Source organism: Pseudomonas urmiensis, assembly GCF_014268815.2.
GTDB classification, from domain to species: Bacteria; Pseudomonadota; Gammaproteobacteria; order Pseudomonadales; family Pseudomonadaceae; genus Aquipseudomonas; species Aquipseudomonas urmiensis.
The window spans coordinates 2,799,104-2,906,817 of sequence record NZ_JABWRE020000001.1 but is presented as its reverse complement, the minus strand read 5'-3'; the positions used below and the strand labels follow the sequence as shown (position 1 = coordinate 2,906,817).

Here is a 107,714-nt window from a genome sequence, read left to right as displayed (position 1 = left end):
ATTGCGTGGGAGCGGGCTTGCCCCGCGATGAGGTCGGTACAGGCACTGCAAGACCCACAAAAAAGCCCCGGCATTTCTGCCGGGGCTTCTCTTACAGCTTGAAGCTTAACGCTCGTCGCTGTTGTTACGCCTGAACAACCGGGATCTTGGCGCTTTCGGCCGCTTCACGGAACTCGGCGATCTGGTCGAAGCTCAGGTAGCGGTAGACGTCGGCAGCCATGCTGTCGATGTCCTTGGCGTACTGCATGTACTCTTCGACAGTCGGCAGTTTGCCGATGATCGAAGCGACTGCAGCCAGCTCGGCCGAGGCCAGGTAGACGTTAGTGGCGTCGCCCAGACGGTTCGGGAAGTTACGGGTCGAAGTGGAGACCACGGTAGAACCGGTCTGCACACGTGCCTGGTTACCCATGCACAGCGAGCAGCCTGGCATTTCCATGCGCGCACCGGCCTTACCGTAGATGCCGTAGTAGCCTTCTTCGGTCAGCTGGTGGGCGTCCATCTTGGTTGGCGGGGCCAGCCACAGACGGGTCGGAATACCGCCCTTGACCTTGTCCAGCAGCTTACCGGCAGCGCGGAAGTGACCGATGTTGGTCATGCACGAACCGATGAACACTTCGTCGATCTTCTCGCCCTGTACCGAAGACAGCAGGCGTGCATCGTCCGGGTCGTTCGGCGCGCAGAGCACAGGCTCTTTGACGTCGGCCAGGTCGATCTCGATGATCTCGGCGTATTCGGCATCGGCGTCGGCCGACAGCAGTTGCGGGTTGGCCAGCCAGGCTTCCATGGCTTGCGCACGGCGCTCCATGGTACGCGCGTCACCGTAGCCTTCGCTGATCATCCAGCGCAGCAGGGTGATGTTCGACTGCAGGTACTCGGCAACGGCTTTTTCCGGCAGCTTGATGGTGCAGCCAGCAGCGGAGCGCTCGGCCGAGGCGTCGGACAGCTCGAAGGCTTGCTCGACAGTCAGCTCGTCCAGGCCTTCGATTTCCAGGATGCGACCGGAGAAGGCGTTTTTCTTGCCTTTCTTCTCGACCGTCAGCAGGCCTTGCTGGATGGCGTAGTAAGGGATGGCATGCACCAGGTCACGCAGGGTGATGCCCGGTTGCAGTTTGCCCTTGAAACGCACCAGGACCGACTCAGGCATATCCAGTGGCATGACGCCAGTGGCTGCGGCGAACGCCACCAGGCCGGAACCGGCCGGGAACGAGATGCCGATTGGGAAGCGGGTGTGCGAGTCGCCGCCGGTGCCGACGGTGTCAGGCAGCAGCATGCGGTTCAGCCAGCTGTGGATGATGCCGTCGCCTGGACGCAGCGACACGCCGCCACGGGTGCGGATGAAGTCTGGCAGGGTGTGGTGGGTGGTGACGTCGATCGGCTTCGGATAAGCCGCGGTGTGGCAGAACGACTGCATCACCAGGTCAGCGGAGAAGCCCAGGCACGCCAGGTCTTTGAGTTCATCACGGGTCATAGGACCGGTGGTGTCCTGAGAACCGACGGTGGTCATCTTCGGCTCGCAGTAGGCGCCCGGACGTACGCCTTGGCCTTCTGGCAGACCGCAGGCGCGGCCGACCATTTTCTGTGCCAGGGTGAAGCCTTTGCCGGTGTCGGCTGGCTGCTCGGGCTTCTTGAACAAGTCCGATGCACCCAGGCCCAGTTCGGCGCGGGCTTTTTCGGTCAGGCCGCGGCCGACGATCAGCGGGATACGGCCGCCAGCGCGGACTTCATCGAGCAGCACTTCGGTTTTCAGGGCGAAGGTAGTGACCAGCTCGTCGCTTTCGTGACGGCGCACTTCACCTTTGTACGGGTAGACGTCGATGACGTCGCCCATGGCCAGGTTGGTGCAGTCGAATTCGATCGGCAGGGCGCCGGCGTCTTCCATGGTGTTGTAGAAGATCGGGGCGATCTTGGTGCCGAAGCAGAAACCGCCAGCGCGCTTGTTCGGCACGTTAGGGATGTCGTCACCGAAGAACCACAGCACCGAGTTGGTCGCCGATTTACGCGACGAGCCAGTACCGACCACGTCGCCGACGTAGGCGACCGGGAAGCCTTTGGCGCGCATCGCTTCGATCTGCTTGAGCGGGCCAACCGAACCCGGTTGCTCAGGCTCGATGCCGTCACGGGCCATCTTCAGCATGGCCAGGGCGTGCAGCGGGATGTCTGGGCGCGACCAGGCGTCCGGGGCAGGGGAAAGGTCGTCGGTGTTGGTTTCGCCAGGCACCTTGAACACGGTCAGGGTGTATTTGTCGGCGATCGCTGGACGGTTGGTGAACCACTCGCCAGCAGCCCACGACTCGAGCACGGCCTTGGCGTGGACATTGCCCGCCTTGGCTTTCTCGGCGACGTCATGGAAGGCATCGAACATCAGCAGGGTGTGCTTGAGCTGTTCGGCCGCGACGGCGCCCAGTTCGGCGTCGTCCAGCAGCGCGACCAGCGTTTCGATGTTGTAGCCGCCCTGCATGGTGCCCAGCAGCTCGGTGGCGTGCTTGCGGTCGATCAGCGGCGACTTGGCTTCGCCCTTGGCGAGGGCGGAGAGGAAACCGGCCTTGACGTAGGCGGCTTCGTCGACGCCTGGCGGTACGCGGTCGGTGATCAGTTCTACGAGGAAGGCTTCTTCGCCGGCCGGCGGGTTTTTCAGCAGCTCGACCAGGCCTGCGGTTTGTTCGGCGTTCAGCGGCTGGGGCACGATACCCAGAGCGGCACGCTCTTCGATGTGTTTGCGGTAGGCTTCAAGCACAGTTATTACCCTCATCAGTGGTCCCTAAAGGGAGTCCGGGACGCTCATCCAGCATTCTCATGCACCCATGCGCAATGACGGCTTCTTGGGCCGCCCAGCCAGGGTCGCAGAGAATCCTTACAGAAGCTGCTTTCAAAGTTTTACGCCTGTAGAACGGAGGCTGATGAGGGGTTGGCGCGGACCATGCGAGGGTGCATGAGCCGGGCCAACGCCGTTCTACCGGATCAACTGTGCTCGTGACGCTTTGAAAACAGCTTCCAACGGACATTGTTGCCTTGAAAAGGCGGAGTGATTCTACGGCAAAAAGCGAACGAAAGTAAGGCGGCACTTATGACTTTAACGGGTGACCCTGGTTAGACAAAGGGCTAACATGGAGCCGTGTTCCACCGCCAAGCCGTTGTTTTTTCATGTCCAATCAATCCATCAAAACCCCTTGCGTGGGCTTGTGCTCTACCGTCTACGGCGACCTGGTGTGCCGCGGCTGCAAGCGTTTTCACCACGAAGTGATCCACTGGAACGGCTACAGCGACGAGCAAAAGCGCGCGGTCTGGCTGCGCCTGGAGCAATTGCTGGTGCAGGTGATGATGGCCAAGCTTGAGGTGTTCGACAAAGACTGCCTGCGCCAGCAATTGGAGCAGCGCTCGATTCGCTTCGTCGCCCATCAGTCCGAATACTGCTGGGCGTATCAGTTGATCGCCCGCGGCGCGCGAATGATCCGCGACCTGGAAGCCTACGGCATGGCCTTGATGCCGGAGTTTCGCGACTGGGAGCTGCCGCAGCTGCGCGATGCCATCGACCGCGAGTTCTTCCTGCTGTCCGAGGCGCACTACGAGCGCTACATCGCCCCGCGTTTTTTGCGCGACGCCCTGGAATTGGGCGCCGGGCAGGCCTGACTCAGTCGCCGGTGTATTCGCAGCCGCTGGTGCAGGTTTCGTGGATGCGTACTTTCGACAGCTCAGGCAGCAGCGGCTTGACCTGTTCCCAGATCCACTTGGCGATGACTTCACTGGTCGGGTTTTCCAGGCCAGGGATGTCGTTCAGGTAATTGTGGTCCAGCTGCTCGTAGATCGGCTTGAAGATCGCCTTGATCTCGGAGAAATCGCGGATCCAGCCAGTGTGCGGGTCAAGCGGGCCGGTCAGGTGCAGGGCGACCTTGAACGAGTGGCCATGCAGGCGACCGCACTTGTGGCCTGGCGCGACGTTGGGCAGGCGGTGGGCCGATTCGAATGTGAATTCCTTGAAGATTTCCACTGGTGGACCTGTATAGCTGGTGGGATAAGGGCTTGAGCGGGAATTGGTGTTTCAATGTACTGCTCAATGTACTGATTGGTCGTCGCTGGGGTCGAAAGAGGTCATCCACTGAGTGATGTCCGACTGGCGCCAGGCGACCGAATTGGGTCCTATCTTAACCTGTTTTGGGAATGTGCCTTCACGGATTCTGCGATAGACGGTGTTCCGGCCGATCCCGGTCACGTGCAGCACCTCGTCGAGGCGCAGGAAGCGGTCGATGTTCTCTGCGGGTCGCATGGGTGTCTCCTTTATATAGAGGGGTCAGGCCAAGAAGTGGTGCCCGACCTTCGCCGCCCGGGCGGCTTCCTCGGTGCGGAACATGAGCTGGGTTTTGCCGGGGCGGCCTTCAGATTCGTACTCGGCCTCAACCCACCAGTGGCCGAACTTGCGGTACGGCTCGCCGAGGATCTTCGTGACGTAGCAGTCGATTAGGTTCATGGATGGTCTCCACGCCGCCGGTGGCGGCAGGTTGGTCAGTTGGTGCGGAATACTTCGTCGCATACAGCGCGCATCTCGCTTATGATCTTTGCCGGCTCGCGTCCAAACCACTCTTCAGCCAGGCGCGCCAGATCATCACGGATCGTTTGCCAGCCATTGGCGCGGCGCATGGCGACCACGCGCACTTGATCGCCAAGCGACTGGCATTTGCTGAGCTTCGTGCATGAGCAGATGAAAATGGCCATGGGGAATCCTCGCCCGCGCATGTCGGCGGGCTTGAGTAGTAGGGGAAGGGTTAGGCTGGATCTACTTCAATCAAGCTGGGTGCTCGATCATCAATGTCTTTGGTGATGCCGCAGCAAGAGCACACCTTTTTCCAGTTCGGCACATAGCAGAAGGTGAGTTGCCCGGGCCGATTTTGTCGTCGCGCACGATCAAGGCCGTTATCGTATTGGTGCGACCACGAGTGCCAGCCCAGAATGCACAGCGCCTCGCGGATAATCACCGTGGACCTCGGTAGATCAGGTAGGCCATGTACATCAGGGGCAGGGTCATCGCCGGGCCTCCATTGCCAAGTCGATTGCTTGGCGTTTCTGTTCAGGGCTGGCATCGAAGTCGCTTGGCCCTTCGAGGTGGATGCGCTCGTATTCCTGGCTTCCCCATCGACCTTCTTGTACGTAGAGGGAGTACCAGAAGGTGCCGCGACCGTTGGTGCCCATGCCCTCCAGAACCAGTTCTCGGCCTTGGGAAAGCATGAAATCCAAGCGCTGCGTATCGTTGAAATCAGCCATTTGATGCGTCCTTAGGCGGATGAACCGGGCACGGCCAGCGCAGTGAGCCGTCGCCGGATGGGCAGGTGCAGGTCATGGCATCTTTTCTCCGCGTTGGGCCGCGACGCTGACGATTGCGGACCGCGCAGCCTTCCGGCGGTCGCCCTGGGCGTACTCGCTGTTCACCCAGATCATGGTGTCGTCAGCCCAGACGGCCTCATCCTCACCAGATCCTTCAACGTTGACCTGCATGCCCAAGTCAATCGCCAGCTTGAATGCGTCGCCGTCGTTGATGTTGGGATTCCAATGAGCCCGGGTGCCCGACTGGCCCTTGATGCGCAGCGGCCACTTAGGATCGCTGCATGTGCAAGGCTCAACTTCAAGCCCGGCGGCCTTCGCGGCCAGCAAAAGCTCTTCTAATTCAGTCACAGCTCATACCTCTCATCAATCCAGCGCCCAGGCGCCAGAGCGGGTGTAGGTTCGGGTTGGGTTTCGTGCGGGGAGAGCTGGCGCTGGTTGCCGGCCTGCATCTGGCTGTCGGGGATGCAGCTGATGCCGACCCCATTGAGCAGGTAGCAGGTGACGCCGCGCTGGCTGTCGTGCTGCACGTCGATGACGTTCTCGGTTGCGCTGGCGCTGGTGGCCAGCAGCAGGAGGCAGAGGGCGAGGCGGGTCATGGCTGCGCCGCATTGCTGTCTTTGCCTCGTACGACGGCTACACGTTGGATTAGCTTGATTTCTTCAGGCATGACTTCTCCTTACGCTGCTGATTTCAGCGTGTGCTGGGAATAAAATTGGTTACTGAGGGGTCTAGATAGCAGACGACCAGCAAGCCCTGCTCAACACAGAGTGGGCTGCGAGCGCCGCGAGAGAAAACAAGATGGTGAACGCCGACCAGAGATATCGTGCTTATCAATTGCTGAAGGAGCTCGATAAATCGACTGCTTCATTAATGAATCGAGTGGCCTACAGCCACGGGGGTAAAATTTGCTGGGAGGAGAATCTCGAAGCTCAGCGTAAAGCGTTTCAAGAGTGGATAGATTTTGCCGTGAATATCCGGGATGACGTTTAGGAACTTCGGCGAAAAAATTATACAAAATCGTAATTATGTACAGTTTTTAGCCAATTGTCGGAACTAACTCTCAGTTTCGGTCGTTTTAGTTGTCTCTATGGTTAGGTTCGCTATGTTGTCTTTCACGACCTGAAGCAGAACAGCTGGAGCGGAGGAATTATGAGAATTCGAGGACCGGCATATTGGGACTGGGCCGACCCAACGCTTCACCATCGTACTCATGACGAAATTCTCGACGACGGCACTATGGTTGATGTACAGGTCAGATTGTCGCGCACAGGCACTACGCAGATGTTCATCGGCGTCTATGCGGCTGCTGGCGCTGCGCTCCATGAAGAGGCGTTCGACTCCCGTCCCGGCGAGTCGATGACCAGGGCATTGGCCTGGGGCGTGGGCCGTGCCCGCCGCGTTGCTGCTGAAGGTGCCCCTGCCGCTGACTTGCTCGCCGCTTCGAAATAGAGGGGAGAGGGGTTACAGCTTAGGAGTACAGATGTTCTCTTGCTGGGCGGAGTCTATCGCGCGCATGAAGGCCGCCAAGTCGCCCATCTGCTCGACGATGAAGCGCTCTTCATCAGCGGCGGCAGCGATGATCCTTTCTCGGCGCTTCTTGCAGAGCAGGCAATCGACCATGGCCCAGTCGCCTGACAGCTCGGAGGACTCCCCTAGCCAGGTTCCGCAAGGTGCCTGCTCAAGGTCTTCCAGGTCGGTGAATGGAGCGAAGTGCGTCTTCACGACTTCACCTGCGGCTCTGCGCTGGCGGACAGGGCGGCGTCTATGCTCGATCCCCAGTCGCGTAGCAACTGTTCAGTAGGCATGACGCACCCATTGCAATGGTCGGCTATCTCACGCAGCAGCGCATCCCGCTCGACCAGTTTCTCGTTGGCTTCATGGATGTCGTTGTGCAGCTGAGTGATGGCCGCTTCAACCTTGCTCGAAATTGGGCCGCTGCCGACGTGCTCTGCCCACTCGCGGGCGTAGACCATGGCGGCCATGGTTGCGCATTGGGCCATCTCGATACGCAGTTGCTCAGCCTCACCCTGTTGCTCCAGATGCCGGCGGGCGTACTCCGTGTTGGCAGCTACAAGTCGCTCAACCTCGCCGGTATCGGTCATGGGCCCCAGCCCAACAATCGGCAACTCAGTAGCCGCCGCATCCCTCTCTGCCTCTTCTTTGGTCCACCAGATGGCAGTACCAACCATCCAGGCTATAGGGTCGGGGTGGGGCGCAGCTGCTGCGCGCTTATTCCACTCTTTCACTGCCTGGTCATGGCCTGGCTGGTCTTCGCATTCGTGCTGCTGAACTCCGACTGGCCCGCGAGCAAGGCAGGCTGAGTGCTCGTCAATTCGGCCCTGGCAGATGACGACAGAGGCATCGCTATCGAGTTGCTCGACGAAGGCGTCTTGCTGGCCGCAGAACGGGCACGGACTCAGCTTCGCGGCCATCTCGGTGTTGCTGGATCGGTTTTCCGTGGGCATGGGGAAACCTCAAGCGAGACGTTCAAGTTGTTGTTGGATGCGCTGGCCGATCCATCGCACGACTGGGACGGCCTTGCTGTTGCCGATCGCCTTGTATCGCGGGCCGTCAGGGCACAGGCCTCGGACGCGACCACGATAAGGGATCACGGTGTAGTCGTCGGGGAAGCCCTGAAGGCGCTCGCATTCGCGCGGGGTGAGTCGGCGGACCTGCGCGCCAGAGTGAACCGCCTGGACCTCTGCTCTCGCCTCGAGCGTGTAGGCATGATCCAACTGCACGCCTACGCCATCCGGGCCGCTGGCTGGATTCTCGCGCAGGGCTCCGGCCTGGATTGCGTGAGGGAGGCAAATCGCGATCTGTCCGCCTGCGTTCGGGTGGCTGGCGCCGTGACCCATGGCGCGAAGCGTGGGAGCGATCCCGCCGGCGTCGGCGCCGTGGTCCTTGCAACTGAACGCCAAGACGGCATTTTCCTGGCCGCTGTTGCGACCCAGGGCGAATGCCTGATCAGCGAGAGTGCAGGGGTCTTGCGTGCCATGCACAACCAGCATGCCGCTCTCGGCGTCCTGTTGAGTTGCGCTTCCCGCTGCCTTGCCATTGGCCTGAAGCGTGCCGCTTACGATGAAGGCCTCGCTCTCGAAGTCCAGTCTTCCGCTCGCGCTGGCGCATGCGTTGCGGGCGGGCGCTACATCAATTGGGCCGGCGGTGTTGTTTCCGCCGAACACCGTCAGGCGTCCATCTGCAGCGTCGTTTTCGTCGACGCCTCCAGTGCTTGCTGTAATTGTTCCGGCAGCGTCTTGCCCCTGGCCTCGGCACGGCGGAGTATCCCGGCGCACGCCTTCGCGCTCAAAAAGTATTTCGAGGGGATCGAACCCTGCTCGAGCACTTGCGACAACGAACACACGGCGGCGTCGTTGGGCCAGGCCGAAATATTGGGCATCCAGAACCCTCCATGCGGCTGTTCGCGTGGGTCCATACACACAACCAGCGTCCTTCCATTTGCCCCCTGGCGGTTGGAGTTCTTCGGATTCGCCCACCAGGGCGCCGAGGAAGCAGCCAAACGCGTTGCCTTTGTCGGAGAGGACCCCTGGGACGTTTTCCCAGAGACAGGTGGCCTCGGGCTCGCCGCGCTTTGTTCGAACATGGTCAATTGCATCGAGCAGCTCCACGTATTTGATGGTGAGGGCACCGCGGGGATCGGCGAGGCCTTCACGCATGCCTGCCACGCTGAAGGCCTGGCAGGGCGTGCCTCCGACCAGGGCCTCGGGCGCCGGAATCTTGCCGGACAGCGTCATGGCTGCCAGACGGGTCATGTCGCCGTGGTTCGGCGTATCGGGGTAGTGGTGAGCCAGAACCGCGCAGGGGAATGGCTCGATCTCGGCGTACCACTCGGCACGCCAGCCCAGCGGGTGCCAGGCTACGGTCGCAGCTTCAATGCCGCTGCAGACGCTTCCGTAGGTAGTGGCCATTTGATACTCTCTAGGTTTTGGGCAAGGAAGTCGAGAACTAAATATGAGCAAAATAGAGTTGGACCTCAGTGGACTTAAACTTGTAGCTGAGGGCGTGACAACTAATAATGCAAGCGAGCAGGCTGTTGGTACGAAGACCACGCCTTTATATTTGGATGTTGATACGGGCGTTGATTATGCAGCTATTGTAACCGGCATTGCAGGTCTAATCGTTGCTATCATGGTTGCTCGATTCACTCTAGGGGTTCAGCGTAACCAAATTCAAGCCAACGTCAGTACGCTTCGACATCACTGGATGAATGAGTTGAGGGGGGCTGCATCTGAGCTCCTGCAGACAATGTCTGTTCTCGCTAATAACTTGAAGCAAGTTGACGGTTATAAAGGGGGCGAGGCGTATGTTGAAAGTATGAAGCTGGCGATCATTCTTGAGAATAAGATTGCTCTGTTGATGAGTCGCGATGATAAAACGTCGGCAGCTATTCTGAATAAAATTAGAAGTATAATGAATGATATAAATGGGTTGAAAAAGGGTGAGGATAACAAGCAGGTTTTCCGTTCGATGGTCGAACTTAAGGAGCTTCTCCGGGCCGAGCTTGAGAGCGCTTGGGATGATATAAAGACTGACCTTGGTATAAACAGGAAGTTTCTAGGTATTAGGGTGATCTCGGACTCCCGTGGCCGGTAAGGTGGTTCAAGTATGACAGCGGGGCGCTCTATTATCGCTCATGGCAGTCTCCATGCATGCGCCGCCCTCGCCGGGGAGGCGTTATCGTTGAATAGGGGAAGGCGCTGGCGGGCAGCGCAGGTCAGACGTTGGCGAGCAGCAGCAGACCGGTGTCGTCTGGGTCGTCGCCCAGCATTAGATCTGGCGTACGAAGCTCTCTACTGATGCGGAATCGATCTAGCTTTCGCGCCACAGAAGGGCTCAATTCAACTGTGTGGCGCGGAGGTTTGAGTAGCTTCACCGCTTCATCCCGGGTCAGCTCATGCAGGCGATGAATCATGAGCGTCATCGCCTCGCCCTGTTCCTCGATCCCGGACCACTCCATCAGTTCCAGCAGGGCCTGTTTAGTCCCTGGTCGAACCTTCAAGCGCAGGTCTTCTTCCTGCAGGCGCTCGGCCTTGGCGCGGCGCTTCTCGTCACGCTGCTGCTGCGTCAGAGCCATCATCGCCTCCATTGCGCACAAAGCGGGTGCCCGGTGCGTACTCCAGCAGGTCGCACACCCGGTTGATGATCTTGAGCGCTGCGTCGAACACCTTGGCGTCGTCCGGCTCACGGGCCAGGCGCTTCATGTTCGGCTGGTGCTCCAGGCAGACCTTGTCGACCAGGCGCCGGGCCAGCCTGCGCAGGTGATCGGCGCTGTCGTGCACCCGAAGGCTCAGCGCGAAGGCCAGGGCCACATCATCAGGCCGGTACTGGCCGCCGCTGCGTGTGTTGTACAGCTTCTTGACTGGAGACCTGAGCCAGCCCGGCAGGGTTACAACTCCAGAAGGTGCTTTCTGCATGTCTGTGCTCCGTGAGGCCGCTGGGCGGCAGGTGGAACTGTTCTTGCCGCCGGCGCTGGCGGACCAGGTGGTTGATCCGCCTCATGCGGCGCGCGCCGTTTCGATCTGCTCGGTGACCTCGACCAGTTGCTGGGTCAGGTTCTCGATGGTGGCGGCGCCTCGCACACGTTCGGCGCGGCCCCATTGGCAGCTGCGGTTGAACAGCAGCTGCAGGTGCTGCTCCAGCTCCTTTCGGCGCAGGAGGAGGTCGGGGGTGGTGATTGCTGTCATGGCTACGCCCTGCGTTTTCTGATCGGGAAGTCGATACCGAACTTCTTGATGACCCGACTCATCGTCGTGTGGCCGATCTCAAGCTTCAGAGTTGCGCTATTGCGCGATAGGCCTGCATCCCTGAGCGCCCGGATTCGATCGGCCAGCTTGGCGTCACGGGCCTCGACGTCTGGCTTTTCGATGTGTCTGCCGCGGGTGCCCGAGACAAACGCGAAGCCGTGGCGCTTGGCCATATCCCATAGCGAGGACTGGGATACTTTGAGTTCCTGAGCCGCTTCTCGGCAGGTCATGGTCTCTGCCATCTTCGCCACCATGTCGGCGCGGGCCTGAGCCTTTTCCTGACGGGCACCGTGCTGCACTGGGGGCGGCCCCCGGCGCTTTTTAGGTGCGGGCTCAGGGTGCTTGCGCTGCGGAAGTGGCCGGTAGGTGAAGCCCTCCAGCACGATCAACTGGCCGCCAGATGCGAAGAAGGCAGCTTTGGCGGCCTCCAGGTCGATTGATTGGTTCATGCTCACCTCATGCTGCGATTCCGAGCACACGATTCATGCGCTCGTCGAGGATTTCGTAGAAGGTTTTCACGCGCTCCGACAGCTTGCGGATCATCGCCTCGTCCCGATAGGCACGCTTCACGAACAGCGGCATGCCCGGCCAGTAGCAGATGAAGTCGATCCACTCGCGCTCGGACACCCACAGGCCACCCTGGCACTGAGCGACATGCTCTTTCGGTATCTCGCCGCCCAGGATCACATCGACCTGCAGCTTCGGCAGTTTGGTCTTGATCTCGGTGAGGCCCTTGTCGCCGACCAGGGCGTCTGGCGAGTAGCCAATGCCGTGATTCAGGATGATCCCCACCTGGTGGGTCTGGACGTCCTCGCGGTCGCAATACAGGCCTCGGGCAGTACCTTCCAGTTCGTGCCCGCGCTCGGTGTGGCGGTTACCGGTGAACGGGTCGGCCGCTTCGCCGGTGATGCGCTCGCCGATCAGGGTGTTCATGTAGGTGAAGGCGCCGGCACCGAAACCGGCCTCACCTTTGCCGTTCACCAGTAGGCAGTCCAGTTCGCTGCAGGTGATGATGCCCAGGCGCAGGTCAAGCCAGGCCTGAGTGCCTTGCTCGACGTCACTTATTATCTGCATTTGCGGCCTCCGCGGCCTTGATGGCCTTGTTCAGCTGCGCAACCAGCAGGTCGTGGCGACCCTTCGGCACGCATTCGGCTGTTCCGTACTCGCTGGTGAACCAGTCGCGGGTCTTCTGTGTGCAGCGGTCGAGCAGGGCGGTGATGCCGGCCGCCTGCACGCTGGTGACGTTGGCGGTTGGCACGGCGGCGTGGCCGTCGTCGTCCTCGCCCCTGGTCGTCAGGTTGAGCAGGGCGCTCATGACGTAGCGCTTTCCGTAGCTGGTGGACGAACCGACCGCCTGGACAGCGTTCTTGCTGCCGCTGGTGTCGAGCGGGAGCAGCATGGTGGTGCTCTCGCGGTGCCCGGCCCTGTGCATCAGGATGCCGGTGACGCTCAAGCCGCCGGGGGTGTTCTCGACCTTGAAGGTGATCGCGAAGCCGTGGGCCTGCATGATCGGCTTGATGACATCGTTGATGTCCTCGAAGGTGGCGTAGTCGCTGCGCTTCTGGCCGTTCACAACGATGGCACCGCGCTCGGCAATGCTCGGTATGTCGCTCTGCATGGCAGCCATGGCCGCGTTGAACTCGGCCTCGGCATCACGGGCCTGCATTCGCTCGTGCATCGCCATCAGGCGCTCAAGCTTGTCGATGTCACAGGTTGGGTCCGTGGCGGCCCGGCTGATTACGGCCAGGATGCTGCTGTCTGCCTGGGCTGGCGCGGCCATCTGGCGGCGCGGCTCCGGCACAATGATGGTGCTGCTCATGGGAAGGCCTCAGTAGGAAATGGCGATGTTCGGGATCTTGCGCTGAGCGATCAGGGTGATCGCCTGCTTGGCGCATTCTTCGGTCATGCCGCCGGCCACGAAGGCCTCCAGGGCGGCGCGATTGATGCTGGCCCGGTGCGCCTTGTCGGCCTCGCGGGCCTCTTGCTGCCGGAGGATCTCGGCAGCTGCTGCATCGGCGCGGCGGCGCTCGTCCTGGCGTGCCAGCTCGGCTGCTTCCTCTTGCCGGCGGGCGGCCGCCTGACGCTCCTGCTCCATCCGCTGCTCGGCGGCAACGCGGTCGGCTTCAGCCTGGACCCGGGCACGTTCGGCTTGCTCCGCCTGCAGCTTGAGCTGGAGGCGCTGGTTCTCGGCTTCGCGCTCTTGCGCAGCGGCCTGGTCAAGCAGTTCCTGCTCGCGGCGGGCTGCCGCTTCGCGTTCTGCTTGCTGCTGCTGGGCCACGCGCTGGCGCTCGGCCTCGACAGCGGCCTCTTGTGCCGCTCGAATCCGGTCCTGCTCGGCGCGCTCTTCTGCCTCGCGGCGCAAGCGGGCAAGCTCGGCCTGCTCGGCGTCGTACTTCTGGCGGGCGGCCAGGGCAGCCTGCAGAGCATTCATCGACGCCTCTTTGGTTTGGGCGGCCTCTGCTTCGAATTCCTCCCAGGCTTCGCCCAGCTGGAATGCGGACAGCTCAGTGATGCGCGCCTGCAGTTGCACTGCATCCAAGGTGCCAAGCTCGGCTGCCAATCTCTTCATGTGGTCGATCGCGTCGTTGTGGCGATCGATGCGGGCGTCCTCGGCTGCTTCCCACTCGGTGAGCGGGCGGCGCGTTTCGTCCCGCAGTGCGTCCATCTTGGTCACGAACTCGCGCAGCTCAGCCTCGACCACCTTCGGCATTTCCTTGAGGCGGCGCAGGTAGTCGCGGCCCGGTTTCTCGACCGCGGTCTTCGACTTGCTGACCTTGGCGGCCAGGCTGGCGATTCGCTCGCGTCCCTTGCGGGTTTTCAGGTCGGGCACTTCGCCCAGTACTTCACCCTTCACCAGGTCGATGAATTGCTGAAGGCCACCGGCCACGTAGATGGCCGGGGCGTTCTCTTCGCTGATCTCTTCGATCGCGATCAGTTTCTTTTCTGCGGACATTGGTGAACACCTCGCGCCAGGCCGGCGCCGTCAGTTGGAATAGGGAATCGCCAGGTCACCCAGGCACGGAGGTACGCTCCAGGCCCTGGCTGCGGTGGATGGTTGCGCGCTCTCGCCTCTTACGCTCCCGAAGGGGTACGGTTATCCCGAAGGCCCGCCGTGCGCCGGGTGTGAATTCAAGAAGTGATGGTGCCGGCAAGGGCGCTCAGGAGGAGCCAGACGGTGCAGAAGGTGAGGGCGATGAAGCTGCCGCGCCAGGTGGCGATTCGGCGTGCGCGTTGGTAGCTGGTCATGACTTAGGCTCCAGAGCCTTGATAGCCGACTTTCCCAAAGCGCGTAGTGACCGCCTGAAGTTTCCAAGGTCGCGGCGCGCCTTCTTGCGCTCTCTGACGAAGTAAAAGGCCCTGGTGCAATGCACGCATCCTTGCTTGAGCAGGTAATCCATCACCTCTTTGTCATTCAGGCCGCGATCTTCGTCTTGGGACCACTCTCGGAATGCGTCCCACATGTGCGTCTTGCGGCGATTTTTCTCGTCATACAGGATCTGCCAATGCTCTTCGCTACCATTCGGCCAAGGAAGATCGCCAAGTTCTGGGTGTGGATTGGCAGGCTTCGGTCCAATCAAGTCGAAGCGGTTCTCACATCGACCAAGGTGAAGACCGATGTCGGCCGTCAATGACTTGATCCGCTGCAAGACCGATTCATGAGCGGCCAGGGTGATGAGTATCGAGCGCTCAAGTTTCATAACCGGACCTCATAGGCCAGGGTGCACATGCCGCAGAGGTAGGCCCGGCCCGACCAGGCCGCCGGGTTCTCGATGTGTGCCAGGCGCGCTTGATTCATGGCGTCCGCCATGGTCAGGCCCTTGAATACCAGCAGGATGCGGTCATCTGGCAGGGCATGCGCAGCCTCGGCCACCTGGTCGTCGATGATCGACGGGAAAATAGGCGTGGTCATGCAACCTCCTTGCGCCCATCAACGATCTTGTTGAGGCGCCCGCAGTAGTGGTTGAACTCTTCAATGGTGATGCGCTGGTCGGCCAGCATTTCGGTGAGGAGCTTGAGGACCATGGCCTGCCAAGACGCCGGCGTTGCCGGGTCGGCCATGGCATCGAGCTCGTTATCGATTAATACGTGCGGGCTCATAGGCGAGCCTCGTCTGCCTCGTACTGCAGGCCTTGGTCGGCGTACTGGTCGAGCATCGTTTCTGCGATCTCGTACAGTTTGCCGTTGACGTGATCGCTCTGGCCGACGACATCCTCGACCATGCTCTTCACCGGGCCGCCGGCCTGAGCCTGCAGCAGGAGCTGGGCGAGAGCGGTGATATCGTCTTGCTCGGCCTCCTGCATAGATCTCAGGTGCTCGGCGACCTTGGCCACGAACTGATCCTGACGCACCCCTACCGGGCCACCAAAGCGCTGCGGGATCAGAACGTCGCAGCCGCCTACCAGCTCCTCGGCCTTGCTCTCGATCCAGTTCTGCGCCGCTTCCTGATGCGCCGAGTCGTCATCCGACTCAGCATGGTCATACCGCCATTGTGCTGCTCGAAGTGCGCCCATGGTCGCCTCCTGGGTTATCTTATTGACTCGTATCCGCCGCCATCACTGGCGCCGAAGTCCATATCCGAGATTTCGCTCATCACGTCATCGTCATCAAAGAAGCCGTTGCCGCTTCCAACTCTGCGCTCGTGAAACGCAGCGTTCTGCCCGGTACGTTTCTCCTGCTTGCTTGCCTTGCAGGATTTAGAGCAGAAGCGTGCCCAGCCGCGCTTACGATCAGCTGTTCTGGCGGTGAATGCCTTCCTGCACCATTGGCAGGCAACTTGAACTGTCGAGGCCATGGACGCCTCCAGGTGGTGGTTTACTCGGTGGGTGGAGTGAGGTGCGGCTGCCAGTGAGTCACGCGGTGCTCGAAGCGCGAGCCATCCCCGTAGCGCCAGTCAATGCCATTCCAGTAGAGGAAGCGGGCGCCGTTGAAAGCGCTCTGTGCTTTTCGTGCTGGTGTGTAGGCGATTACCCAAGCCTTGCCGCCACCCTTGGGCAGATGAGGCATGCGCTCAGAGCACTTGATCCAGCCGTTCATGGCTTCACTCGGGCTAGGCGAGACCTCGACCTTGTGCAGATCTGCCACGCGAACGCAGTAGGTCCTGCTTTCATCAACGCCGCAGCAGATAACGATGGCGACGCGCTCCGAGCTGTCGTGCAAGGTTTCGGTCGCAGGCGACTGGACCGGCACATCAACCCAGCTGTTGGAAACGAGGGTGGCCACAACCTTGTGGTAGTACATCTCGTTCGACACGCCGTGGCGCTTCTGCTCAACCACTGCGAAGTCGCCAAACCGAGGCCATTCGCTGTAGTCAGCACACATCCTAAACACGCTCATGGCTTCACCCGGGCGGCGAGCATGGCGTCGGCGTACTCATAGGCCATGCTGGCCGTGTGAGCCGGGTCGCTGTTCGAGTGATAGCTGCCGCTGGCTTCGTCGCCAGCCCAGGACAGCAAGCCCTGCAAGGCGCTCGCGGCGTAGTAGTCGCGCAGGTTCATGCCTGGGTAAGCGCTGAAGGTGTGCGGCTTGATTTCTTCGCCGTTAAAACCCTTGATAGCTGCGTTGCCGCTGTTGTTTATCTGCGCTGGAAAGGCAGGGCCGCCAGTTTCTTTGCTCATTGCGGGAACCTCGGTAGCCAACCGCATTGGTCGGATGCCAGGCGCAGTGACCAAACTGGGCGTGAAAAGCCAGCCTGGCACCCGCCAATGCGGTCGAAGTGAAGGGAAGGGTGCAGGCGGTGAGCGCTACCTCACATGCATCTGGTCTGGCCGGGTAGGACCCGGATTCGCCTGCGGTACGCGTCGATTAATCCTTACAGCGGTGAGCCTTAACCTGCATAAGGATCACGGTGATGCGTTTTAAATCGATGAAAACTGCATCGGTGAACGATCCTGAAGGCTTGATCGCTCGCGCATGATCAACCTTTGCAGAGCAGAAACGACTTTCTGGTCAATCGAATCGAGGCTTGCGTACCTGGCAAACCTCTTTTCCAGCTGGGCGAGCCGATGCTTGCGATAGGCGGCATGTGCTTCTGCTGCCGTATCAAATAGGCCAAGGCGGATCTGCTCAGATTTGGCGCCGTACCTGGCAATGAAGCGTTCACCTTCTGGCGAAACTCCCATCGGCAAAGACAAGCGCTTTGAGCTGAAGCTGGAAAGGAATGCGTTCAGCCAGTCAGGTAGGAACAAGCATGTTTCCGGTCCGTATACCTGGCAGCCAGGGGCCTGCAAATCTTTGTCCAGAACCATTCCCTGCCAGTTCTGGCTTGTCATCCAGGCCCGGAATACAGAGAAGGTGTGCCACTCTGTGGCGACGCTGCATTCCTGATAGCTTGGGTACTTCGATTTGTACTTCGTGGAGTAGCAGCGCATCAGCATGTCCGACCACTTCGCGTAGCAGGGGTCCCGCTGCGGGGAGCCATCCTGCCCAGCGATCTGATAGGGAAGGTCGCGCACGCCGACGCCGTAGACCAGGCGTGGCATATGGTTTCTCCAGTTAGAGCCTGCGATGGGGAGCAGGGCATCGGGCCGTCTTTCCGGCTGTCAGGGAATCAGTGGAAGACGACAGCTACGAAAGGCGCCCCATCCCAGGTTTCGATCAGAGGTCGATAGTCGCAACCCTGCATCATCGCCACCGACATCAGCACCACATCACCCATCATGGGAACTCGCACGCTAACCAGTACTTTGCGCATCGTCTTGCCCTCCAGGGCGGTTGATTTCCCAGATGCCACTCGTGGAATGGCACCTGGTGAAATCCCGGCCTCGCTACTGGCGACAGGCCGGGGCATTGCATCAACAGTGGTCGTTCGAGCTCAGCCGCCGAAGGCCCTGCTCTCAGTTCGGTTGGCCTTGAGCTTCCCTAACACCTCGCGTCGTTCGGCCTTGGCGTGGTGGTCATGGGGATCATGTGTCCGCTACACGACTGCCAACTGCAGCTCGGCGGCCCATTGAGTGGGGCAGTCCGTCGTGTGGTGCCGGTCCGTGTTCCGGCTGGTCTTGCTACTTCATTGGCTGGTTCCTCCTATTGGTTAATCGCTGCTCGCGCTGTGCCAGGCACTGACGCCCGTTCTGAGGGCATCCCGGCAGGGAGCGTTTGCAGCGCAACCCTCCATCCGCTTTCCGTGGCCCGGCCAATGTTCCTGCCGTGCTGACGTTCCGCCTGATTTCGAGCTGGCCAGTTCCAGAGCTGGCATGGGGATCGAATTTATTGCTCGCGCTGTGCCGTTGCCGGGATCGATCCGCGAGGTTCCCATCAATGTGAAAGAGCGGCGGCCTGTGAGGGCCTCTGCAGTCCCTCGTGAGTGACTGCGGTGTTGAGGCAAATATCACGCAATGTGTTTTTCGTGTCAACACGAAATGTGATTTATTTTTTCGAAGCCGTGTTGAAATTCTTCCAAGCGAAGCGTGTTCACCTTTCACAAGGCGTGATGTATGCTCTGCTCAATACTGGATGGATGTACAGTTAATGGAGGAAGGAATGGCCAAGCAGAAGAAGTCGGTGCCGCAGGCGCGCCAGGAGATGACCGGTCTGGAACGCTTGGGGCTGCGGGTCTCGTCGATGATCAATCACCCGATCGCGCAGGCTCAGCGTTGGGTGACGATCCATCGCCTGGACACGGACGGTGACATGGAGTGGGAGGAGGTGATGGGCCTGCTGGCCGAGACGCCGGAGCTGGACCTGACGTTCAATGATGACGAGAGCGTGACGGTTCGGTGGGAGCCGCAGAGCGCGGATGATCGAGACGACCTGGTCGCGGAGAGGGATTGGGAGGAAGAGAGGGTAGAGGAGGAGGCACCTTTCTGATGGGCATGAAAAAGCCCGCCGAGGCGGGCTTTCCAGGATTCTACCCGGCTACCTTCGTGAGGATTTTTACAATCTCATCGAATCGGTTGTTGATGACCCATGCAAATATTGCAGCCACGACAAATCCAGCACCACCTAGATAGGCCATGCGGCGCTTGATCGATGTCAAATCGCTATGGACCTCTTTCAGATCCGCAGTCATTACATCCAGATCGCGCCGGATGTATTCGACATGGGTTTCGAGTCTTGCAACGCGAGCTTCCAAGTCAGATCCTCCTCCGTTGCCGCCAGTATGGCGTGAGGACCCATTTTTGTCATTCCATCCGCCTTGGATGATGTTACTCATCGCCCTTCTCCTTGGAGCGAAGCCATTCCAGAACTGCCTTGGAGTTCGTGTAGCTCATGTAACCGCACTGAGGGCAATCCATGGTCAGAACGTAATAGGTGTCCTCTTCAGACTCTGGGTACCTTGAGATCATGGGCGTTAGCGCCATCAGCGATTGCCCGCCAAGGCCGCGCGCCTTATCTATGTAGAAGTTCCAAGCCCCGCGATGCGGGCACACTGGGCACTTGTCACTCCGCTCTGCCTCGAACAGAAAATCCTTGAACTGATCAAGGGTTATCTCAATGTCGGGCTCTTGATGCACATCATCAGAGAAATCCATGAGTTCCTTCTTGCGAGTTGCGATACGGCGCTAAACCAAATGAGCATTCCAAACCAGCAGTACCCGGGCCTGGATGTACGTCATGTCCCGGCGGATCAGACGATCCTTGTGCCTCGGGTTGTCCGAAATCATCTCGTAGTGCTCTTCATCAGCCACCTGCAGGCGCTTGATGTAGAGCAGGTCATCCCAGACGAAGAGGTATATCCCGTCTCCCACGAACTCGCGGACGTTGATATTCACGATCAGCGGGTCACGGTGCTTGATGGTGGGCTCCATCGACTGGCCCCAGCCGGTGACCACCTTCAGGTGGAAGTGCTCTTCGAACTCGACGCCCAGCTCACGGAGATGGCTCGGGCTGACGCGAATGTCCTTGATCAGTTCTGGGAAATCGTGCGCGTTCTGACCCCCGCCCATCGACGCCCGGACATCGTAGTGGGCTATCCACACCTCATCACCAACCAGGCCAGGGCGGGAGAACTCAGCCTCAATCACGTTTGACGGTTGCGGCTCCTCAGCTGCTGCGAGAAGTCGGCGGCGCGCCTCTTCGGAAAAGCCTTTTCCGCTCTTTGCGAGCATCTGCTTCACAAGGTCGGCCATGCTCCGCTCAGGCGCGGCAGCTGGCTCTGGCGCAGGCGAATTCAGGAGCAACTCGGACTGATCCACGCCCAAGGCTGCTGCCATCGAGGCGATATCTGCCAGGGTAGGCTCGCGTGTGCCGACCTCGTAGTTACCAACTCGGGATTGCGATTTCCAGCCGCAGGCCTCAGCTAGCTGGGCCTGGGACATCCCTTTGGCTTTTCTCAGGCGCTTGATGCGCTGGCTCAGTGATTCGTTCATGCGCCGAATTTCATCACGAAACGAAATACCCGGCTTTCACTTATTGTGATTGCAATTAACACGGTTCGTGTTTATCCTTCGGTCATCAATGGAGGAAGACCGTATGAACCAAGTCCGAACGATCCGCGAAAGGGCTGGCGTTACCCAGGCAGCGCTGCGCCGTCAGCTCGGCTGGAATCAGTCCCGCCTGGCGAATTACGAATCAGGCCTCAGGAATCCAGGCCTTCAAGAGGCGCGCCAAATCGTGGAAGCGCTGAACGTCCTGGGCGCCAGTTGCGCCCTTGATGATGCGTTCCCGCCGGCACAAGTCGCCGCCTAACCAATTCCAACTGCAAGGAGCTACTCCCGCATGTACGCCAACCGCAATCACCTGCATGACCGCGAGATCAAGGTCCGGGTCGATGAGGACACGTTCGAACTGATTCAGGCGCTGGCCAAGTTTCACCGCACCCAGCGCGCCGTGCTCTGTCGTGAGCTGCTCGAGGCTCAGCTGGCCGCCTTGGCTTCGGAGAATACCGGCGATCAGAACGTGGCCTGAAGGCCCGTAGGAGGCCCCATGCCGATTGAAGACATCGGATTGGACCAGGGACTGATGGAGCAACTGGAGCGAGAGGCGACGAGACGGGGCATCAGCCCTGAAGCGCTCGCAGCCGACCTGATCCGTCGTGAACTGGCCAACCGAACAAAGCCCCGCAGTCCGCGGGGGGCAGTAATGCCGTTCCACCGAAAGGCCTGAATAGGCCCTGACGCGTAACTGATAAGCCCGACCGACCTACTGAAGCAGCAGCGAGCAGGGGATCACTTGATGGCCTACGACGACAAAGCACACCGCCACGACCACCAGGTCAAGGTCCGCTTGGATGACGAGGACTTCAACGAGCTGAAGGGTTACGCCCTGGAGCTCAAGGCGCAGCACAGCGTGCTGGCGCGGGAAATCATCCTGGCCGCTCTGGCGTTCAAGAAAGAGCACGGCCACCTGCCGCTGATCAACGAGAAGAAGGCCAGGGCCTGAATAGGTCCAGGGGAGGATGAATGTCGCCTGCAAACGAAGCAGTACAGCAGCACGACGTGGAGATAGCCCGGTTCCGCAGGGGTGACTTTGCGGACTTGGAGGCCTGGGCGGAAGAGGTCGGTGTTAGCACCGATGAGCTGGCCGCGCAGATCCTGAAGAAGGCCACGCACTTCCTCTCGCAGCGGGGGGAGCCCAACAGCAGCAACGTAGTGCCGTTCGCGGCGCCGAGGTAACCGTCCGATCCCTAATTAGGGACCCGGGCGCCAGTCCCTCATAAGGGACGCCAAATCGCAGAGACAAAAAAGCCGGGATTGCGGCCCGGCTCTCTGCATAACAAAAACTCTGTTCAGGAATTTTACCTATGCAGACCCAAAGTGTACAGGCCCTACAAAGGCTCGCGCCACAAAATGCGAACCACGATTTCGTGGCGCGCACGATGTCGTCGCGTGAAATCGCTGACCTGACCGGGAAGCAGCACTTCCACGTCAAGCGCGACATCGAAAAGCTGCTCGCCGACCTCGGTGAAGATGCATCCACTTTTGGATGCACCTATCTGGACGGCCAGAACCGCGCCCAGACCGAGTACCGGCTGGATCGCGAGCATACCGACTGCCTGCTCACAGGCTACAGCGCTGCAATGCGCATGGCCGTAATCAAGCGCTGGCGCGAGCTGGAGGATCAGGTCGCTGTCGCGCTACCTGACTTCACCAATCCAGCGGCTGCTGCGCGCGCCTGGGCAGACCAGGTAGAGCAGAAGGAAGCCGCCGAAAAGGCTCGAGTTCTGCTGACCGTAGAAGTCCAGGCCCAGGCCAAGAAGATTGACCACCTGGAGAACCTGTTCAAGGAAGGCATGAGCCACGTTCAGTTCTGCAAGGGCCTGAATGGGGTCAACGTGATGCAGGTGGGCCATTTCCTTGAGGGCCGCAACTGGCTCTACAACGAGAGCAAGTCCGGTACCCGCTACCGTGTCGCCGCTTACGCCCGCGACAAGTACATGACCGAGCATCAGCAGGAAATCAAGCCGCACGGGCGCGAGGCGTTCATCAGCTACACGCCGATCCTGCTGCGCAAGGGCGCCGTGCGCCTGTACGAGCTGTACCTGGCTGGTGAGTTGCCCATGAAGAAGAACTGGGACGGCCTGCACACCCACGACAAGGCCGTGCGGGGTGCAGCATGACTAGGCAAGAGCTCCGCGACGACATCGTCGCCTACATGAGCAAGCCCGAACTGTCGGCCCGCGGCTGGTACTGCACCTGGTGGTTCCGCCACCACCTTCAGCATGGCGCGATCGGCACGCGGAAGATCCGGCAGGAGCTCGACCGCATGGAGAAGATGGGTCTGGTCGTTTCTGATAAGTCGCAGAGCAACAATACGCTCTGGCAGCTCGCGCCGCGGCAGGTGACGCCATGAGCATGGAGTTGATGGTCAAGGCCATGAAGACCAAGGTCGGCAACCCGCTGCGCAAGCTGGTGCTCATCAAGCTGGCCGACAATGCCAACGATATGGGCGAATGCTGGCCGTCGTATCAACACGTCGCTGATCAGTGCGAGATCAGCAAGCGATCGGTCATGAACCACATCAACACCCTGTGCGGTGCTGGCCTGTTGCGCAAGGAGATCCGCAAGGGTGGACCAAAGGGCAACTCCTCGAACGTCTACTACCTCACCTTGAGTGGTGCAGCAGATTCACTAGGGGTAGTGCAGCAGATTCACCAGGGTAGTGCACCAGGTTCACCCCCTAGTGCAGCAGATTCACTAGGGGGTAGTGCAGGAGATGCACCCAGAACCAGTCACTCTTTTGAATCAGTAAAGGAACCAGTCACTGAACCTGTTGCGACCCAGGCTGAAGCCATGGTCGCGGAAGGTATCGTGGTTCCGTTCACGGCTCAGCAACCGCGCTGCGAGATCCCAGCTGATATGCCAGGACCGAAGGACCAGTCCTGCAAAACCTTCAAGGCTTGGGCGAACTATGCAATGGCCTATCGCAAGCGCTACCACGCTTGGCCGGTCTGGAATGCGAAGACCGCCGGGCAGGTTGGTCAGCTGATTGCCCGCCTCGGCATAGAGGTCGCCCACCATGTGGCCGCGTACTTCCTGGCGATCAACGACGCGCGCTTGATCAACGGCTGCCACAACCTGGGCGACCTACTGGCCAAGGCCGAGGCCTACCACACCCAGTGGGTCACCAACCGCCAGATGAACTCCACGACTGCCCGCCAGCAGGAGCAGACCCAAGCGAACATAAATGCGGCGCAGGAAGCGGCTGACTCAATCCTGAACGGCAAGGGAGGGCAGCGGAATGCTTTCCTCTGAACAAACCGCCTCTTTGGCCGGTGCTATCTGCGCTACCGCTGAGGCAATGGGGCAGGTGATCAGCGCTGGAGGCGCGCAGCTCATCGCTGAGGACCTTTCGGCCTATCACCCTGACGTGATCAAGGGCGCGCTTCGTGCGTGCCGTAGAGAGCCTTCAGGGCGCCTTTCGCTTGGCATGGTCCTCAAGCACATCCACGCGGCTGATTCCCGTCCCGGTAAGGATGAGGCGTGGTCGATTGCCTTGGCGGCCAGTGATGAGCACGAGACCGTGGTGCTCACCACAGAAATCCGCCAAGCAATGATCGCCTCCGAGCCGATTCTTGAAGCTGGCGACAAGGTCGGCGCCCGAATGGCTTTCATGAGCGCCTACGAGCGCCTGGTGAGCTTCGCCCGCGCCGAGGATCAGCCGGCCAAGTGGGAAGTGTCGCTGGGGTACGACGCTGGGCGCCGCGTGGTGGCCATCGAATCCGCCGTCCGTGCCCAGCTCATCACCCACGAGATCGGGGCCAAGTATCTGGCCGACCTGCGCATAGCGCCCATCACCGATGACGGCCAGGCCATCGCCGGCCTGCTGACCGGTGAAGTGCGCCCGCAGGCCAGCGCCAAGACCCGGGAAAAGCTCGCCGAGGTGCGCTGCATCCTCAAGGCGGCCAAGGCCAAGAAAGACCGTGAGCGCGCCAAGGAATCCCAGCGCCGTCGCGTCGACACATACCTACGCAAGCGACAGACCCGCGTCGCCATTGCTCAGTTGAACATCAAGCGCGCCGGGGAGCCGGCCGGGAAGGGCGTATGACCATCGACAAGCAAACTCTCCAGCCCCTGCTGTGGTCCGTTGTTGCTGCTTGGCGGGCGGGGGACGCTGAGCTGCAGCGCCACACCGACGCCCTGGACGCATTCCTCGGCGAGATGACCGTGGAAGAGGTTGCGCTGGAGCTGCTGGCGGAGATCGACCAGCTGGCCGCTCAAGTACGCGCCGCGGGCGCCCAGTTGCAGGAGGTGGCGGCATGACCGAGAAAATCAGCGTCAACTGCCAGGCCAAGCTATCCGAGGCCATCACGATGCTGACCAGGCTGTTCCGCGACAAGAAATTCGTAGTGGTCAGCATGCGCCCGGGTAAGGATCGGACCCTGGATCAAAACGCATTGTGGTTTGCGATGTACGAGCGCATCGCCAAGAGCACCGAGATGGGTGACATCGAGGACGTGCGCCGGTACTGCAAGCTGCACCTAGGCGTGCCGATCATGCGCGCGGGCTGCCCCGAGTTCCGCACCGGCTGGGCGGAGTCGTTCATCCACCTGGATTACGACGTGAAGCTGCGCATGATGGGCCCTTGCGCCATGTTCGGGCCGGATGGCTTCCCGGTGACCCGCCTCTTTGATCGTGCCCAGGGCTGCCAGTACACGGACCGGATCGTCGAGGAGTTTGCCGCCCGCGGCGTGCACTTCGCTGACCTGCTTGGGGAGGAGGCCGCATGAGAAGGCGTGACTGGTACGACCGCCGAACGGACAAGCGCGTAGCTCTTCAGATCGCAGAGGAGCAGGGGATTGTTGCTGACAGCACTGAGGTGAGGCAGGCACTGGTCGCCAGGCTGGAATCGGGCGAAATGACCCTGGAGCAGGTGCAGGACGAGCTGCGCAAAGTGAAGCGCGACGCGAAGAAGAACGGCAAGAAGATTCGCTCGCAGATCTGGAGATCGGCATGACACGGACAGCTCTCAAGGAGGTGAAGCAGAAGACCTGCAAGGCCTGCGGTAAGAAGTTCCGGCCATCGCTCTCTACGCAGAAGGCCTGCAGCGTGGCGTGTGCGCTGGACCTGGCTAAGAAGCCGGAGAACCAGGCGGTGGCGCGGAAGGCGATCGCCCAGCGTGAGCGCCGCGAGATCCAGGTGCGCAAGCAGAAGCTCAAGAGCCGAGCGGACTACATCCGGGAAGCCCAGATCGAGTTCAACACCTTCATCCGGCTGCGCGACAAGGACGAGCCTTGCATCTGCTGCGGTAGTTACGGGCCCGGCGAGGACTGGCTGACCGGAGGTAAGTGGGACGCTGGCCATTTCCTCAGTCGAGGCGCTTACCCAGAGCTTCGCTTCGACGAAGACAACTGCCACAAACAGCTCAAGTCCTGCAATGGCGGCTCGGGCAAGTACGCCGCCAAAGGCCGGACCGTTGCTCAGGGCTACCGCGAACGGCTGATCCAGAAGATTGGCCAGGAGCGCGTCGACAGACTCGAAGGCCCTCATGAGGCCCAGCGGTACACCATCGAAGAACTCAAAGGCATCAAGGCCCTATATCGGGCAAAGGTCAAACAGCTCAAGGAGCAAGCAGCATGACCGTGGAATGGGCATTTTTCATCCTCGCCTCGATGCTTGTGGTGTCCGGCGCGGTCTTGGCTTGGGGCGCTGCATTGGCTCGAAAGCGCAGCTACGAAGAATTCATTTTGAGAAAGTCCAAGCGTGTAGGGGGTGGGGAATGAATTACCAGAATGTGGTATCGGCAGTTGTCCGCGCCCTGGCGGCTGAGACTATCAACAGCGCGGGCGGGTGCGACTTTGAGCCGAAGGTCCAAGCAGCCAAGCAGAAGGGCGCTATCGTGGGCAAGGAGGCTGCTTTCCTCTTCGACTGCATGGTGTTCAGCCGGCTGCACAAAAACCTCACCCCTGAGCACTGGCGGCATCTGGTGGCGAAGTACTCGACCCACGTCGACCGCAAGCACGCAGCGATAGAGGAGATCACCCGCACGCATCGTTCTCCGGCGCCGGAGCGTTTCCGCCACTGCGCAATCCTAACCTGGGCAATGCCTAAGCTGCCGGGAGTGGATGGGAAACGCAGCACAAGCGTTCTGCCCGCGGCCTGGTACGAGATGGACAACTGGAGCAACGAGCCTCATCCGATCAAGACTCAAGAGCGCTGGAGGCGGGATATCCGTAAGGCGCTGGAGAGCGCTGTGAACGAGGCTTTGACCGAGGCGCAGCACATCCTCGACCATGAAGGCCTTTTGGTGGCAAATGTCGCTTGACGCCGAGTGAGCCAATGAGCCAATATGCACCCATCCTGTCATTCCTGCGCGTTTAGGAGTGACCAAAATAAGCCCGGCCTCAGTGCCGGGTTTTTTATTGCCCGTAAGAGGCCCTCAATCGGGCCTGCATGACCAGGACCAACCTATGCCCGAACCAGCAAGCACGACCGCCGGCGTCCTGCTGGTGAAGTACGGCGTGATCATTGGTGGCTTCGCCGGGGCGATCCTCTCTCTGACGTTCCTGCGAGGCCTCACCCGTGGCCAGGCCGTAGCGGCCTTCTTCACTGGCTTCACCTCAGCAGTTTTCTGCACTCCACTCGCAATCAGCTTCTTCAAACTCGAGACCGGGAGTGAAACCCAATACGGCGTGGCCTTCCTGATAGGCCTTCTGGCAATGAACATCATCCCAGTGTTGAAGTCACTGGTAGGACAGTTCGGAGCCAAAGGAGCTACCTGATGAACACGACCATCGTGTCGGCGATGGCAGCCGCGGACGCCTTCCTGTGCGTCCTGGTGGTGATCGCCGCCTGTGACTACCTACGCCGGGTGCGCCCGATAGATCAGCCCATGCTGTCCGTCGCGTTCTACCTGGTAGCAATCGGCGCCTTTGGCTCGTTCCTTGGCGCCATGCAAAGCCAGCTGGTAAGCCCGTTCGGCGTGATGGTGCATGCGGGGATCGTCCTGTATGCCTGGGCGCGGCGTGGGCACGTATTCAAGGTTGCGTGACCCGCACCACAAAACAGAGGTGCGCCGTTTCGTGGCGCGGAGTAGTTACGTTTTCGGGGTTCGGAGTTAAACCTCTTCACCGCGCATGGCTCGGTCGAATTCATCCTGGGAGAGACCCGGCCTTGTGGCGGTGAACCCGTTTGATCCGCAATCAATGCTGTACCCGAGCCTCTTTACAATCTCGAAGTCGAGTCCAGACTCTCTGCTGATCTCAGACCACAGGTACGTTTTAATCGGCTGCGTCTGCTGCTTCAGCAGCCGGTTAACAGTATCTTCGAGAATCGAAGCGTCCCGGTTTTCTGAGCTTGCTTTGGCCTGCTTCCTGGCATCGCGCCCGCGATAAGTGTTGCGCTTCACATAGATTGGGTAGCTAACCATGTCGACACTCCGTGTTGGACTGGGAGTTTAATAATGGCTACTCGCCATTCTTTCAAGGTCCAGGTGAGCTATGAGCAGACCGATGCCTCCTGCTGACCTTCTCGAATCGCTCTGGCTTACCCTGCGCCCGGCAACCGGTGTATGGGACTGGGTACAGAGCGAGATCCTGGCTCCTACAGGCAGCATCCATAACCCCGAGCATGCTCACCTGATCGACGCTAACATCGGTGTGCTTTGGGCATCGACGGGGTTCGCCAAGCAGGGGCGGGTAGTGCTTGGCCAGGCCGAGCAGCTGATGTTCCGCGCCGGTGGATGGCAGAAGGCTCGGCAAGAGCAGCAGATGCGAGAGTGGTTCGGCGAGGAGCCCACCTACCTCATCACGCTGGCCGCTGACTACTGTGCCCAGTGCACCGATGCCGAGTTCTGCGCCTTGGTCGAGCATGAGCTGTACCACATCGCCCAGGCGACCGATGAGTACGGCGCTCCCAAGTTCACCCAGGACGGCATGCCCAAGCTCTACCTGCGTGGCCACGACGTTGAGGAGTTCGTCGGTGTGGTCAGGCGCTACGGTGCCAACGAAGGTGTACAGCAGCTGATCGACGCTGCAAGCCGGCCGCCCGAGGTGGCCAAGATCAACATTTCGAGGGCCTGCGGAACCTGCCTGCTCAAGTCGGCCTGAATCCTGACAGGTCCTGACGGATGATATTCACATGGCAGCACTACGAAGCGAGGTCAAAGCCTTCATTGTTCAGGCTTTGGCCTGCTTCGATACACCCAGCCAGGTGGTGGAGGCCGTCAAGAAAGAATTTGGGGTAGATGTCAGTCGCCAGGTGTGCGAAGGGCATGACCCAACTAAGTACGCCGGGCGTGGCCTGGCCAAGCGATGGGTGGAAATGTTTCATGCATGCCGGGAGCGGTTCACGGCCGAGACGGCAGATATTCCGATCGCGCACCGCGCCTACCGCCTCCGTGCGCTGGGCAGGATGGCCGAGAAGGCCGAGAGCATGAAGAACATGGCGCTGACTGCCCAGCTACTGGAGCAGGCGGCCAAGGAAGTCGGTGACGTGTACGTGAACCGGCAGACCAAGGCGGATGTGCCGCAGGAGAACGCGGTACCTACTTCCGTGCAGGTAACCGTGATGGATGCGAGGAAGCGCGATGCCGACGCTTAATTGCCCGCAGGCCACCTTCATCAACATGCCGCACAAGTTTCGCGGCTTCGTGGCCGGCTTCGGCTCGGGCAAGACCTGGGTAGGCTGCGCTGGCATCTGCAAGCACGTTTGGGAATGGCCCAGGATCAACTCCGGCTACTTCGCCCCGACGTACCCGCAGATCCGCGATATCTTCTTCCCGACCATCGAGGAGGTCGCCTTCGACTGGGGCCTCAAGGTCAAGACGAAGGAGAGCGACAAGGAGGTCGAGTTCTACAGCGGCGGCCAGTACCGCAGCACGACCATCTGCCGCTCGATGGAGAAGCCGCAGACCATCGTTGGCTTCAAGATCGGTCATGCCCTGGTCGATGAGCTCGACGTCCTGCCCAAGCTCAAGGCTGAGCACGCCTGGCGCAAGATCATCGCCCGTATGCGTTACAACGTGGACGGGCTCAAGAACGGCGTAGACGTCACAACGACCCCCGAGGGGTTCAAGTTCGTCTTCCAGCAGTTCGTGAAGCAGTTGCGCGAGAAGCCAGCGATGCAGGGCATGTACGGCCTGGTGCAGGCCAGCACGTTCGACAACGAGCTGAATCTGCCGCCGGACTACATCCCATCCCTGATGGACTCCTACCCGGAGCAGCTGATCCTGGCCTACCTGAACGGCCAGTTCGTCAACTTGAACTCCGGGTCGATCTACACTGCCTACAACCGCAAGCTGAACGGCAGCCACGAGTCTGTGCAGCACGGCGAGCCTATCTTCGTGGGCATGGACTTCAACGTCGGCAAGATGTCGGCCATCGTCCACGTCAAGCGCCTGGGCATGCCCCATGCGGTGGGCGAGATCATGAACGGCTACGACACGCCCGACATGATCCGCCAGATCAAGGAGCGCTACTGGCTGTACGCCGAGGGCAATTACCGCAAGACGCGCGAGATTCTGGTTTTCCCTGATGCCTCGGGCAAAGGCCGGAAATCGGTCAATGCGAGCACCACTGACCTTGAGCTGCTTCGCCAGGCCGGGTTCACCGTGATGGCCCCAGAGGCAAACCCGCCGGTGAAAGACCGGATCAACGCCATGAACGCCATGTTCTGCAACTCGGCGGGCGAGCGACGCTATCGGGTCAACACCGACCTCTGCCCAACCTACGCCGACTGCCTCGAGCAGCAGATCTGGGCGCCAACAGGTGAGCCGGACAAGAGCCAGGGTAATGACCATGCCAACGACGCTGGCGGCTACTTCATCCACCATGACTATCCGATCGTCAAACCAGTGATCGTGACCCAATCCTTGAGAATGTGACCATGAGCGATAACCCAAGCATCACGCTTCCCGCCGTCGACGAGATGCGCGGGTACTGGGCCGTGATCACGCCACTCATGGGCGGTACGATGGCGATGCGCGCGGCGGGCAAGAGGCTGCTGCCGCAGTACCCGGCAGAGTCGGACGAAGGTTACCGGGAGCGCTTGCGCCTCTCGACCCTGCTGCCGGCGTATTCCGAGACGGTCGGCAATATGACCTCGCGGGTGTTCGCCGAGCCACTGCAGCTGGGCGACGATGTGCCCGAGCAGATTGCTGAGATGGCCACGGACATCGACCGCGCCGGTAACGATCTCAACTCCTGGGCTGTCGAGTTCTTCCGTGATGGCTTGGGGCTAGGCCTCTGCCACGCATTCGTTGATCACCCGCCGGCCGGCGACCTGAAGACTCAGGCCGACGAGCAGGCTGCAGGGGTTCGCCCCTATGCAGTTCTGGTGAGGCCCTCGCAGGTCCTCGGCTGGCGCTCCAAGGGCGGCGTCCTGACCATGGTCCGCTACCGGGAGGTAGTCGAGGAGGAGGAGGGTGAGTTCGGCGCCAAAAGCGTCGAGCAGATCCGCGTCCTGCTCCCTGGCAAATGGCGCACGTACCGGCGCGGCACAACAAAGGCCGCGTGGGTGCTGCACGAGGAGGGCACTAACAGCCTGAGCCGCATCCCCTGGGTCACTTTCTACACCGGCCGCACTGGCTTCATGACGGCCAAGCCGCCACTGCTGGAGCTGGCACACCTGAACGTCAAGCACTGGCAGAGCCAGAGCGACCAGGACAACATCCTGCACGTCATCCGCGTGCCGATCCTGGCTCGCATCGGCGTGCAGATGCAGTTCACTGACCAGGGCAAGGTGATGCCGCCCGAGTTCAAGGTCGGCACCGGGTCGTTGACCGACCTGCCTCTCAATGGCGACCTGAAGTATGTGGAACACACCGGTAAGGCAGTAGAGGCAGGTAGAACCGCGCTGAAAGACCTGCTCGATGAGATGCGGATGGCTGGCGGCAAGCTGCTCACGCCAGAGAAGGCCGCGACCAAGACCGCGACCCAGGCTGAGGAGGAGGCGGCACAAGAGCTGTCGCCCCTGCAGCGGATGTCCAACCACTTCGGCGACTGCCTGGCGCAGCTGCTCCAGTTCATGGCCGAGTACCGCAGCCTGGGCGATGGTGGCGCAGTCGAGATGCGCGGCAACTACGACGTCGACTTCATGCCAGAGGTCTCCCTGCCGACGCTGGTTTCGATGGCCAATGCCGGCATGATCTCCAAGGAAACGCTATTCACCGAGATGCAGCGCCGCGGCGTGATCAGCGACGAATACGACTGGGACGATGAGCGGGCGAAGATCGAGGCCCAAGGCCCGGCCCTCGGGGCACTGTGATGAAGACGGCCAACGAGAAGCTGCTGAACGAGCTGATCGGGCATGAGGTCGACCTGTCCAGGCTGAGCAACAGCCAGGTCGTGACCATCATCAAGATCCTCAACAGCAAAGACGCCGACCTTCGCGCGGCGCTGATCGAGGCTATCGAGAATCTCGGCACCGACCTGTCGGCCGCAGCTGTCGATATCGCCCTGTCGGCGGTGCTGCGGATCAACCAGCAGACCTTCATTGAGATCCGCCTGGCCATGGACCAGTTGACCGACGGGCTGATCAGCTACGAGCTGGCGTTCCAGCAGAGCACGCTGCGGGCCATTCTCCCGGCCCTGGTGCAGGATGCATACCCGGTCGTCTCCCCAGCGTTCAGCGCGGTGAAGTCGATCGCGCAGGCCCGACCGTTCCAGGGGCGCTTGCTGAGGGAGTGGATGGCTGGCATCGAGTCCAGCCGCGCCGCCACAGTGCGCGACGCTGTGCGCTCGGGCGTGGTCGAGGGGCGCACCACTGCGGAGATCGTCCGCACGGTCATGGGTAGCCGGGTTCAGCAATACGCCGACGGGGCCCTCCAGAAGGCCAGGCGCGACGTTGAGGCGGTGGTGCGGTCTGCGGTATCCCATACAGCCGAAACGGCCAGCGACGCAGCGTACGAGGCCAACAGCGACATCATCAGCCACGTGGAGTGGCTCAGTACGCTGGACAACCACACGTCGTCCGACTGCCGGATCCGCGACCGGATGCCCTACACCCTGGGCACCTACAAGCCCATCGGCCACACGATCCCGTGGCTGGCCGGGCCCGGGCGCATCCACTTCTGCTGCCGCTCCTCCAAGGTTCCGGTGCTCAAGAGCGCCAAGGCCCTGGGCTTCAGCGACGGCGCAACGCGGGCGAGCATGGACGGCCAAGTACCCGGGTTGACCACCTACGCCGAATGGCTGAGCAAGCAGTCAGCAACGCGCCAGGACGAGATCCTTGGCCCGGAGCGTGGCCGGCTGATGCGTGAGGGCGGGCTTAAACTCAGCACCTTCTACAACGACAAGGGCAAGCTGCTCACGCTTGAAGAGCTTCGCTTGAAACTTGAATGACGTTCTTCAACGGCTCATTAACCCATTGTTCGCGGGGCTGGGGCTCGTCTAAGCTGTGCCTTCCATTGCTAGGAGAGCACCTATGAGCGACAAAGACGAGCTGGAGCATCACGACGACGATCGCCTGTGTGAAAATGATGACGGTGCAATTGCAACCGTCCTTCGTAACGGAAAGTGGATTTGCACAGATTGCGATACGAGGGGGTCAGGAACTTCTGACCTCAACGATTAATACCTGATACGCGTTTACGAGCCCTGGCATCTGCCGGGGCTTTTTTATGCCTGCGGTTCGGATGGACGGGGCGCAACTGGGGCCGGATGGCTCATCAACTGGCCGGATGGCCCAGAGAGACGACATGAAACTCAAGACCGTTGAAGTGGATGGCAAGCAGTACGCCGTGATCGAGGATGGCAAGCCGGTCTACGTCGAGGACGATGGCAAGGAGGTCGCCTTCGATGCCGTGGGCACCCGCAACACCATCACCCGGCTTAATGCCGAGGCCAAGTCGCACCGCGAGCGCGCCGACGGCTTCGAGAAGACCGCCAAGGCGTTCGAAGGCATCGAAGATGCCGCGGCCGCCAAGAAAGCCCTGGATATCGTCGCCAACCTCGACGCCAAGAAGCTGGTGGATGCCGGCGAGATCGAGAAGGTGAAGGGCGAGATCAGCAAGGCCTTCCAGACCCAGCTCGACGAAGCCAACACCAAGGCGCAGGGCTTCGAGCAGCAGCTGTATGCCGAGAAGATCGGCGGCAGCTTCGCCCGCTCGCAGTTCATCGCCGAGAAGATGGCGGTTCCGGCTGACATGGTTCAGGCCACCTTCGGCAACAGCTTCAAGATCGAAGAAGGCAAGGTCGTCGCCTACGACGCCCAGGGCCAGAAGATCTTCAGCCGCAGCCGCCCGGGTGAGCTGGCCGACTTCAACGAAGCGCTCGAAACCCTCGTCTCGCAGTACCCCCATCGCGACCACATCCTGAAGAGCTCCGGTGCCAATGGCGGCGGCGCACCGAACGGCGGTGGTGGCAACAAAACCACACAGGGCAACTTCGGTGGCACCAAGGCAGAGCGCCTGGAAGCCATGAAAGGCCTGATCGCAAGCGAATAAGGAGGCCCAATGGCCCTTTCGAACATGAAGGTGTTCAACGAATACCTTCGCCACGCCACCATCGAAACCCTGACCCAGGACGTCGACAAGTTCAACGCCGCCTCGGCTGGATCGATTCGCCTGACCACTCAAGGTATCGACGGTGACTTCCTGCAGGAATCCTTCTGGGCGGGCCTGCACGGCGCTCAGCGTCGCGTTGACCGTTACGCCGCGAATGGCAACCAGGCGGCGACCCCGCTGTCGCAGAAACAGTACGACTCGGTGAAGATCGCCGGCGGCTTCGGCCCGATCCTGTGGGAGCCTGCGCAGCTGTCCTGGGTGCAGAAAAACCCCGAGGAAGCGCTGGAAGTCATCAGCCGCAACCTGTCCGAAGCCATCGTCTCGGACCAGCTGAACACCGCCATTGCTGCGCTGGTCGCGGCCATCGGCAACCAGCCGGGCGCGCTCAACGACGTGTCGGCTACCGCTGGCGTCGACTACATCGCCATCAACGGTGCCCACGCGCTGTTCGGCGACGCCTCGGCACGACTGATCGCCCAGGTCATGACCGGCGCCCAGTACCACGCGCTGATCGGCAAGAACCTGGCCAACAACCAGCAGCTGTTCCAAGCGGGCGGTGTTCTGGTCGTCGATGTGCTGGGCAAGTCGGTCATAGTCACCGACGCCCCGGCGCTGTACGAGGCCGGCACCCCGAACAAGCAGAAGGTGCTCAGCCTGGCCGACGGCGCGGCCATGGTGATGGATGGTTCCGACCTGATCACCAACATCGAAACCTCCAACGGCAAGGAGCGCATCGAGACCACCATGCAGGCCGACTACACCTTCGGCCTGGGCCTCAAGGGCTACACCTGGGACACCGCCAACGGCGGCAAGTCGCCGACCAACTCCGAGCTGTCCACCGGCACCAACTGGGACCTGGTGGCGAACAGCATCAAGGGCTCGGCCGGCGTCATGACCATCGGCGACGCCACCAAGTAACCGGTACCGCGCCCTTCGGGGCGCCTTCCTCAGGAGATCGCCATGAGCGAAACCATCATTTACGAGCAACACCCGGTCTCGGCAGAGCGCAAGACCTACCTGCGTCGCAAGGGTTACAAAATCATCGACGCCACGTTCGCGCCGGACGGTTATGAGCATCCCGAGCCGATCAAGGAAGGTAAAGCCACCAAGGCCAGCAAGTCCGCAGCTGAAAAGAAAGCTGCTGAAGAGGCCGAGCTGAAGGCAAAGCTTCAGGCGGCCCTGACCGAAAAGGGCGTCCAGTTCGGGCCTGAGGCCAGCCTGGAAGACCTGCAGAAGTTGCTGGACGAGGCCAAGTAATGAACACCTACATCAGCATCGAGCAGGTCGACGCTCTGCTGGGCCAGACCTGGGCGCCGGATGAAAAGAAGGCGCGTGCGGTGCTGATGGCCAACACCTGGCTCACCAACCAGGGCCTGCCTGAGTTCGACACGGTTCCCACCGACGTCGTGCAGGCGGGCGCAGAGGTGGCACTAGAGGCGGCGGCTGGCAACCTGTTCCAGGCGAAGGAAACCGGCGTGCTAAGCAAGTCCGTGGATGCGGACGGGGTGTCGAGCAGCAAGACCTACTCGGCTACGTCCAAGGCCATCAGCGCTGGTGAGTCCTTCGCCTTGGCCCTGCTGGCGCGGTATCTAGGCACCGGCCAGGTCAAGATCGTCAGGGGGTGACATGGGGCTTCGACGCGAGTTACAGGCCGAGCTGGCTCAGGCCTTCGATACGGATCTGGCCGACGCAGTGGCTGTGGTTGATGGCAGCCGGTCTGTACCTGGCACCTATGACCCTGAGAAGGGCGGCAGTACGCCAGCGACAACGCTGCACTATGTCGGTCGCGGTGTCTTCGGCCAGTACAAGGCCCGGGAGATCGACGGTACGCGCATCCTGGCGACAGACGTGCGCCTCAAGGCGCTGCAGAGCGATCTGCTCGTGAAGGACGGCGGCACGGTCACAGACGACCCTGCTACCCCAGCCATCGGTGATCGCATCAGCGGCTACCGAGTCATGAACGTCGGACAGGACGCGGCCAAGGCCACCTGGACCATTCAACTGAGGAAGTGACCATGGCCCGCGGCTCACACATGACCAGCCGTTACGGCGGTCTGGACGGCGGGTTTGCTACGCAGCTGGAGCAGTTCGCAGAGGCCGCCAAGGAGGCGATGGACCTAACCTTCCGTGAGGTCGTGATCATGGTCGGCCGGAGTCTGGTGACCATGTCGCCGGTCGGCAACCCGGATCTCTGGAAGGTGAACGTTGAGGCCCAGGGCAGCGCGGCTGAGCAGATCGCGGCTTACAACACCAAGGCGGCGGCCATCAATGCCGGCATCACTGCCGACCAGGCCAACTACACCAAGAGCGGCAACCTGAAAGGCGGCCTGCGACTGCGCAAGCCGCTGACCAAGCGTGAACAGCGCGAGAACTTCGGGTTCGGCGTTCGGAGGGCTGGCCAGGGCTATGTGGGCGGTCGCTTTCGTAGCAACTGGCAGCTCACCACCGGCGTACCGGCGGCAGGCGAGATCGAGGACATCGAGAGCGCTGGCGAGACGCTGGACAGGCTTCTCCTGGCTGCCGGTGATCTCTCAGCCGGAGAGGTCGCATTCATCGTTAACAACCTCCCGTATGCCATCCCTCTGGAGTACGGCCACAGTTCGCAGGCGCCGGGCGGCATGGTGCGGATCACCGTCGCCGACTTTCAGCGCATCGTCGAAGAAGCCACCAGGACCCATCGAGCATGAGCCAAGCACGAGCCAGGCAGGCCATCGAGATCAAGTTGATGGCCTGGGCCACCGCGCGCCCTATCCGGGTCGCGAACTTCGAGCAGGGGTTCGTGGCCGGGGCCGACGAAACCTACCTGCAGGCGTTCCAACTGCCAGCGGGCACCACCTGTCGCTATCTGGGCAGCGATGCCTACGAGTACACCGGCGTCTACCAGGTGAGCATCGTTTGCCCGGCGGGCCAGCCGTTGGCTACAGCCGAGGCCTTGGTGGACGAGCTTTCGAGCCTCTTCAGGGCGGACTCTGAACTCAGTCGCAACGGCTTCGAGGGCTTGGTCACCGAACCAGTTGACCAGGGCCCAACCATCACCGAGTCGGCGACCTACACGGTCCCGGCCAGCTTCACCTACCGCGGTGTCGCGGACCAACCGCCCGCTGGGGCATAACCAACCGCCGCCCGGCGGCAACAACGAGGAAACACTCCATGGCCGCAAAATTCCCGCTGCCGAACGGCGCCGTGCTGGAAATCGCCAGCGTTTTCGGCGCAGCCGTCGCCTTCACCGCCCTGACCAATGCCGCGCCACCGGTGGCCACCGCTGCCGATCACGACATCACAAACGGCGACATCATGCTGGTCAGCTCCGGCTGGGCGCTCATCGCCGACCGCGCTGTCAGTGCCGCAAACGGGGCTGCCGACACATTCGCGTTGAAAGGCCTCAACACCACCAATACGGACAAGTACACCCCTGGCGCCGGAGTGGGCTCGGTCCTCCCCGTGACCGCTTGGGCACAGATCTCCAAGGTGACCGCGTTCACCTCGGCTGGCGGTGAACAGCAATACCTCACCGTGGGGTATCTGGAAGATGACGATGACCGCCAGTTCCCGACCAACCGCAACCCGATCACACTGTCGATCACCGTCGAAGATCAGCCGGCCGCCGCCTACGTCGCTCTGGTCGAAAACTACGGCGACAGCAAGGAGCTCGTTGTGGTGCGTCTCAAACTGCCAGGTGGCGACCAAATCCTCTATCCAGGTTACGTGAGCATCACCACCACCCCGACCATGGACCGGAACAACCTCATGACGCGCACCATCAGCATCGCGCTGTCGGGCCGTCCCGTTCGCATTCTGGCCGGCGCGTAAGGAACCCTCATGGCGAAGATCAAAATCGCGCAGAACCCCACTTTCGCTGCCGTGGTGCAGGTTCCGCGAATTGGCGCCGAGCCGGCGCCGGTGGAATTCCAGTTCCGCTACATGAACCGCGTGGCCCTGTCGGCAATGTTCGACCGCTGGAACAAGGCCCGCGATGCCTGGGCGGAGAAGGCCCATAAGGACGGGGCGACGTGGGAGGAGGTCACCACCGGTGAGATCGCTCTGCAGGCCGAGCAACTGGGCGAGATCGTCACTGGCTGGGATCTGGAGGACGAGTTCAGTGCCGAGGCCATTGTTGACCTGGTGCGCACCTGCACCGGCGCTCCGAAGGCGGTCATCGACGCCTACCAGGCCGCCTACAGCCCGGCCCGCCTGGGAAACTGAGGGCGGCGGCCCGGGCCTGCTATGAGTCTGGTCCGTCCGCCGAGCAACTGGCGGCGCTGGGGCTGACCCCAGAAGACATCGAAGAGGAGGAAGTGGAGGTATGGCCCGACGCCTGGCCAGCCTTCCGCCTATTCGATGCCCTGGCCACGCAGTGGCGGGTGGCTTCGGGCGGTCCGTCCGGCCTGGACTACACCGCTATTCCCGCAACAGCCGCAATGCTCGGTATCAAGCGCCGCGACCTCACCGACATTTTCCCCGATCTCCGCGTCATGGAGGTTGAGGCCCTGGCCGTCATGGCCGAATCGATGGAGTAGATCATGACCACCATTGCCTCTCTCGGTCTTCAGATCGACTCCGGTGATGCCGTCGAGGCCAAGGACAACCTCGACCAGCTGACGGATGCCGGCAAGCGCAGCGAAGAGTCAGCTGGACGAACTGGGCGTGCCTGGGAGACTGCTCTGGGCAGCCTGCAGGGTGACACCCGGCAGATCGTGCAGGAGCTTCAGGCGCTCAACGCTAAGCAGACAGAGCTGGCGCAGCAAATGGCGACCGTGGGGCGAGCCGTTACCAACGCATCCACGGCGTTCAACAGCGCCGCCGCCAACATGGGGGCTTTCCGGACTGAGGCCGCGCAGGCGGGCAAGGTGCAGGAAGCGCTGACCAGCGCTACTGACGCCGGTGCCCAGGCCGGACGGCGCGCTGCCGAATCTGCCGACGAGCAGCAGGCAAGGATTCTGGCTGTGGCCAAGGCCTCGCTGGAGGCCAGCCAGTACGTTCAGTCGCTGAACCGGGCGACCGAGCAGAGCGCCGAGGTCACCGCCCAGGCGAATGCCGTGCTGTCGGACAGCGCCAGCCGTCAGGCGGCCATCAACAGCCGGGCCCAGGCCCTCATCGCCACGGAGGAGCGTCAAGCTGAGGCGGCGAAGAAGGCCGCCGGCGCGCATCGGGAAGAAGGCCAGGCGCTTGAGGAACTGCTGGGCAAGATTGACCCGACCGTCGCAGCAATGAGTCGCCTGGACCAGATGGAGCAGAAGCTGAAGGGCTTCCGCACCAGTGGCGCGCTCGATGCGGAGACGTTTGGCGAGTACCAGGCGAAGATCGACCAGGCGCGCACGGCACTGGGCGGGGCCGATGTTGCGCTGAACAAGACTGGCATGTCGGCCAAGGCCACCGCTGCCGCACTGCGCGGCGTACCGGCGCAGTTCACCGATATCTTCGTGTCGCTGCAGGGTGGCCAGGCCCCACTCACCGTGCTGCTGCAGCAGGGCGGGCAGCTCAAGGACATGTTCGGAGGCATCGGTCCAGCAGCTAAAGCCCTTGGAGGCTATGTCCTGGGCCTGGTGAACCCGTTCACCGTCGCGGCTGCTGCCGTCGGGGTGCTCGGCTACGCCTACTACTCGGGTAGCGAAGAGGCCGTAGGCTTCCAGAAGGAGCTGATCAAGACCGGTAACGCCGCCGGTACAACGGCGGATCAGATGTCAGGAATGGCGCGCCAGGTCGCGGCGACAGTCGGCACCACTGGCGCCGCGGCGGAAGTGCTCACCCAGCTGGCAGGTAGCGGCAAGATCGCTTCCGACAGCTTCGTCGAGATCACCGAGGCCGCCCTGGAGTGGCGAACGGCAACCGGCACGGCAATTGAAGAGACCGTGGCCGAGTTCGTGAAGATCGGCAAAGACCCAGTAACGGCCGCGAAAGACCTAAACGAGCAGTACAACTTCCTCACCGCTTCGACCTATTCGCAGATCGTGGCACTGAAGGAGCAGGGCGACACCATCGGCGCCGCCAAGCTGCTAACCGACACATATGTCGACACCATCAAGAACCGTAGCAAGGAGGTCACGGATAACCTGTCGATCTGGGAGCGTGGCTGGAAAACGCTTCGGGGAGAGATTGCTGCAACGGTCGATTCGGTCAAGGACATTGGCCGGGATCAGGACATCGCAAGCCGCATCGTAGATTTGCAGCGTCAAGTCGCGGCAGCCCAGAGTGCCGTGAATGGCGACCCAAGCGACACGGCGGCGCAGGAGAAACTGACCAACACCAGCCTTGAACTCAAAGGGCTCATGCAGCAGAGGGATACCCTCGACGCAATTGCCAAGGCGCGGGCGCTGGACACTCAGCAGCAACAAGCCGCGATTATTGCTATAGGCAAGGTAGACGCGCTGGAGAAATCCGCCAGAACCAATGCCGAGAAGCGGGCGGACGCGCTGAAGGAATACAGCAAGTCTCTCGATGCGATCCGCAAGGTCAACCCGAATGATGAGCGGCTGAAACCCGAGAACATCGCCCGGGTGCAGGCTGACATCGCCAAGCAGTTCAAGGACACCGGCGGGCGAACCGCTTCCGTCGACCTCTCCGGCTTCAACGACCAGAAGAACGCCCTGGCCGCCATCCTGGCCGAGTACAAGAACCACCAGAAGGAGCTGGATGCCGCGCAGAAGGCCGGGATCATCCCCCAGGACTCGTACGCTGCCCAGCGCGCCGCGATCATCGAGCAGCAGAAGGCCGAGGTCACCAATGCCTACGAGGCGGAGATAAAGGCGCTGGAGGAAGCCAAAGGGCGCAGCAGTACCACAGCCCAGCAGCGCATCCAGCTGGACCAGAAGATTGCCGACGCGCGGGCCAACATGGTCAAGGCGCAGAAGGATGCCGACTCGGAGTTAGCCGTACTGGCCTCGAACGAGGAAGGTCGACTGCGCAAGCAGGCTCAGGCGGTGCAGACCTACACCAGCGCACTTGATCAGCAGGTGCAGGCATTGCGCAAGCAGGGGCAGCGGTCTGCCGAGGGCCTCGGGTTGGGCGATCGCCAGCGCAGTTTGCAAGATCAGCAAAACGGCATCACCGACCGCATCAACCAGCAGCGCCTGGACCTGGCCAACCAGTATGGTGATGGCTCCCGCGGCATGAGCCTCGATGAGTACAACCAGAAGCTGGCAGCCCTGAGCAAAACCGAGCGGGACCTGCAAGAAACCACCATCGCCAACTACGACCTTATGACCCAGGCCCAGGGCGACTGGCGCAATGGCGCATCCTCGGCCTTCCAGAACTATCTGGAACAGGCGCGGGACGTGGCGGGCCAAACCAGAACGCTGTTCACCAATGCCTTCAGCTCCATGGAAGACGCGGTGGTGAACTTCGCGATGACGGGGAAGTTCTCGTTCGCAGACTTCACCAAGTCGGTCCTGGCGGATATGGCGCGGATTGCCACGCAAAGGGCTATAGCAGGTATCGCCGGCAGCATCTTGGGTTCTGTAGCTGGAGCCTACTTTACCCCCGGTGGTCAGACGGTGAGCACGAGTGGTTTCAGCGAGGGCGGATTTGTCCCCAACGCCAAAGGCGGTGTCTACGACTCACCGAGCCTGTCGAAATTCAGCAACCAGGTGCACGACACGCCGCAGTTCTTCGCATTCGCGAAAGGGGCTGGGGTGTTCGGCGAGGCTGGGCCCGAGGCGATCATGCCGCTGACCAGGACCCCCGACGGAAACCTCGGCGTTCGCGCCGTGTCGAGCGGAAGCGGTGGCGGCACATCGATATCGATCAATGCTCCAGTGAGCATCAGCATTCCAGACCGCAGCGATGAGGGGCTGACCCTCGACCAGACCCTGCTACAGCAGAACATGCAAAAGCAGGTGCAAGTTGCGGCAGAGAAGGCTGTTGCCGATTCGTGGCGCCCTGGTGGCGTGAGCTACCGCAACACCCAAGGGAGACGCTGATGGCGATCGAAACATTCCGCTGGCCGACCGAGCGCGGCGAAACGCCTGACATCAACTACCGGGTTCGCGAATCGCGATTCGGTGGCGGTTACCGGCAGGTGGTGGGCGATGGGCCAAACAATAAAGAGGACAGTTACCCCGTCACCGTAACCGGAACGAAGGCTCAAGTCCGCAAGGTCATGGAGTTCTTCGACCGGCACGGTGGTGCCAAGGCATTTCTCTGGTCTACGCCGCTCGGCGATCTTGGGCTGTTCACCTGCCCTGACCCCAAACCCACCCCTGTTGGCGGCGGCCGATTCAAGGTCACCGCTACCTTCGAGCGGGCTTTCCACCCATAAGGAACAAGCATGTCACTGATCAAGGACATCCAGACCCTGGAGCCCGGCAGCGAGGTGCTGCTGTTCGAGCTGGATGGCTCGGACTTTGGTGCCGACATCCTGCGGTTCCATGGGCATGCGATACCGCACACGCCACAGGAGTTGGCGACTGCCGGCGCCAATGCTGACCAGCTAACCGCCAAGTCGATCTGGTGGCAGGGCAATGAATACGGCGCCTGGCCCATGCAGATCGAGGGTATCGAGGCAAACTCCGACGGTACCGCAGTGCGGCCCACGCTGTCGGTGGGCAACGTCAAAGGGCGGATCACGGCACTGTGCTTGGCGTTCGATGACCTGCTTGAGTTCAAGCTGACGATGCGCCACACCATGGCGCGATACTTGGACGCCTCGAACTTCCCTGATGGGAACCTCGAGGCCGATCCCTCCGAGGAAGCGATCGAGGTCTGGTACATCGACCAGAAGGTTTCCGAGAACGGCACCACGGTTGCGTGGGAGCTGGCCAGCCCTGGCGACGTGGGCGGTGAGACGATTGGCCGGCAGATGACCCAGCTTTGCCACTGGGCGATGACAGCCGGCTACCGTGGCCCCAATTGCGGCTACACCGGCCCGTACTTCGACCTTGACGGCAACCCGACTGACAACCCGGCTAAGGACCAGTGCAACGGCTGCCTCGATTCTGGCTGCGTCGTCCGCTGGGGCCAGGGCAACCAACTACCCTTCGGCGGCTTCCCAGCCGTATCCCTGATCGCCCGGAGCTGACCATGCGCAAACACATCCTCGCCGCCGTGCAGACGCACGCCGCGGCTGAATACCCGCGAGAGTGCTGCGGGCTGATCATTGCTGCTGGCCGATCGCAGCGGTACATCCCCTGCGACAACACTGCCGCCGAGCCTGGCGAAGAGTTCCGGATCTCGGCCGAGCAGTACGCCGCGGCCGAGGACCAGGGCGAGGTAGTGGGCATCGTCCACTCGCACCCGGACGCCACCAGCCGGCCGTCGCCGCGTGACCTTGCCATGTGCGAGGCCACAGGCTTGCCCTGGCACATTCTGTCCTGGCCGGAGGGAGACCTGCGCACTATCACTCCCGCTGGCGAGACACCGCTGCTTGCTCGGCCATTCGTGCACGGCGCCTGGGACTGCTGGCAGGTCTGCGCAGACTGGTACAAGCGAGAGTGGGGGCTGGAGTTCCCGGCCTATGCCCGGGACGATGGATGGTGGGAGCAGGCCGCAGGCCCAAGCCTGTACGAACAGGCTTATGAGGCAGCCGGGTTCTACCAGGTCAGCCAGCCGCAGCGTGGCGACATGATCGTGATGGCGGTTGGGCGTACGGCACACCCGAACCACGCTGGCATCTACCTGGGCGCCGACGCCCAGTTGCAGGAGGAGAATGCCGAGGTCTTCGGCCCTGGGCCCTTCATGCTGCACCACCTGCTGGGCCGGCCATCAGAAATCATCGTGTTCGGCGGGCCATGGCTCGATCGAACGCGCCTTGTATTGCGTCATCGTGACGCGAAGTGAAGCGGCAAGGCCGCAGGAGAAGAACATGCAGCAGAGCTATGTACTTACCATCCGTGACCTGTTCACTGTGCGCCAAGGCGCAATGGTCGGTGATCACGCAGAAGTCGCAATCCTTGATGGCGGCATTGAAATCGACCGAATAAAAATTTCCGGAAAAATCGGTCCTGGTGGAGATGGTTACCACCGGAAGTACGATGGCGGCCCTGGGTTGTCGGCCAAGCTTTTGACCAAGGTTGGTCAGATCACTTTTGCGGCGATCTGACCTAGGGGTCAATTATTTGGCTCGTCCTCTACAACGAATTCGTCAGTACCAGGAAGATGGAAGATATAGCTGGCCTTGTAGCCTTCACCCATAGTCCGTGCTCTTGCTTCTGCTTCCGCCTTGGTTCGAAAGGCGCCTACCATGATTACCGGCTCGTCACGTACCACGCCCCAAGTGTAAATCCAGTCTTTTTTGCTTTGGGCGTACTGCTCATCGCTCATGTTGACCTCCTAGGTCTTCAATGCCCCAGTCCATGGGCTTTCCGGCAACGGACCGGGGCGGTTCGTTGGATGCACAACGCTACTACGCTCTTGGCACGGCCGCGTACTGGCTTTTCGTCCAGGGTTGATCAGCAGCTAGGTGGAGCAGTGGCAAATTGACACTCTATTTCTCCAGAGTTAGATTCGGCGCCTTAAAGCGCCAATGCCTACTGCCTTGGCCAAACAGCAAAGGAAGTATACAAGTGGCCAAATTCATGTGGATCGTCACCATCATCATGTCATTGATTGGGGCGGTAATCGGTTATGGCGGTATCCATATGGCAACTAGCGCCCCGCAGGAAGCCGCCTCCGCTGCGATGGGGTTGGCTTGCGCAGTTATCCCATACTGCATTGCCAAAGCTTTTACGGAATTGCGTGCTCTTTAAGCTTTGATGTGCCATTCCGGAAGCCCAGCCCCGCGCTGGGCTTTTTGCGTCTGGCACCGGCTTGCGTCTCTATAGCTAATTGCTTCGAGGCTTGTATGAACCTCTGCCGTACTTCTCGAGCATGAGGCGGAGAAAATCCAATCCGGCAGCGAATTGCTCTTCACGGGTTTTGGTGGGCAGATCCTGAAACGCCGAACTCGCTCTCAGGGTTAGGTCATGATCCGCACCGAGCTTGCCTGGGTTCAGCGCTAGATACCAAATCTGAAATGCTTGCATAGCCGTGGTCAACGGGCCGCCCAGTTCGCCGCAGTCGAGGGTGGCGATGAAGATCAGTTCTTCGTTCTCGCTTTCGTCGAAAGAAAGCTGTGAGTGAGGGTCTCGGTCTGCGTGCTTCAAGAAGTTTTGGGCATTGTGTATCACTGCCAATGCCTGCTTTTTATCCAGGCCGGAATCTTGTATGAGGCGCGACCGCCATGACTTGTCCGGTCTCGAATGTTCAACCAGATCGGCAAACAGGCCGAAGGCAGCCGCGGCGAGCGTGCGAACCGCCAGTGGATCATGATCGGCTAGGAGCAGTCCTATCGCTTCATCCAGCTGGCGTGAGGCTGCTTCGAATTTTGAGCATGTGACCTGCATTCTGATTGCCCTCTGCTTCGATTTACCAACGGGATGGGCCCGGCGTTTGGCCGGCCTTGGGCACATTCTATGGATAGTGGTAGATTCCAGCCATCAACGAGGAGGGATCACATGCGAATTCTGATTGGGGCGGCGGGGTTGGCGCTGCTGGCTGGGTGTGCGACTTCCGCAACACCTGTTCAACAAGCTGACCCTGTGCCGAGGGACGAGATCTATGCGTTCCAGTCGAAGGAGGGCGCTGACAGTGGATCGTTGACGGTGGTTCGCGATTCGGGAGCGCTAGGCTCTGGATGCGACATCGTGGTGTACATCGATGGGAAGAAGTCCGCAAAAATCGGCCCTGGCCAGCGGGCCAGCTTCTACCTGCCGCCTGGGCAACCAAATCTCGGAATCGGCTTGGCCGGCTCTGGCCTCTGTGGCGGAATGGCCGTGCGATCTATTACCGGAAACGTGGAAACCGGAAAAGATAGCGTGTACCGAATCAGTGGAGACATGAGCGGTGTCTACATAGGACCCTATATCGATTACAACTGACTGACCGCCTTCGGGCGGTTTTTTATTGCCTGGAGAATTTGCATGATCGCTGCATACGCCAATGCTGGAATGACCACTATTAAGCTATCTGGCCCGCTTCTTCGACGATTCGGTCGAACCCATCGGCGTCTCATTGATAGCGGAACCGTAACGGAGGTGTTCTCAGCGTTGAGGGCAACGCTTTCCGGTTTCGAGGATGAGGTGAAAAGACTGGACTCTCTAGGCATGCGGTTCGCGATTTTCCGTAACGGCAAAAACATCGGCCAGAAGGACTTCGAGCGAGGTGGAAGCCAAGAAATTCGAATTGTGCCGATAGTCGTGGGCAGCAAGCGAGGCGGCATCCTGCAGACAATCGTGGGAGCCGTCATGATCGTCGCGGGTGTGTTCTTGTCGGCCACTCCATTTGGCGCGCCCCTCATCGGAGCAGGTATTGGCTTGGTCGCTGGCGGCGTCATTCAGATGCTCAGCCCCCAAGCCAAGGGCCTATCCCAGAGCGCCGCCCCTGAAAACTTACCGTCGTATGCATTCGGCTCAGCCAAGAACACGACCGCCAGCGGCAACCCGGTACCGATCTGTATCGGTGAGCGCCGATGGGGTGGGGCGGTGATCTCCGCGTCGATTCGGGCCGAAGACAAGAAGTAGCAACGTACCAGCGAACAAGCCGCCTGGGGGCGGTTTTTTTATGCCCGGAGGAAAGCATGGGCGCAGCACAACAGCTCGATATTGCCGGGGCAAAAGGCGGCAGCAGCAAGCCGAAAACACCAGTTGAGTCGCCGGACAGTCTACAGTCGACCAACATAGCCAGTATTCTTCTGGCCGTTGGTGAGGGCGAGTTTGACGGTACGCCGACCGACCGCGATATCTATCTCGACAACACGCCGATCATGGACGCCAGCGGCAACGTGAACTTTCCTGGCGTGAAATGGGAGTGGCGCCGCGGCACTGTCGAGCAGGAATACATCAAGGGTATTCCGGCGATCGAGAGCGACACCACGGTCAACGTCGAGTTGCGTAGCGATGCTCCGTTCACCCGTGCTCTGAGCAACACCAAGCTGTCGCGCCTGCGCCTTCGTTTCAGTTGGCCACGGCTGGTCAAACAGGACAGTAGCGGCAACACCAACGGCTACCGCATTGAGTACGCCATCGACGTCGCGACCGATGGCGGCGCCTATGTAGAGGCCAACCGCGGCGCCGTGAATGGCAAGACCACCAACGGCTACCAGCGCTCTGTCAGCGTGGACCTGCCGGCGGCAACCTCGGGCTGGATGTTCCGCGTCCGCCGGATCACGCCGAACCAGAACAGCGGCACCGTAGCCGACACGATGACGATCGCCGGCTACACCGAGATCATCGACGAGAAGCTGCGCTACCCGAACACCGCCCTGCTGTACATAGAGTTCGACGCCCAGCAGTTCCAGAACATCCCGTCCGTGACTGTGAAGTGCAAAGCCAAGCGCTGGCCGGTACCGAGCAATTACGATCCGGTGACCCGTACCTACACCGGGGTATGGGACGGCACGTTCAAGCAGGCCTGGACCAACAACCCGGCGTTCGTGACCTACGGCCTGTGCGTTGAAGACCGTTTCGGCCTGGGCAAGCGCATCAAGCCGTGGATGGTCGACAAGTGGGAGATGTACCGCATCGCCCAGTACTGCGACCAAATGGTGCCGAACGGCGTTGGTGGTGTGGAGCCGCGCTTTCTCTGCGATATGAACCTGCAGGGTAGGGCTGAGGCCTGGACGCTGCTGCGTGACCTGTCGGCGATCTACCGTGGCATGGTGTACTGGGCTCACGGCTCTCTGTTCATGCAGGCGGATATGCCGCGTGCGCAAGACATCGACTACGTCTTTACCAGGTCGAACGTCATTGATGGCGACTTCGTCTATGGCGGTGCCGAACGCAACACCCACTACAGCCGGGCCTTGGTCAGCTACGACAACCCGGCGAACAATTATGATACCGATGTGATCCCGGTTACCGACAACGCGCTCCAGCGCCGGTACCGGGACCGGCCGGTCGAAATCTCAGCCATCGGCTGCACCCGCGCGTCCGAGGCCCAACGCCGCGGCAAGTGGGCGCTGCTCAGCAACAGCCAGGACCGCACTGTTACCTTTAAGACCGGTATGGAGGGCCGCATCCCGCTGCCGGGCTTCGTGATCCCCGTTGCTGATGAATTGGTCGCTGGTCGACCGAATGGTGGCCGGATCTCTGCGGCTGCCGGCCGGGTGATTACCCTGGACCGCGACACGCCGATCAAGGCCGGCGACCGATTGATCCTGAACCTGCCGAACGGCTCCGCCCAGGCGCGTACGGTGCAGTCGGTGAATGGCCGGGCAGTGACAGTGACCACTTCCTACAGCGTGCAACCTGAACCGCAACTGCAATGGGCGATCGACTACGACGACCTGGCCATCCAGCTGTTCCGGGTGCTCAAGACCACCCGCACTCAGGAGGGTGAATACGAGATCACCGCGCTCGAGTTCAACCCGAGCAAGTTCGCAGCGATCGACACCGGTGCCAAGCTGGAAGAGCGCCCAATCAGCGTGATCCCGATCACCACCGTGCCACCACCGTCCAGCGTAACGCTGACTTCGGCCCATGCCATTTCCCAAGGCATCGCGGTCAGCACCATGACCATCGCCTGGCCTGCGGTGGAAGGCGCCGTGTCCTACGACGTGGAGTGGCGCAAGGACAACGGCAACTGGGTACGTCTGCAGCGCATCGGGGCGGCATCCGTCGATGTGGTGGGCATCTACGCGGGTGCTTACCTGGCCCGCGTGCGCGCGGTCAGTTCGTTCGACATTACGTCAAACTGGCGTGAGTCGATGCTGACTGAGCTAAAGGGGAAAGAGGGGGTGCCGCCGGCGCTGGCCTACCTCAATACCATTTCGGAGATCCTGGGTATTCGTCTGAACTGGGGTTTTCCAGAAGGCACCAGCGATACGGCCTATACCGAGATCCAGATGGCTTCAGAAAGCACCGGGCAGAACCCTGTCGCGCTGGGCCAGTTCGCCTACCCGACACCGACCTACCTGCACAGCGGGATGGCCGCCGCGGTGGTTCGTTACTTCCGTGGTCGTCTGGTGGATCGTACCGGAAACATTGGTCCATGGTCCGACTGGATCTACGGCCAGTCCAGCGCGGACGCCGATGCCATTCTCGACTACATCACTGGCAAGATCACCGAGAGTCATCTGGGCCAGAGCCTGCTCAGCGAGATTGAGAAAATCAGTGGCGAGGGTCCGGGGTCGGTTAACGAGCGGCTGAGCGCCGGCGATATCGCCCTGCAGAACCAGATTGACTCGCTACAAGCCCAGCTGGCCGATGTAGTTGGCGCGCCGGATTGGGATGCAGGCCAGGCCTACTTGGCTGGCTCTCTGGTCAAGCTCGACGGCAAGCTGTACCGGGCCAAGCAAGATGTACCGGCCGGCACCCCGGTCACCGATGCTGCGTTCTGGGAGTACATCGGCGATTACGCCTCGCTGGGCGAAATGGTCACCGCCCTGGCTATTCGCCTGGACGGCGTAGAGACCAGCGTAGAGGAGATGGACGGTCAACTGGCAGCCATGGCCACGCGGATCATCGGCGTGGAAACCCAGGTGTTCCCCCGCATGGCGGGAGCCACTGAGTGGAAGGCTGGCGACTCTGGTGTGAGGGCGACGGCTTCGTCGATTTACAGCTCGTTCAGCAGCGCAGACATGGCCCTCAGCCGGCGCATCGATACCGTCGAGGCGCAGATCGGTGACGACCTCAATGCACGATTCGAGCAGGAAGCCTACGCCCGGATCACCGCTGACGAGGCGCTGGCCACGCAAATCACCACTGTGTCGGCGAAGGTTGATGGCACTGAGGCGCGCCTGCAGCAGGAGGTAACAGCTCGAGCAACGGCGGATGAGGCCTTGACCGTCCAGATCACGAACGCCAATTCGAAGATCGGCGACAACGAGGCGGCGATTATCACCGAGGCACAGACGCGGGCGAACGCCGATCAGGCGATCAGCAGCTCGGTTACGCAGTTGAGCAGCCGGGTAGGGACCACCGAGGCCCTGGTGCAGGACACCTCGGAGGCTCTGGTCGACCTGGAAGGCAACGTGTCGGCCACCCGGAACATCAAGGTGGGCGTCGACGTGAACGGTCGCTACTACGGCGCTGGCATGGGGCTGAGTGTCGAGAATACGCCGGAAGGCATGCAGTCCATGGTGATCTTCCTGGCCAACCTGTTTGCTGTCATGCACCAGCCTGGCGGCACGCCTAAGTCAGTGTTCGCCATCCAGAACGGCCAGGTGTTCATGAACAGCGCGATCATCAACCAGGCCGACATCATCAACCTGATCATTACGGGGGAATTGAAGAGCAGCAACTATGTTGCTGGGCAGCAAGGCATTCGGATCAACTTCGTCACCAACGAGTTTGAAATAAACGGGGTTCGTCCAGGGCAAGGCCGGATGAACATAACTCATCAACTTTTATCCTTCTATGACACCACGCGACTGCGCGGTCGTCTCGGGATCTGGGGCTGATATGCCTGTCGGTCTACAACTCTGGGATGAGGATGGAAACCTCATCCTCGACGCCACCACGCGCCTCGGACGGGTATATGAGACGTTTTCGAGTGGGACGGCGAATGGGACGCGCACTGTTTCAGCACTGCTTGACGGCGGAGAGCCGTTCTTCTTCGTTGAAGACAACTCCGCCGACTTGCCGCTGGCGCAGCTCTATGCCTATCCGAATGTAAGTATCAATGGGGGAGTGGTGTCCTGGTCTTTTGTTGATTACCAGTACCCCACTTCTAGCAACAATGTCCCGCGTCGGGCCGTCAATATTTCTGTGGGGACATACTGATGCCTGCTGGTGCGGTTTTTTACTTCGATGACGGCGCGTTTCAGATAGACGCCGACGTGCGGGTGGCCACTTTAGCCTTTCGAACTACTTACTCGGGTCCGTTTACTGCTGACACAAGGCCCTTCGTCGGGACTCTGTATCAGTTCGATTTGACGGTGCCGAGTAACGTCAAATCTCTGTTCTTTTCTTGCAACGTACAGAACGGTATCGCCCTTTTTTCGAGGGTCGGCACCACCTGGCGGTTTGTGTGTGGCACCCAGGCAGCGATAGAAGTCTATGGTTTTGCCGACCAGACCATCACCCCGACTAACTCCGGGCTGCAGCTTTATAACGCCGCTGGCGTGCTGACATTCGACGCTGGCGCCAAATGGCTGCGGGTGGCCGATATCCATAGATCTGCTGCTTCTGGGGCATCTTGGCCGTGGCCATCGACATCTAGGAAGTACGCAGCGGGATTCGGCAGCTACCCCAAACGCAGTACGGGGGCGGCCCAGGCGGGGCTGCCTTATTGGGTCCTGCGGTCTTACATGATCTCGGTGGGGCCAAACACTGTGGGTGTAGGGGAGGGGCCAATCACATCACGACTTGTTGGCGGGGGCGGCGATCCTCCTCCTGGCAACTCTCCGCTAATGCAACCGCCGACCCTCATGGTCATTGACGTAACAAACTACTAGCAGGAGGCCGCATGGCCCAACAACAGATCAACCTGGGGACATCGCCCAGCGGCCAGGACGGTGACGACGCCCGGACGGCGTTCACTAAGGTCAATGAGAACTTCACCGAGCTGTACGACGGCAGCGTCAGCCAGCCTGCCAATCCCAAGCTGAGCGCCATTGCTGCCTCCGTCTGGGCGGCCAACCAGCTGATGTATGCCACTGGCCCTGACACGGTGGCGTTGACCCCCCTCACTGGGGCCGGCCGCGCCTTGCTAGATGATGCTGACGCTCCCGCGCAGCGGACCACTTTGGGTCTTGGTGGACAGATCTTGCAGGCACTCCAAGCGCTGACCATGACGGCCAATGGCGTGCCTTACATGGCATCCGCTAGCACCATGGCCGCTCAGGCATCGACAGCGTTCGGGCGCGGCCTGTGGAACGTGGCAGACCAGGCTGCCGCCCAGGCCGCCATCAATGCCCTGGGGGTGGGTCAGTTTGGATTCGGCTCGGTGGGCGGTAGCCCTAACGTCCCCCAAGCAGACCTGGACAGCGCCACGCTAGCGAACGGCATCTACCGCGTGGATGTGGCGGGCACCGCGTTCAGAGGTCTGGCGATCGGCGCGTATGCCGTCTGGACCAACCGGCTGAACACCACCACAGCTGCGGTGCAGATCGCGATCAACTACACAACCGGTAGCATGTTCAGCCGGACCAACTCGACGCTTGACTTCACTCCCGTCCTCAAAGCGGGCGACTATGGGATCGGTGGCGGTATGCCGCTGGTTGTTCCCAATAGCGCCGACTCGGTGACGGCTACGGGGTTCTATATCACCAATGGCACCACAGCGGGCACACCCGGGACTGCCGAGGGGCTGCCGGCAAACGCCCAAGGCTACTTGTGCCACTATCAGAACCTAAACCCGGCATATGCGGTGCAGGAATGGTTTCTAGTTACGGCTGGCTCAGACCGGTATACACGGTCTAAGCACAACAACAGTTGGGGCTCTTGGAACCGAGTCCAGTACGCTGCGACCGCCGTCACCACATTCGGCGATCAGGAGATCGGAGGCACTAAAACTCTGACCGGTGCTCAGCTGCGGTTCAAGGGCGGCACGCCAGGGATGTGGATGGAGGAGGGCGGCACCGCCACCGGCATCTGGATGGTGCTTAATGGCGGGACCATGCAATTCCAGCATCGGGCCACTGGCTTCGGTGGTACTGCGGGCCTTACCCCGCTTGCGATGAACATCAACACACAGACCACGCGCAGTGGCTATCAACTAACCCCGGCGGTCGACAACAGCGCTGCCATGCAGCTCGGTGCTAGCAACTACCGGTGGCCTGTTGTGTACGCCGCCACCGGCACCATCAACACCTCGGATGCGCGTGAGAAGACGCCTGTATCTGCGATGTCCGCCAGTGAGATCGCGGCAGCCAAAGAGCTATCGAGAGAGATAGGCACCTACAAATGGCTGCAGGCGGTAGCCGAGAAAGGCGACGAGGCTCGGGTACATATCGGGATGACCGTGCAGCGGGCTATGGAAATTATGGCCGGGCACGGACTTGATCCGATGGCCTACGGATTTGTCTGCTACGACCAGTGGGAAGCAGTCGAGGAAGTGGCCATCACTGAGCGTTACGGCAAGCTGTACAGCCTCAACGAAGTGACTGGCGAGAAGGAATATGCTCCCGATGATAGGGACGTGCAGGAGTGGGAAGCCTCGCCGGGAACCGGTATCCATTGGGAGTTCCGGTACGAGTCGATCAATACCATCACGCCGGGTTCGCCAGCAGGTGACCGCTACTCTTTCCGTTATGACGAGCTGAATATGTTCATTGCCGCAGGGATTGAAGCTCGCCTCTCGGCGCTCGAAGACGCCGCCTGATCTGCTCTTAAGCAGGAACCCCGAAACCGCCGCCTGGCGGTATTTTTTTGTCTGGAGAAAACCCATGACCCATTCGCTTCCCCGCGGAGTGCGCAATCGCAACCCTGGAAACATCGATCACAGCCCGGCCAATAACTGGGTTGGCCAGATTGGCAAAGAGCCGGGCGGCCGATTCGTCATCTTCGACACGCCCGAGAACGGTATCCGTGCCTTGGGCAAGCTGCTGCAGACCTACTACAACAAACACAAGCTGCGGACCGTCAAGGACATCATCAAGCGGTGGGCGCCGGAGGTTGAGAACGACACTGGGGCGTACATCCGCACTGTGGCTGATCGCTGCGGCCTGGGCCCGTCCGATCAAATCGCCAACATCAAAGACCCAAAGATCTTGGGCGGCCTGGTGCAGGCGATCATCAAACACGAGAACGCCAATTTCGAATACCCGCCGGCAATCTTTGCTGAGGGCCTGCGCAGGGCGCTGGCATGAACGGCTGGGGAGTGCGGGTAATCGCGCTGCTGCTCATCGTGGCTTCCTACTGGGGCACCTACCAGCACGGCCGGTCCGTTGAGCGCGCCCAGTGCGCCAAGGCATCAGCGCAGCGGGACAGCGGCGACCGCTTGGCTGAGGTGCTGGGGGAGCGCAGCGCGCGGGAAGAAGAACAACGACGCGCCCAGGCGCAGGAGGAGGCAAGAGCCCATGCCCAGGAAGAACGAACCATTGCTGATGCTGGTGCTTCTGGCGCCGATGCTGCTGGCCAGCGGCTGCGCGACGACGGCGCCAAGCTCGCTGCCTCCGTCAGTTGCACCGGCACGGATACCGCCGCTATCGCCCGCGGCCAGGCAGCCACCCGCGCCGCCATGGTGCTCTCCGACCTGCTCGCACGGGCTGATGCTCGAGCGGGAGAGCTGGCGAAAGCTTATGACCGCGCCCGGATAGCTGGCCGCACCTGCGAAGCTTCATACGACGCGCTTCAACGTCATCAGTAAGAGGGAAAGTCATCCTTTGTAACTGCTGGCGTTTCAGATCTTAGAGAAATCCCGATTACCGTCTTGGGTTGCGGGTTTAGCAGTCTCTTCGATCTCGAGCGTCTCAGACGCGTCTGTAAATACGGACACTGTCACCGTATAGCGGCTTAAATCGCCTTCATCTCGTTGAAACTTCATGACTACTTTCTCGCCCTCCCATTTCACCACTTCAGACTGGAAAGAGGCGCCTGATGACATTTTTATCCAGCGGCTGGTGACAACACCGGGCTCTCCATATTTGTCGGTCAGCATTTCGCCTACTAAGTGCAGACTGTTTGCGTTACCGCTGAGTACGAGCTCTGTGAGCTTTCCATGGGGCGCGACCGCGACCATCCCATAACCAGGAGATATTGGCAGATATGGTAACCCACGGATCTCAAAACGATCAGGGGACGACGTAGCTAGGCGGCAAAGCTTTTTTTGGCTACTTGATTCGTCAGGGCAAGAAGGCATCTGTGCCGTGAAATCGCCATGAAGGTCTATTCCCAAAAAATCGTTTGGCTCCTTGAGCCATGAGCTGGATCGCTCATTTAGTTCAGGTTGGGCCCATGCAGGGGCGGCGCTCAGAAGGCTCGCGCATACGGCCAGGATGATAAAAGGCTTCATCATTTCCTTCCTTGGATGCTACTCAGATATAACCAGCGCTAATCTGGGAATGTGTCAGGAACGCAATTATGCCCACACATTCTTATCAGGAACAGGTTTTATCACCCTGAATTATGGGGGTTGTGCGATAAAGCGCAAATTGAGCCCTAAGGAACTACCGTGTTCTCTCCGACCGCCTAGAGGCTGATGCTCAAGTGGGAGAGCTGGCGCAAGCTTATGACCGTGTCCGGATAGCAGGCAAGACCTGCGAGGCATCCTATAATGTCCTGGTCAAGCCATTAGGATAGGCCAGTGAAGCGGACCATCGAAGGAATGATTGAGGCGGGCGAGCCCCTGATTCAGGAGGCGACTGCCGCGCTTCGCCGGTACCACCAAGCCCAGGCCGACGGTGAGGCGCCCGAGCAAGTGGAGCGGCTACGCCAGATTGCGGAGTCGGCTTACCAAGCCGTGACCGACTACCAGCTATACGCGCTAGGGCATCAACCGTTGATTCGTCACTGAACTGGCTCGATCAGATCCCGCCCTTGGTTTCGCACATTGCCAACAGCTGTGCTAACGCGATACCACTCGAAGGCCTCGGCGGTCTCGCCAAGCTGCAACGCCATTTGCTCTGCTTGCTCCATGGGTGTACCTGGCGCGACCCACTCGCGGGCAAGCTCGGGGGATAGCACCACAGGTCTACGATCGTGCACGTCCACCATGCCGCCTTGGGCATCGGCGGTGATGATGACGAAGCCATCATGCTCGTTGCCAACGAACTGGCCCATGCTGGCGCAGAGGGAAGGGCGCCCGTCGCGCCGGCGGATGTAGTACGGCTGCTTCTTCGATCCACCTTCATCGACCCACTCGAACCACCCGTCGACCGGCGTGATGGCGCGGCTGGGCCAGATGGCCCGGAAGAACGGGCCGTGCGCGACCTTCTCGACCCTAGCATTGATCGGTGGCGCGCGATCGGTTGCCCAGTGCGGTCGCCATCCCCACTTCACCAGATCGGCGCGTAGGCCTGCTTCACCCATGCGGAGCACAGCTACCGGGGTGCTTGGGGCTACGTTGTACCTTTCCAGCGCTTGGTCGCCAACGTTGTTATGCCAAGACTCTGGCAGGCTTAAGGTCTCAACGAAGTCGTGTATTCCCCGGTATTGGGTTAGCCTCCCGCACATACACCGCCCTCCTGTATGAGCACGTAAGCATAGTCCGCCGAGTGGTACTGGCGCTGTAGCGGTGCTCAGTGGTGGAATACTGTATCGATATACAGTATTGGTGTTCTATGTATTTCCTCATCGTTCGGCGGCGCGAGCGCGGTGTAGCCCTTCCTCCAGAAAAGCTTCGGAAGGTCCAGGCACTGCGAGCCGACATTCATATCGGAGATCACCACAGCGAGCCGCTTGGCCGCGTATCGACACAAGCCTGGGTGTTCAACTCGGCACCTGGCCCCGACATCATCCCTAGGCTGCACGATGCAAAGGTCAACGGCATGGCCCAGCTCGGAATCAACATCAACGGCCTGGAAGATATCGACGGCGTGCTGTACGCGCAGTCGTGGTGGTGCCGGACTGTATGATCAGCGGACTGCCAAGAGCCTGGCTAGATGAGCTCAACGACCAGTTTGCACTGTCAACCGATCCAGATGGACGGGCCGCTGTTCTCTGCGCGATGGCGATGGCCGCGCATCGGCGCCGAGAGGTTGATGCCGATCAGCTCAGTGAGATGCTTGAGTTTGCCGAGGCTGCTAGGGTGTGGGCACTGCTGGAGCATGAGCAGTCAGGCGGCGTGTTCCATATCGACCAGACGCCATAGCTCTTCCTCAATGTACTCCGCGTAGCGCTCAGCTACCTCGGCGCATCCATTCTGGCCGAGGTCATGAACATTGCCATCGGGATCGAACCACTCTCCTGAGATCGCTTGAAATTCAAGCTCCCGGTAGCCAAGGGCGTCGGGATCGTTTGCCCAGGCGGTGAGGTGAAAAGGCTCGTCCACCAAGCTAGTGACTTCGCAATGGAGCACGCAGGCCTCGGCCTCAATGTCGACATCATACATTCCGCCTCCCCCGACTCCCGATGCACCGGCGTCGATGTATTCGGTGGAGTACATAGGCAAGGAATGGTGCCCCGTTAGCGACGAGAAGTCGACCAGCCGGCCTGGCCTGCCAGCCCATCTATACTGGGCTCTCCAGCAAAAGGAGAGATTATGGTGAGTGGTCGTTACGGAAGCCCTGAGCACGGCGAGTTCCTGCCGGGCATCGTCATGCCGCCGGAGATCCATGGGCTGCTGCGCAAGCGGATCGCTGAGATCGAGACCTGCGATACGGCGGTCAACTGCCTGATCGCCCAGGCGCGGGCTGAGAGCTTGGTCGAGGCGCTTGAGGTACTGAAGGCGTTGCCAGCCCATGCGATCGAGCGGCTGTATCTGGCGATTGAGCATTCTGCCCAGGTCAGGCTTGCCGAGCTTGGCAGCCAAGGTTAGTCATCGGCAGGAAAGACCATATCCGCCCATGCCTGCATCATCTCGCGGCGCTGCTCTATATATGTGGCGTGGTTGTACACGTCACGGATTGAGCTGCTATCTGCGTGGGCCAGCTGCCGCTCAATCCAGTCCTTGTTGTATCCGCGACTGTTCATCTCAGTGGAAAACAGGTGCCGGAACCCATGCGGCGACTGGCGTCCGGTGTAGCCGCATCGGTCCAGCAGGTTCACGGCGTAGTTGATGCCGATCGGCCGCACGGCATCTGAGCGGTTAGGGAACACGTATTTCATCCCGCCAGATATCGGCAGCATTGCGCGCAGAATCTCGACGGCCTGGCTCGACAGTGGCACCACGTGGGGGCGGCGCATTTTCATCTTGATGGCCGGGATCGACCAGGTGGCCGTGTTCAGGTCTATCTCCGACCACTCGGCCTTGCGCACCTCTGCCGGTCGGCAGGCTGTGAGGATTAGGAGCTTGGTGGCGCATTGCAGCTGGAGGCCCGAGTGGCTGCCCTCAATAGCCTTGATGATGGTCGGCATCTCCGAGAAGGCGAGGAACGGCCGGTTTTTGTGCGGCGCCATTTTCTCGGTGACAGTGTGCATTTCCGCCGTAGGGTTGTTCTCAATCATTCCGGTGGCGATGGCATACCTGAACACCTGAGCCATCCACTGCCTGGTCTTGACGGCGGTGGTCACCGATCCGCGCCGCTCGATCCGGCGGATCAGCGTGATCACATCAGACCGTTTGATCGAATCGATCTGGCGCAGTCCGAAGGCCGGCAGTACATCCAGCTCCATAGCATTCGAAATGACTTTGACCGTCGATTCGGTCAGGCTTCCCTTCCTGAATTCCAGCCACTCGTCATAGACGCGGCGGAATGTCCTCTCCTGGGCGCCAAGGCGCTCTGTCTTCTTCACCCTCCTTGATTCGCGCGGGTCAGTTCCCCGTGCAACCTCTTCGCGCGCTTCGTCCCGCCGCGAACGCGCCTCCTTCAAGCCTATCTCTGGGTAAGTCCCAAGCGAAATCCTGGCCTGCTTGCCCAGCCATGTGAACCTGAAATGCCAGCTCTTTACGCCAGTGTCAGCGATGTACAGCGTTAGCCCGAGCGAGTCCGCAAGGGTGTAGCCCTTTTCCCGGGGCTTGGCCTGCCTGGCCGCGGTGTCCGTAAGCGCCACTAGTACATTGCCTCTCGCTGTCTGTCTGATGTACTGGATGATGTACTACGTTTTTGGGATTGGGAAGGTACAGAGTGGTACGCGGCGATACGCCAATGACGCCGCATTCAGGGCGCCATGGCTGTCTGTGGTATCGCTCGGTTTTCGGCGGGAATCCATAGTGGAATCCTTGAAGATTTCCACGCTGTAGAGACTCTTGTAAAAAATGCTGACGGCGATTCTACCAGCATGCCCGCTACAACGGTTGCAGCCGTTCGTGCAGCCGCCCGGTGGCGATCAACTCGAGTAACTCATCGCCCAATCGCTGGCTCTCGGCAATCGCCTTGTACCAATAGCGCTTGCGGCTTGGCGCATCGCCCATGAACCGCTTGAAGTCGTTGCGGTCAGGTAGCTTGCCGTAGGGCAGGGCCGCCAGGTAGTGCGCAGAGGGGGTCATCAGCAACACATTCTGCAGCCGCGTGGCGTCACCCTTGCGCCAGGGCAGGGCCTTGTCGAACCAGCCGGGCACCACCTTGTCGGTGAAGTGCGGGTAGATCACCAGGTCATCGCCGCGGTAGGGCAGGTCCAGGTGGTAGTCGAGCAAGCCGCCGTCACGGTAGGTGCCGCTGCCAGCGCCTGGAATATCACGCACCCCGTGCATGACCATGGGGATCGAACCCGAGGCGAGCAGGGCGTGGCGCAGGTTGGCCAGGTCCAGCGGCAGGTAGCGCGAGGGGAAGTCGGTCAGCTCATCCAGCGGCGGTGGCGAACGCCCGTCATGCAGGATGATCCGTTCGAAATGCCGGCCCAGCCGGGCGCGCCCAAGCAGGTTGCTGGCAATCACCGAAGACAAGCCCAGCCCTAGCCGAGCGCGATGGTCGTCGGCCAGCAGGCCGTGGCTTTTCACCACCATGATGTTCAGCCGGTAGTGCGCATTGGCCAGGATCTGCCCATCGTTGCCCTGCAACAGGTCATCGAGCATGCGTTGGCAGCTGCGGCTGATTTCGGCGGGCGTCACGCCCTTGGCGAAGTCTTGCTCGGTATACAGCTCGCCCAGGCGGCGCAGGCCGGCAACCGGGTCATTGAGGCAGGCACTTGCAAAGCGCCAGGAGCCGATCGAGGCGCCAATCAATGCCCGCTGGCGCGGCGCCGAAGGCAGCCACTCACCGAACAGCGCTAGGTCCAGCCCTTGGATCCCCAGCGGCTTTGGCCCGCCCGCAGCACCAGGCACCACGCCCACATCGGCGGCGCGCAGGCCGCGCTCGCGGATCTGTTGCAAGGCACGCTTGCCCGCCTTGAACGTCAGGGCAGGGGACTTGATATGGATGGCGCTCATGCACGACCTCGCGGCTAACAAGCGGGGCATTATAGGGAACCGGCGGCTAACGCGCTGCGCTATCATGGCGCCAGCTGTTTTCAGGTTGAGTTAAGGACCGGTGGTTAATCTTAACCCCGTAGACAAATTACACATCTCGACGGAGAGACCCTCATGAAAACTTTGACTGCCCTGTTCACCGCCGCTGCCCTGGCCTTTGGCGCCAACGTTGCCCTGGCCAAAGACGTCCAGCCTGACGAAGTGGTCAAGCTGGTCAACGCCAAGACCATCATGTCGCTGGACGAATTGAAGGCCAAGGCGGTCGCCAAGCACCCAGGCGCCACCGTCACCGATTCGGAACTCGAAGACGAGTACGGCCGCTACATCTACAAGGTCGAGCTGCGTGATGCGCAGAACGTCGAGTGGGACGTGGACCTGGACGCCAAGACCGGTGAAGTACTCAAGGACGCTCGGGATAACTGATGAACCCTGTACCGCGAACGGCGCGCTACCTCGCCCTTGCGCTGATGACCGTCTGTTCGCTGGCCGTGGCCCGTGACCTTGACCAGGATGAAGCCCTTGAGCTGCGGCAAAAGGGCATCATCCTGCCGCTTGAGCAACTGCTCGAGTCCGCCCTGGGGCGTTACCCCGGGGCGCGGCTGTTGGAGGCGGAGCTGGAAGAAAAGCACAACCGTTACGAGTATGAAGTCGAGTTGCTGACCCCTGCCGGCGTAGTGCGCGAGATCAAGCTGGACGCCCGCAGTGGCGTGCTGCTCAAAGACGAGGAAGACGACTGAATGCGCCTGCTGCTTGTCGAGGACAATGTCCCCCTGGCGGACGAACTGACGGTGGGCCTGCAACGCCAGGGCTACGCCGTGGACTGGCTGGCCGATGGCCGCGATGCGGTGTACCAGGGCCAAAGCGAACCCTATGACCTGATCATCCTCGACCTGGGCTTGCCCGGGTTGCCGGGGTTGGAGGTGTTGGCCCAATGGCGCGCGGCAGGCCTGGCCACCCCGGTATTGATCCTCACCGCGCGCGGCTCCTGGGCCGAGCGCATCGAAGGGCTCAAGGCCGGGGCCGACGATTACTTGAGCAAACCGTTCCACCCCGAAGAGCTGCAACTGCGCATCCAGGCCTTGCTGCGCCGTGCGCGGGGCCTGGCCAACCAGCCGAAGTTGGAAGCTGCCGGGCTGCATCTGGATGAGGGGCGGCAATGCGTCAGCCGCGAAGGTGTCGACATCCAGCTGACCGCCGCCGAGTTTCGCCTGCTGCGCTACTTCATGCTGCATCCGGGGCAGGTGTTGTCCAAGAGCCACTTGGCCGAGCACCTGTATGACGGCGAGACCGAGCGCGATTCCAACGTGCTCGAAGTGCACGTCAATCACCTGCGACGCAAACTCGGGCGCAGCGTGATCGAGACCCGTCGCGGCCAGGGCTACGTCTACGCCGGGAACAGCCAGTGAAGTCGATTCAGGCGCGCCTGAGCCTGGGCCTGGTCGCGGTGCTGGTGGTGGTCGGCCTGGCCTTGGCCCAGTTGACTTTGTGGCTGTTCGAGGTAGGCCTGCAACGCTACCTGGAAACCGGCCTGCGCAAGGAAAGCGAGAACCTGCTGGTAGCCATGGTGCGCGGCCCCAACGGCCTGCAGCTGGACGAGCGGCGGGTGTCTGCCGCCTACCAGCGGCCCTTCTCTGGTTATTACTTCCGCATCGACTTCGACAAGGGCACCTGGCGCTCACGTTCGCTGTGGGACCTGGACATGCCCAAGCCGTCCAAGCCCGGCCTGGAAGACAGCCATGAGCTAGGGCCAGAAGGCCAGCAGCTGCTGGCCTTTCGCGCCGATTACCGGCGCCTGGGGCAGGACATCTCGATCAGCGTCGCCCAAGACTATTCACCCGTGCGCGATGGCTTTCGCCGGATGCAGCAGATTGGTCTAGGCATGGGCCTGGTGGCGCTGGTGCTGGTGCTGGTGTTGCAGCGCATCACCGTGACCCGCTCACTGCGCCCACTGGAGCGCGCCCGCCAGCAGATCGCCCAGTTGCAGCAAGGCCAGCGCTCTCAGCTGGATGCCCAGGTGCCCAGTGAGTTGCAACCGCTGGTGGATCAGGTCAACCACCTGCTGGCGCACACCGAAGACAGCCTGCGACGCTCGCGCAATGCCTTGGGCAACCTCGGCCACGCACTGAAAACGCCGCTGGCGGTATTGATCAGTCTGGCCTCCAGTGAACGGCTCAAGGATCTGCCCGAGGTGCAGGCGCAGATGCGTGAGCAGCTGGAACAGATCCAGCAACGCCTGACCCGCGAACTAAACCGGGCCCGGCTGGCCGGCGATGCGCTGCCGGGCGCGCAGTTCGACTGTGATGCAGAACTGCCGGCGCTGCTGGCAACCTTGGGCATGATCCATGGTGAAGGGCTGTTGCTCGAGCGCGATGTCGCACCGGGGTTGCTGCTGCCGTGGGACCGCGAAGATTTGCTGGAGCTGCTCGGTAATCTGTTGGACAACGCCTGCAAGTGGGCCGACAGCGAAGTGCGCCTTGGCATTGCCCAGACGAGCGATGGCTATCAGCTGTGGGTCGACGATGACGGCCCGGGGATTCCCGAAGCCAACCGCATGCAGGTGCTTGAGCGCGGATCGCGGCTCGACGAGCAGGTCGATGGGCATGGCCTGGGCCTTGGCATCGTGCGCGATATCGTCGAGGCCTGGGGCGGGCGCATCGCCTTGCTGCAAAGTCCCCTGGGTGGGTTGCGGGTAAGCATCGAGCTGCCGCGCAAGGGGCGCTGAATTTCGTCGTTCGCCGGGGCCTCATCGCGGGGCAAGCCCGCTCCCACGCCATCGTCGACCTAGCCGCACATTCGTGGGAGCGGGCTCGCCCCGCGATGAGGCCGGCCCTGCCAGCCCACGTCCCACCCTGCAAAAATATTGCAGCTCAAGCGCATTTTTTTGAATTGGCCCCAAAACGGTGCGCCCGGCACAATCCCTGCCACGAAACTTACCAGTTTCCATCTCCACGGACGGAACCCCTTAGCGATTGCATCTGCAATACAGGGCCCAGGCCAATTGCGGCTGGGCTTTCTTTTTAAAAAACATAACCCATCAACCCCTGGAACACGATCAACTGCCCGATGTCTGCCTCGCGTCCTGAAAGTCGATTGCAGCGCCTGTTGCCGGCGCCTCTGAATATCCCCCGCAAAGAATGGCTACGTGCCGGCCTCGGCGCACTGCTTGGCCTGTTCCTGGCCGGTTGGTTGTGCAGCCTGGCCTACGGCCCCTCCATCGCGTTACACCTGCTCGGCCCCCTGGCCGCCACTGCGGTGCTGGTGTTCGCAGTGCACTCCGGGCCTTTGGCGCAACCCTGGCCGGTGCTGGGCAGCTATGCCCTGGCCGGTGCGGTGGGCCTGGCGATGCGCCATGGTTTTGGTAGCGAGCTGTGGGTCGCTGGCGCCGCCCTGGGCATCTCGATCCTGGTGATGTGCCTGCTACGCTGCCTGCATCCACCCGGTGGTGGCGTGGCGGTCAGTGCGGTGTTGGCCGACTCAGGGCTGGTTGCGCTAGGCGATCACCTGCTCGAGCCGATCATGCTCAACGCGCTGATCCTGATCACGGTTGCGGTGCTCTACAACCGCCTGACCGGGGTGCGCTACCCCAAGGGCCCCTTGCCGCGTAAAGACCTGCATCACACCCACGATCCATTACCCAGCGAGCGCGTCGGTATCAACAGCGCCGACCTCGACCAGGCGCTGGAAGACATCGGCGAGTTCGTCGACGTCACCCGCGACGAGCTGGAGCGGATCATCCTCGCCACCGAGCAACACGCCTTGCAGCGCAGCCTGGGCGGGATCACCGCCGCCTCGGTGATGTCGCGGGATATTCAGTTCGCCAGCAAGCACACCACCTTGGAGCAAGCCTGGAAGATGCTCGCCAGCCATCACCTCAAGACCCTGCCAGTGCTTGATCAAGGCCGCCTGGTGGGCATCGTCAGCCTTAGCGACCTGGTTGGCCCGGCCATGGCTCGTGGGCGTTTCAGCTGGCGCGGCGTGCTGCGGCGCAAGCCGGTGCTGATGGAGCAGGTGATGAGTCGGCGGGTGGTCAGCGTCAGCAGCCAGCACCCGCTGGAGCGGCTGTTGCCGCTGCTCAGCGAGCAGGGCCTGCACTGCCTGCCGGTGCTCGATGGCGACAGCCTGGTCGGGGTCATCACCCAGAGCGACCTGATCGCCGGGCTCAAGCGACACTTGCTCAACGCCGCTGCGCTGAAATCAGATGATCGGGTCCCAGCGCTGTGACCAATCGCTGGCGCCGGCGGCGACTTGCCGGCGCAGCACGCTGAAGGCCTGCTGCAAGGCCTCGCTGTCGCGTTTGCGGGCATACACCAGGAAGGTCGGGTAGGTGAACTCCGGCGCCTGCGGCACCCGCTCGAACACGCCGCTGTCCAGGTACGCCTGGACCACGCGGGTACGGAAATAGCCGCTGCCGCCCTGGTCGAGAATGAACTGCAAGGCCAGTGGGCCGAGGTTGAAGCTCAGCGCCGCGCGGGCACAGTCGGGCAGGGCGGCGTCGTGCTGGCGGCGAAAAGCTTCGCCCCAGTCGATATAGATGTAGGGCTCGGGCAGATCGACGCGGCGGATGCGGATGAGCTTTTCTTCCATCAACTGCTCGACCTGCAGGCCCGGCCCGTAGGTCGGCTGATAGACCAATGCCGCGTCCAGCAGGCCCATCTCCACTTTGCGCAGCAGCGACTCGCCGTCGCTGACCTCGCTGCGAATCGCGTGACTCGGCAGCTCGCGGTGCAGGGCGCTGACCCAGTCGAGCAGCATCGGATTGCCCAGGCTCACTTCACCACCGAGATGCAGCACTTGCTGGCAGCCCTGCGGCAGCGGCAGGTCGCGGCGCGCCGCCTCCCAGGTCTCGACCAGCTGGTTGGCGTAGGTGACGAACGCTTCGCCGTCGCTGGTCAAGCTGGCGCCGCTGCGGCTGCGCACGAACAGTTGGCAGCCCAGCTGCTGCTCCAGGCGCTGGACCCGCGCGGTGATCGCCGTTTGCGAGACGAACAGGCGCTCGGCGGCGGCGACCAGGCTGCCGCAACGGACGATTTCCAGGAAGGTACGGGCCTGATCGATGTCCATGGCTGAGCTCGTTGAGGTAGGTGGCGGCTATTCTAGAGGCTTCGCACCGGATTGGGGCAGCGGCGTGTTGGCTTTGCCGCCTGCCCCGCGCAGTGGCCGCTCAATGCGCCAGTAGCGCCAGCAGTTCGCTGAAGCCTGGGCGCTGGGCGACGTCGGCCTGCTGGCAGTGCTCGGCCAAAGCCTGCAGCTGCTCATCGGGCTGCGTGCAGTGCGCCAGCAGTTCGCTCAGAAGAATGCCGAAGGCGCGTACTTCCAAACGCTGCAAAAGGATGGCGGCAGGCTGCTCGGCTGTTGAGTGGAAGGAGGCCGCGCCGAAGTCGCCGAGCAGGCACTGGCCGTGGTCATCGCAGAGGATGTTGTGTGCATACAGGTCGCCATGGCTCAGGCCACGGGCGTGCAGGTGCGCGCAGACCGAGGCGATGCCCAGGGCCAGCCGGCGCAGCGCCGTGGGCGATAAACGGCGTGCGTCCGGATACTGGTCGCGGGTGCAGCTGGCAAGGCTCGGCGGCCCGGCGAGGTTGTGCCAATGGGCGGGGATCAACTGCATGGCCAGGGCCGGTAACTGTTGCGGATGGTCATCGATGCGTCCGGCCAGGCGCACCAGTTGCGGGTGATCACCGGCAGCGATGCAGGCGCTCATTTCCGCCAGGGGCGAGCCGTCGCTGGTAATCGCCCCTTTGTACAGTTTGACCGCCAGTGGCGCGTCCTGGCCGCGCCAGTGCGCAAGGTGGATCAAGCCGGAAGCGCCGCGACCGAGCTCTGCCCCAAGCTCGATGTCTTGCCAGGCAATGCTCGGGCACGGGGCATCCACAGGGGGCGCGACAAAGCCCTCCGGTAGCGGGTTACCGGCATAGGCCAACCAGGCCAGGCGCGGCATTCGCAGCAGCCAGTCGGGCAGGCTGGTGAGGCGATTGCTGGCGATACGCAACAGCTCCAGCCGTTGGCAATCAGCCAGGCTTGCGGGCAGGGCGCTCAGGCGATTGCCGGTCAGCATCAGCTTTTGCAACTGATGGCATTGGCCCAGGCTGTCTGGCAAGCGTTCAAGCGCGTTGTCCGTGAGGATCAGCGCCCGCACGCTGGGCGGCAGCGCGGCGCCGCTCACCTCGCTGATCTGATTGCTCCTGAAGCCAATGGTCTCAAGCTTGGCGCAGCGTCCCAGCGCCTCGGGCAGGTGGTTGAAGCGGTTGTTGGAGCAGAACAGCACTTTGAGCCGGGTCAGCCGATGCAGATCCTCGGGCAGTGTGCTCAGGGCATTGTCGCTCAGGTCGAGTATTTCCAGGCTCTCGGCCAGCGCGAAGATTTCCTCGGGGAACTGCTCGAGGCCTTGCTTGAGGTTAAGGCGGGGGATGCCGCGCAGGCGGCCGGCTCTGAGGTCGTCGAGGCTATGCATGGGGCAGTGGCACGGGTGCTGGGGCAGGGCCCGGCATGATACCGGCAAATTCTCCCTGGGCGTGGCGCTGGGTCTGCGAATTTGCAGGTCGGTTATGGACTTTCGTCCCATGGCAGGCGCGTGCTGGCGGTCCATACTGGAGGCTCGCCCTTCAATAACAACAAGTATTTAGGTTGCGACCGACATGACTTACCAGCACAGCTACGCCCGTTCCATTGCCGATCCCGTGGCCTTCTGGGCCGAGCAGGCCGAGCATTTGGCCTGGCATCGCAAGCCTTTGCAGACCCTGCAAGACAACCCCGACGGTACCCACCGCTGGTTCGCCGATGGCCGCCTAAATAGCTGCTACCTGGCGCTCGATCATCAGATCGAGCAGGGCCGCGGCGAGCAGACCGCGCTGATCTACGACTCGCCGGTGACCGGCGTGCAGCAGCGCTTCAGCTACCAGCAGCTATGCGATGAAGTGGCGCGCCTGGCCGGGCTGCTGCGCGAGTTGGGCGTGTGCAAGGGCGATGGGGTGATCATCTACATGCCCATGGTGCCCCAGGCGGCGATGGCCATGCTGGCCTGTGCGCGGATTGGCGCGGTGCATTCGGTGGTGTTCGGTGGCTTTGCCGCCAACGAGCTGGCGCTGCGCATCGACGATGCCCGGCCGACGCTGCTGCTCACCGCCTCGTGTGGGCTGGAGTTCGAGCGGGTGATCGAATACAAGCCACTGGTCGACCGCGCGCTGCAGCTGGCCACGCATCAGCCCAAGCAGGTGCTGGTGCTGCAGCGACCGCAGGCGCGTGCTGAACTGCAAGCCGGGCGTGACCTGGACTGGACTCAAGCGCTGGCCAACGCCCAGCCCGTGCCACCGGTCGAGTTGGATGCGGGCGATCCGCTGTACATCATGTACACCTCCGGCACCACCGGCAAACCCAAGGGGATCGTGCGCGAGAACGGCGGCAACGCGGTGGCCCTGAGCTTTGCCATGCGCCATATCTACGGCATGCAGGCCGGCGATGTCTGGTGGGGGATCTCCGACGTGGGCTGGGTGGTCGGCCACTCACTGATCGTCTATGGGCCATTGATGAACGGCTGCACCACGGTGTTCTACGAAGGCAAGCCGATCCGCACCCCCGATGCCTCGGCGTATTGGCGGGTAGTCGAGCAGTACCAGGTCAATGCGCTGTTCTGCGCGCCCACTGCCATGCGTGCGATTCGCAAGGAAGACCCCGATGGCGAACTGATCGCCCGGCATGACTTGAGCTCGCTGCGCCAGTTGTTCCTGGCAGGAGAGAAACTCGACTCCAGCACCCATCAATGGCTGGAACGGGTCAGCGGCAAGCCGGTGCACGATCATTGGTGGCAGACCGAGACCGGCTGGCCGGTCACCGCGCCTTGTGTCGGCCTTGAGGGCAGCGCCGCCCGACCCGGCTCGAGTAATCGCGCCGTGCCCGGTTATCACGTGCAGGTGCTGGATGACGACGGCCAGTTGCTGGGCCCCAACCAGCAAGGCTCGATCGTGATTGCCTTACCGCTGCCACCCGGTTGCAGCCAGACCCTGTGGGGTGATCATGAGCGCTATCTGCAGGCTTATCTGCACACCTATCCTGGCTACTACCACACCGGCGACGGCGGGTATCTGGATGACGATGGCTTCGTCTACATCATGGGCCGTACTGACGATGTGATTAACGTCTCCGGGCACAGGCTGTCGACTGGCGAGATGGAGGACTTGGTGGCACGCCATCCAGCAGTGGCCGAATGCGCGGTGATCGGCGTGCATGACGAGATCAAAGGGCAGGTGCCGTTGGCGCTGGTGGTGCTCAAGGATGGCGAAGGGATTGGCGAGCAGCAGCTGCAGAAGGACCTGGTGGCCAGCGTGCGCGAGCACATCGGCGCGTTGGCGTGTTTTAGCCAGGTGCGCTTGGTCAAGCGTTTGCCCAAGACTCGCTCAGGGAAGATCCTGCGGGCCGTGTTGCGCAAGATTGCCGATGGCCAGGATTATGTGCCGCCTTCGACCTTGGATGATCCGGCGGTGCTTGGCGAGATTGAAGGGGTGTTGGCGGATTTGCCCAGGGCTGGCTGATGCGGCGGCGCTGATATCGCTATCGCGGGGCAAGCCCGCTCCCACGATAGCGCAGCGTTCACAGGTGGCGTGGAAGCGAACTGATGCTATCGCGGCTATCGTGGGAGCAGGCTTGCCCCGCGATAGCGGCGGTCAGTCCAAGCGCGTTACCGGCCCAACCTGATGCAACTGCCCCAAGCGACTGCGCGTACGCATCAGATCAGCAATCGCCCCACCCAGACTGTCCGCCAGCGGCCGCCGCGCAATCACCACCAGCTCGCGGTCCTGGTCATACAACACATCCACCAGGTTGACGAAGCGCTGCTGCGCCGCCAGCGAGCACTCGGCCAGGTCATCCAGACCTGCGATCACCCAGCGCTCATAGCGCCCAGCCATGTGCAAATAATCGATCACCGCCGTCGGCTGTTCGCACAAATCGGCAAAGCCAAACATCACGTGTCGCTCATCGCTGGCCAGTGCGCGCAGCGGGCGCTGGTTCACCTCCAGCATGACCGGTTCGGTAGCGGGCACCAGCAACGCCTGCAACTGCTGCGCCTCACCCGGCCACACGTAGTGGCCTTGGGTAAAGCGCTGATGCTCGCGGTTGGCGGGCAGGCTGCGAAAATCGGTATCGCCGCCCACTTCGAGCACGTGCATGCGGCCGTTGATCAAGCGGATCACCGGCAGAAAACGCTCGTGATACAACGGATTGGGCAGCAGCCCCTCAGGGGCATAGTTGGACGTCAGGAGGACAAAAATCCCCCGCTCGAACAGCGCCGTGAACAGCCGGGTCAGCAACATGGCATCGCCAATGTCATGCACATGGAACTCATCGAAGCACAGCGCGCGGCACGCGCCGATCAACTCATCCAGGGTCGCGCCCAAGGCATCGTCCAGCGCCCGGTGGCGATGCATGCCCTGGTGCAGGCGAGCGAAGAAGTCATGAAAGTGCAGGCGACGTTTGGCCTCGATTGCAAGCGCCTGGAAAAAACCATCGAGCAGCCAGCTTTTGCCGCGCCCGACCGCGCCATACAGGTACAGGCTGCGTGCCTGGCCTTGCTCCAGCAGTGCCAACTGCTCGGCCATGCAGGCAATCACCCGGTGCTGGCCGTCGCTCAGGGTGTAGCCACGTTCGCGGGCTTTATCCTCGAAGCTGGCCAGCAACGCACTGTCGGCGCGCGCTTCGCTGCGTAGGCGTTGCTGCAGGTGGCGCAGCGGCGTGGGGATCCAGGCGGACACAGCGAAAATTCCTCGAAGGACAGGGCAGGGCGCAGCATGCGCGAGCGCGGCTATTTTGACCAATAGATAAATTGGCAGGCAACGATCGCCTTATGCGATAGCTCCGATACTGGGCGGATACCGGACAATGTCGCTCGTAAGATCACCCTGCTTGGCGCTTTGTGGAGGCGCGCACGCCGGCGTTGCTCAAGCAGTCTCGCGACTCAGCTTTTGCGTTCGAGTTGCCGTTCGATCATGTACTTGACCGTCAGGCGGCGCTCCTTGAGGCGGTGCAGATCGTCATCGTTGGCGATGCCCGCCGAGATCGCTTCTGCGGCCAGCACCTGATTGTCGATATCGATGTACTCGTCGAGCAGGCGATCGAGCTTCGGGTCTTGCTGGCGGCGTTGCTGGACGATCTCGCGCGGGTAGTGCAGGTCCTGGTACAGGTCATGGGAAACTGGCATGGCGCCCTCCTTGTGATGCGCTGATATGGCTTATCTGATTGGAAGGGGGCGAGGCGATTGTGTTGAGGCAGCGTTGGGAAATTACGACGGATGGTCGAGAGGTGCCTGCACGATCACCGCGCTCACACAGCTCGCTAATGACTAACCTGCTGTTTTCCGGCAATTTTTTTTAAAAAAAAACTTCCCACATCGAACGTTTGTTGTTAAAGTGCCGCGCATTCCCCGACAGCAACCCATGTTGTCATCCACGGGGAGTTGTCAGAACGACAGTGCCCAGCACTCGTCGCATCCGATACAGGGGCGTCGCCAAGCGGTAAGGCAGCAGGTTTTGATCCTGCCATGCGTTGGTTCGAATCCAGCCGCCCCTGCCATTTTCCTCCTCGCTTTACCCTCCAACACTCTCCCGCTTTCTTCGTTTGAAAAACGGCCGAGCTTCCTGCTCAGACCGCTCCCAACAGATCGTTCAATGCCTGCGCCAGTACTTGCGCCTGCACCGGTTTCTGGATCACCAGGCTATCGGCCAACTCCAGGCCCTGCAGCTCGGCATAGCCGGTCAGGATCACCACCGGCAGCTTGGGAAAACGCGTGCGCGCTGCCAAGGCCAACTGCGCGCCATTGAATTCGGGCATGGCGAAGTCGGTCAGCAGCAGGTCGATGTGCTCATCGAGCAGCACCAAGGCCTGCTCGCCGCTATGCGCCTGGCGCACCTGATAGCCGTGCAGGCGCAACACATCGCCAATCATGTCGCGTACCAGGTGATCATCGTCGACCAGCAACACGGTGCGATCGCGCCCCTCGGCCGCCAGCGGCTGCGCTTGATTGACCACTGCCGCTTCAAGCACGTACGGCTGCTTGACCGCCGGCAGGTAGACCGACACCAGCGTGCCATGCCCCGGTGCGGTATCGATGCGCACACCGCCACCGGATTGTTTGGCAAAGCCGAACACCTGGGCCAGGCCCAGCCCTGAACCCTTGCCGATGTCCTTGGTGGTGAAGAACGGTTCGAATACCTTGCCCACCACGTCCTCGCTCATGCCACAGCCGGTGTCGCGGATCGACAGCGAAACGTACTCGCCAGGCTCGGGGTCCTCCGGTCGCTGCGGGCGGGCCAGCACCTGGGTGTTGCGCGTGGTCAGGGTCAATTGGCCGCCGTCGGGCATGGCGTCGCGGGCGTTGATCGCCAGGTTGAGGATGATCATTTCGGTTTGGGTCGGATCGGTCAGCGCTTGCCAGAGGCTGTCGTCCAGGTCCAGGCGCACCGAAATGTTGCCACCCAGGGTGCGGCGCAGCAGCTCCTCAAGGCCGGCCAAGGTCTGGTTGAGGTTCAGCGGCACCGGCTCCAGGCGCTGGCGGCGGGAGAACGCCAGCAATTGCGAGGTCAGCTTGGCGCCGCGCTCGCCCGCTTCGCGGATGTGTTGCAGACGGCTGCGGGCCTTCTCGTAGTTTGCCTTGTCCAGGTCGCGTTCAAGGAAGCTGGCGCCGGTGAGGATCACCGTCAGCAGATTATTGAAATCGTGCGCCACGCCTGCGGTGAGCTGGCCAACCGCTTCCAGGCGCTGCATCTGTTGCAGCGCCGCTTCGATTCGTTCGCGCTCATCGATCTGCTCACGCAGGCGGGCGTTGGCCTCGGCCAGGCCCAGGGACGATTCACGCTCGCTGGTAATGTCGCGCGCCACTACGTAGAGCAGGGTGTCTTCCGGCACCACCACCCACGACAACCAACGCTGCTGGCCACTGGCATGCTGGATGCGGCCCACGAAGCGCGCACTGGTGCGGCCATGGGCCAGGGCCGCCAGTTCGGCAAGAAACGACTCCTGATCCTGCTCGGGCAACAGGTGCAGCAGCGAGGTCTGGCTCAGGCGCTCGCGCGAGATGCCCAGGCTGGCTTCCCAGGCAGGGTTGAGCGCGACGGGGGTGAGGTCTTTGTTCAGCACCGCGAGCAAATCCTGGGACAACTCCCAGGCGCGGTCGCGTTCGCGGGTGCGTCGCTCGACGCGCTCACCGAGCATCTCGTTGAGCTGTTTCAGCGCCTGGGTGGCCTGGCGCTGTTGCTGGATGTCCTGCAGCACGCCGGAGAACCGCACGCAGCGCTCTTCGACAAACTGACACTGGCCGCTGCTGAGCAACCAGCGTGGCTCCAGGCCGTTGGCCTGGGCGATACGAAACTCAACCCGGTAGCGGCCATCGCTGGTGGGCAGCATGGCTTGCTCGACCGCGTTGCGAACCATTTCCCGGTCATCGGGATAGATGCCCGCGTAGAACACATCCAGGCTCATCTCGGTATCGGTGGGCAGGCCAAACAGGGTCTTGCAGCGGTCGTCCCACAGCAGCAGGCCGTCTTCGGGGCGAAAGTCCCAGGTGCCCATGCCGGCGGCATCGATGGCAATCCGTGCGCGCGCCTCGACATCGGCCAAGGCCTCTTCGGCGCGGCGCCGACGCTGGCGCTCTTGCACTTCGGTGAGTGCCCGGCGTACAGCTTTGGGCAGCAGCGGCAGGTTCTTTTTCAGCACGTAGTCGGTGGCGCCGAGGCGGATCATCTCCACCGCGTGCTCTTCGCCGTAAATGCCCGACAGGAAGATGAACGGCACATCCGGTGCCAGGCGCTGGGCAATCGCCAGCACCTCGGTGCCGGAGGAGCCGGGCAGCACGCAGTCACACAGGATCAGGTCGAAGCTGGCTTCACGCAGCGCGTGCTCGACGCCGACATGGTCGAACACCAACTGCGACTGAATCTGCAGGCCGCTGCGCTCCAGACGCAGCAAGCTCAGCTCGGCGTCCATCGAGCTGTCTTCGACCATCAGCAGTTTCAGCGGGCTGGGCAGCATCGGCGCCAGGCTCAATTGCTGCCGCGCCGGTTCAGGCGCAACGAGCCAGGTGGCGGCTCGTTGAGCACCGCCCAGAACACCCCAAGATCAGAGATGGCGGCGACGAACTCCTTGAATTCGACCGGCTTGACCACGTAGGCGTTTACCCCCAGTTCGTAGGCGCGTAGCAGGTCTGGCTCCTCGCGTGAGGAGGTCAGCATCACCGTCGGGATACTGCGCAGCTCGGCGGTCGCGCGTACTTCCTTGAGCACTTCCAGGCCATCGACCTTGGGCAGTTTCAGGTCCAGCAACAACACCGCCGGGTTGCCATCGTCGCGATCGGCGTAGGCGTTACGGCGTAACAGGTAATCAAGGGCATCGGCGCCATCGCGCAAGACGATGACTTCGTTGGCCAGTTGGCTGCGCTCCAGCGCAAGGAGGGTCAACTCCAGGTCCCTAGGGTTGTCTTCGACCAAAAGGATGGGCTTGAGCATGATCGTACGGTTGCCTCAGGTATTGATTGAATTACGCGGGAGCGTGAAATGGAAGCTGGCGCCCTGGTCGATCTGGCCATCGGCCCAAACTCGGCCATCATGCCGTTCGATGATCCGCCGGACACTGGCCAGGCCAATCCCGGTGCCTTCGAAATCTTCCATGCGGTGCAGGCGCTGGAACACGCCGAACAGCTTGCCGGCATAGGCCATGTCAAAGCCCACGCCGTTGTCGCAGATGAAAATCTCGGTTTCGTTTTCCAGTTGCCGGGCGCCGATGCAGATCCGCGCAGGCTGGCGGCCCCGGGTGTACTTGATGGCGTTGGCGATCAGGTTGTGCAGGGCCATGTTGATGAAAGCTGGGTCGCCGATCACCCTGGGTAATTGCTCGACCTCCCAGACGATCTCGCGACCGGCATAGTCGGGGGCCATTTCGCTGCGGATCGCCTCCACCAGGGTATTGAGGTCGACATCCGACAGACGCAGCGCCGAGCGGCCCATCTGCGAGAAGTTGAGCAGGTTGTCGACCAGGGTGCCGGCAAAGTGCGCGGCTTCCTCGATGTGCTGCAAAAAACGCCGGCCGCGTTCGCTGAGCCCGGCGCCTTCGATCTCGCCGAGCAGCTCGGTGTAGCCGGCGATATGCCGCAGCGGCGCCCGCAGGTCGTGTGACACGCTATAGGAGAAGGCTTCAAGCTCCTTGTTCGAACGCTTCAGCTCGCCGGCCAATTGCGCCAGCTCCTCAGCCTTGCGCAGGACGATGCCGAACACCGCGCCGCGCAGTTCCTGAGCGCCTTCGATGACCAGTGGATCCCAGGCCTGGCAGAAACCGCTGAGCTGCTCCTGCCAGCGCTCGAAGCTGTTGCGCGGGTCGAGCGAGCCTTGCGCGCTGATGTGTTTTTCCGGGCGCCCGGCCCAGGTCACGGTGCGGATCTGCTCGGGGCGGAACCACACCAGGTAATTGGAGTGGATTTGCGAGATTGACACCGCCAGCAGGCCGCCAGCGTGTTCGGCCAGTTCCGGCAGCTCGTCGATATCGCGGCGAATGTTGTCGGTGTGGAACACCTCGCCACGCCCGCCCAGCCAGTGCACCAGGGCGTTGACCTGGGCCTCTGGCGGCGTGATGCCGATCAGGTCGCAGCGTTCGGCGGAGATGATCGCGGCGCCGCTGGCGCCAGCGAAGTCCAGCAGCACATCGGGCAGCGCACGCAGGCCTTGGCTGACGTTGTCATGGTCGGCCATCGAGGCGAGCATGCGCACGATGCGCTGGCGCATGTCGAGCAGGGTCCTGGTGCTGGTATGCGCCTCGCGTGACTCGATCTGCAGCGACAGCACGCTGCCGAGCAACTCACAGGCGGTACGGGTCGGCAAGTCGACCCGGTGCGGCTGTTCATGGTGGCACGAGACCAAGCCCCACAGCTGGCCATCGACCACGATCGACAGCGACATCGAGGCCAGGGTGCCCATGTTGCGCATGTATTGCAGGTGCACCGGAGAGACGCTGCGCAGCGCGGCAAAACTCATGTCCAGTGGTTTGCCGGTGCGCGGGTTGTTGCTTGGGACAAGCACCGAGGCCTGGTAATTGGCGTCTTCGATCACCCGGATGCGATTGACCCGGTACAGCTCGCGGGCCTGGCGCGGAATGTCGGAGGCTGGGAAGCACAAGCCCAGGTAGCTTGGGTAGCCAGGGTCCGCCACCTCGGCCAGCACCTGGCCATTACCTTCGGCATCGAAGCGGTAGGCTTTGACTCGGCCGAAACCGGTGATGCGCTTGAGCTGCACCACCGACTGCTGCAGCAGCTCTTCGATCGAGCCTGCCTGGTGCACGCTACTGACGAACGCACGCACCAGCGGGTAATAGTCGCCATGGCCGGTCGGCCCGGGGCTTGAGCGAATCGGTTCGAATTCGCTGATCAGCACCTGGTCATGGCGATGCACCAGCACCCGCATGCGCTCGCCGCCGGGACCTTGGCGCAGTTGCACGTCGCCAATATGGAAGGGAAACACTTCGTCATCAGGCAGGTACTGAAGGTGCGCGCGCAGGTCGAAGCCTTCGCTGATCAGGTCGGGGAAGGTGCAGCCGACCAACTCGCGGGCTGGCAAGCCTAGCCAGCGCTCGGCGTTTTCGCTGGCCTGGAGGATGCGCAGGTCGTGCTCGTCCAGCACCAGCAGAAAGCCCTGCGGCTGAATGCTGCCGGGGACCTGGATCGGTTCCTGGGCACAGCGTTCGACCGCTTGGTCGAGCGCGTTCTGGGCAGTAGTCAAAAGAGGTTCTCCTGTCGGTTCCGTCCGCGCATGGCGGAATGCGCATGGCACAGGATGTTTCACATGCACGGTATCAGAATGTCGTCTGCTTTGCCGGCATATGGCCATTTGAGGGCTGATAAGTTCAGGGGTTCTGCCGCTGTGTCAGAAAATTCTTTCACAACAACAGATCGTGCCCTCTGTAGGCGCGGGCTCGCCCCGCGATGATGGCCTCCAGCCCCTACCAAACCTGCGCTAACCCCTTGTTATTAATGCCAAGGAAGGGGCCGCCGAGCCCGGCGCTATCTCCCCCGGCTGCTACCCTCAAGCTCAGTACCTACAGACAGGAATATCGAGGTGACGAGACGCTTTCTGGCCGTGTTGTCGGGCCTGCTGTTAAGCGCGAGCACCCTGGCGGCGGACTTTTTGGTCGAAGTGCGGGTCCAGGTGCAGCGCGGCTGCATGCTGGTCAACCAGCAGCGCGACGTTGGCGCGCAAGCGCTGGGTCGCATCGACCTGGGCGCGGTTGCGCGGCTGGACGGGCCGGGCGCGCCGTTGTCCGGCGTGCTGCTCAGCCAGCGCCCACCGCGGCTGGAGTGCAACCCTGATACGCCTTATCAGATCCGCGTCGACGGCGGCCAGCATGGCGGCGTTGGCGAACTGCGTTTTCTGGCCAGCGACGACCGCCAGGCCAAGCCCATTCCTTACCGTCTTTACCGCGATGCCGCCTGGCGCCAACCGTTGAGCGTCGGTGTGGCGCACGCGGCGCGGGTGCCGGACAGCGGTTCGGCGCAACTTCCGCTCTACGCGCGGATCGACCGACTGGCCTGGGTGCCACGCCCAGGCCTGTACGCCGACCTGCTCAAAGTCACGCTCACCTGGTAGGGATATCGCCATGGACAAGGACGCCGCCCGATGAACCGCACCTCGTTCCTGCTGCTGACCCTCGGCCCGCTGCTGTTGCCCAGCTCAGTGGTGCATGGCACCACCACGGGGTTTATCGAGGCGCGCCTGGTGATCAGCGCGGCCTGCCAGATCAGCAGCGACCCGCAGCAACCGGCCACCTTGGGTAACCCCGGTGTGATGGATTTCGGCGCCCGCGGGCCAAGCTGGGACCAGCCCCTGCAAGGCCGGGTCGACGAGGCGGGCGGTGAGGGCGGGTTGCAGATCAGTTGCACGCCGTCGGTGCGCGCTTTCAGCGTGCGTATCAATGGCGGCCAGAATGGCGGCGATGGCGTGCGCCGCTTGAGTAATGGTCGCGAACTGATCCCCTATCAACTGGCCGTCGACCCCAATGGCAATAACCGTTATGGGGTCGGCCAGGCGCGCACTTTCACCATCAGCAGCACCCGACAGATCCCCATCCCGATCTACGGCGTGGTGGTCGCGCAACCGCGCGCACTGCCCGCAGGCCTGTACCGCGACACCCTGAGCGTGACCCTGGACTGGTAACACCCAAGGAGATTCCGATGCGCACTCATGTCACTTGCTCCATCCTCGCTGGCCTCGGTCTGGCCTTGGCGTCCCAGGCCCAGGCCGCGACCGTCACCGGCACGATCAACTCGACCCTGACCCTGACCGCCGCCTGCCAGGTCAACGGCAGCGCCGGCACCTCGGGGCTGAACTTCGGTAGCCTCAACTTCGGTACCCAGGACGCCTTGTTCGGTACTGCCAATGCCCAGGTACTCGGCCCGGGCGGTGGCGCCATGAGCATTCTCTGCTCCAATGGCACGGTGCCTTCGATCCGCGTGCGCGCCGGCGCCCATGACGGCCAGTCGACCGGTGGCACCCGCGCCCTGGCCGATGGCAGCGGCAACTTCGTGCCGTACGACTTCTACACCGATGCCGGCCACACCCAGGTGCTGGCCATCGACGGCACCATCACCTTGCCGACCAGCACGGGCGTGGCGCAGACCGTCAACCTGTATGGCCAGGCGCGTGGCAAGGCCGGGCTGCCGGCAGGCACCTATACCGACACGGTGGCAGTCGAGCTGACGTTCTGAGCCATGAGCGCCTGGCTGCGCAGTGGCGTCGGCGCCCTCGGCCTGCTGATGGCCTTGCCGCTGGGGGCGGTGACCAGCAGCACTTTCCAGGTCAGCGCGCAGATTGTCGCTGGCTGCCTGGTGGTGGGCGGGGTGAGCAACTATGGCGTGCTGAATTTCGGCAGCCAGTCGGCGCTGTCCACCGCCACCCTGAGCACCTCGTTGGGTGGCACCACGGTGACCTTCCAGTGCACCCCGGGGGTGGCGCTGAGCATGAGCCTGGATGGCGGCCAGAACAGCGCCAGCGGCAGCCGCAACCTCAAACGCAATGGCGGCAGCCAGTTGCTCGCCTACCAGCTCTATCGCGACGCCGCCCTGAGCCAGGCCCTGGCGATTGGCCAGAGCGTGAGCGTGAGCTACAGCGACCCGACGGCGATCAAGCTGCCGGTGTACGGGCGCACCCAGTTGAGCGGCACGCTGCCGGCCGGGACCTACACCGATGTGGTGCAGGTGACGGTGACCTGGTGAAGCCTGGATCAATCACAACGAGCGAAGGAGAGCAGCATGGGGGCAGGCGCAAAATGGGCGCGAACATTGATCGGTTTGCTGCTGCTGGCCAGTGTGCCAGCAGGGGCCGCCACCTCGGTGCTGATCTGGCCGATCGACCCGGTGCTCGAAGCTGACCAGAAGGCCGGCGCACTGTGGCTGGAAAACCGCGGCACGGCGCCGGCCAGCTTGCAAGTGCGGGTATTCGCCTGGCGCCAGGGCGAGTACCAGGAGCAGTTTCAGGCCCAGCGCGAGATCATCGGCAGCCCGCCGGTGGCCAATATCGCGCCAGGGCAAAAACAGCTGATCCGCCTGACCCGTACCGGCACTTCACCGGCCGGCCAGGAGCAGGCCTACCGGATCATCATCGATGAAATCCCCTCGCCGCTGCCGGCCGATGCGCCTAGCGCAGGCACCCTGGCGGCGATCCGCCTGCAAATGCGCTATTCGGTGCCGCTGTTCGTCTACGGCGAAGGCTTGTGGGGTAAGCCCGACCCTGAAGGCAAGCGCAGCGCCGAGGGCGTCGGCAAGCCGCAACTGAGCTGGCGCCCGGTCAGCGTGCAAGGCAAGCCCTACCTTGAGCTGCGCAACACAGGGCCGGTGCATGCGCGCCTGACTGATGTGGTGTTGCAGCAGGGCGGCCGGGATACGCCAGTGGTCGAGGGCCTGCTCGGCTATGTGTTGCCCGGCGCCAGCATGCGCTGGCCGGCACCGAGCGCGCCGAGTGCCGCCAGCGTGCTCAAGGGCCGGGTCAATGGACAGGATGCGGCCCAGGCGATCAGCCAGGGCCGTTGAAGCAATCGTGAAACGACGTCAGGGGCCATGGAGGACCCGACAATGGCTGGAAGCCGTGTGTGAAATGCGTGTCGCAGGCGACATGCCGCGTGTGCTTAGGCCTGTTGCTGATGGGGCCGGGCCTTGGCGTGGCCAACGAGCTGCCGCCGCCGCCCAGCGAAACCGCCGCCATTGCCGACGCCACGCTGTACCTCGACCTGTTGGTGAACCAGATGCCCAAGGCTGAGTTGGTGCCCGTGCAACAGCGTGCCGGGCGTTTGTTCATCGACAGTGCGGCGCTCAGTGCCGCGGGCATCAGCCTGCCGGGTACGCCGCAGGGCGAAATCGCGCTGGATAGCGTTGCGGCGCTGCACAGCGACTACGATAGCCAGAATCAACGGCTGCTGTTGCAGGTGCCCGCCGCCTGGTTGCCAGGGCAGCAGGTCGGTGCTCGCAACCTGTACCCGGCCAGCGATGCGCGCAGCAGCTTCGGCGCACTGTTCAACTACGACCTGTACCTGAACGACACCGATGAAGGCGGCACCTACCTGGCGGCCTGGAACGAGCTGCGCCTGTTCGACAGCTGGGGCACCTTCGCCACGACCGGGCAGTGGCGTCAGTCATTCAATGGGGCACCTGAGGACGATAGCCGCCAGGGCTTTTTGCGCTATGACACTACCTGGCGCTACACCGACGAACAGCGCCTGCTGACATTCGAAGCCGGGGATGTGATCACCGGCGCCTTGCCCTGGACCAGCTCGGTGCGGGTCGGCGGTGTGCAGCTGTCGCGCGACTTTGGCGCGCGTCCCGACCTGGTCACCTATCCCTTGCCGGCCTTTGCCGGTGAAGCGGCGGTGCCGACGTCGCTGGACCTGTTCATCAACGGCTACAAGACCAGCACCACCGAGCTGCAGCCTGGGCCGTACACCCTGACCAATGTGCCCTTCATCAATGGTGCGGGCGAGGCAGTGGTGGTCACCACCGATGCCTTGGGCCGACAGGTTTCGACCACCTTGCCGTTCTACGTCACCAGCAGTTTGCTGGCCAAGGGCTTGAGCGATTTCTCCCTGGCCGCCGGTAGCCTGCGTCGCGACTATGCGCTGCGCGATTTCAGCTACGGCCCAGGCGTCGCCTCGGCCAGCCTGCGCCATGGCCTGAGCGATAATTTCACCCTCGAAAGCCACCTTGAAAGCGCCGAGTCGCTGATGCTCGGTGGCCTGGGCGGCAACATGCGCCTGGGCACCTTTGGCGTGCTCAATGCCGCAGTGGCGCAAAGCCGTTTCGAAGGCGAGCAGGGCCAGCAGGTGGCCCTGGGCTATCAGTACAACAGCCAGCGGCTGGGCTTCAATTACCAGCGCCTGCAACGCCATGGCGAGTATGCCGACCTGTCGCGGGTCGACACCCCCTACATGCGCCTGTCGCAACGCAGCGAGCAGGTCACCCTGAGCCTGAACCTGGACAGCTATGGCAGCCTTGGCGCGGGCTACTTCGACGTGCGCGCTGGCGACGGCTCACGCACCCGCCTGATCAACCTCAGTTGGAGCAAGCCGCTGTGGGGCAACAGCAGCTTGTACCTGTCGGCCAACCGCGAAGTCGGTGACAGCCAGTGGGCAGTGCAGGCGCAGTGGGTGATCCCGTTCGACCTGCGCGGCACCCTGGCCCTGAGCATGGAGCGCAGCGCGGACGGCGAACGCTTGCAACGGGTCAACTACAGCCGCGCGGTGCCAGTAGAAGGCGGTGTTGGTTTTAACCTGGGCTATGCCGACGGTGACCGCGAGGCCTATCGCCAGGCCGACGTCACCTGGCGTCTGCAGTCGGTACAACTGCAGGCAGGGGCCTATGGCAGCAGTGGTTCGATGACCCGCTGGGCCGACGCCAGTGGCTCGCTGGTGTGGATGGATGCCGGGGTGTTTGCCGCCAACCGCATCGACGATGCCTTTGTCGTGGTCAGCACCAGCGGCTATGCCGACGTGCCGGTGCGCTATGAAAACCAGCTGATTGGGCGCACCGATAGCAAAGGCCATCTGCTGGTGCCGTACAGCAGCGGTTATTACCGCGGCAAGTACGAGATCGATCCGATGGAGCTGCCCGCCGACATCCTCGCGCCACAGGTCGAGCAGCGCGTGGCGGTGCGGCGTGGTAGCGGCTATCTGCTGGAGTTCCCGCTCAAGCAGGTGCTGGCGGCGAGCATCGTGCTGGTCGACGCCAGGCAGCAGGTGCTCAAGCTTGGCAGCCGCGTGACCGACGCCCACAGCGGCGCCCAGGCAGTGGTGGGCTGGGATGGCTTGGTCTACCTGGAGAACCTCTCGGCGCACAACCGCTTGCAGGTCGACGTGGCGGATGGCGGCCCGTGTCAGGTTGAATTCGATCTGCCTGAAGGGCAGGGGCCCATCCCATTGATCGGCCCGCTGGTGTGCCAATGAACACCTTCAGCCGCAGCGCGCTGCTGTGCGCCTTGCTGCTGCCAGCCGCTCCGGCCTGGGCCTTGTGCTCGTCGGTGGCGACCGCGCCGGCCGCCTTTGGCACCATCAATTCCACCCTGGTGCGCAGCACGGTGCAGACGGCCAGCAGCACCAACGCCGGCCTGCAATGCACCGGCTCGCTGTTGTCGCTGCTGACCAGCAACGACCACTTCTACGCCACCATTACCTCCAGTCGCAGCGGCCTGGTGGGCCCTACTGGCGATGTGATCCCGTATACCATCTATGCCAACAACACCACCTCGTTTCCAATCGCCCGCGGTACCCAGTTCGATTTCGCCCCGGGGGGCATCATCGATGCGTTGGGCCTGCTCAGTGGCACCACGCCCAAGTCGGTGCCGCTGTATTTTCGAACGGTGGTCGGCGCCAATGTGGCCGCCGGGCTGTATCAGGAAACCCTGAACATCGCCTGGAGCTGGAACTACTGCTCAGGCATTGGCATTGGCGCTATCTGCCTGGGGCGCGACATCGGCAGTGGCGTGCAGACGCTGACCGTCAGCCTGACGGTGAGCAACGATTGCCAGATCACCACGCCTAATATCAGCTTTGCCAGTGCGCCGGTGGTGGCAGGGTTTGGTACGGTCAACCAGAGCATCAATATTGCCTGCACCAAAGGCAGCAACTACACCGTTGGGCTCGATGATGGGCAGAATGTGCTCAATGGGCGGCGGCGGATGAAGTCGGCGGCCAACAACTATCTGGCTTACGACATCTTCAAGAGTGCCGGCAATGTCCGCTGGGGGATGTTGAGCAGCGCACGGCGGGCCAGTAGCGATGCGGATGTAAACCCCGGCGCGGGGACTGGCATCGGGAGTCAGGTGTTCAACTACAACGCCAAGGTGTACACGGACCAGGCAAGCCCGCCGGCGGCCAGTTACACCGACAGTGTGATCCTTGATGTGCAGTTCTGAGGTGGCTGGGCGTGCACCGCTCCCACTACGTGCATTTCGCAAGCAAAGATGCGTGGGAGCGGGCTTGCCCCGCGATGAGGGCGGTACAGTCAGCGCAAATCCCTGACCATTTTGCGCAAGGTTTCCAGCACTGCCGCCGCCAACGCCTTGGAACGCTCGCCCGACCACCCGGTACGCGCATTGGGCGCATCGTCATGGTCCTTGAACGGCATTTCCAGGGTCAGCGACAGGCAGTCATACATCTGGCCTACCGCGTTACAGGCCAAGGTCATGTTGGCCTGGCCCGGCTGATCGCGGGTGTAGCCATGCTCGGTCTGAAAATCCTTGGTGACGCTGCACAGGGTGCTGCGGAACTGCTCCTCGAGCTGCTCGATCCGCGCCGTGTACCCAGGGTTACCTTCACAGGCAGCGGTAAACACATGGGGGATTTCTTCATCGCCATGCACATCGATGAAGGCATCGACGCCATACAGCTTCATCTGCGATTGGGCGAAGAACACCTCTGGGCTGAGCTCGACACTGGCGTCCTGCCAGGCGCGGTTCAGATCCTTGCCCTTGAAGTTGGTACGCAGGTGGCCGAGGAAGGCGCCGTCAGGGTTCATGTTAGGGATCAGGTAAAGGTCGGCCTCTGCGAGCAACGCCTGGATGCTCGCATCGTTGGCTTCAAGGCGATCGATCACGCCCTCCATGAACCACTCGGCCATGTGCTCGCCGGGGTGCTGCTGGGCGATCAGCCACAGCTTGCGTTTGCCCGCCGCGCCATCGCCTGCACGCAGCAGCGGGATATCGCGGCCCTGCACGCTGCGTCCGCTGGCCAACAGCTCGACGCCAGGGAGCTGGCGGGCACGTTCGATCAGTTGATTGTGGCGGGCGCGCGGATAAGGTTCGAAGTAGGCGAACCAGGCCTGCGGTTGCTCGGCCTGCAATTGGAACGTCAGGGCCTGGCCATCGAACTGGCTGGGCACGCGGAACCAGCTTTGCTGATCGTAGGAGGCGACTGCCTGATAGCCATCCCAGGCATTCTCGTAGGAAGACTGGCTGGCGTTGTCGAGGCTGAAGTGGTGGGTGTGGCCCGGGGTCAAGCCGTCGACCTTGAAGTGGAACCATTGGAAGTGGTCGCTGTGGCTGTCAGGGCGGATGGCCAGGTGTACCCGACTGGGGTCGCTGGCGTCCTTCACCTGAATGTTGCCGGAATCGAAATCGCAGTCGATCTGCAGGGGGGACAGCGTCACGGTCATTGCCAGACTCCTGTGGCTTTTGTTGTGACGCTACTGTACACCCCTCGGTGGAGGGGTTGGTTCGAATGTTGTGCGGGTAAAGTGTTGCGTGGTGTCAGTGAGGTCGCTATCGCGGGGCAAGCCCGCTCCCACGCTGTCAGTGTTCAATGAAGCTGACAGTGTTCAATGAAGCTGACAGTGTTCAATGAAGCTGTCAGTGTTCAATGAAGCTGACAGTGTTCAATGAAGCTGTCAGTGTTCAATGAAACAGCACGTGGGAGCGGGCTTGCCCCGCGATAGCGACCTCATCGACCCACAAATCAGGCCCAGAAACCCAAGGCGAACAGGGCTGCGACGCCCAGCCCAATGGCAATCGAACAGCCCCCCAGCGACAACGCGGCCCGGCCTTGCCGGTACCAGTCATCGTGGCCTAACTGTCGCGCTGGGCCGAGCAGGCTGCGCCAGCGCAGCTCGGTCTGGTGAAACGCCTCAAGATGCGCGGGCGCTGCATCCAGCCAGCGGCGAAAATCAATCCGCTCGCACGCGGTCACCTGCGGGCTTTGCAAGCGCACATACCATTGCCCGGCGACACCGGCCAAGCCATCGCCGTGCGGGCGAGCGGCCTGCAACACTTGGTTCATATGCCGCTCGATACTGAGCAAGGGCAAATCGAGCCGGGCAGCGATAGCGGCAAAATCCAGTTGATCGAGGCGGTTGAGCAGAAACACTTGCTGCACCCGGCGCGGCAGGCGCTTGAGGGCATGCAGCAAGGCGTCATCATCCAGTGCTGCAGCAGTGTGCGGGGCGTGTTCAAGGGGCAGCAGCAGGCGGGTCATGGATTGCTCCTTGCTCAAGGGTAGGGGTGGGGGCATCTTCCCTGATGCGCAGCCAGCTTAATGGTAACGAGATTGATTCTCAAGTGCTGTTTGCGCAAAACGCTGTAACAACCGTTCACCAATTGACACACCTTTGCTATCATCGCGGCCATTCAAGCGGTAACCCTTCTTCATTAGCCTGAAGAGCCAAAAAAAAGACCCGGCAAAAAGCCGGGTCAAAAACCGTGATTAGCCTGATGAGGAGATAATCTGAGAGTCCGACCTAAGGGCTCCAGGTTATCCAGCGGGTCTCGCGACCTGCTGAGTGCAATAATAATCGTTATCATTTGCCAGTCAAATGATATTTGTTTAATTCGGCAAAATACTTTTACCGATGCACTTCCTCGGTCCCGGCAATCGGGGCCATTGCCGTGAATCGGCTGTCACGTTTCTCCCTTATTTCCCTTCTGATTGAACCGCCTGCTTGTGCTCCAGCAGCGCCCTGGCCATGTTCACCATGTGCATCAGCGCCAGCGTGATCTCGCGGGTCATGCCGTCTTGGTGAACGGCGGTTTCGTGGGCGGTGGCTGCGGCGCAGCGCAGCAGGGCCAGCGCATGGTCGTGGGCTTCAGTGCTGGAAACCCCCGGCTGCAGGGCCCAGAGCTTGTTGTCCAGGTTCGGCCGCGGTGGGGTGGGGTTGAGGTAATAGTCGAGGGCGCGGCGTGCGGCTTCGCTGTCGAGATCTGTATCTTCGTTTTTCTGCGGATTCATTTGGATACCTTCGATTTCCTTTCAAGGACAGTGAATGCCGAGCATAGGTCAATTTGTACTAATTAGCTCCTTGAAGATAATTCACAATGTGTATTGATGAGATTAATACAGCCCGTATTGTTCCGGTCATGGAAAACTGGATCGATTTTCTCTCGCGCTACAAGCGCGAACACAACCTCAGCCAGATCAAACTGGCCGAGCGCCTGCAGATGACCCAAGGCGGCGTCGGTCATTGGCTGCGCGGTTCGCGCAGGCCGACCTTGCAGACCATCAACGAGAAACTCGAAGTGCTGGGCCTGGTGTATTTGGAGGCGCAGGCGATGGTGGTCGAGCGTGATCTGGTGCGCGAGGCGCAGGGCAGTTACGCCACCGAGCAGCCGCTGTCGGCGCAAGCGTTGCGCTATGCCAGTTTTCGTTTTCCGGTGCTGAGTTGGGCGGATCTGCAGGAAGGGCTGCCCACGGCAAGCGAACTGCAAGAGCAGACCGACTACATGCCTGCGGGCAATGCCTACTGGCTGCCGGTGGAAAACGACTCGATGAATGCCGCCAGCGGCAAGAGCGTGCCCGAGGGCATGCTGATCCTGGTGGATACCGGGCTTGAGGTGCAGCCGGGCAAGCTGGTGATTGCTCGCCAGCCGGGCAAATCAGCGGTGCTGCGCCAGTTGATCGAGGAGGGCGGTGAACGCTTGCTTAGGCCGCTGAATACGCGCTATCCGACGGTTCTGTGCGAACCTGGGTGTGAGTTTCTAGGCGTGGTGGTGCGGGTTCACGGGATTTTTTAGATTTGGGATTTTGGGGCTGCTTCGCAGCCCTTCGCGGGCTTGTCGGGGCGCCGAACCGCCGCGAAGGGCCGCAGCGCGGCCCCAAAATCTCCGATCAGTCAGCCAACTCGACCAACACCGCCCCTTCACTGACCATATCCCCCTCCTGACAGAACAGTGCCTGCACCGTCCCGCCCTGGGGCGCGCGAATGCTGTGCTCCATCTTCATCGCCTCCAGCACCACCAGCGCGGTGCCGGCCTCGACCAGTTGCCCAGGCTCGACCAGTACCCGCACGATGCTGCCGTTCATTGGCGCACTGAGCCCGCCCTGGTGGCTGTGGCTGGCTTCAGCCTCGGCAATCGGGTCGAACGCGGTAATGGCATGCATGTCGCCCTCCCAGCGCAGATACAGCGTGCCAGCCCGGCGAATGGCCAGATGCCGGCGGCGCAGGCCGTCGCGGTCCTCGCACAGCTGCTCGCCTTCAAGGCGCAAAGTGGACGGCGCACTGCGCTCCAGCGCCACGGCTTGATCTTGCCCAGCACTGGTCAGGTGCACACTGCTACGTGCTGGCAAGCCTAACCGCAAGCCCTCACGCTCATCCCACGGCGAGCCAGGATCGTCAGCGCGCAGCTGCGCAGGCGTGCTCTGCAACCAGGCCTCGGCAGCAGCCTGCCAGAACGCGGCGGGCAGCTCGCTGGCAGTCGGCAGCAACACCTCTTGATGACGCGCAATGAAACCCGTATCCAGCTCTGCCGCGGCAAACGCCGGATGCGCGAGAATTCTGCGCAAGAAGGCAATGTTGGTTTTCACCCCGCCAATGGCGAACTCATCGAGCATCGCCAGCAAGCGCAGCCGCGCCTGTTCGCGATCTTCACCCCAGGCAATCAGCTTGCCCAGCATCGGGTCGTAGAACGGCGACACACTGTCGCCCTCGCTGACGCCGCTATCCACCCGCCGGCCTTCACCAGGCGCCGATTCGCGGTACAGGCTGAGGGTGCCCGTGGCCGGCAAGAACTCATTGGCCGGGTCTTCAGCATACAGACGCACCTCGATCGCATGGCCGATCAGCGGCACCTGCGCCTGGCTGATCGGCAGCGCCTCGCCACGCGCCACGCGAATCTGCCAGGCGACCAGGTCCAGGCCGGTAATCGCCTCGGTCACCGGGTGCTCGACTTGCAAGCGCGTGTTCATTTCCATGAAGAAGAACTCGCCGCGGGCATCGAGCAAAAACTCCACGGTGCCTGCGCCGACGTAACCAATCGCCTGGGCGGCACGCACTGCCGCTTGGCCCATGGCCTGACGCAACTCGGGCGAGAGCCCTGGGGCTGGCGCTTCCTCGACCACTTTTTGGTGACGACGCTGAATCGAGCAGTCGCGCTCGTTGAGGTACAGGCAGTTGCCATGCTGGTCGGCGAATACCTGGATCTCCACGTGGCGCGGCTTGAGCACGTACTTTTCCACCAGCATCCGCGAATCGCCAAACGACGACTGCGCCTCACGCTGGGCCGAGGCGAGGGCGTCAGCCAGCTGGCTTTCTTCCTCGACCACTTTCATGCCCTTGCCACCGCCGCCAGCGCTGGCCTTGAGCAGCACCGGATAGCCGATGCGTTCGGCGGCGGCGCGGAAGGTTTCCAGATCTTGCGCTTCACCGTGATAACCCGGCACCAGCGGAACACCTGCGTTTTCCATCAATGCCTTGGCCGCCGACTTGCTGCCCATGGCGTCGATGGCGCTGGCCGGTGGGCCGAGGAAGATCAGCCCGGCCTGTTCAATGGCGCGGGCGAAACCTGCGTTTTCCGACAAGAAACCGTACCCTGGGTGAATCGCCTGGGCGCCACTGGCCTTGGCGGCGGCCAGCAACTTGTCGATGTCCAGATAGCTCTCGGCAGCCTTGGCGCCGCCCAGGTCAATACGAATATCAGCTTCACGCGCATGCCGGGCTTCGCGGTCGATGGCGCTGTGCACGGCGACCGTGGTCAGGCCCATGGCCTTGGCCGTGCGCATCACCCGGCAGGCGATCTCACCGCGGTTGGCGACCAGCAGGGTGGTCAGCGTGGGTTGGCTCATGGGCGCGGTTCCTTATCAAAGTCTTGCCAGGCAGGGCGGCGTTTTTCCAAAAAGGCGCGCAGGCCCTCCTGGCCTTCGGGGCTGACGCGGATGCGGGCGATGCTGTTTTCACAGTAGCGGCGCACGGCCGGGGTCAGCTCGCCATGACCGACTTCACGCAGCAACTCCTTGCTCACGCGCAGGGCCTGGGGGCTGTTGAGCAGCAGGTTGTCGACCCAGGCCTCGACCTGCTGCTCAAGCTCGGCGCCAGGGTAGGCCTCGGCCAGCAGGCCCAGCTCGCGGGCGCGCAGGCCGCTGAAGCGTTCGGCGGTGAGCGCATAGCGGCGTGCGGCGCGCTCGCCGATGGCCTTGACCACGAACGGGCTGATCACCGCTGGCGCCAGGCCGATGCGCACCTCGGACAGGCAAAACTGGGAGTCCTCGGCACCAATGGCCATGTCGCAGCAGCTGATCAGCCCCAGGGCGCCGCCGAAGGCCGCGCCTTGCACCACCGCCACAGTTGGCAGCTTGAGGTTGTGCAGGTTGTACATCAGCTCGCCCAGTTCATGGGCGTCGTCCAGGTTGGTGTTGAAGTCCAGCTGCGCCGATTGCTGCATCCAGGCCAGATCGGCGCCGGCACTGAAGTGCCGGCCACGGCCGCGCAGCACCACGAAACGCAGGCTGGCGTCGGCGCCGAGCTGGTCGATGGCGACGATCAGCTCGCGGATCATCTGCGCGTTGAAGGCGTTGTTCTTGTCGGCGCGGTTCAGCCACAGGGTGGCGAAGCCGCGCGGGTCCTTGATCAGTTCAAGGGTGCTGAAATCGCTCATGGGTCACATCCGGAATATGCCGAAGCGGCTCTGTTCGATGGGCGCGTTCAGCGCGGCAGACAGCGCCAGGCCGAGCACGTCGCGGGTTTGTGCCGGGTCGATGACGCCGTCGTCCCACAGCCGGGCGCTGGAGTAGTAGGGGTGGCCCTGGCGCTCGTACTGATCGAGGATCGGCTGCTTGAGCTTGGCCTCATCGTCGGCGCTGAAGGCCTGGCCGCTGCGCTCGCTCTGCTCACGCTTGACCTGCGCCAGCACCCCAGCGGCCTGTTCGGCGCCCATCACGCCAATCCGCGCATTGGGCCACATCCACAAGAAGCGTGGGTCGTAGGCCCGCCCGCACATGCCGTAGTTACCCGCGCCAAAGCTGCCGCCGATGATCACGGTGAACTTCGGCACCTGGGCGCAGGCCACCGCGGTGACCAGCTTGGCGCCGTGCTTGGCGATGCCGCCTTCTTCGTATTTCTTGCCGACCATGAAGCCGGTGATGTTCTGCAAAAACAGCAAGGGGATGCCGCGCTGGCAGGCCAGCTCGATAAAGTGCGCGCCTTTTTGCGCAGCTTCGGCAAACAGGATGCCGTTGTTGGCCAGGATCGCCACCGGGTAGCCGTGCAAGTGGGCAAAACCGCACACCAGGGTGGTGCCGAACAGCGCCTTGAACTCATCGAACACCGAGCCGTCGACCAGCCGCGCAATCACCTCGCGCACATCGAACGGCTGCTTGGCATCGGCTGGCACCACGCCGTACAGCTCATCGGCGGCATACAGCGGCGCCACTGGCGCCTGGCGTTGCAGCTTACCGAGCTTGTGCCAGTTGAGGTTGGCCACGCTGCGCCGGGCCAGGGCCAAGGCGTGCTCGTCGTTGTCGGCATAGTGGTCGGCCACGCCGCTGGTGCGGCAGTGCACGTCGGCGCCGCCCAGGTCTTCAGCGCTGACCACTTCACCCGTAGCGGCCTTCACCAAGGGCGGGCCGGCGAGGAAGATGGTCGCCTGCTGGCGGACCATGATCGCCTCGTCGGCCATCGCCGGCACATAGGCGCCGCCAGCGGTGCACGAGCCCATCACCACGGCGATTTGCGGAATGCCCAGGGCGCTCATGTTGGCCTGATTGAAGAAGATCCGCCCGAAATGCTCGCGGTCCGGGAATACTTCATCCTGGCGCGGCAGGTTGGCCCCGCCCGAATCCACCAGGTAGATGCACGGCAGGCGGTTCTGCAGGGCGATGGTCTGTGCGCGCAGGTGTTTTTTCACCGTCAGCGGGTAGTACGAGCCGCCTTTGACCGTGGCGTCGTTGGCCACGATCATGCACTCGACACCTTCGACTCGGCCAATGCCGGCGATCACCCCGGCAGCGGGGACGTCTTCGCCGTACACCTCATGGGCGGCCAATTGGCCGACCTCAAGAAACGCCGAGCCGGCATCCAGCAAGCGGTCGATACGCTCACGTGGCAGCAATTTGCCGCGCGAGGTGTGCCGCTCCTGGGCCTTGGGCCCGCCGCCCTGCGCGATGTGGGCGAGCAGGCCGCGCAGGGCCTGGACCTGTTCGAGCATGGCCGCGCCATTGGCGGCGAACTCTGCCGAGCGCGGGTTGATCTGGGTATGCAGGATAGCCATGGGCGCCAGTTCCTTTTGCTCAGCGGGTTTCGTTGAACAGTTCGCGGCCGATCAGCATCCGGCGAATCTCGCTGGTGCCGGCGCCGATTTCGTACAGCTTGGCATCGCGCAGCAGACGCCCCGCCGGGAACTCGTTGATGTAGCCGTTGCCCCCCAGAATCTGAATCGCCTCAAGAGCCATTTGCGTGGCGCGCTCGGCGGTGTAGAGGATGACCCCAGCGGCGTCCTTGCGGGTGGTCTCGCCACGGTCGCAGGCCTGGGCTACGGCATACAGGTAGGCGCGGCTGGCATTGAGCTGGGTGTACATGTCGGCGATCTTGCCCTGGATCAGCTGGAACTCGCCGATGCTCTGGCCGAATTGCTTGCGGTCGTGGATGTATGGCACCACCAGGTCCATGCACGCTTGCATGATCCCGGTCGGGCCACCGGAGAGCACCACGCGCTCGTAGTCCAGCCCGCTCATTAGCACGCGCACGCCGCCGTTGAGCTGGCCGAGGATATTTTCTTCGGGCACCTGGACGTCATCGAAGAACAGCTCGCAGGTGTTCGAGCCGCGCATGCCGAGCTTGTCGAACTTGTTGCTGCGGGTAAAACCTTTCCAGTCGCGCTCGACGATGAACGCGCTGATGCCATGGGCGCCCTTGTCCAGGTCGGTCTTGGCGTAGATCACGTAGGTGTTGGCGTCGGGGCCGTTGGTGATCCAGGTCTTGCTGCCGTTGAGCACGTAGTGATCGCCGCGCTTCTCGGCGCGCAGCTTCATCGATACCACGTCGGAGCCTGCGTTGGGTTCGCTCATGGCCAGGGCGCCGATGTGCTCGCCGCTGATCAGCTTGGGCAGGTATTTCTGCTTCTGCTCGTGACTGCCGTTGCGGTTGATCTGGTTGACGCACAGGTTGGAGTGCGCGCCGTACGACAGCGCCACCGAGGCCGAACCGCGGCTGATCTCTTCCATGGCCACCACGTGGGCCAGGTAGCCCAGGCCGGCACCGCCGTATTCTTCCGGCACGGTGACGCCGAGCAGGCCCATGTCGCCGAATTTGCGCCACATGTCGGCGGGGAACAGGTTGTCCTGATCGATCTGCGCGGCGCGCGGGGCCAGTTCGGCCGCGACGAAGGCCTGCACCTGTTCGCGCAGCATGTCGACGGTTTCGCCCAGGGCGAAGTTCAGGGAGGGGTAATGCATGTGGGGCACCTTCTTGTTCTTGGCTAGGCCTGAGTGAGCTTGGCGCGTGGGAGCGGGCTCGCCCCGCGATGGCGTCTATCAATATCAGTATGGCCCTGGATGCCATTGGATTGCTGTCGCGGGTCAAACCCGCTCCCACGCTGCTTGTAACCTTTACGTTAACGTAAACCTGGCTCACTTCACTGTCAATCCGTTCATGACCTTTACGTTAACGTAAATCTGCGCCAGAGTATTCGTCGCTTGCTTCAGTCATGCCCAGAACAACCACAAGAAGGGACAGTCATGAATCAACCCAGCTACACCCGCGGCCGCCAGGACCGGCCCTTGCTCGAGCAGACCATCGGCCAGGCCTTCGCTGCCACCGTGGCCCGTCATGCCGACCGCGAAGCGCTGGTGGTACGCCACCAGGGCGTGCGCTATATCTGGCAGCAGCTGGCCGAACAGGTCGATGCGCATGCCCGCGCCTTGATGGCGCTGGGCGTCAACACAGGCGATCGGGTCGGCATTTGGGCGCCCAACTGCGCCCAGTGGTGCATCCTGCAGTTGGCCAGCGCCAAGGTCGGCGCGATTCTGGTCAACATCAACCCGGCTTATCGCGTTGCTGAGTTGGACTACGTGCTGCGCCAGTCCGGCTGCCGCTGGCTGGTCTGCGCCGATGCCTTCAAGACCTCCGATTACCACGCCATGGTGCAAGCGCTGGTACCCGAGCTGGCCACGGCAGCCGTGGGCGAACTGGCCAGCGAAAGCCTGCCCCAGCTACGCGGGGTGATCAGCCTGGCCGCCCAGCCGCCGCAAGGCTTCCTGCCCTGGCAGGCGCTTGCCGAACGGGCAGGGCAGACGTCGCTTGAGGCCTACACGGCCCGCCAGCAGAGCTTGCAGTTCGACCAGCCGGTAAACATCCAATACACCTCCGGCACCACCGGTGCGCCTAAAGGGGCGACGCTCAGCCACTACAACATTCTCAACAACGGCTGGATGGTCGGCGAAAGCCTCGCCCTCTCCGAACACGACCGCATGGTGATCCCGGTGCCGCTGTACCACTGCTTCGGCATGGTCATGGCCAACCTGGGTTGCATCACCCATGGCAGCACCATGATCTACCCCAACGACGCCTTCGACCCCGAGCTGACCCTGCGCGCGGTGGCCGAAGAGCGCGCCAGCATCCTCTATGGCGTGCCGACCATGTTCATCGCCATGCTCGACCACCCGTCACGCCAGCAACTGGACCTCTCAAGCTTGCGCAGCGGCATCATGGCCGGCGCCACCTGCCCGATCGAGGTCATGCGTCGGGTGATCGAGCAGATGCACATGGCCCAGGTGCAAATCGCCTACGGCATGACCGAGACCAGCCCAGTCTCACTGCAAACCGGCCCGGACGACGAACTGGAACTGCGCGTGACCACCGTCGGCCGCACCCAGCCCCAGCTGGAAACCAAGCTGATCGATGAGCACGGCTGCATCGTCGCCCGTGGCCAGGTCGGCGAGCTGTGTACCCGCGGCTATAGCGTGATGCTCGGCTACTGGGACAACCCCCAGGCCAGCGCCGATGCCATCGACCCGGCGCGCTGGATGCACAGCGGCGACCTGGCGGTGATGGATGAGCAGGGCTATGTACGCATCGTTGGGCGCAACAAGGACATGATCATCAGGGGAGGGGAGAACATCTACCCGCGCGAGCTGGAAGAGTTCTTCTACACCCACCCGGCGGTGGCCGATGCCCAGGTGATCGGCATCCCGTGCAGCAAGTATGGGGAAGAGGTGGTGGCCTGGATCAAGCTGCATCCCGGGCACACGGCGACGGTTGAGGAGCTACATAGCTGGTGCAAGGCGCGCATGGCGCATTTCAAGGTGCCCAGGCATTACCGTTTGGTGGATGAGTTTCCGATGACGGTTACGGGCAAGGTGCAGAAGTTTCGCATGCGTGAAATCAGTGTCGAGGAATTGACCGGGCAGCAGAGAACGGCTTGATGCTGTTGAGATCATTGACGGCCTCTCATGAGTACATCAGCTCCCACGGGGATCGCATGACCTGGTCTAGGGCGGTCAATCCGTGGGAGTAGGGCTGGCGCAGAGGCGGCGATGTCCGCTGGAAGTAATCAACAATCGTGCGTCTTATTCGTCGAGCCGCATAACGTATCGAGCAAGGCGTGCAGGGTGATGGCCGAATCGTGCTGAAGATCAACGGTCACACCCAAATCGCGCAAGGCGCGGTTGAGTTTGTGGCTGTCAATTTCCTTCAATCGCGTGCTTAGCGTGGCGTAGTCGGCGCCAGCATTTTGCAGTGCCTGCAATAGGCGTCGTTCACTGTCCACGCGGGTGAGCAACTCATCCATGCTGGGTTCTCCTGTTGTTGTTCGAGAGAACCCATCATCGGAACCTGGCGCGATTGCAGCTACTGGCAGAATTATCAGGCCGTTGGTCTATCCTTTGGCTTTCACCGGTGGCTCCTGGCTCGGCGGGTCACCCACGGTTGGCGGCACGGTCGGCTTGATCGGCAGCTCGTTCGGCTCTTGTTCGGGCACCGGCGGCGGCAAGCTGGGGTCGTCGATGTTCGGATCGGGAGTTTCCGGTGGAATGGGAATGTTCATCGCCTGTCCTCGCTGGGGTGTTCAGAGGGTGTAGAGGCTTTGATCCGGGCCTGCGCCATTCGCTCAATTTTTTTGAACCCCTCCCGCGTCCGACGGCTCTGAACCCTTACCGCCATCGCCAACAGGGAGCACAGTCCGATGTCTCGCAGCGAGCCCTTCGAAAGCGTACCCATGGCCAACGACCACCCCGAACAGGCCATCAGCCTGTCGCAGGCGCTGCTGGCGCCACGTTTGGTGATCGAAAACACAAGCCCGGTGCTCGACGGTGGCACCTTCGCCGCCAAGGCCATCAGCGGCCAGCCGGTGCAGGTCAGCAGCAAGGTCTACAGCGACGGCCATGACCAGTTGATGGTGCTGCTGCACTGGCGCGAGGCCAACAGTCGACACTGGCACGGCGTGACGATGCAGGCGGCGGGTAACGACCTGTGGCTGGCCGAGTTCACGCCTGTCCAGCTGGGCTTGCACCTGTTCAGTATCGAGGCCTGGATCGATCCGTTCGCCACCTACTGCCATGACCTTGAAAAGAAGTACCACGCCGGGGTCGAGGTCAAGCTTGAGCTGGAGGAGGGCAGGTTGCTGCTGGGCAAGGGTGCAGAGCGCAGCGAGGGGCCGCTACGCGAAGCGATCGTTGCGCTGCAATCGCGCTTGTCTGAGCTGCCTGCGGACGAGCAGGTCGCCCTGCTGCTGGACGCCGAGACCGCGCGGCTGATGATCGAGGCCGAACACCGCAGCTACCTGACCCGCAGCGCTGAGTTTCCCCTCGATGTCGATCGACCGGCAGCGCAGTTCGCCAGTTGGTACGAGCTGTTCCCGCGTTCGATCACTGATGACCCTGAGCGCCATGGCACCTTCAATGATGTTCACCAGCGCCTGCCGATGATCCGCGACATGGGCTTTGACGTGTTGTATTTCCCGCCCATCCATCCAATTGGCAAGAAGCACCGCAAGGGCCGCAATAATGCCCTGCAAGCCGAACCCAGCGATCCTGGCAGCCCTTATGCCATTGGTAGCCCCGAAGGCGGCCATGATGCCATCCACCCTGAGCTGGGCACCCGCGAGGACTTTCGCAGGTTGGTGGCGGCTGCCGCTGAGCATGGCCTGGAGATCGCCCTGGACTTCGCCATCCAGTGCTCGCAAGACCACCCCTGGCTGATCGAGCACCCCGGCTGGTTCAGCTGGCGTCCCGACGGCAGCATCCGCTATGCAGAGAACCCGCCGAAAAAATACCAGGACATCGTCAACGTCGATTTCTATGCCGCCGAGGCGGTGCCCTCGCTGTGGCTGGCGCTGCGTGACGTGGTGGTCGGCTGGGTCGAGGAGGGCGTGAAGACTTTCCGCGTCGACAACCCGCACACCAAACCGCTGCCGTTCTGGCAATGGCTGATCGCCAATGTGCGCAGCCAGCACCCGGAGGTGATCTTCCTCGCCGAGGCCTTCACCAAGCCTGCGATGATGGCGCGGCTGGGCAAGGTCGGCTATGCGCAGAGCTACACCTATTTCACCTGGCGCACTACCAAGCAGGAGTTGCGTGAGTATTTCGAGGAGCTCAACCAGCCACCGTGGAGCCAGTGCTACCGGCCGAACTTCTTCGTCAATACCCCCGATATCAACCCATTCTTCCTGCAGACCTCCGGGCGTGCCGGGTTTCTCATTCGCGCAGCGCTGGCGACCATGGGCTCGGGCCTGTGGGGCATGTATTCGGGTTTTGAGCTGTGCGAAGCCGCGGCCATTCCGGGCAAGGAGGAGTACCTCGATTCGGAGAAGTACGAGATCCGTCCGCGTGATTTCACCGCCCCCGGCAACATCGTCGCCGAGATCGCCCAGCTCAATCGCATTCGCCGGCAGAACCGGGCCTTGCAGACCCATCTGGGGGTGGCGTTCTTCAACTGTTGGAACGACAACATCCTGTATTTCGCCAAGCGCACGCCGGAGCGGGACAACTACATTCTGGTGGCCATCAGCCTCGATCCGCACAACGTGCAGGAGGCGAGCTTCGAGTTGCCGCTGTGGGAGCTGGGGTTGGACGACGATGCCGACACCCTGGGGGAAGATTTGATGAATGGGCATCGCTGGACCTGGCATGGCAAGACCCAGTGGATGCGGATTGATCCTGGGTATCAGCCGTTTGGTATCTGGCGGATCGAGAAAGCCGGATGACCTTGAGGTTTTGGGGCTGCTTTGCAGCCCCAATCCAGCCAACCCCATCTCACGAGATAGTCTAGGACAGCAAGGAGTTGCACATGGCCAAGCGTTCCCGCCCAGCAGCCTTCATCGACGATCCGCTCTGGTACAAGGACGCGGTGATCTATCAACTGCACATCAAGTCGTTCTTCGATTCCAACAACGACGGCATCGGTGATTTCGCAGGTTTGATCAGCAAGCTCGACTACATCGCCGAACTGGGTGTCAACACCCTGTGGCTGTTGCCGTTCTACCCCTCGCCACGGCGCGACGATGGCTATGACATCGCCGAGTACAAAGCCGTGCACCCCGACTACGGCAGCATGGCCGACGCCAAGCGCTTCATCGCCGAGGCGCACAAGCGTGGCCTGCGGGTAATCACGGAGCTGGTGATCAACCACACCTCCGACCAGCACCCCTGGTTTCAAAAGGCCCGCCACGCCAAGCGCGGCAGCAAGGCACGGGATTTCTACGTGTGGTCGGACGACGACCAGAAATACGACGGCACGCGGATCATCTTCCTCGACACCGAAAAATCCAACTGGACCTGGGACCCGGTCGCCGGCCAGTACTTCTGGCACCGCTTCTATTCGCACCAGCCGGATCTGAACTTCGACAACCCGCAGGTGATGAAGGCGGTGATCGATGTCATGCGCTATTGGCTCGACATCGGCGTCGACGGCCTGCGCCTGGATGCCATTCCGTACCTGATCGAGCGCGACGGCACCAACAACGAAAACCTGCCCGAGACCCATGTGGTGCTCAAGGCCATTCGCGCCGAGATCGACGCCAACTACCCCGACCGCATGCTGCTGGCCGAGGCCAACCAATGGCCTGAAGATACCCGGCCGTACTTTGGCGAGGGCGATGGCGACGAGTGCCACATGGCCTTTCACTTCCCGCTGATGCCGCGCATGTACATGGCGCTGGCCATGGAAGACCGCTTCCCGATCACCGACATCCTGCGCCAGACCCCGGAGATCCCCGCCAACTGCCAGTGGGCGATCTTCTTGCGTAACCACGATGAGCTGACCCTGGAGATGGTCACCGACCGCGAGCGCGACTACCTGTGGAACTACTACGCCGAAGACCGCCGCGCGCGGATCAATCTCGGCATCCGCCGGCGCCTGGCGCCGCTGCTGCAGCGCGACCGGCGGCGCATCGAGCTGCTGACCAGCCTGCTGCTGTCGATGCCTGGCACGCCAACCCTGTACTACGGCGATGAGCTGGGCATGGGCGACAACATCTACCTGGGCGACCGCGACGGTGTGCGCACGCCGATGCAGTGGTCGCCTGATCGCAACGGCGGCTTCTCCCGCGCCGACCCGCAGCGCCTGGTGCTGCCGCCGATCATGGACCCGCTGTACGGCTACCAGACGGTCAACGTCGAAGCCCAGTCGCACGACCCGCATTCGCTGCTCAACTGGAACCGCCGCCTGCTGGCGGTGCGCAACCAGCAGAAGGCCTTTGGCCGTGGCACGTTGAAGATGCTCACGCCGAGCAACCGGCGCATCCTCGCCTATATTCGCGAGTACACCGACGCCGATGGCAACAGCGAAATCATCTTGTGTGTCGCCAACGTTTCCCGCGCAGCCCAGGCCGCAGAGCTTGAGCTGTCGCAGTACGCCGACAAGGTGCCGGTGGAGATGCTCGGCGGCAGCGCCTTCCCGCCGATTGGCCAACTGCCGTTCCTGCTGACCCTGGCGCCGTATGGCTTCTACTGGTTCTTGCTGGCCAGCCGCGATCGCATGCCCAGCTGGCACGTCGAGCCCACCGAGGGCCTGCCGGAGCTGACCACGCTGGTGCTGCGCAAACGCATGGAAGAGCTGCTCGAAGCGCCTTCGATCGACAGCCTGCAAGACGCGATCCTGCCGCAGTACCTGCCCAAGCGGCGCTGGTTCGCCGGCAAGGAAGGGCCGCTCGATCAGGTACGCCTGAGCTACGGCGTGCGCCTGGCCACGGCGACCACCCCGGTGCTGCTCAGCGAGCTGGAAGTGATTAGCGATGGCGTGGCCAATTACTACCAGCTACCGTTCGGCTTCCTGCCCGAGGAGCAGATCAACACCGCATTGCCGCAGCAACTGGCACTGTCGCGGGTGCGCCGTGGCCGCCAGGTCGGGCTGATCACCGATGCGTTCGTGCTGGAGCCGTTCATTCGTGCGGTGCTGCGCAACTGCCAGGACGGCACCCGGCTGCCCAGCAGTGCCGGCGAGCTGCGCTTTGAGAGCACCGACTTGCTGGCGCCGCTTGAGCTCAACGAGGACAGCGAAGTGCGCTATCTGAGCGCCGAGCAGTCCAACAGCTCGGTGGTGATCGCTGATCGGGTGGTGCTCAAGCTGATCCGGCGGGTCAACCCCGGCATTCACCCGGAGCTGGAGATGAGCGCCTACCTGACCGCTGGCGGCTTTGCCAATATATCGCCGCTGCTGGCCTGGGTCAGCCGCGTCGATGCGCACGATCAGCCGAACCTGCTGATGATCGCCCAGGGCTACCTGAGCAACCAGGGCGATGCCTGGGCCTGGACCCAGAACACCCTGGAGCGGGCGATCCGCGATGAGATGGAGCCCGATAGCGTCGAAGCCGAAGCGCACACCGACGCGTTGGCTGAGCTGAACGGCTTTGCCACCTTGCTCGGCCAGCGCCTGGGCGAAATGCACCTGCTGCTCGCCGCCGCCACTGACGATCCGGCGTTCAAACCCCGCGCCAGTACCGGCGAGGACAGCGCGCGCTGGAGCCAGCAGATCAGCGCCGAGCTCAGCCATGCGCTGGACCTGCTGGTGCAGCACCGCGACAGCCTGGACCGCGACAGCCAGGCCTTGGTCGACGATTTGCAGCAGCAACGCGATGGCCTGGCCAAGCACATCGACAACCTCGCCCAGCAGGCCCAGGGGGGCTTGTTGATGCGGGTGCATGGCGACTTGCACCTGGGCCAGGTACTGGTGGTGCAGGGTGATGCCTACCTGATCGACTTCGAAGGCGAACCGGCGCGCCCGCTAGACGAGCGGCGGGCCAAACACAGCCCGTACAAAGATGTCAGCGGCGTGTTGCGATCCTTCGACTATGCTGCTGCGATGATCCTGCGCAGCGCCTCGGCGGTAGACCTCTCCGACGCCGCTCGCCAGGCTCGTCAGCGGGTCGCAAGGCAGTACCTGCACCAGTCGCGCCATGCCTTCGTTGAAGCCTACGGCCTGGCCACCGCCGCCATGCCCCACGCCTGGGAACAGGCCGAGGGCGAGCGCGCCGCATTGGAACTGTTCTGTCTGGAAAAAGCCGCCTACGAGATTACCTATGAAGCCGAGAATCGGCCGACGTGGCTGGCCGTGCCTTTGCATGGTCTGCATGGACTGATCAGCACTTGGGGAGAGTCATGAATGAACGCAACCACGCGTGAAAACGGCGGACTTCGGCAACGGGACATCGACGCCCTGGCCCGCGCCGAGCACGCCGATCCATTTGCCGTGCTCGGCCCGCACCCGGACGGTGCGGGCGGCGTGTTCGTACGCGCCTTTTTGCCCAATGCCTTGAATGCCAAGGTGCTGGCGCGTGACGACGGCCGCGTGCTGGCCGACATGCACCAGGGCAGCCTGCCGGGCTTGTTCACGGCCCATCTCGATCAGGCCCAGCCTTATCAGCTGCAGGTGGCTTGGGCCGGTGGCGAGCAAGTCACCGAAGACCCCTACAGCTTTGGCCCGCAATTGGGCGAGATGGACATGTACCTGTTCGCCGAGGGCAACCACCGCGACCTGTCCGGGCGCTTTGGCGCGCAGCCGACCCAGGTCGACGGCATCGACGGCGTGCTGTTCTCGGTATGGGCACCGAATGCCAAGCGGGTCTCGGTGGTCGGCGATTTCAACAACTGGGACGGCCGCCGCCACCCCATGCGCCTGCGCCACAACGCCGGGGTGTGGGAGCTGTTCGTGCCGCGCCTGGGCGTGGGCGAGGCCTACAAGTACGAAGTACTCGGCCGCGAGGGTGTGCTGCCGCTCAAGGCCGACCCGCTGGCGCGTGCCACCGAGCTGCCGCCGAGCACCGCCTCGAAAGTGGCAGGGCCGCTTGCCCATGAGTGGCGCGATCAGCAGTGGATGGAGCAGCGCGCCCAACGTCATGCCTACAATGCGCCGCTGTCGATCTACGAGCTGCACGTCGGCTCCTGGCGCTGCGAGCTGGACGATGGCGGTGAAGTGGCGCGCTTCTACAACTGGCGTGAGCTGGCCGAGCGCCTGGTGCCCTACGTGCAGGAGCTGGGCTTCACCCATATCGAAATGCTGCCGATCATGGAGCACCCGTTTGGTGGCTCTTGGGGCTATCAGCCGCTGTCGCTGTTTGCGCCAACCTCGCGCTATGGCAGCGCCGAAGACTTCGCTGCTTTCATCGATGCCTGCCACCAGGGGGGTATCGGCGTGATCCTCGATTGGGTGCCGGCGCATTTCCCAACCGACGAGCATGGCCTGGCGCGCTTCGACGGCACCGCGCTGTACGAATACGACAACCCCCTGGAAGGCTTCCACCAAGACTGGAACACGCTGATCTACAACCTCGGTCGCAACGAGGTGCGCGGCTTCATGCTGGCCTCGGCGCTGCACTGGCTCAAGCACTTCCACATCGATGGTTTGCGCGTCGATGCGGTGGCCTCGATGCTCTATCGCGACTATTCACGCAAGGCCGGCGAGTGGGTGCCCAATCGCCATGGCGGGCGGGAAAACCTCGAAGCCATCGATTTCCTGCGCCACCTCAATGGCATCGTCAGCCACGAAGCCCCCGGCGCGCTGATCATCGCTGAAGAGTCGACCGCCTGGCCTGGGGTCAGCCAACCGACCCAGCAGGGCGGCCTGGGCTTTGCCTACAAGTGGAACATGGGCTGGATGCACGACACCCTGCATTACATCCAGAACGATCCGGTGCACCGCGCCCATCATCACAACGAGATGAGCTTCGGCCTGATCTACGCCTATTCCGAGCATTTCATCCTGCCCATCTCCCATGATGAAGTGGTGCACGGCAAGCATTCGCTGATCGACAAGATGCCCGGCGATCGCTGGCAGAAGTTCGCCAACCTGCGCGCGTACCTGACCTTCATGTGGACTCACCCCGGCAAGAAGCTGCTGTTCATGGGCTGCGAGTTTGGCCAGTGGCGCGAGTGGAACCATGATCATCAGCTCGATTGGTACTTGCTGCAGTACTCCGAGCACAAAGGCGTGCAGCAGTTGGTCAGTGACCTTAACCGGCTGTATCGCCAGTTGCCGGCGCTGCATGAACAGGACTGCCTGCCGCAGGGCTTCCAGTGGCTGATTGGCGACGATGCGCACAACAGCGTGTTCGCCTGGTTGCGCTGGAGCAGCACCGGCGAGCCGCTGCTGGTGGTGGCCAACTTCACCCCGGTGCCGCGCGAGGGCTATCGGATTGGCGTGCCGTTTGGCGAGCGCTGGGAAGAGTTGCTCAACAGTGATGCGCAAATGTATGCCGGATCCAACGTGGGCAACCTCGGGGCGGTGGCCAGTGAAGACCTGCCCAGCCACGGCCAGCCATTGTCATTGGCCCTGAACCTGCCGCCACTTGGCGTCCTGGTCATGAAGCCAGCCTAACCGTGGGAGCGGGCTTGCCCCGCGATAGCATCAGCAGCCTCAATTGGGGGGGGGCTGATCTGACGCTATCGCGGGGCAAGCCCGCTCCATTGAGGCGGTGTAGCGCATTGTCGTTGGCTTTGAGCCTGCGCCACTTGGCGTTCTGGTCATGAAGCCAGCCTAACGACACCCACAACCCCACTCCCACAGGGTGGGTGGCGCCTACCAGCGCATCTTCACGCCAAGACTGCCAATCAAGCCATTGAGGTCATTGCCATCCATATCGCTGCTGTAGTCGGCACTGACGAACAACGCCACATTCGGCGTCATCCGCGCCACCAGGCCCAAGCCCAATTCCACCGTGGTCGAATAGCGTGAGCTGGAGATCTTGTCGACCTGGTCCAGTTGCACCCCATCGGCGTTGCTGAAGTCGTACCAGACGTTGGTCCGCACATAGGGCTCGATCGGCATTCCGCTCACCACATAGCGCCCAGACAATTTGGCACCGACCCGGCCGCTCCAGCTGGGCTGGCTATCGAATGCCTGCAAGGTCGCTTCCTGCACCTGGCTGCCGGGGAAGAACTGCTGGTTGATCAACTGCGCCTGCGGCTCGATCACCCAACCGCCACCCAGGCCAATCGGGTAACCGCCTTCCAACGAGAAGGTCATCGCGTGGCCGCTGTCATCCAGGCGCTGGCCGCTTTCGCCACGGCCACTGACATCGATGCGGGTGCCCATGGCCACCGCATCCAGGTGCCAGCCCTGGGCATGGCTCATGCTCCAGTACACCCCCAGGCTCTCGCCGCTGAGGTTGACGGCGTTGCGCTGCTTGTCGCCGAGCAACTGGCGCATGCCGTTGAAGCTGCTTTGCAGGTTGTTATGGCCGACGAATACCCCGGCCCGGTGGACGTTGCCCGAGGTCGATTCGCGCACGAACAGGTCGGGGCCAATCATCAGTTGCTGGCTGGGCGCTTCGAGTTGATTGGGTGGTTGCGCGCCGATGTGGGGCATGCCGGGGAAGAACTGCGACCATTGGCTGGCGACCAGGTCCGGTGCCGCCTGCCCATGGCGCTGGCTCATGCGCTCGGAAAAGGCGCTGAGGGTATTGAGGCTCAAGCCGCTGGCGCTGACCGGATCCAGCGACAGCTGGGGCATCGCCGGCTGCTGCAGAAGGTTGGCGTAAGGCTCATCCTCTTGCAGATCGAACGCGAAAGTTTCCACCGGGGTTGCCAGGAGCAGCGACGTGGAAACCGCGCACAGAACATGATCGAGGCGCAGGGGGCGCGCAGTTCTTTTCATGGCGGTTCTCCTCTTGTTTTTAAGGTACAGCCCAAGGACCTGGCCTGTTGTCACGAGCTGTACGACAAAACAGAGGGCGACCCAAACCAGCACGCCAGCCTGTTCGAGCGCGCACGAAGGCGCGAGCTAGAGGCCCGGCGCAAATTTTTTACGTCTGGTATTAAGTTCAGCTAAGGAGAGGACAAGGCTTGCGTCAAGAAAACGTGAAGGATCTGTTCAAGGTCTGTAGCAGGTGTTAACCCATTGAATTAATGGATAAATCCATTGCCCATAGCCAGGTTCGCTATTTGCCCTTGTGCGGCTATGCCGAATCATTGCTACAGACGCACTTCCACTGCCAGTGGCAGGTGGTCCGACAGGTGCGTCCAAGGCTTGTGGCCGAGGATTTGCGGGGCGTGGCTCTGGGCATTGCGCAGGTAGATCCGGTCCAGGCGCAGTAATGGCAAACGCGCCGGATACGTTCGGGCGAGCAGGCCATGGTGGCGCTCGAACGCTTCGTGCAGGTCGCGCGCAAGGCCCAGGGTGCGGTTGCCGCGCAGCTTCCAGTCGTTGAAGTCGCCGGCGATGATCACCGGCTCGTCAGCGGGCAGGGCGTCGAGCAGTTTGCGCAGCAACTGCAATTGCTGCTGGCGGTGGCTTTCGAGCAGCGACAAGTGCACGCAGATGGCATGCACCGGGCGCTGGCCGGGCACATCCAGGATGCAATGCAGCAGGCCGCGGCGCTCGGGGCCGGTGATCGACACGTCGAGGTTGCGGTGCTCCAGGATCGGGTATTTGGACAGCAGGGCGTTGCCGTGGTGGCCATCGGGGTAGACCGCATTGCGGCCGTAGGCGAAGTCGCTCCACATGCTGTCGGCGAGAAACTCGTATTGTGAGGTCTGCGGCCAGCCGGGGTAACGCGCAGCGTGGCGGTCGTGGCTGCCGAGCACTTCCTGGAGAAACACGATATCGGCTTGGGTGCTGCGCACCGCCTCGCGTAGCTCCGGCAAGATGAAGCGCCGGTTGAAGGCGGTAAAGCCTTTGTGGGTATTGACCGTCAGGACCCGGAGTCGGTCGACGGCCGGGGATTGGCTGACGGAGGCGAAACCTTGACTGCCGGCTTCGAGGTTCACGGGGACTCCTGTTCCTGGCTGGCTGCTGAGTGGGTTGGGTCAGTGGCGGCCTCATCGCGGGGCAAGCCCGCTCCCACAATGCCCTGCGATAAAGCCGCCACTGACACAACAAACGCTATTGTCTAGGACCGAATCAGCCCAGTTGGGTTCAGTCCTCCTCGCGCTGCAGCACCATCAGCAGCAACGAGCGCCCAGTCGCCTCGAACATCGTTTCGAATGGCAAATGCTGCGGCTTGCGCAACTGCGGTCGATCGGTATCGATCAGGCAGCTCCAGTAGTCGCCTTCAGGCACGGCAGGCAGTTTGAACGGCACGGTGTCATGGTGGGCATTGACGATCAGCAGCATCGTCGCCTCAGACCCTGGCCGGGCAATCCCGCTGACTTGTGCGCGGCCATCCATCAGCATGCCCAGGCAACGCCCGTGCGGGTCTTGCCATTGCTCCACGGTCATCTCGCTGCCATCGGGGGCCAGCCAGGTGACATCCTTGACGCCAATCGCCTCGTTGTAGTCGCCGACCAAAAAGCGTGAGCGGCGCAGCACCGGGTAGGCCAGGCGCAAGCGGGTCAGGCGCTTGACGAAGGTCAGCAGCTCGCTGCCTTGCTCGTCCAGGTCCCAGTTGATCCAGCCGATCTCACTGTCCTGGCAGTAGGCGTTGTTATTGCCATGCTGGGTGCGGCTGAACTCATCGCCGGCAACGATCATCGGCGTGCCTTGGGCCAGCAGCAGGGTGGCGAAGAAGTTGCGCATCTGGCGCATGCGCAGGGCATTGATTTCAGGGTCTTCGGTCGGCCCCTCGGCGCCGCAGTTCCATGACAGGTTGTTGTCGGTGCCGTCCTGATTGTTCTCGTCGTTGTCTTCGTTGTGCTTATCGTTGTACGAGACCAGGTCACGCAGGGTGAAGCCGTCGTGGGCGGTAACGAAGTTGACCGAGGCATAGGGGCGCCGGCCGCGGTTGTTGAACATGTCGCCTGAGGCCGTCATGCGTGAGGCGAAGTCGGCCAATTGGCCCTCGTCGCCTTTCCAGAAGCTGCGCACGGTGTCGCGAAAACGGTCGTTCCATTCGGCCCAGCCGGGGGCGAAGTTGCCCACCTGATAGCCGCCTGGGCCGCAGTCCCAAGGTTCGGCGATCAGCTTGACTTGGCTCAGCAGCGGGTCTTGGCGGCAGGCGACGAGGAAGCTGTGCCGCTCGTTGTAGCCATCGTGGTAGCGGCCCAGGATGGTCGCCAGGTCGAAGCGAAAGCCATCCACGCGCATCTCGCCGGCCCAGTAGCGCAGCGAATCGGTGACCAGTTGCAGCACGCAAGGGTGGCTCAGGTCGAGGGTGTTGCCGGTGCCGGAGTCGTTGATGTAGTAGCGCTTGTCATCGGGCATCAGGCGGTAGTACGAGGCGTTGTCGATGCCGCGCATCGACAGGGTCGGGCCTTGTTCGTTGCCTTCGGCGGTGTGGTTGTAGACCACATCGAGGATCACCTCCAGGCCTGCGTCGTGCAGGTGGGCGACCATCTCCTTGAACTCGGCGATCTTGCCGCTGGCCAGGTACTTGGGGTGCGGCGCGAAGAAGGCGATGCTGTTGTAGCCCCAATAGTTGTTCAGGCCCTTGTCGAGCAAATGCTGGTCGTTGACGAAGGCGTGGATCGGCAGCAGTTCGATGGAGGACACGCCCAGATCCTTGATGTGCTTGAGCAGCTCATCGTTGGCAAGGCCGGCAAAGGTGCCGCGCAACGCCTCGGGCACCGCCGGGTGGCGCATGCTGATACCGCGGGTGTGTGCTTCGTAGAGGATGGTCCGTTCCCACGGCACCTGCACGCGATGGTCGCGGCCCCAGGTGAAGGCCGGGTCGATGACTTTGCATTTGGGCACGAAGGGCGCGCTGTCACGCTCATCGAACGACAAATCGCCATCGGGATGGCCAATGGTGTAGCCGAACAGCGCCTCGGACCACTTCAGGGTGCCGACCAGTTGTTTGGCGTAGGGATCGATCAATAGCTTGTTGTGGTTGAAGCGATGGCCATTCTCCGGCTCGTAGGGGCCGTAGACGCGATAGCCGTAGACCAGGCCTGGGTGGGCGTCGGGTAGGTAGCCGTGGTAGATCTCATCGGTGTATTCCGGCAGCTCGATGCGTTCGAGCTCCTGCTCGCCAGTGGAGTCGAACAAGCACAGCTCGACTTTGGTGGCATTGGCCGAGAACAGGGCGAAGTTGACTCCCAGGCCGTCCCAGGTGGCGCCGAGCGGGAAGGGCATGCCTTCACGAATGCGCGATGGGGCGACAGAGCGGGTTTTCTTCGGGGTGCGGGGGCTCATGGCAGTCCTCGTTGGCCAGGGGGAGGGGGGTGTCAGGGGCGCGCAGCGGCCCCTGTATTGCTGGGCAAAGGCGTCTGGAAAGACTCACCCCGCACTGGGCTTTTTCACCGCCCGGGGCTTCTTCTCGGCAACCGGCTTGGCGGCCGCGCTGCTGGCCACCTTGGGCTTGGCCGCAGCCTTGGGTTCTGCCGCAACCTTAGGCTTGGCTGCAGCCGGCTTCTTGCGCGGCGCAGCCTTGGGCGCCAGGGCTTCAGCTTCGGCAAGCTTGCGCGCCATCTCCCAATGGCGCTCCTCCTGCCCGGCAGGCTTGCCCTCGGACTCCCAGATCTCATAGGCAAATTGGCGAATACGCTTTTCATCGACACTCATCATGACGCTCCTGATGCTCAAGATTGTTGTATCAACAGATTGACCGGACATTCAGCCAGCACAGCGCTCAACATCAGCTCTCTAGAAGGGCTGACCGCGCGGCTGGCGAAAAGTCCAGTCCAATTGGCAGGTGACGAGGCAAACGGCAGAATCAGCCGGGTGTCGTCCCAGTTCTGTGCCGGGATCAACGGTGTTGGGCTGTTGCCCAGTAACGCGTAGGTCAAACGTGGTACCACCACAATCGCGCGCTCACCTTCGCCCAGGCGGGCAAACGCCAGTACCTTGTCGGCATGCCGGCCCTGCACGGCCAGCGGCAGGTAGTCACCCCGGCGAAATAGCGCTGGATAGGCCTGACGACAGTCGAGGACCTGGGCGATCAACGCCTGCTTGATCCGCCCATCGCGCCAGTGTTCGAGCAGCGCTGCCAGCGGCGTGCTGTCGTCCAGGCTGGCCCGCCTCACAGCGTAGTCCACTGGGCGGCGGTTGTCCGGGTCGACCAGGCTCAGGTCCCAGTACTCATTACCCTGGTACAGGTCGGGCAGCCCCGGCGAAGTCATCCGTAGCAGGCACTGCACCAGCCCATTGAGCGCACCTGCGCAGGCGATCGACTGCGCAGCCTCTGCCAGTGAATTGCGCAGCTGCTCATTCTCGCGCTCCAGCAGCAGGCCATCGATATAGGCCGCGCACGCCGTTTCATAGGCTTCGTTCGGCGCGCTCCAGGCGCTGCGCAATTTGGCTTCGCGCAGGGCCTTCTGCTGCCACTGGCGAATCCGTTCGGCGTAGCGGCCAAGGGCGGCTTGATCGTGCCGGTCAAGCTGCAGTGGCCAGCTACCGAGCAGCGTCTGCAGCAGCATCATTTCATCAGCCGGGCTCGGCGCCGGGCCATCTTCCAAGGC

The 107,714-nt window shown here is 62.2% G+C and carries 131 protein-coding genes, 1 tRNA gene and 2 pseudogenes (1 of these 134 cut by a window edge); 75 read left to right on the top strand and 59 right to left on the bottom strand.

Features of this window, described 5'->3' with window-relative positions; genetic code table 11:
* Positions 1-124: 124 nt before the first annotated feature.
* A complete protein-coding gene (acnB, locus tag HU737_RS13105) occupies positions 125-2,734 on the bottom strand; it encodes a bifunctional aconitate hydratase 2/2-methylisocitrate dehydratase (protein WP_186555070.1) in 2,610 nt (869 codons plus the stop codon).
* Between the two features lie 407 nt (positions 2,735-3,141).
* Between acnB and HU737_RS13100 the strand changes: the two genes are divergently transcribed.
* Complete coding sequence (locus HU737_RS13100) at positions 3,142-3,627, top strand: DUF1289 domain-containing protein (protein ID WP_186554974.1); 486 nt, start codon at positions 3,142-3,144, stop codon at positions 3,625-3,627.
* 1 nt (position 3,628) lies between these two features.
* On the opposite strand, the gene queD is transcribed toward HU737_RS13100, so the two are convergent.
* From queD to HU737_RS13065, 7 genes are all read right to left on the bottom strand, one after another.
* Entirely contained in the window at positions 3,629-3,985 is a 357-nt protein-coding gene (gene queD / locus HU737_RS13095; protein ID WP_186554973.1) for a 6-carboxytetrahydropterin synthase QueD, read from the bottom strand.
* A gap of 63 nt (positions 3,986-4,048) precedes the next feature.
* Positions 4,049-4,261 (bottom strand): helix-turn-helix transcriptional regulator, encoded by a 213-nt coding sequence (locus HU737_RS13090; protein ID WP_054572450.1) that lies wholly within the window; start codon positions 4,259-4,261, stop codon positions 4,049-4,051.
* Positions 4,262-4,285: 24 nt separating this feature from the next.
* Positions 4,286-4,462 (bottom strand): hypothetical protein, encoded by a 177-nt coding sequence (locus HU737_RS13085; protein WP_186554972.1) that lies wholly within the window; start codon positions 4,460-4,462, stop codon positions 4,286-4,288.
* Positions 4,463-4,497: 35 nt separating this feature from the next.
* Positions 4,498-4,707, bottom strand: coding sequence for a hypothetical protein (locus tag HU737_RS13080; protein WP_186554971.1), 210 nt, complete (start codon positions 4,705-4,707; stop codon positions 4,498-4,500).
* A 306-nt stretch (positions 4,708-5,013) separates the two neighbouring features.
* The gene (locus HU737_RS13075) at positions 5,014-5,253 is read right to left on the bottom strand and encodes a hypothetical protein (RefSeq protein ID WP_186554970.1); all 240 of its coding nucleotides are present in this window, start codon (positions 5,251-5,253) and stop codon (positions 5,014-5,016) included.
* Between the two features lie 72 nt (positions 5,254-5,325).
* Positions 5,326-5,661, bottom strand: a complete 336-nt coding sequence (locus HU737_RS13070) for a hypothetical protein (protein WP_186554969.1) — start codon at positions 5,659-5,661, stop codon at positions 5,326-5,328.
* Positions 5,658-5,909 carry a hypothetical protein gene (locus HU737_RS13065; RefSeq protein WP_186554968.1) on the bottom strand — a complete coding sequence of 84 codons (252 nt, stop codon included), beginning with the start codon at positions 5,907-5,909 and terminating at the stop codon, positions 5,658-5,660. The genes HU737_RS13070 and HU737_RS13065 overlap by 4 nt, the downstream gene beginning before the upstream one ends.
* A 553-nt stretch (positions 5,910-6,462) precedes the next feature.
* Between HU737_RS13065 and HU737_RS13060 the strand changes: the two genes are divergently transcribed.
* Positions 6,463-6,762 carry a hypothetical protein gene (locus HU737_RS13060; protein ID WP_186554967.1) on the top strand — a complete coding sequence of 100 codons (300 nt, stop codon included), beginning with the start codon at positions 6,463-6,465 and terminating at the stop codon, positions 6,760-6,762.
* Between the two features lie 12 nt (positions 6,763-6,774).
* Here the strand turns inward: HU737_RS13060 and HU737_RS13055 are convergent, their stop codons facing one another.
* From HU737_RS13055 to HU737_RS13045, 3 genes are read right to left on the bottom strand one after another with little or no spacing between them, the layout of a single operon-like run.
* Entirely contained in the window at positions 6,775-7,035 is a 261-nt protein-coding gene (locus HU737_RS13055; protein ID WP_186554966.1) for a hypothetical protein, read from the bottom strand.
* Entirely contained in the window at positions 7,032-7,778 is a 747-nt protein-coding gene (locus HU737_RS13050) for a Lar family restriction alleviation protein (RefSeq protein WP_186554965.1), read from the bottom strand. Before HU737_RS13050 ends, HU737_RS13055 begins: the two co-directional genes overlap by 4 nt.
* Positions 7,779-7,787: 9 nt before the next feature.
* A complete protein-coding gene (locus HU737_RS13045; RefSeq protein WP_186554964.1) occupies positions 7,788-9,242 on the bottom strand; it encodes a DNA cytosine methyltransferase in 1,455 nt (484 codons plus the stop codon).
* A 43-nt stretch (positions 9,243-9,285) separates the two neighbouring features.
* On the opposite strand from HU737_RS13045, the gene HU737_RS13040 reads away from it, so the two are divergent.
* Positions 9,286-9,927: a hypothetical protein gene (locus HU737_RS13040; RefSeq protein WP_186554963.1), complete on the top strand. Its 642-nt coding sequence runs from the start codon at positions 9,286-9,288 to the stop codon at positions 9,925-9,927.
* Positions 9,928-10,048: 121 nt separating this feature from the next.
* Here HU737_RS13040 and HU737_RS13035 read toward each other — a convergent pair whose 3' ends face one another.
* The 16 genes from HU737_RS13035 to HU737_RS12960 all read right to left on the bottom strand — a co-directional run bounded on the left by HU737_RS13035 (position 10,049) and on the right by HU737_RS12960 (position 17,769).
* Positions 10,049-10,408 (bottom strand): hypothetical protein, encoded by a 360-nt coding sequence (locus HU737_RS13035; RefSeq protein WP_186554962.1) that lies wholly within the window; start codon positions 10,406-10,408, stop codon positions 10,049-10,051.
* Positions 10,383-10,748, bottom strand: a complete 366-nt coding sequence (locus tag HU737_RS13030; RefSeq protein ID WP_100414038.1) for a DUF7740 domain-containing protein — start codon at positions 10,746-10,748, stop codon at positions 10,383-10,385. Before HU737_RS13030 ends, HU737_RS13035 begins: the two co-directional genes overlap by 26 nt.
* Before the next feature lie 81 nt (positions 10,749-10,829).
* Positions 10,830-11,018: a hypothetical protein gene (locus HU737_RS13025; RefSeq protein ID WP_061302629.1), complete on the bottom strand. Its 189-nt coding sequence runs from the start codon at positions 11,016-11,018 to the stop codon at positions 10,830-10,832.
* Positions 11,019-11,020: 2 nt separating this feature from the next.
* On the bottom strand, positions 11,021-11,527 hold the full coding sequence (locus HU737_RS13020; protein ID WP_186554961.1) for a hypothetical protein: 507 nt from the start codon (positions 11,525-11,527) through the stop codon (positions 11,021-11,023).
* Between the two features lie 7 nt (positions 11,528-11,534).
* Entirely contained in the window at positions 11,535-12,152 is a 618-nt protein-coding gene (locus tag HU737_RS13015) for a lambda exonuclease family protein (RefSeq protein ID WP_186554960.1), read from the bottom strand.
* Positions 12,136-12,897 carry an ERF family protein gene (locus tag HU737_RS13010; RefSeq protein WP_186554959.1) on the bottom strand — a complete coding sequence of 254 codons (762 nt, stop codon included), beginning with the start codon at positions 12,895-12,897 and terminating at the stop codon, positions 12,136-12,138. Before HU737_RS13010 ends, HU737_RS13015 begins: the two co-directional genes overlap by 17 nt.
* A gap of 9 nt (positions 12,898-12,906) precedes the next feature.
* Positions 12,907-14,031: a hypothetical protein gene (locus tag HU737_RS13005; RefSeq protein WP_186554958.1), complete on the bottom strand. Its 1,125-nt coding sequence runs from the start codon at positions 14,029-14,031 to the stop codon at positions 12,907-12,909.
* Between the two features lie 289 nt (positions 14,032-14,320).
* The gene (locus HU737_RS13000) at positions 14,321-14,776 is read right to left on the bottom strand and encodes a hypothetical protein (RefSeq protein ID WP_186554957.1); all 456 of its coding nucleotides are present in this window, start codon (positions 14,774-14,776) and stop codon (positions 14,321-14,323) included.
* Complete coding sequence (locus tag HU737_RS12995; RefSeq protein ID WP_186554956.1) at positions 14,773-14,988, bottom strand: hypothetical protein; 216 nt, start codon at positions 14,986-14,988, stop codon at positions 14,773-14,775. The genes HU737_RS13000 and HU737_RS12995 overlap by 4 nt, the downstream gene beginning before the upstream one ends.
* On the bottom strand, positions 14,985-15,176 hold the full coding sequence (locus tag HU737_RS12990; RefSeq protein ID WP_186554955.1) for a hypothetical protein: 192 nt from the start codon (positions 15,174-15,176) through the stop codon (positions 14,985-14,987). Before HU737_RS12990 ends, HU737_RS12995 begins: the two co-directional genes overlap by 4 nt.
* Entirely contained in the window at positions 15,173-15,589 is a 417-nt protein-coding gene (locus tag HU737_RS12985; RefSeq protein ID WP_186554954.1) for a hypothetical protein, read from the bottom strand. Before HU737_RS12985 ends, HU737_RS12990 begins: the two co-directional genes overlap by 4 nt.
* A 14-nt stretch (positions 15,590-15,603) precedes the next feature.
* Complete coding sequence (locus tag HU737_RS12980) at positions 15,604-15,870, bottom strand: hypothetical protein (RefSeq protein WP_186554953.1); 267 nt, start codon at positions 15,868-15,870, stop codon at positions 15,604-15,606.
* Between the two features lie 20 nt (positions 15,871-15,890).
* A complete protein-coding gene (locus HU737_RS12975; RefSeq protein ID WP_217838532.1) occupies positions 15,891-16,397 on the bottom strand; it encodes a DUF551 domain-containing protein in 507 nt (168 codons plus the stop codon).
* A gap of 11 nt (positions 16,398-16,408) precedes the next feature.
* Positions 16,409-16,693 (bottom strand): hypothetical protein, encoded by a 285-nt coding sequence (locus tag HU737_RS12970; protein WP_186554951.1) that lies wholly within the window; start codon positions 16,691-16,693, stop codon positions 16,409-16,411.
* 240 nt (positions 16,694-16,933) lie between these two features.
* The gene (locus HU737_RS12965) at positions 16,934-17,557 is read right to left on the bottom strand and encodes a hypothetical protein (RefSeq protein WP_186554950.1); all 624 of its coding nucleotides are present in this window, start codon (positions 17,555-17,557) and stop codon (positions 16,934-16,936) included.
* A 68-nt stretch (positions 17,558-17,625) separates the two neighbouring features.
* The gene (locus HU737_RS12960; protein ID WP_153302495.1) at positions 17,626-17,769 is read right to left on the bottom strand and encodes a hypothetical protein; all 144 of its coding nucleotides are present in this window, start codon (positions 17,767-17,769) and stop codon (positions 17,626-17,628) included.
* Between the two features lie 785 nt (positions 17,770-18,554).
* On the opposite strand from HU737_RS12960, the gene HU737_RS12955 reads away from it, so the two are divergent.
* A complete protein-coding gene (locus HU737_RS12955; protein WP_186554949.1) occupies positions 18,555-18,881 on the top strand; it encodes a DUF1654 domain-containing protein in 327 nt (108 codons plus the stop codon).
* Between the two features lie 40 nt (positions 18,882-18,921).
* Here the strand turns inward: HU737_RS12955 and HU737_RS12950 are convergent, their stop codons facing one another.
* The 3 genes from HU737_RS12950 to HU737_RS12940 are packed head-to-tail and all read right to left on the bottom strand — an operon-like array spanning position 18,922 to position 20,383.
* Positions 18,922-19,227 (bottom strand): hypothetical protein, encoded by a 306-nt coding sequence (locus tag HU737_RS12950; RefSeq protein ID WP_225915613.1) that lies wholly within the window; start codon positions 19,225-19,227, stop codon positions 18,922-18,924.
* Complete coding sequence (locus tag HU737_RS12945) at positions 19,220-19,546, bottom strand: hypothetical protein (protein ID WP_186554947.1); 327 nt, start codon at positions 19,544-19,546, stop codon at positions 19,220-19,222. The genes HU737_RS12950 and HU737_RS12945 overlap by 8 nt, the downstream gene beginning before the upstream one ends.
* Before the next feature lie 30 nt (positions 19,547-19,576).
* Positions 19,577-20,383 (bottom strand): XRE family transcriptional regulator, encoded by an 807-nt coding sequence (locus HU737_RS12940; protein ID WP_186554945.1) that lies wholly within the window; start codon positions 20,381-20,383, stop codon positions 19,577-19,579.
* Positions 20,384-20,486: 103 nt separating this feature from the next.
* Here HU737_RS12940 and HU737_RS12935 point away from each other — a divergent pair, with 103 nt between their 5' ends.
* From HU737_RS12935 to HU737_RS12855, 17 genes are all read left to right on the top strand, one after another.
* On the top strand, positions 20,487-20,702 hold the full coding sequence (locus tag HU737_RS12935; RefSeq protein ID WP_009397152.1) for a helix-turn-helix transcriptional regulator: 216 nt from the start codon (positions 20,487-20,489) through the stop codon (positions 20,700-20,702).
* Positions 20,703-20,732: 30 nt separating this feature from the next.
* Positions 20,733-20,921, top strand: coding sequence for a hypothetical protein (locus HU737_RS12930; RefSeq protein WP_039615332.1), 189 nt, complete (start codon positions 20,733-20,735; stop codon positions 20,919-20,921).
* An 18-nt stretch (positions 20,922-20,939) separates the two neighbouring features.
* Positions 20,940-21,119 carry a hypothetical protein gene (locus HU737_RS12925; RefSeq protein ID WP_039615331.1) on the top strand — a complete coding sequence of 60 codons (180 nt, stop codon included), beginning with the start codon at positions 20,940-20,942 and terminating at the stop codon, positions 21,117-21,119.
* A 69-nt stretch (positions 21,120-21,188) separates the two neighbouring features.
* A complete protein-coding gene (locus HU737_RS12920) occupies positions 21,189-21,395 on the top strand; it encodes a hypothetical protein (RefSeq protein WP_027907143.1) in 207 nt (68 codons plus the stop codon).
* A gap of 20 nt (positions 21,396-21,415) precedes the next feature.
* Complete coding sequence (locus HU737_RS12915) at positions 21,416-21,628, top strand: hypothetical protein (RefSeq protein ID WP_186554943.1); 213 nt, start codon at positions 21,416-21,418, stop codon at positions 21,626-21,628.
* 128 nt (positions 21,629-21,756) lie between these two features.
* Positions 21,757-22,572 (top strand): Rha family transcriptional regulator, encoded by an 816-nt coding sequence (locus HU737_RS12910; RefSeq protein ID WP_186554941.1) that lies wholly within the window; start codon positions 21,757-21,759, stop codon positions 22,570-22,572.
* The gene (locus HU737_RS12905) at positions 22,569-22,805 is read left to right on the top strand and encodes a hypothetical protein (protein WP_186554939.1); all 237 of its coding nucleotides are present in this window, start codon (positions 22,569-22,571) and stop codon (positions 22,803-22,805) included. Before HU737_RS12910 ends, HU737_RS12905 begins: the two co-directional genes overlap by 4 nt.
* On the top strand, positions 22,802-23,707 hold the full coding sequence (locus HU737_RS12900) for a helix-turn-helix domain-containing protein (protein ID WP_186554937.1): 906 nt from the start codon (positions 22,802-22,804) through the stop codon (positions 23,705-23,707). The genes HU737_RS12905 and HU737_RS12900 overlap by 4 nt, the downstream gene beginning before the upstream one ends.
* The gene (locus HU737_RS12895) at positions 23,694-24,500 is read left to right on the top strand and encodes a hypothetical protein (RefSeq protein ID WP_186554935.1); all 807 of its coding nucleotides are present in this window, start codon (positions 23,694-23,696) and stop codon (positions 24,498-24,500) included. The genes HU737_RS12900 and HU737_RS12895 overlap by 14 nt, the downstream gene beginning before the upstream one ends.
* The gene (locus HU737_RS12890) at positions 24,497-24,715 is read left to right on the top strand and encodes a hypothetical protein (protein ID WP_186554933.1); all 219 of its coding nucleotides are present in this window, start codon (positions 24,497-24,499) and stop codon (positions 24,713-24,715) included. The genes HU737_RS12895 and HU737_RS12890 overlap by 4 nt, the downstream gene beginning before the upstream one ends.
* Positions 24,712-25,182, top strand: coding sequence for a hypothetical protein (locus HU737_RS12885; RefSeq protein ID WP_186554931.1), 471 nt, complete (start codon positions 24,712-24,714; stop codon positions 25,180-25,182). Before HU737_RS12890 ends, HU737_RS12885 begins: the two co-directional genes overlap by 4 nt.
* Positions 25,179-25,409, top strand: a complete 231-nt coding sequence (locus tag HU737_RS12880; protein WP_186554930.1) for a hypothetical protein — start codon at positions 25,179-25,181, stop codon at positions 25,407-25,409. The genes HU737_RS12885 and HU737_RS12880 overlap by 4 nt, the downstream gene beginning before the upstream one ends.
* Complete coding sequence (locus HU737_RS12875; protein WP_186554928.1) at positions 25,406-26,032, top strand: recombination protein NinG; 627 nt, start codon at positions 25,406-25,408, stop codon at positions 26,030-26,032. The genes HU737_RS12880 and HU737_RS12875 overlap by 4 nt, the downstream gene beginning before the upstream one ends.
* Positions 26,029-26,175, top strand: a complete 147-nt coding sequence (locus HU737_RS12870) for a hypothetical protein (protein ID WP_186554926.1) — start codon at positions 26,029-26,031, stop codon at positions 26,173-26,175. The genes HU737_RS12875 and HU737_RS12870 overlap by 4 nt, the downstream gene beginning before the upstream one ends.
* Complete coding sequence (locus HU737_RS12865) at positions 26,172-26,717, top strand: hypothetical protein (protein WP_186554924.1); 546 nt, start codon at positions 26,172-26,174, stop codon at positions 26,715-26,717. Before HU737_RS12870 ends, HU737_RS12865 begins: the two co-directional genes overlap by 4 nt.
* A 145-nt stretch (positions 26,718-26,862) precedes the next feature.
* Positions 26,863-27,174, top strand: coding sequence for a peptidase M48, Ste24p (locus HU737_RS12860; RefSeq protein ID WP_186554923.1), 312 nt, complete (start codon positions 26,863-26,865; stop codon positions 27,172-27,174).
* Positions 27,174-27,443 carry a hypothetical protein gene (locus HU737_RS12855; RefSeq protein WP_186554921.1) on the top strand — a complete coding sequence of 90 codons (270 nt, stop codon included), beginning with the start codon at positions 27,174-27,176 and terminating at the stop codon, positions 27,441-27,443. Before HU737_RS12860 ends, HU737_RS12855 begins: the two co-directional genes overlap by 1 nt.
* A 66-nt stretch (positions 27,444-27,509) precedes the next feature.
* On the opposite strand, the gene HU737_RS12850 is transcribed toward HU737_RS12855, so the two are convergent.
* Positions 27,510-27,821 carry a hypothetical protein gene (locus HU737_RS12850; RefSeq protein WP_186554919.1) on the bottom strand — a complete coding sequence of 104 codons (312 nt, stop codon included), beginning with the start codon at positions 27,819-27,821 and terminating at the stop codon, positions 27,510-27,512.
* An 82-nt stretch (positions 27,822-27,903) separates the two neighbouring features.
* Between HU737_RS12850 and HU737_RS12845 the strand changes: the two genes are divergently transcribed.
* The 21 genes from HU737_RS12845 to HU737_RS12745 all read left to right on the top strand — a co-directional run bounded on the left by HU737_RS12845 (position 27,904) and on the right by HU737_RS12745 (position 43,929).
* Positions 27,904-28,500 carry a putative metallopeptidase gene (locus HU737_RS12845; protein WP_186554918.1) on the top strand — a complete coding sequence of 199 codons (597 nt, stop codon included), beginning with the start codon at positions 27,904-27,906 and terminating at the stop codon, positions 28,498-28,500.
* A gap of 31 nt (positions 28,501-28,531) precedes the next feature.
* A complete protein-coding gene (locus HU737_RS12840) occupies positions 28,532-28,993 on the top strand; it encodes a DUF2280 domain-containing protein (protein ID WP_186554916.1) in 462 nt (153 codons plus the stop codon).
* On the top strand, positions 28,980-30,275 hold the full coding sequence (locus tag HU737_RS12835; protein WP_186554914.1) for a terminase large subunit domain-containing protein: 1,296 nt from the start codon (positions 28,980-28,982) through the stop codon (positions 30,273-30,275). Before HU737_RS12840 ends, HU737_RS12835 begins: the two co-directional genes overlap by 14 nt.
* 2 nt (positions 30,276-30,277) lie before the next feature.
* On the top strand, positions 30,278-31,657 hold the full coding sequence (locus HU737_RS12830) for a DUF4055 domain-containing protein (RefSeq protein WP_186554913.1): 1,380 nt from the start codon (positions 30,278-30,280) through the stop codon (positions 31,655-31,657).
* A complete protein-coding gene (locus tag HU737_RS12825; protein WP_186554912.1) occupies positions 31,657-32,733 on the top strand; it encodes a hypothetical protein in 1,077 nt (358 codons plus the stop codon). The genes HU737_RS12830 and HU737_RS12825 overlap by 1 nt, the downstream gene beginning before the upstream one ends.
* A gap of 82 nt (positions 32,734-32,815) precedes the next feature.
* Positions 32,816-32,965, top strand: a complete 150-nt coding sequence (locus tag HU737_RS12820) for a hypothetical protein (RefSeq protein WP_186554910.1) — start codon at positions 32,816-32,818, stop codon at positions 32,963-32,965.
* A 124-nt stretch (positions 32,966-33,089) separates the two neighbouring features.
* Positions 33,090-33,836, top strand: a complete 747-nt coding sequence (locus tag HU737_RS12815) for a DUF6651 domain-containing protein (RefSeq protein WP_186554908.1) — start codon at positions 33,090-33,092, stop codon at positions 33,834-33,836.
* 9 nt (positions 33,837-33,845) lie between these two features.
* Positions 33,846-34,814 carry a major capsid protein gene (locus HU737_RS12810; protein ID WP_064314667.1) on the top strand — a complete coding sequence of 323 codons (969 nt, stop codon included), beginning with the start codon at positions 33,846-33,848 and terminating at the stop codon, positions 34,812-34,814.
* A 42-nt stretch (positions 34,815-34,856) separates the two neighbouring features.
* Positions 34,857-35,153 (top strand): hypothetical protein, encoded by a 297-nt coding sequence (locus HU737_RS12805; RefSeq protein WP_186554906.1) that lies wholly within the window; start codon positions 34,857-34,859, stop codon positions 35,151-35,153.
* Positions 35,153-35,521, top strand: a complete 369-nt coding sequence (locus tag HU737_RS12800; protein WP_186554905.1) for a hypothetical protein — start codon at positions 35,153-35,155, stop codon at positions 35,519-35,521. Before HU737_RS12805 ends, HU737_RS12800 begins: the two co-directional genes overlap by 1 nt.
* Position 35,522: 1 nt before the next feature.
* On the top strand, positions 35,523-35,909 hold the full coding sequence (locus HU737_RS12795) for a hypothetical protein (RefSeq protein ID WP_186554903.1): 387 nt from the start codon (positions 35,523-35,525) through the stop codon (positions 35,907-35,909).
* Positions 35,910-35,929: 20 nt separating this feature from the next.
* Positions 35,930-36,583: a hypothetical protein gene (locus tag HU737_RS12790; protein WP_225915612.1), complete on the top strand. Its 654-nt coding sequence runs from the start codon at positions 35,930-35,932 to the stop codon at positions 36,581-36,583.
* Positions 36,580-37,008, top strand: a complete 429-nt coding sequence (locus tag HU737_RS12785; protein ID WP_186554899.1) for a phage tail terminator-like protein — start codon at positions 36,580-36,582, stop codon at positions 37,006-37,008. Before HU737_RS12790 ends, HU737_RS12785 begins: the two co-directional genes overlap by 4 nt.
* A 38-nt stretch (positions 37,009-37,046) precedes the next feature.
* Positions 37,047-37,706, top strand: a complete 660-nt coding sequence (locus HU737_RS12780; protein ID WP_186554898.1) for a phage tail protein — start codon at positions 37,047-37,049, stop codon at positions 37,704-37,706.
* Between the two features lie 9 nt (positions 37,707-37,715).
* Positions 37,716-38,099 (top strand): phage tail assembly chaperone, encoded by a 384-nt coding sequence (locus HU737_RS12775; RefSeq protein ID WP_186554896.1) that lies wholly within the window; start codon positions 37,716-37,718, stop codon positions 38,097-38,099.
* Complete coding sequence (locus HU737_RS12770) at positions 38,096-38,413, top strand: DUF1799 domain-containing protein (protein WP_437182255.1); 318 nt, start codon at positions 38,096-38,098, stop codon at positions 38,411-38,413. Before HU737_RS12775 ends, HU737_RS12770 begins: the two co-directional genes overlap by 4 nt.
* A 3-nt stretch (positions 38,414-38,416) precedes the next feature.
* Positions 38,417-41,812, top strand: coding sequence for a phage tail tape measure protein (locus HU737_RS12765; protein ID WP_186554895.1), 3,396 nt, complete (start codon positions 38,417-38,419; stop codon positions 41,810-41,812).
* On the top strand, positions 41,812-42,150 hold the full coding sequence (locus tag HU737_RS12760; protein ID WP_186554894.1) for a phage tail protein: 339 nt from the start codon (positions 41,812-41,814) through the stop codon (positions 42,148-42,150). The genes HU737_RS12765 and HU737_RS12760 overlap by 1 nt, the downstream gene beginning before the upstream one ends.
* Before the next feature lie 9 nt (positions 42,151-42,159).
* Positions 42,160-42,909, top strand: coding sequence for a phage minor tail protein L (locus HU737_RS12755; RefSeq protein WP_186554892.1), 750 nt, complete (start codon positions 42,160-42,162; stop codon positions 42,907-42,909).
* A gap of 2 nt (positions 42,910-42,911) precedes the next feature.
* Positions 42,912-43,667: a C40 family peptidase gene (locus HU737_RS12750; RefSeq protein WP_186554891.1), complete on the top strand. Its 756-nt coding sequence runs from the start codon at positions 42,912-42,914 to the stop codon at positions 43,665-43,667.
* Positions 43,668-43,692: 25 nt separating this feature from the next.
* Positions 43,693-43,929, top strand: a complete 237-nt coding sequence (locus tag HU737_RS12745) for a hypothetical protein (RefSeq protein WP_186554890.1) — start codon at positions 43,693-43,695, stop codon at positions 43,927-43,929.
* 8 nt (positions 43,930-43,937) lie between these two features.
* Here the strand turns inward: HU737_RS12745 and HU737_RS12740 are convergent, their stop codons facing one another.
* Positions 43,938-44,150, bottom strand: a complete 213-nt coding sequence (locus tag HU737_RS12740; RefSeq protein ID WP_186554888.1) for a hypothetical protein — start codon at positions 44,148-44,150, stop codon at positions 43,938-43,940.
* 242 nt (positions 44,151-44,392) lie between these two features.
* Here HU737_RS12740 and HU737_RS12735 point away from each other — a divergent pair, with 242 nt between their 5' ends.
* Positions 44,393-44,575, top strand: coding sequence for a hypothetical protein (locus HU737_RS12735; RefSeq protein WP_186555077.1), 183 nt, complete (start codon positions 44,393-44,395; stop codon positions 44,573-44,575).
* Positions 44,576-44,650: 75 nt separating this feature from the next.
* Here the strand turns inward: HU737_RS12735 and HU737_RS12730 are convergent, their stop codons facing one another.
* Positions 44,651-45,211 carry a hypothetical protein gene (locus HU737_RS12730; RefSeq protein ID WP_186554887.1) on the bottom strand — a complete coding sequence of 187 codons (561 nt, stop codon included), beginning with the start codon at positions 45,209-45,211 and terminating at the stop codon, positions 44,651-44,653.
* Positions 45,212-45,322: 111 nt separating this feature from the next.
* On the opposite strand from HU737_RS12730, the gene HU737_RS12725 reads away from it, so the two are divergent.
* The 8 genes from HU737_RS12725 (at position 45,323) to HU737_RS12690 (ending at position 54,116) form a co-directional block, all read left to right on the top strand.
* Complete coding sequence (locus HU737_RS12725) at positions 45,323-45,745, top strand: hypothetical protein (RefSeq protein ID WP_186554885.1); 423 nt, start codon at positions 45,323-45,325, stop codon at positions 45,743-45,745.
* 42 nt (positions 45,746-45,787) lie between these two features.
* Positions 45,788-46,387: a tail assembly protein gene (locus HU737_RS12720; RefSeq protein WP_189661815.1), complete on the top strand. Its 600-nt coding sequence runs from the start codon at positions 45,788-45,790 to the stop codon at positions 46,385-46,387.
* 56 nt (positions 46,388-46,443) lie between these two features.
* Positions 46,444-50,265: a TipJ family phage tail tip protein gene (locus tag HU737_RS12715; RefSeq protein ID WP_186554883.1), complete on the top strand. Its 3,822-nt coding sequence runs from the start codon at positions 46,444-46,446 to the stop codon at positions 50,263-50,265.
* A 1-nt stretch (position 50,266) separates the two neighbouring features.
* Positions 50,267-50,587 (top strand): hypothetical protein, encoded by a 321-nt coding sequence (locus HU737_RS12710; protein WP_186554882.1) that lies wholly within the window; start codon positions 50,267-50,269, stop codon positions 50,585-50,587.
* Positions 50,587-51,261, top strand: coding sequence for a hypothetical protein (locus HU737_RS12705; RefSeq protein WP_186554880.1), 675 nt, complete (start codon positions 50,587-50,589; stop codon positions 51,259-51,261). Before HU737_RS12710 ends, HU737_RS12705 begins: the two co-directional genes overlap by 1 nt.
* 11 nt (positions 51,262-51,272) lie before the next feature.
* Positions 51,273-53,129 (top strand): tail fiber domain-containing protein, encoded by a 1,857-nt coding sequence (locus HU737_RS12700; RefSeq protein WP_186554878.1) that lies wholly within the window; start codon positions 51,273-51,275, stop codon positions 53,127-53,129.
* A 64-nt stretch (positions 53,130-53,193) separates the two neighbouring features.
* Entirely contained in the window at positions 53,194-53,616 is a 423-nt protein-coding gene (locus tag HU737_RS12695) for a structural protein (RefSeq protein WP_186554876.1), read from the top strand.
* Positions 53,613-54,116, top strand: a complete 504-nt coding sequence (locus HU737_RS12690; RefSeq protein WP_186554875.1) for a DUF2514 domain-containing protein — start codon at positions 53,613-53,615, stop codon at positions 54,114-54,116. Before HU737_RS12695 ends, HU737_RS12690 begins: the two co-directional genes overlap by 4 nt.
* Positions 54,117-54,149: 33 nt before the next feature.
* Here HU737_RS12690 and HU737_RS12685 read toward each other — a convergent pair whose 3' ends face one another.
* Positions 54,150-54,761: a hypothetical protein gene (locus tag HU737_RS12685; RefSeq protein ID WP_186554874.1), complete on the bottom strand. Its 612-nt coding sequence runs from the start codon at positions 54,759-54,761 to the stop codon at positions 54,150-54,152.
* 161 nt (positions 54,762-54,922) lie between these two features.
* On the opposite strand from HU737_RS12685, the pseudogene HU737_RS12680 reads away from it, so the two are divergent.
* Positions 54,923-55,048: pseudogene (locus HU737_RS12680) on the top strand (DUF2514 family protein); the annotation flags it as partial.
* Between the two features lie 4 nt (positions 55,049-55,052).
* Positions 55,053-55,262, top strand: a complete 210-nt coding sequence (locus tag HU737_RS12675; protein ID WP_405129385.1) for a hypothetical protein — start codon at positions 55,053-55,055, stop codon at positions 55,260-55,262.
* Here HU737_RS12675 and HU737_RS12670 read toward each other — a convergent pair.
* The gene (locus HU737_RS12670; RefSeq protein WP_186554872.1) at positions 55,256-55,921 is read right to left on the bottom strand and encodes an SOS response-associated peptidase; all 666 of its coding nucleotides are present in this window, start codon (positions 55,919-55,921) and stop codon (positions 55,256-55,258) included. The two genes, HU737_RS12675 and HU737_RS12670, sit on opposite strands and share 7 nt — an antisense overlap.
* Before the next feature lie 107 nt (positions 55,922-56,028).
* Here HU737_RS12670 and HU737_RS12665 point away from each other — a divergent pair, with 107 nt between their 5' ends.
* Positions 56,029-56,322 (top strand): hypothetical protein, encoded by a 294-nt coding sequence (locus HU737_RS12665; RefSeq protein WP_186554871.1) that lies wholly within the window; start codon positions 56,029-56,031, stop codon positions 56,320-56,322.
* Positions 56,319-56,525 (top strand): annotated as a pseudogene (locus HU737_RS26205) (hypothetical protein); the annotation flags it as partial. The gene HU737_RS12665 and the pseudogene HU737_RS26205, both read left to right, overlap by 4 nt.
* Here the strand turns inward: HU737_RS26205 and HU737_RS12655 are convergent.
* The gene (locus HU737_RS12655) at positions 56,523-56,798 is read right to left on the bottom strand and encodes a hypothetical protein (RefSeq protein WP_186554869.1); all 276 of its coding nucleotides are present in this window, start codon (positions 56,796-56,798) and stop codon (positions 56,523-56,525) included. The pseudogene HU737_RS26205 and the gene HU737_RS12655 overlap by 3 nt on opposite strands.
* A 150-nt stretch (positions 56,799-56,948) precedes the next feature.
* On the opposite strand from HU737_RS12655, the gene HU737_RS12650 reads away from it, so the two are divergent.
* Positions 56,949-57,224: a hypothetical protein gene (locus HU737_RS12650; RefSeq protein WP_189661814.1), complete on the top strand. Its 276-nt coding sequence runs from the start codon at positions 56,949-56,951 to the stop codon at positions 57,222-57,224.
* Here the strand turns inward: HU737_RS12650 and HU737_RS12645 are convergent.
* Positions 57,221-58,399 (bottom strand): tyrosine-type recombinase/integrase, encoded by a 1,179-nt coding sequence (locus tag HU737_RS12645; protein ID WP_186554868.1) that lies wholly within the window; start codon positions 58,397-58,399, stop codon positions 57,221-57,223. The genes HU737_RS12650 and HU737_RS12645 overlap by 4 nt on opposite strands.
* A 235-nt stretch (positions 58,400-58,634) precedes the next feature.
* Complete coding sequence (locus HU737_RS12640; protein WP_186554867.1) at positions 58,635-59,714, bottom strand: patatin-like phospholipase domain-containing protein; 1,080 nt, start codon at positions 59,712-59,714, stop codon at positions 58,635-58,637.
* Positions 59,715-59,867: 153 nt separating this feature from the next.
* Between HU737_RS12640 and HU737_RS12635 the strand changes: the two genes are divergently transcribed.
* From HU737_RS12635 to HU737_RS12615, 5 genes are all read left to right on the top strand, one after another.
* Entirely contained in the window at positions 59,868-60,176 is a 309-nt protein-coding gene (locus HU737_RS12635) for a PepSY domain-containing protein (protein WP_186554866.1), read from the top strand.
* Positions 60,176-60,490, top strand: a complete 315-nt coding sequence (locus HU737_RS12630) for a PepSY domain-containing protein (RefSeq protein ID WP_186554865.1) — start codon at positions 60,176-60,178, stop codon at positions 60,488-60,490. Before HU737_RS12635 ends, HU737_RS12630 begins: the two co-directional genes overlap by 1 nt.
* The gene (locus HU737_RS12625; protein ID WP_186554864.1) at positions 60,491-61,159 is read left to right on the top strand and encodes a response regulator transcription factor; all 669 of its coding nucleotides are present in this window, start codon (positions 60,491-60,493) and stop codon (positions 61,157-61,159) included.
* Entirely contained in the window at positions 61,156-62,475 is a 1,320-nt protein-coding gene (locus HU737_RS12620; RefSeq protein ID WP_186554863.1) for a sensor histidine kinase, read from the top strand. The genes HU737_RS12625 and HU737_RS12620 overlap by 4 nt, the downstream gene beginning before the upstream one ends.
* Before the next feature lie 341 nt (positions 62,476-62,816).
* Complete coding sequence (locus HU737_RS12615) at positions 62,817-63,974, top strand: HPP family protein (RefSeq protein ID WP_186554862.1); 1,158 nt, start codon at positions 62,817-62,819, stop codon at positions 63,972-63,974.
* On the opposite strand, the gene HU737_RS12610 is transcribed toward HU737_RS12615, so the two are convergent.
* Together HU737_RS12610 and HU737_RS12605 are read right to left on the bottom strand one after the other, a co-directional pair.
* Positions 63,948-64,814, bottom strand: a complete 867-nt coding sequence (locus HU737_RS12610) for a LysR family transcriptional regulator (RefSeq protein WP_186554861.1) — start codon at positions 64,812-64,814, stop codon at positions 63,948-63,950. The genes HU737_RS12615 and HU737_RS12610 overlap by 27 nt on opposite strands.
* Before the next feature lie 100 nt (positions 64,815-64,914).
* Complete coding sequence (locus HU737_RS12605) at positions 64,915-66,204, bottom strand: leucine-rich repeat-containing protein kinase family protein (protein WP_186554860.1); 1,290 nt, start codon at positions 66,202-66,204, stop codon at positions 64,915-64,917.
* A gap of 184 nt (positions 66,205-66,388) precedes the next feature.
* Between HU737_RS12605 and HU737_RS12600 the strand changes: the two genes are divergently transcribed.
* Positions 66,389-68,278, top strand: coding sequence for a propionyl-CoA synthetase (locus HU737_RS12600; RefSeq protein ID WP_186554859.1), 1,890 nt, complete (start codon positions 66,389-66,391; stop codon positions 68,276-68,278).
* Positions 68,279-68,410: 132 nt separating this feature from the next.
* Here the strand turns inward: HU737_RS12600 and zapE are convergent, their stop codons facing one another.
* Both zapE and HU737_RS12590 read right to left on the bottom strand, forming a co-directional pair.
* On the bottom strand, positions 68,411-69,496 hold the full coding sequence (gene zapE, locus HU737_RS12595; RefSeq protein WP_186554858.1) for a cell division protein ZapE: 1,086 nt from the start codon (positions 69,494-69,496) through the stop codon (positions 68,411-68,413).
* Positions 69,497-69,699: 203 nt separating this feature from the next.
* Positions 69,700-69,942, bottom strand: coding sequence for a hypothetical protein (locus HU737_RS12590; RefSeq protein WP_186554857.1), 243 nt, complete (start codon positions 69,940-69,942; stop codon positions 69,700-69,702).
* Positions 69,943-70,238: 296 nt separating this feature from the next.
* On the opposite strand from HU737_RS12590, the gene HU737_RS12585 reads away from it, so the two are divergent.
* Positions 70,239-70,313 (top strand) — tRNA-Gln (locus HU737_RS12585).
* 69 nt (positions 70,314-70,382) lie between these two features.
* Here HU737_RS12585 and HU737_RS12580 read toward each other — a convergent pair.
* The 3 genes from HU737_RS12580 to HU737_RS12570 are packed head-to-tail and all read right to left on the bottom strand — an operon-like array spanning position 70,383 to position 75,499.
* Complete coding sequence (locus HU737_RS12580; RefSeq protein ID WP_186554856.1) at positions 70,383-72,767, bottom strand: PAS domain-containing hybrid sensor histidine kinase/response regulator; 2,385 nt, start codon at positions 72,765-72,767, stop codon at positions 70,383-70,385.
* Positions 72,768-72,778: 11 nt separating this feature from the next.
* Entirely contained in the window at positions 72,779-73,240 is a 462-nt protein-coding gene (locus HU737_RS12575; protein WP_085674579.1) for a response regulator, read from the bottom strand.
* Positions 73,241-73,255: 15 nt separating this feature from the next.
* Positions 73,256-75,499, bottom strand: coding sequence for an ATP-binding protein (locus HU737_RS12570; protein WP_225915611.1), 2,244 nt, complete (start codon positions 75,497-75,499; stop codon positions 73,256-73,258).
* Between the two features lie 336 nt (positions 75,500-75,835).
* On the opposite strand from HU737_RS12570, the gene HU737_RS12565 reads away from it, so the two are divergent.
* The 7 genes from HU737_RS12565 (at position 75,836) to HU737_RS12535 (ending at position 82,171) form a co-directional block, all read left to right on the top strand.
* Positions 75,836-76,363, top strand: a complete 528-nt coding sequence (locus HU737_RS12565; RefSeq protein WP_186554854.1) for a Csu type fimbrial protein — start codon at positions 75,836-75,838, stop codon at positions 76,361-76,363.
* Between the two features lie 30 nt (positions 76,364-76,393).
* Positions 76,394-76,930 (top strand): Csu type fimbrial protein, encoded by a 537-nt coding sequence (locus HU737_RS12560; protein ID WP_186554853.1) that lies wholly within the window; start codon positions 76,394-76,396, stop codon positions 76,928-76,930.
* 17 nt (positions 76,931-76,947) lie between these two features.
* Positions 76,948-77,481, top strand: a complete 534-nt coding sequence (locus HU737_RS12555) for a Csu type fimbrial protein (protein WP_186554852.1) — start codon at positions 76,948-76,950, stop codon at positions 77,479-77,481.
* A 3-nt stretch (positions 77,482-77,484) separates the two neighbouring features.
* A complete protein-coding gene (locus tag HU737_RS12550; RefSeq protein ID WP_186554851.1) occupies positions 77,485-77,988 on the top strand; it encodes a Csu type fimbrial protein in 504 nt (167 codons plus the stop codon).
* 36 nt (positions 77,989-78,024) lie between these two features.
* Positions 78,025-78,801 (top strand): fimbrial biogenesis chaperone, encoded by a 777-nt coding sequence (locus tag HU737_RS12545; RefSeq protein WP_186554850.1) that lies wholly within the window; start codon positions 78,025-78,027, stop codon positions 78,799-78,801.
* A gap of 110 nt (positions 78,802-78,911) precedes the next feature.
* Positions 78,912-81,203 (top strand): fimbria/pilus outer membrane usher protein, encoded by a 2,292-nt coding sequence (locus tag HU737_RS12540; RefSeq protein ID WP_186555064.1) that lies wholly within the window; start codon positions 78,912-78,914, stop codon positions 81,201-81,203.
* Complete coding sequence (locus HU737_RS12535) at positions 81,200-82,171, top strand: Csu type fimbrial protein (RefSeq protein WP_186554849.1); 972 nt, start codon at positions 81,200-81,202, stop codon at positions 82,169-82,171. The genes HU737_RS12540 and HU737_RS12535 overlap by 4 nt, the downstream gene beginning before the upstream one ends.
* Before the next feature lie 89 nt (positions 82,172-82,260).
* Here the strand turns inward: HU737_RS12535 and HU737_RS12530 are convergent, their stop codons facing one another.
* The 3 genes from HU737_RS12530 to HU737_RS12520 form a co-directional block, all read right to left on the bottom strand.
* Positions 82,261-83,409: a M14 family metallopeptidase gene (locus HU737_RS12530; protein WP_186554848.1), complete on the bottom strand. Its 1,149-nt coding sequence runs from the start codon at positions 83,407-83,409 to the stop codon at positions 82,261-82,263.
* Positions 83,410-83,708: 299 nt separating this feature from the next.
* Complete coding sequence (locus HU737_RS12525; RefSeq protein ID WP_186554847.1) at positions 83,709-84,224, bottom strand: DUF4880 domain-containing protein; 516 nt, start codon at positions 84,222-84,224, stop codon at positions 83,709-83,711.
* A 435-nt stretch (positions 84,225-84,659) separates the two neighbouring features.
* Positions 84,660-84,974, bottom strand: coding sequence for a DUF6124 family protein (locus HU737_RS12520; protein ID WP_186554846.1), 315 nt, complete (start codon positions 84,972-84,974; stop codon positions 84,660-84,662).
* Between the two features lie 128 nt (positions 84,975-85,102).
* Between HU737_RS12520 and HU737_RS12515 the strand changes: the two genes are divergently transcribed.
* Positions 85,103-85,756, top strand: a complete 654-nt coding sequence (locus HU737_RS12515; RefSeq protein ID WP_186554845.1) for a LexA family protein — start codon at positions 85,103-85,105, stop codon at positions 85,754-85,756.
* 94 nt (positions 85,757-85,850) lie between these two features.
* On the opposite strand, the gene HU737_RS12510 is transcribed toward HU737_RS12515, so the two are convergent.
* Genes HU737_RS12510 through HU737_RS12495 form a run of 4 tightly spaced genes read right to left on the bottom strand, consistent with a single transcriptional unit; the run spans position 85,851 to position 91,406 of the window.
* Complete coding sequence (locus HU737_RS12510) at positions 85,851-87,803, bottom strand: acetyl-CoA carboxylase biotin carboxylase subunit (RefSeq protein WP_186554844.1); 1,953 nt, start codon at positions 87,801-87,803, stop codon at positions 85,851-85,853.
* Complete coding sequence (locus HU737_RS12505; protein WP_186554843.1) at positions 87,800-88,612, bottom strand: gamma-carboxygeranoyl-CoA hydratase; 813 nt, start codon at positions 88,610-88,612, stop codon at positions 87,800-87,802. Before HU737_RS12505 ends, HU737_RS12510 begins: the two co-directional genes overlap by 4 nt.
* A gap of 3 nt (positions 88,613-88,615) precedes the next feature.
* A complete protein-coding gene (locus HU737_RS12500; RefSeq protein WP_186554842.1) occupies positions 88,616-90,223 on the bottom strand; it encodes a carboxyl transferase domain-containing protein in 1,608 nt (535 codons plus the stop codon).
* A 19-nt stretch (positions 90,224-90,242) separates the two neighbouring features.
* The gene (locus tag HU737_RS12495) at positions 90,243-91,406 is read right to left on the bottom strand and encodes an isovaleryl-CoA dehydrogenase (RefSeq protein ID WP_186554841.1); all 1,164 of its coding nucleotides are present in this window, start codon (positions 91,404-91,406) and stop codon (positions 90,243-90,245) included.
* 282 nt (positions 91,407-91,688) lie between these two features.
* On the opposite strand from HU737_RS12495, the gene HU737_RS12490 reads away from it, so the two are divergent.
* Entirely contained in the window at positions 91,689-93,374 is a 1,686-nt protein-coding gene (locus HU737_RS12490; RefSeq protein WP_186554840.1) for an AMP-binding protein, read from the top strand.
* Positions 93,375-93,502: 128 nt separating this feature from the next.
* On the opposite strand, the gene HU737_RS12485 is transcribed toward HU737_RS12490, so the two are convergent.
* Both HU737_RS12485 and HU737_RS12480 read right to left on the bottom strand, forming a co-directional pair.
* Positions 93,503-93,739 (bottom strand): hypothetical protein, encoded by a 237-nt coding sequence (locus HU737_RS12485; RefSeq protein WP_186554839.1) that lies wholly within the window; start codon positions 93,737-93,739, stop codon positions 93,503-93,505.
* A gap of 87 nt (positions 93,740-93,826) precedes the next feature.
* On the bottom strand, positions 93,827-93,994 hold the full coding sequence (locus HU737_RS12480) for a hypothetical protein (protein ID WP_186554838.1): 168 nt from the start codon (positions 93,992-93,994) through the stop codon (positions 93,827-93,829).
* 138 nt (positions 93,995-94,132) lie between these two features.
* Here HU737_RS12480 and HU737_RS12475 point away from each other — a divergent pair, with 138 nt between their 5' ends.
* The 3 genes from HU737_RS12475 to glgB all read left to right on the top strand — a co-directional run bounded on the left by HU737_RS12475 (position 94,133) and on the right by glgB (position 101,757).
* The gene (locus HU737_RS12475; protein ID WP_186554837.1) at positions 94,133-96,151 is read left to right on the top strand and encodes an alpha-1,4-glucan--maltose-1-phosphate maltosyltransferase; all 2,019 of its coding nucleotides are present in this window, start codon (positions 94,133-94,135) and stop codon (positions 96,149-96,151) included.
* An 83-nt stretch (positions 96,152-96,234) separates the two neighbouring features.
* Entirely contained in the window at positions 96,235-99,546 is a 3,312-nt protein-coding gene (gene treS, locus HU737_RS12470) for a maltose alpha-D-glucosyltransferase (RefSeq protein WP_186554836.1), read from the top strand.
* A complete protein-coding gene (gene glgB / locus HU737_RS12465) occupies positions 99,547-101,757 on the top strand; it encodes a 1,4-alpha-glucan branching protein GlgB (protein WP_186554835.1) in 2,211 nt (736 codons plus the stop codon).
* Positions 101,758-101,958: 201 nt separating this feature from the next.
* Here the strand turns inward: glgB and HU737_RS12460 are convergent, their stop codons facing one another.
* The 5 genes from HU737_RS12460 to HU737_RS12440 all read right to left on the bottom strand — a co-directional run.
* Entirely contained in the window at positions 101,959-103,035 is a 1,077-nt protein-coding gene (locus HU737_RS12460; RefSeq protein ID WP_186554834.1) for an autotransporter domain-containing protein, read from the bottom strand.
* 317 nt (positions 103,036-103,352) lie between these two features.
* Complete coding sequence (locus HU737_RS12455) at positions 103,353-104,147, bottom strand: endonuclease/exonuclease/phosphatase family protein (protein ID WP_186554833.1); 795 nt, start codon at positions 104,145-104,147, stop codon at positions 103,353-103,355.
* A 148-nt stretch (positions 104,148-104,295) separates the two neighbouring features.
* Positions 104,296-106,449 carry a glycogen debranching protein GlgX gene (gene glgX / locus HU737_RS12450; protein ID WP_186554832.1) on the bottom strand — a complete coding sequence of 718 codons (2,154 nt, stop codon included), beginning with the start codon at positions 106,447-106,449 and terminating at the stop codon, positions 104,296-104,298.
* 84 nt (positions 106,450-106,533) lie between these two features.
* Positions 106,534-106,821, bottom strand: coding sequence for a DUF2934 domain-containing protein (locus HU737_RS12445; protein ID WP_186554831.1), 288 nt, complete (start codon positions 106,819-106,821; stop codon positions 106,534-106,536).
* A gap of 14 nt (positions 106,822-106,835) precedes the next feature.
* A protein-coding gene (locus HU737_RS12440) for a malto-oligosyltrehalose synthase (protein ID WP_186554830.1) crosses the window boundary here: on the bottom strand, positions 106,836-107,714 show its 3' end. The gene runs 1,896 nt beyond the window's last position; only the last 879 of its 2,775 coding nucleotides appear in the window; the start codon falls outside the window, past its right edge; the stop codon is at positions 106,836-106,838.

Bases quoted from the DNA above. Each gene is read 5' to 3' on its own strand.
- HU737_RS13100 (WP_186554974.1), top strand. From the start codon at position 3,142: ATGTCCAATCAATCCATCAAAACCCCTTGCGTGGGCTTGTGCTCTACC.
- HU737_RS13090 (WP_054572450.1), bottom strand. From the start codon at position 4,261: ATGCGACCCGCAGAGAACATCGACCGCTTCCTGCGCCTCGACGAGGTG.
- HU737_RS13085 (WP_186554972.1), bottom strand. From the start codon at position 4,462: ATGAACCTAATCGACTGCTACGTCACGAAGATCCTCGGCGAGCCGTAC.
- HU737_RS13080 (WP_186554971.1), bottom strand. From the start codon at position 4,707: ATGGCCATTTTCATCTGCTCATGCACGAAGCTCAGCAAATGCCAGTCG.
- HU737_RS13075 (WP_186554970.1), bottom strand. From the start codon at position 5,253: ATGGCTGATTTCAACGATACGCAGCGCTTGGATTTCATGCTTTCCCAA.
- HU737_RS13065 (WP_186554968.1), bottom strand. From the start codon at position 5,909: ATGACCCGCCTCGCCCTCTGCCTCCTGCTGCTGGCCACCAGCGCCAGC.
- HU737_RS13060 (WP_186554967.1), top strand. From the start codon at position 6,463: ATGAGAATTCGAGGACCGGCATATTGGGACTGGGCCGACCCAACGCTT.
- HU737_RS13050 (WP_186554965.1), bottom strand. From the start codon at position 7,778: ATGCCCACGGAAAACCGATCCAGCAACACCGAGATGGCCGCGAAGCTG.
- HU737_RS13045 (WP_186554964.1), bottom strand. From the start codon at position 9,242: ATGGCCACTACCTACGGAAGCGTCTGCAGCGGCATTGAAGCTGCGACC.
- HU737_RS13040 (WP_186554963.1), top strand. From the start codon at position 9,286: ATGAGCAAAATAGAGTTGGACCTCAGTGGACTTAAACTTGTAGCTGAG.
- HU737_RS13035 (WP_186554962.1), bottom strand. From the start codon at position 10,408: ATGGCTCTGACGCAGCAGCAGCGTGACGAGAAGCGCCGCGCCAAGGCC.
- HU737_RS13030 (WP_100414038.1), bottom strand. From the start codon at position 10,748: ATGCAGAAAGCACCTTCTGGAGTTGTAACCCTGCCGGGCTGGCTCAGG.
- HU737_RS13025 (WP_061302629.1), bottom strand. From the start codon at position 11,018: ATGACAGCAATCACCACCCCCGACCTCCTCCTGCGCCGAAAGGAGCTG.
- HU737_RS13020 (WP_186554961.1), bottom strand. From the start codon at position 11,527: ATGAACCAATCAATCGACCTGGAGGCCGCCAAAGCTGCCTTCTTCGCA.
- HU737_RS13015 (WP_186554960.1), bottom strand. From the start codon at position 12,152: ATGCAGATAATAAGTGACGTCGAGCAAGGCACTCAGGCCTGGCTTGAC.
- HU737_RS13010 (WP_186554959.1), bottom strand. From the start codon at position 12,897: ATGAGCAGCACCATCATTGTGCCGGAGCCGCGCCGCCAGATGGCCGCG.
- HU737_RS13005 (WP_186554958.1), bottom strand. From the start codon at position 14,031: ATGTCCGCAGAAAAGAAACTGATCGCGATCGAAGAGATCAGCGAAGAG.
- HU737_RS13000 (WP_186554957.1), bottom strand. From the start codon at position 14,776: ATGAAACTTGAGCGCTCGATACTCATCACCCTGGCCGCTCATGAATCG.
- HU737_RS12995 (WP_186554956.1), bottom strand. From the start codon at position 14,988: ATGACCACGCCTATTTTCCCGTCGATCATCGACGACCAGGTGGCCGAG.
- HU737_RS12990 (WP_186554955.1), bottom strand. From the start codon at position 15,176: ATGAGCCCGCACGTATTAATCGATAACGAGCTCGATGCCATGGCCGAC.
- HU737_RS12985 (WP_186554954.1), bottom strand. From the start codon at position 15,589: ATGGGCGCACTTCGAGCAGCACAATGGCGGTATGACCATGCTGAGTCG.
- HU737_RS12980 (WP_186554953.1), bottom strand. From the start codon at position 15,870: ATGGCCTCGACAGTTCAAGTTGCCTGCCAATGGTGCAGGAAGGCATTC.
- HU737_RS12975 (WP_217838532.1), bottom strand. From the start codon at position 16,397: ATGTGTGCTGACTACAGCGAATGGCCTCGGTTTGGCGACTTCGCAGTG.
- HU737_RS12970 (WP_186554951.1), bottom strand. From the start codon at position 16,693: ATGAGCAAAGAAACTGGCGGCCCTGCCTTTCCAGCGCAGATAAACAAC.
- HU737_RS12965 (WP_186554950.1), bottom strand. From the start codon at position 17,557: ATGCCACGCCTGGTCTACGGCGTCGGCGTGCGCGACCTTCCCTATCAG.
- HU737_RS12960 (WP_153302495.1), bottom strand. From the start codon at position 17,769: ATGCGCAAAGTACTGGTTAGCGTGCGAGTTCCCATGATGGGTGATGTG.
- HU737_RS12955 (WP_186554949.1), top strand. From the start codon at position 18,555: ATGGCCAAGCAGAAGAAGTCGGTGCCGCAGGCGCGCCAGGAGATGACC.
- HU737_RS12950 (WP_225915613.1), bottom strand. From the start codon at position 19,227: ATGAGTAACATCATCCAAGGCGGATGGAATGACAAAAATGGGTCCTCA.
- HU737_RS12945 (WP_186554947.1), bottom strand. From the start codon at position 19,546: ATGGATTTCTCTGATGATGTGCATCAAGAGCCCGACATTGAGATAACC.
- HU737_RS12940 (WP_186554945.1), bottom strand. From the start codon at position 20,383: ATGAACGAATCACTGAGCCAGCGCATCAAGCGCCTGAGAAAAGCCAAA.
- HU737_RS12935 (WP_009397152.1), top strand. From the start codon at position 20,487: ATGAACCAAGTCCGAACGATCCGCGAAAGGGCTGGCGTTACCCAGGCA.
- HU737_RS12930 (WP_039615332.1), top strand. From the start codon at position 20,733: ATGTACGCCAACCGCAATCACCTGCATGACCGCGAGATCAAGGTCCGG.
- HU737_RS12925 (WP_039615331.1), top strand. From the start codon at position 20,940: ATGCCGATTGAAGACATCGGATTGGACCAGGGACTGATGGAGCAACTG.
- HU737_RS12920 (WP_027907143.1), top strand. From the start codon at position 21,189: ATGGCCTACGACGACAAAGCACACCGCCACGACCACCAGGTCAAGGTC.
- HU737_RS12915 (WP_186554943.1), top strand. From the start codon at position 21,416: ATGTCGCCTGCAAACGAAGCAGTACAGCAGCACGACGTGGAGATAGCC.
- HU737_RS12910 (WP_186554941.1), top strand. From the start codon at position 21,757: ATGCAGACCCAAAGTGTACAGGCCCTACAAAGGCTCGCGCCACAAAAT.
- HU737_RS12905 (WP_186554939.1), top strand. From the start codon at position 22,569: ATGACTAGGCAAGAGCTCCGCGACGACATCGTCGCCTACATGAGCAAG.
- HU737_RS12900 (WP_186554937.1), top strand. From the start codon at position 22,802: ATGAGCATGGAGTTGATGGTCAAGGCCATGAAGACCAAGGTCGGCAAC.
- HU737_RS12895 (WP_186554935.1), top strand. From the start codon at position 23,694: ATGCTTTCCTCTGAACAAACCGCCTCTTTGGCCGGTGCTATCTGCGCT.
- HU737_RS12890 (WP_186554933.1), top strand. From the start codon at position 24,497: ATGACCATCGACAAGCAAACTCTCCAGCCCCTGCTGTGGTCCGTTGTT.
- HU737_RS12885 (WP_186554931.1), top strand. From the start codon at position 24,712: ATGACCGAGAAAATCAGCGTCAACTGCCAGGCCAAGCTATCCGAGGCC.
- HU737_RS12880 (WP_186554930.1), top strand. From the start codon at position 25,179: ATGAGAAGGCGTGACTGGTACGACCGCCGAACGGACAAGCGCGTAGCT.
- HU737_RS12875 (WP_186554928.1), top strand. From the start codon at position 25,406: ATGACACGGACAGCTCTCAAGGAGGTGAAGCAGAAGACCTGCAAGGCC.
- HU737_RS12870 (WP_186554926.1), top strand. From the start codon at position 26,029: ATGACCGTGGAATGGGCATTTTTCATCCTCGCCTCGATGCTTGTGGTG.
- HU737_RS12865 (WP_186554924.1), top strand. From the start codon at position 26,172: ATGAATTACCAGAATGTGGTATCGGCAGTTGTCCGCGCCCTGGCGGCT.
- HU737_RS12860 (WP_186554923.1), top strand. From the start codon at position 26,863: ATGCCCGAACCAGCAAGCACGACCGCCGGCGTCCTGCTGGTGAAGTAC.
- HU737_RS12855 (WP_186554921.1), top strand. From the start codon at position 27,174: ATGAACACGACCATCGTGTCGGCGATGGCAGCCGCGGACGCCTTCCTG.
- HU737_RS12850 (WP_186554919.1), bottom strand. From the start codon at position 27,821: ATGGTTAGCTACCCAATCTATGTGAAGCGCAACACTTATCGCGGGCGC.
- HU737_RS12845 (WP_186554918.1), top strand. From the start codon at position 27,904: ATGCCTCCTGCTGACCTTCTCGAATCGCTCTGGCTTACCCTGCGCCCG.
- HU737_RS12840 (WP_186554916.1), top strand. From the start codon at position 28,532: ATGGCAGCACTACGAAGCGAGGTCAAAGCCTTCATTGTTCAGGCTTTG.
- HU737_RS12835 (WP_186554914.1), top strand. From the start codon at position 28,980: ATGCCGACGCTTAATTGCCCGCAGGCCACCTTCATCAACATGCCGCAC.
- HU737_RS12830 (WP_186554913.1), top strand. From the start codon at position 30,278: ATGAGCGATAACCCAAGCATCACGCTTCCCGCCGTCGACGAGATGCGC.
- HU737_RS12825 (WP_186554912.1), top strand. From the start codon at position 31,657: ATGAAGACGGCCAACGAGAAGCTGCTGAACGAGCTGATCGGGCATGAG.
- HU737_RS12820 (WP_186554910.1), top strand. From the start codon at position 32,816: ATGAGCGACAAAGACGAGCTGGAGCATCACGACGACGATCGCCTGTGT.
- HU737_RS12815 (WP_186554908.1), top strand. From the start codon at position 33,090: ATGAAACTCAAGACCGTTGAAGTGGATGGCAAGCAGTACGCCGTGATC.
- HU737_RS12810 (WP_064314667.1), top strand. From the start codon at position 33,846: ATGGCCCTTTCGAACATGAAGGTGTTCAACGAATACCTTCGCCACGCC.
- HU737_RS12805 (WP_186554906.1), top strand. From the start codon at position 34,857: ATGAGCGAAACCATCATTTACGAGCAACACCCGGTCTCGGCAGAGCGC.
- HU737_RS12800 (WP_186554905.1), top strand. From the start codon at position 35,153: ATGAACACCTACATCAGCATCGAGCAGGTCGACGCTCTGCTGGGCCAG.
- HU737_RS12795 (WP_186554903.1), top strand. From the start codon at position 35,523: ATGGGGCTTCGACGCGAGTTACAGGCCGAGCTGGCTCAGGCCTTCGAT.
- HU737_RS12790 (WP_225915612.1), top strand. From the start codon at position 35,930: ATGACCAGCCGTTACGGCGGTCTGGACGGCGGGTTTGCTACGCAGCTG.
- HU737_RS12785 (WP_186554899.1), top strand. From the start codon at position 36,580: ATGAGCCAAGCACGAGCCAGGCAGGCCATCGAGATCAAGTTGATGGCC.
- HU737_RS12780 (WP_186554898.1), top strand. From the start codon at position 37,047: ATGGCCGCAAAATTCCCGCTGCCGAACGGCGCCGTGCTGGAAATCGCC.
- HU737_RS12775 (WP_186554896.1), top strand. From the start codon at position 37,716: ATGGCGAAGATCAAAATCGCGCAGAACCCCACTTTCGCTGCCGTGGTG.
- HU737_RS12765 (WP_186554895.1), top strand. From the start codon at position 38,417: ATGACCACCATTGCCTCTCTCGGTCTTCAGATCGACTCCGGTGATGCC.
- HU737_RS12760 (WP_186554894.1), top strand. From the start codon at position 41,812: ATGGCGATCGAAACATTCCGCTGGCCGACCGAGCGCGGCGAAACGCCT.
- HU737_RS12755 (WP_186554892.1), top strand. From the start codon at position 42,160: ATGTCACTGATCAAGGACATCCAGACCCTGGAGCCCGGCAGCGAGGTG.
- HU737_RS12750 (WP_186554891.1), top strand. From the start codon at position 42,912: ATGCGCAAACACATCCTCGCCGCCGTGCAGACGCACGCCGCGGCTGAA.
- HU737_RS12745 (WP_186554890.1), top strand. From the start codon at position 43,693: ATGCAGCAGAGCTATGTACTTACCATCCGTGACCTGTTCACTGTGCGC.
- HU737_RS12740 (WP_186554888.1), bottom strand. From the start codon at position 44,150: ATGAGCGATGAGCAGTACGCCCAAAGCAAAAAAGACTGGATTTACACT.
- HU737_RS12730 (WP_186554887.1), bottom strand. From the start codon at position 45,211: ATGCAGGTCACATGCTCAAAATTCGAAGCAGCCTCACGCCAGCTGGAT.
- HU737_RS12725 (WP_186554885.1), top strand. From the start codon at position 45,323: ATGCGAATTCTGATTGGGGCGGCGGGGTTGGCGCTGCTGGCTGGGTGT.
- HU737_RS12720 (WP_189661815.1), top strand. From the start codon at position 45,788: ATGATCGCTGCATACGCCAATGCTGGAATGACCACTATTAAGCTATCT.
- HU737_RS12715 (WP_186554883.1), top strand. From the start codon at position 46,444: ATGGGCGCAGCACAACAGCTCGATATTGCCGGGGCAAAAGGCGGCAGC.
- HU737_RS12710 (WP_186554882.1), top strand. From the start codon at position 50,267: ATGCCTGTCGGTCTACAACTCTGGGATGAGGATGGAAACCTCATCCTC.
- HU737_RS12705 (WP_186554880.1), top strand. From the start codon at position 50,587: ATGCCTGCTGGTGCGGTTTTTTACTTCGATGACGGCGCGTTTCAGATA.
- HU737_RS12700 (WP_186554878.1), top strand. From the start codon at position 51,273: ATGGCCCAACAACAGATCAACCTGGGGACATCGCCCAGCGGCCAGGAC.
- HU737_RS12695 (WP_186554876.1), top strand. From the start codon at position 53,194: ATGACCCATTCGCTTCCCCGCGGAGTGCGCAATCGCAACCCTGGAAAC.
- HU737_RS12690 (WP_186554875.1), top strand. From the start codon at position 53,613: ATGAACGGCTGGGGAGTGCGGGTAATCGCGCTGCTGCTCATCGTGGCT.
- HU737_RS12685 (WP_186554874.1), bottom strand. From the start codon at position 54,761: ATGAAGCCTTTTATCATCCTGGCCGTATGCGCGAGCCTTCTGAGCGCC.
- HU737_RS12670 (WP_186554872.1), bottom strand. From the start codon at position 55,921: ATGTGCGGGAGGCTAACCCAATACCGGGGAATACACGACTTCGTTGAG.
- HU737_RS12665 (WP_186554871.1), top strand. From the start codon at position 56,029: ATGTATTTCCTCATCGTTCGGCGGCGCGAGCGCGGTGTAGCCCTTCCT.
- HU737_RS12655 (WP_186554869.1), bottom strand. From the start codon at position 56,798: ATGTATGATGTCGACATTGAGGCCGAGGCCTGCGTGCTCCATTGCGAA.
- HU737_RS12650 (WP_189661814.1), top strand. From the start codon at position 56,949: ATGGTGAGTGGTCGTTACGGAAGCCCTGAGCACGGCGAGTTCCTGCCG.
- HU737_RS12640 (WP_186554867.1), bottom strand. From the start codon at position 59,714: ATGAGCGCCATCCATATCAAGTCCCCTGCCCTGACGTTCAAGGCGGGC.
- HU737_RS12635 (WP_186554866.1), top strand. From the start codon at position 59,868: ATGAAAACTTTGACTGCCCTGTTCACCGCCGCTGCCCTGGCCTTTGGC.
- HU737_RS12630 (WP_186554865.1), top strand. From the start codon at position 60,176: ATGAACCCTGTACCGCGAACGGCGCGCTACCTCGCCCTTGCGCTGATG.
- HU737_RS12625 (WP_186554864.1), top strand. From the start codon at position 60,491: ATGCGCCTGCTGCTTGTCGAGGACAATGTCCCCCTGGCGGACGAACTG.
- HU737_RS12615 (WP_186554862.1), top strand. From the start codon at position 62,817: ATGTCTGCCTCGCGTCCTGAAAGTCGATTGCAGCGCCTGTTGCCGGCG.
- HU737_RS12610 (WP_186554861.1), bottom strand. From the start codon at position 64,814: ATGGACATCGATCAGGCCCGTACCTTCCTGGAAATCGTCCGTTGCGGC.
- HU737_RS12605 (WP_186554860.1), bottom strand. From the start codon at position 66,204: ATGCATAGCCTCGACGACCTCAGAGCCGGCCGCCTGCGCGGCATCCCC.
- HU737_RS12600 (WP_186554859.1), top strand. From the start codon at position 66,389: ATGACTTACCAGCACAGCTACGCCCGTTCCATTGCCGATCCCGTGGCC.
- HU737_RS12590 (WP_186554857.1), bottom strand. From the start codon at position 69,942: ATGCCAGTTTCCCATGACCTGTACCAGGACCTGCACTACCCGCGCGAG.
- HU737_RS12580 (WP_186554856.1), bottom strand. From the start codon at position 72,767: ATGCTGCCCAGCCCGCTGAAACTGCTGATGGTCGAAGACAGCTCGATG.
- HU737_RS12575 (WP_085674579.1), bottom strand. From the start codon at position 73,240: ATGCTCAAGCCCATCCTTTTGGTCGAAGACAACCCTAGGGACCTGGAG.
- HU737_RS12560 (WP_186554853.1), top strand. From the start codon at position 76,394: ATGAACCGCACCTCGTTCCTGCTGCTGACCCTCGGCCCGCTGCTGTTG.
- HU737_RS12555 (WP_186554852.1), top strand. From the start codon at position 76,948: ATGCGCACTCATGTCACTTGCTCCATCCTCGCTGGCCTCGGTCTGGCC.
- HU737_RS12550 (WP_186554851.1), top strand. From the start codon at position 77,485: ATGAGCGCCTGGCTGCGCAGTGGCGTCGGCGCCCTCGGCCTGCTGATG.
- HU737_RS12545 (WP_186554850.1), top strand. From the start codon at position 78,025: ATGGGGGCAGGCGCAAAATGGGCGCGAACATTGATCGGTTTGCTGCTG.
- HU737_RS12540 (WP_186555064.1), top strand. From the start codon at position 78,912: ATGGGGCCGGGCCTTGGCGTGGCCAACGAGCTGCCGCCGCCGCCCAGC.
- HU737_RS12535 (WP_186554849.1), top strand. From the start codon at position 81,200: ATGAACACCTTCAGCCGCAGCGCGCTGCTGTGCGCCTTGCTGCTGCCA.
- HU737_RS12530 (WP_186554848.1), bottom strand. From the start codon at position 83,409: ATGACCGTGACGCTGTCCCCCCTGCAGATCGACTGCGATTTCGATTCC.
- HU737_RS12525 (WP_186554847.1), bottom strand. From the start codon at position 84,224: ATGACCCGCCTGCTGCTGCCCCTTGAACACGCCCCGCACACTGCTGCA.
- HU737_RS12520 (WP_186554846.1), bottom strand. From the start codon at position 84,974: ATGAATCCGCAGAAAAACGAAGATACAGATCTCGACAGCGAAGCCGCA.
- HU737_RS12515 (WP_186554845.1), top strand. From the start codon at position 85,103: ATGGAAAACTGGATCGATTTTCTCTCGCGCTACAAGCGCGAACACAAC.
- HU737_RS12510 (WP_186554844.1), bottom strand. From the start codon at position 87,803: ATGAGCCAACCCACGCTGACCACCCTGCTGGTCGCCAACCGCGGTGAG.
- HU737_RS12505 (WP_186554843.1), bottom strand. From the start codon at position 88,612: ATGAGCGATTTCAGCACCCTTGAACTGATCAAGGACCCGCGCGGCTTC.
- HU737_RS12500 (WP_186554842.1), bottom strand. From the start codon at position 90,223: ATGGCTATCCTGCATACCCAGATCAACCCGCGCTCGGCAGAGTTCGCC.
- HU737_RS12495 (WP_186554841.1), bottom strand. From the start codon at position 91,406: ATGCATTACCCCTCCCTGAACTTCGCCCTGGGCGAAACCGTCGACATG.
- HU737_RS12490 (WP_186554840.1), top strand. From the start codon at position 91,689: ATGAATCAACCCAGCTACACCCGCGGCCGCCAGGACCGGCCCTTGCTC.
- HU737_RS12485 (WP_186554839.1), bottom strand. From the start codon at position 93,739: ATGGATGAGTTGCTCACCCGCGTGGACAGTGAACGACGCCTATTGCAG.
- HU737_RS12480 (WP_186554838.1), bottom strand. From the start codon at position 93,994: ATGAACATTCCCATTCCACCGGAAACTCCCGATCCGAACATCGACGAC.
- HU737_RS12475 (WP_186554837.1), top strand. From the start codon at position 94,133: ATGTCTCGCAGCGAGCCCTTCGAAAGCGTACCCATGGCCAACGACCAC.
- treS (WP_186554836.1), top strand. From the start codon at position 96,235: ATGGCCAAGCGTTCCCGCCCAGCAGCCTTCATCGACGATCCGCTCTGG.
- glgB (WP_186554835.1), top strand. From the start codon at position 99,547: ATGAACGCAACCACGCGTGAAAACGGCGGACTTCGGCAACGGGACATC.
- HU737_RS12460 (WP_186554834.1), bottom strand. From the start codon at position 103,035: ATGAAAAGAACTGCGCGCCCCCTGCGCCTCGATCATGTTCTGTGCGCG.
- glgX (WP_186554832.1), bottom strand. From the start codon at position 106,449: ATGAGCCCCCGCACCCCGAAGAAAACCCGCTCTGTCGCCCCATCGCGC.
- HU737_RS12445 (WP_186554831.1), bottom strand. From the start codon at position 106,821: ATGATGAGTGTCGATGAAAAGCGTATTCGCCAATTTGCCTATGAGATC.